Genomic DNA, 112,291 nt, shown 5'->3' with positions numbered 1-112,291 from the left:
CCTCGTTGCGATCGAGCCCGCGGCGCATCCGGGTGCCGCCACCCGCCGCCCCGCCGCGCAACGAGTTGATGACCACCCAGCCCTTCGCGGACGTCTCGGAGTCCTGCCACTCGAACACGATCTCGGGCGCCTTCTCCTCGAACTGGAAAAGTAGGTTCTTCATCTGCGTTTCCTCACCGTCCGGAATGTGCCGTCGACCAAAGGGGCAGCGCGGCAACCCAACTCGAGCATGGGCCGAGCCGGACGGCACCCGTTGCGTCAGCAACTGTGAATTCCCGATGATTTCCGCGCAACCTGCCTAGTCCCTGCCGGACAACCTGCACAGAATGCCTGCCGCAACCGCACCATTGTGCGGCAAGATGCCTAGTGCGACCGGCAACAGTCACCCCACAACCCCCCGGCGCACCGCATGCACGAAAGGCGACCGAAGCGTGAGTACCAATGGGACAGCACTGGAAGTCGTTCGCTACAACTCGTCGGAGACGCTGCGACATGCGGAGGAGATCAAGGCGGTCTACCGCGCCGCGCACCGGTCCCAGCAGGGCGACCCCTGGTATCACCCGGCGAAGTTCTGGGAACGACTCGAGGAGCGGTACGCGCCGATCCCCGGTTTCGAACTGGTCGCCGGATGGCGGGATGGCCGGCTGGCCGGCTACGCCTTCGGCACACCGTATCGACACCCGGCCGAAGTCAGAGCCAAAGCAGCGCAAGTCTTTCCGGAACTCGCTGCCGAAACCTCGGCCGCGCCGGTCTACATCTTCCGCGAATTCTCCGTGCACCCGGCCCATCAGCGTCAGGGTTACGGGCGGATCATTCACGACGCGGTCCTCGCCGAGCGTCCCGAACGGCTCGCCTACCTACTCGTGCGGGTCGAGAACCCGGCCAAGGCGCTCTATGAGTCGTGGGGTTGGCGAGTCATCGGACATGCCCGGCCCTTTGCCGATTGGCCGGTAATGGACGAGATGGCGAAACGGCTGGGCTGACGCGCGGAATATCTGCGGTCGTTCGGCGGTGCGGAACAGTCGGTATCCGACCGGACGGAGATACGCCATTCTGCGTTGACGGCCTACGCAAGGAGATTCATCATGTCGGATGTCGCCATCCCGACTCAGATCACCCACCCCTGGCAGGCGACCGCCCGCACGGTCTTCGCCGTGCTCGTCGCGCTCGCCTCGCTCATTCCCGTCGTCGCGGTCGCGGGCGGCATCGATACCGTGCCCGCGGTCGCGCAGCTGATCGCGGTGTGCGGCGCGGTCACTCGCATTCTGGCGCTGCCCAGTGTCGAGGAATTCCTGTCGCAGTTCCTGCCGTTCCTGTCGGCGGGCACTGACCTGTCGGGTTCGGCGGCGCGTCGCGCACAGGCGGCGCATCGAGGACCTGGTCGTCAGTAGTAAGCCCGTGCTCTTGGGCGGGTTGTGCGCCCCAGCGGGTGCGGATCGGGACGCGATCGCGCAACGCTGATCGAACGCTGCGCCGGAATATGGGGTCGTCGGCTGGAGCTGGCCGCGGACAGGCCGGGCGACCCAGTGCATGACTCGGGTGATCGCGGGTAGGCAGTGGTAGTGACCTGCGCCTATTGCCGACTCGCCGGAGCACCGTGGTGACCGGGCGAGACCGTCCGACCGGAACTCCGGACACGGGCCGGGGGAGCAGTGCCTATCGACATGCGGCGTTCTTCGTCGGCGGTGTGGTCGTGCTCGCCCTCGTCGCCATGGCGATCATCGGGGCGTGGGTCGGTCGAGCCGACTGCGCCGATTGTGCGGGTCACCCCCGAATTCTGGTCTCCATCGTGCCCGCCGGCATCTTGCTGGTCGGCACCCTCGCGGCATTCGGCACGACGTATCGGGTGTGGCGCCGCGGCGGTTCCTGGGTGACCTGGCAAGGCGCGGGCTGGTTCCTCATGACGATCACGCTGATCTATGTCGCCACCTCGGCCGGCGCCGTGGGCGATTGAGCCCACTGAGCGTGACGCGCTCCTGACCTCGGGTGCGACGGTTTCTTCACCGGCCGAACGGGGTACAGCCCCGGCATGACCTCATCGCAGGACGGCCGGGGTACTCGGTTGGGCCTACCCGATTCGATATCGGTCGCGCTGTTCGATCTCGATGGCGTGCTGACCGATACCGCGACGGTGCATCGGCGAGCGTGGCGCGAAGTGTTCGACGACTACCTGCGGGAGCATTGCGGTTCGGGTTTCCAGCCGTTCAGCGAGGACGACTACCTGCGGTATGTCGACGGGCGCCCGCGCGCGGACGGGGTACGAGAGTTCCTGCGTTCCCGGGGGATCACCCTCCCGGAGGGTGATCCGGACGCCGAGCCGGGAGATTCGACGGTGCAGGCGATCGGCAATCGCAAGAACGCCCGGTTGCTCTCGTTCATCGAACGTGAAGGCGTGCAGGTGTATCCCGGTTCGGTCGACTATCTCGCCGCGGTCCGGGCCGCCGGCTTGCGGGTCGGCGTGGTCACCGCGTCCGCGAATGCGGTTGCGGTGCTGAAGACTACGGGGCTTGCCGACAGCGTCGATGTTCGAGTGGACGGCACCGTTGTGGCCGAGCTGGGGCTGCGCGGCAAACCGGCGCCGGACGGGTTCCTCGAGGCCGCGTCCCGATTCGAGGTGCCGCCGAGGCAGGCAGCGGTTTTCGAGGACGCGGTCGCCGGGGTCGCGGCGGGGCACGCGGGTGGATTCGGGTTCGTCGTCGGGGTCGATCGAGTCGGCGGCAGCCACCGGCACGAGCTGATCGACGCGGGCGCCGACGTCGTCGTCGGCGATCTGTCGGAACTGAAGGAGTAGCCGAATGGCAGCGGACTGTCGCGGTTTCGAGGTGGATCCCTGGCAACTGCGTTGGTGTGGACTGGATCTCGGGGAGCTACGGCGTACGGAGTCGATCTTCGCGCTGTCGAACGGGCATATCGGCATGCGTGGCAGTTTCGAGGAGGGAGAGCCGGTCGGAGAGCCGGGAACCTATCTCAACGGCTTTTACGAGAAGCGCGAATTGCCCTATGCCGAAGCGGGTTACGGGTATCCCGAGAACGGCCAGACCGTGGTGAACGTCACCGACGGGAAGATCATCCGGTTGCTTGTCGGCGACGAACCGATGGACCTGCGCTACGGCGAGGCCAGTGAGCACGAGCGGGTACTGGACTTTCGTTCCGGGACGTTGCGGCGCAGCACGGTGTGGACCTCGCCGACCGGCCAATCGGTGCGCATTCGCTCCGAACGCCTGGTCTCGTTCACCGAACGCGCGCTGGCCGCCATCCGCTACGAGGTCGAGCCGATCGATGACGACCTGGACCTGGTGATCCAATCGGATCTGCTCGCCAATGAGCCGGTCGCGAAGCGTGGCGACGATCCGCGACTCGCCGCGACGCTCGATCGGCCGCTGGTGGCGGATTTCGCGGCAGCGCGGGATTTTCACGCGGTCCTCGCCCATCACACCAGGAGTTCCGGGCTGCGGATGGCGGCGGCGATGGATCATGAGCTCGAGGCAACCGCGGAGCCGAGATGTTCGGTGGACGCCGAGGAGGATTTGGCGCGGTTGACCATCGCGGTCGACGTCGCCAAGGGCGACACCCTGCGGCTGACCAAATACCTCGCCTACGGCTGGTCGAGTCAGCGCTCGACGCCGGCGTTGCGTGCTCAGGTCGACGCGGCGCTGGCGGCGGGAATGGAGACCGGCTGGGACGAGCTGCTCGCCCGCCAGCGTGCCTATCTCGACGACTTCTGGTCCACTGCCGACGTCGAGATCGACGGCGATCCGGAAATGCAGCAGGCTGTGCGCTTCGCGCTGTTCCACGTGCTGCAGGCGGGCGCGCGCGGCGAGACCAGGGCGATACCGGCCAAGGGGCTGACCGGTCCGGGCTACGACGGTCATTCGTTCTGGGACACCGAAACTTTCGTGCTTCCCGTGCTGATCCACACCATGCCGATCGCCGCGGCGGACGCGCTGCGGTGGCGACATTCCACGCTGGATCTGGCGCGGCAGCGGGCACGCGAACTGCGCCAGTCCGGGGCGATGTTTCCGTGGCGTTCGATCAACGGCGAGGAGGGCTCCGGTTACTGGCCCACCGGTACCGCCGCCGTGCATGTCACCGCCGATATCGCCGACGCCGTCATCCGGTACGTCGCGGCGACCGGTGACGAGCAGTTCGAGAAGCATTGCGGGGTAGAGCTTCTGGTGGAGACCGCGCGATTCTGGGCCGATCTCGGCCATCTGGATTCGACGGGAACCTTCCGGATCGACGGGGTCACCGGGCCGGACGAGTATTCGGCGCTGGCGGACAACAACATCTATACCAACCTGATGGCGCAGCGGAATCTGCTCGGCGCGGTCGCCGCGTGTGAGCGGCACCGCGGGGTGGCGCAGCGGCTCGGGGTGTCCGACGACGAGATCGGCCGGTGGCGCGACTGCGCGAAGAATCCGGCCATGCCGTACAACGCCGATCTCGCCGTGCACGAACAGTCCGAGGGTTTCACCCGCTACGCGCGCTGGGACTTCGCCGGTACCCCGGCCGGTCAGTATCCGTTGCTGCTGCACTATCCGTACTTCGATCTATACCGCAAGCAGGTGGTCAAACAGGCCGATCTGACGCTGGCGATGTACCTGATACCCACCGCGTTCACGCCGGAGCAGAAGGCCAGGAACTTCGACTATTACGAAGGGCTGACCGTCCGCGACTCCTCGCTGTCGGCCTGTGCCCAATCCATCATGGCGGCCGAGGTCGGTCACCTCGATCTGGCCTACGCCTACTTCGTCGAATCCGCGCTGACCGACCTGCACGATCTGCACCACAACGTGCCGAGCGGCCTGCACATAGCCTCCCTCGCGGGCGCCTGGAGTTGCTGCGTCGCCGGTTTCGGCGGCATGCGCGAATGCGACGGCGAATTACATTTCGCCCCAAGGCTTCCCGCAGAGCTGAACCGGCTCGCGTTCCGAATCATGTGGCGCGGCAGCCGTTTATCGGTCGAGATCACCCGCGAGGAGGTCGTCTACCGCCTGCTCTCCGGTGACCCGTTGACCTTCCGTCACCACGGCCACCGCCACACCCTCGCCCACGAGCCCCAGTCCCTGGCCATCCCCGACCTACCGCCCCGGCCAACCCCCGCACCACCGGACGGGCGAGCACCGTATCAACGACCCCGAGACCGGTAGGGCTGGTGCGGATCCCATGCGACGGTCTTCGTCACTGTAGTGTCCGATTCGAGGTTGTGGGCTGCTGGTCGAGTTGGAGCTGAGTGCGCAGTTCTCTCGGTGTCACGGATACCTCGGTCAGGCGATCTACGGCTGCTCGATTTATGGCCGTCAACCAGGTGCGGATATCGAACTGTCCCAGAGCTGTGCGGAGCTTCAGATCCAATTGTTCCCGGTACTCGGCGCGGCGGGGGCGCTCGCGGGCGGCCAGGCGCTGGATTTCCAGCGAAACCAGTTGTGCCCATTCGTTTTCCAGGGCCGGGGTTGGTGCGCCGTCGGTAGGTGGTTCGCTGCTGTCATATCGTGATTCGAGGTTGCGCAGTACATGTGCGGCGACCGAAACGGAATGGTTCTTGATGGTCGCCAGATTGAAACCGAAGGCGCCGAGACGTCCGTGCCGAACTATTTCGTCGCCTTCCCGCGGAGCTCCCACGGCGGAGATCGCTCCGGATCTGCGACCGTCGGCCGTGAGCAAAGTGCCGAATTCGTCGACCTCTACTCCTCTTCGGGTCTTACCGTGCGGCACGGCCAAGCCGCTGACCAGAAGCTGTTGCCACAGCGGCGAAGCCACCTCGGTGTAGTCGAACTCGCGTCCGAAATTGGAGATGACCAGGTCTGCTTCCACGGTCCGGGGGGACCCGCCGCCGGACAGGGCCAGTGCCAATCGGTCGTGCGCCAGCGGACGCACGTCCGTCACCCGCCCGGTGATCACCTGGACCTGGCCGCTCTCGCGGTAAGCGGAATCCACGAGGGCGGTGGTATACGACATCGCGCTGACCCGCAGCGTGGCGATACGGCTTCCGAACTTTGCCAACAGGGCCTGCAAGTCTTCGGCGGAAACGTTCTGGATCAACTCAGGTAGATACGCTTCCCAGGCCTTCGCGATGCGTTCGGAAATCACCGCGGGATGCACCTCGGGATGCTGGCCGGCAACGAAAAGGCAGGCGCGGAGCCACTCCGCTTCGAGTTGCCCGGCGAGCGTGGCGCTGCCACGCTCGACATCGATACTGGGCGCCGGGATATCCAGAACGCCGTGGCGGTGGTCGGCCGGATAAGTGCTCGGAGTCAGGCTCGACGGCGAAATCATGTAGATCGGGCCTGCGTGCCGTTGCCGGAGCAGGAGTGCGGCGAAATCGTAGGCGCTGAGCATTGTGCCGATGATCGCGACGACAGCGCTCGGCGATAATGTCCGGATCCGCTCCACCGCTTCGCCGGTATACGGCAGTCGAATGTAGGACGGGTGGTCGAGCACGGCCGCCGCGAAGCGCGGGTGCCGCAATTCGGGTCCGGTCGCGAGAATTACGTGGTCGGCGTCGAGGGTTGCCGCTCCGTGTCCGGGTTCTTCTCCCGGCCAGGACAGGTTTTCGATGACGGTGGTGACGCCCGCGGCGCACGGCACCAGGTCGACCATCTCACCGTCCGCCGCGCGCAGGACTACGCCGGCGCAAGCCTCGTCGGCGGCTTCGGTCAGCCGTCGCGTGAGGTAGTCGGCGTATAGCCGGCGTGGAGCCGGATCCGATTCACCGAACGTGATATCTCGCCATTCCGCAGACCACGTGGATCGATCGGCCTGTTCGTTGGCCCAATTCAGGAAGTCGTCGACGTCCTCGCGGAAAGCCGACATCCGGCCCGCTTGGATATTGAAGACATGGCTCCACGGATTTCCCGCCGGGTAATAGGCGACCCCGGCGTGTCTGTGTTCCGGCCGGCGTTCGAGCAAGACGATCTCCACCGGCTCGGTGGCGAACCGCAGCAGCCGTATGGCCGTGGCGGTACCGGCCAAGCCCGCGCCGACCACGATGATTCGCCGGGATCTGTGTGGAGACTCCACCTGCTGTACCCCTCATCAGCTTGAAATCGCGACAACCCGCCTACGGTAATCCCCTGCGCCAGTTCGAGTCCGCGTAATGGCGCACTGGCTCGCGCCGACACGCGGCCGTCACCGTCGCGCGGCAGCATCCGGCCGACCGGTCACACTGGAAGCCTCGAATCCTGTTTCCGCCCACACCGTCCAGAGGATCGGCATGCAGTTTCCCCTCACCGTCAACGACTTTCTCGATCGCGCGGTCACCGTTTATCCGGAGCGCGTGGCGATCGTCGACGAGCCGGATCAACCCGCCACCTCCTGGGGCGAGCTCACCTATGCCCAGCTGAACGACCGCGCGCGAGCCCAGGCCGCCGGTCTCGACCAGCTCGGCGTGCCCGTGGGCGCCCGGGTCGCGGTGGTCTCGCAGAACTCCGCGCGCCTGCTGAGTTGCTTCTTCGGCGTCAGCGGCTGGGGACGGGTGCTGGTGCCGATCAACTTTCGCTTGGGCACCGATGAAATCGCTTACATCGTCGAACATTCCGGTGCCGAGGTGCTGCTGGTCGATCCCGCGCTGAAGGATGTGGTCGACCGGATCGACTGCCGGACCAAGTTCGTCTTCGGCGAAGACGACGACCGGATCTGGTCCGGCGCAGGGCAACCCCGGGAATGGGCCGAGTCCGACGAGTCGGTGACGGCGACGATCAACTACACCTCGGGCACCACCGCTCGGCCCAAAGGGGTGCAGCTGACCCATCGCAACCTCTGGCTCAACGCCACCGTGTTCGGCTGGCAATCCGGCGTCAACGACCGGGACGTGTATCTGCACACCCTGCCGATGTTCCACGCCAACGGCTGGGGACAACCCTTCGCCGCCACCGCGATGGGCGTCGAACAGGTCGTCATCCGCCAGATCGACGGCACCGAGATCCTGCGCCGCATCGACCGGCACGGCGTCACCTATCTGTGCGCGGCGCCGGCGGTGATCACCGCGGTGCTGGACGCGGCCCGCGAGTGGGATGGGCCGATTCCGGGGCGAGATCGCGTGCGCGCCATCGTCGCCGGCGCGCCGCCGCCTACGCGCGTCATCGAACAGGTGCGCGGCGACCTCGGCTGGGAGTTCATCCAGATCTACGGCCTCACCGAAACCGCTCCGCTGCTGACGATGTCGCGGATGCGCGCCGAATGGGACGAGTTGCCGCCGAGCCGGCAGGCGCGCCTGCTCGGGCGTGCCGGCGCGCCCGCGCTCGGTGTGCGGGTGCGGATCGATCCGGCGGGGGAGATCCTGGCCCAGTCCAACCACAACCTGCTCGGCTACTGGGACAACCCACAGGCCACCGCGGAAACCCAGGCAGGCAACTGGTTCCACACCGGGGACGGCGGGACCTTCACCGACGGCTACCTCACGATCACCGACCGCAAGAAGGACGTGATCATCACCGGCGGTGAGAACGTGTCCTCCATCGAGGTCGAAGACGCGCTGCTGCTGCACGAGGCGGTCCGCGAGGCCGCGGTCATCGGCATCCCCGACGAGAAGTGGGGCGAACTGGTCACCGCCCTGATCGTCACCGCGCGACCGGTCACCGCGGACGAGCTGATCACCCACTGCCGCGCGCACCTGGCCGGCTACAAGTGCCCCAAGCGCATCGAATTCCGCACCGAACTCGCGCGCACGGCCACCGGCAAACTGCAGAAGTTCAAGCTGCGCCAGCAGTTCCCGACCGAAGCAGACCACTGACCAGGAGGTGCGGTGCCGAGGGGAGCGACCGTGTGCTTCGCGGACGAGCTCGGCCGTAGCGGGGGAGCGCGGTCAGCAAATCCCGGCCCCGGCAGCAAACACCGAGGTCTGCGGCCGGCTGGGTTCAGCGCTGATCATGTGCGTCTGCGACCAGGTTCTGTAGTTCGACGGCGGCACGACCGGCCGCGGAGGGGTCGGGGTGGTGCACGGCCTGCTCGACGAGCTGGTCGCGGTGCGCCTTCCGGCGATGCTCCAGCAGCTCCCGGAACAGCCCCGCCAGGGTCTCCTGGTATCTGTCGTCGTAGTAGACGGGGAAGGTGTTCGACGGCAACGGGCGGTCCGAAACCTCGGCATCCCAGTCGTATTCGGCGTCGTACAGCCATTGCCGTAGTTGCTCGTCGGTCGGACGCTCCGATGTCACGAGATCACCCTTCCCGGTATCCGGTGCGGTCGAGGCTTCCCGAATTCCGCACCCCCGCACGAACTATTCTGGCTGGGCCAGCGTAGTGGTAGCTGATCTCGCTGCGGCTATTGCTCGCGCGCAGACGGAACGCGGTGCTCAAGGTTCGGGGCGCCGGAGCTCCAGCAGGCCCGAGGCCGCGAACTTTCGGATGAGGTCCGAGCCGGTGACGACCTCGAGGAACTTCTCGACCTGGACGGACTTGTCGCGCGCGTGCACGGTCAATTCGCGGCGAATCGGGCGGGCGAGTCGAATGATGGACAGCAGCCTGGCCGATCCGTGCAACGCCATCTTCGGGACCAGCGCGACGCCGACGCCGTGCTCGACGAGATTCAACGCGGTGGGCACGTCGGGTGCGCGGACGGCGAACCGGGCGTGCCCGCCCGCCCGGCCTGCCTCGCGCGCGACGATGTCGGTGAGATCGGAGTTCGCGCCGCACCGGATCCAGGGCGCCTCGACCAGTTGTTTCCACGAGCCGTCGAAGCCGCCGCGCTGGCCGGGATGGCAGACGACGACCAACTCCTCCGTGCCCAAGTGGTGCGTGACCCGCGAGCTGGACTGCTCGAGCGGGCCGACGGCGAGATCGAGTGCGCCCTCGGCCAGCGCCGCGCTGAGCTCGCGGAGGTCGTTGAACGCCCGGACCTCGACGTTGTCCATATGGTGCTGGTGGCGCAGGCGGTAGATGAGCGGCGGCAGCAGCTTGTGGGCGATGGTCGGGGTGGTGCCGACGGTCATCATGCCCTCGCCGAAGGTTTGGCCCATGGCGATCGCTTGCTGGGCGGACTCGACCACAATGGCGGCCTGAACATAGAACTCCCGCCCGAACTTGGTCAGCCTCGACCGGCGGGAGCGGGGGTCGAACACCTTCTGGCCGAGGGTGGACTCCAGCGCGTCGATCTGTTGCGACATCGCCGACGGGGTTATGCCGAACCGCCTGGCCGCGGCTGACAGCGAGCCCAGTTGTACCGCGCTGACGAAGTAATCGAACTGGCGCAGCGTGATCGTATTGGAAGTCAGTAGGGGGCAGTCAGCCATCGGCAACCTTTGTCCAGAGCCGTCGGCTCAGCCGAACCGCGTCGCGGGTCGAACGCAACGGAAACACTGTCGTACCTAAACAGTGGAGGACTGTATCTCTCATTACCTCGGCACGCAATAACGGATACCGCACGCCATGGTCGCCCGCTCGATCTCGGATACGCTGCCTTCGATGAGTGCGCGCAACGCTGGTTCGGCCACCCGGCTACCTCCTGGGCGGCACAAACTCGCGCGCGACACCGTGGTCACCTCGCAGATCCAACGACTGCACCGTGCCGCGTTCGAGCAGATCGCGGCCCACGGCTACCACGGCACCACGGTCGCCGCGATCGTCGCCGCCGCGGGCGTCTCCCGGCGCACCTTCTACGAGTTCTTCACCAACAAACAGGACTGCTTCCGCGCCGCCTGCGACTACTTCGTCGCCACCCTCGACAGCGAACTCCGCACGCGCGCGGCGGCGCTGGACACCCGGCACTGGCGCACGCTGGTGCACGACTCGCTCGAGCTGTATCTGACCGCGCTCGCCGACAACCCCGACATCGCGCAGGCACTACACGTCGAAACCCTCGTCGCCGGCCGCGAGCTCGCCGAACAACGAGCCCAGGTCCAAGCGATCCTCGCCGACCGCATGCGCCGAGCCCACCACCTCGCTCGTCAGCAACAACCCGCGCTCCCCGCCCGCCCCGACGAGACCTTCGACTTCATCATCGGCGGCATCGACGACCGCGTCCGCCACTGCCTGCAAACCCGCGGCTCCGCGCATTTGCCGACCCTGCTGCCGTTGCTCGAAACCGCCACGATCGACCTGTTCGGGGCCACCGAGCGCCGGTGAGCCCTGTCGTGGCCTGGCCGGAACCGTCGAAGCCACGAGATCATTTCGAGCAACCTCGGCGCGGTGGTTCGACGGCGGATCAATAAGGCGGTCTCGGCGGCCGAGTCGCGTCCGGGTCGGCACGGGGATAGTGCCGACTCACGCGTCATGTGTGCCGTCGGTTGCTCGGCTCATCGGCCGGCCGCGGACGAGGTCGCCGATCGCGAGCAGCACCGCGAGCACCGCCACGCCCAGCAGCACAGCGAGCGATTTGATCCAACCCCAAGGCTCGTGCAGGGCGGCGAAGGGCGGAGGCGTCTGATTCGTCATGGTTCGGACGGTAGGGACCGCCGTTCATCGCCGAATTGCTCGCGATGAACGGGCGATCAACGCACCTGGTAGGGGAGGGTAACGCTAGGCGAGCGCCGGTTGGGGTTCCGGGACAACCTGTTTCAGGTTCGCGGCCACGATGTTCCGCAGCCCGGCGACCCGCTCGGGCCGATGGTGCTGTTCGGAGTAGGCGAATTCGATGTTCAGCCTGCCGTGGAAGGTGTAGACGAAGTAGCTCAGCTCCGGCACCGGATCGGAGGTGGCGAATCCGCGGAAATCGGTGATGCGCATGCCTTTCGGGGATGCCAAGGCGGGCACCACGCCCCAGTTGGTGATGGTGTTCACGGCGATTTCCCGCGCATCGCCCTGCATGACCTGGGCGGCCGCGTACATGGTCGCGAGTGCGGTACCGCTGGCGATGCCGTGCACGATCTGCGCCTTGATCTCCTTGCCCAGGATGTGCAGATCGGAGTCGGTCGTGCAGACGGTCACGGTCGGCGCGAAGCCGAGGGCGTTGGTCGCGTCAGCGGGCCGTGCGGGCGGTCGCAGATGCGGCCGCAGGTCCACGGCGTGACCGATGAGCATCGGCAGCTCGGTTTCGGCAGGTGTTTCGGTGATCGTCGCCCGCTCGGCCCGGACGATCGCGGCGCTGAGCAGCGCGTGCACGGTCGTGCCGAGTGCGCGCGCGTGCTGAATCAGTCGACGGGTTTCGTTCTCGGACAACGTGATCCGTTCGGCGGGAGCGAGGCGGCGCCCGGAGCCGTCGAGTGTCTGCGGGCCGGCGAAGCTGTATACCGGCCCCGGATCGGGCAGGGACGGTTCGGGCAGTGTGAGCCCGCGGTCGGCGAGGAGATCCTCGAGGCTGCGCGGGTAGATCGGCGTCGGATCGAGCAGTGCCGCGCCAGTGCTGAGTGCCGAGGCGGTCCGCCAGAAGTCCGCGAGCAGCGCGAATCCCAGGTGGGCGTCGTTGATGGCGTGGCACACCCGGAGGCCGACCGCCGCGGTCCGCCCGGCCCGCACGATCTCCAGCTTCGCCAGCTCCCGTGCGGGATCCAGCGGTGTCGCTCCATTGCGTAGCCAGTCGGACAGGGTGCCGTGGCTGGTCTCGGTCACCGCGGTGCCCGCGCCGTCGTCCGGAATGTGCAGCAGGCATTCCCCGTTCGCGAGTTCGATGGTTCCGGTGAGCATCGGGTATCGCCGGGCGGTCAGTTCGAAGGCGAGCTGTAGCAACGTGCTGTCGATCTCGCCCTCGCACACGGTCACATAACAGACCGTGAACTGTTTCGGCAGGAATCCTTCGTCGATCTTTCCGAGTCGGTACTGCAAGTTCGCTCCTGGCGTAGGGCACACGAATGCGCATGCGCTGTAAAAGATTCGGCTCCCGAAAGGGGCGCCGGGCGGATCGCCGTGGAAATCTTCGGCAGCGCGCTCGAGCGCCCGATGAGCCGAGCATGAACGCCCTGGTGGACCGGCTAGTTCCGCTGGTCTCCGGCGGTCGCCAACGCGATGGAGTCCGCGACCGAGTCCGACGGCGGGGGCGTCAGGCCGATTCGCGTGTAGAACTCGCTGAGCCGGTCGCGTACGTCGCGCGCCTCGTCCGCTAGCCCCTGGCCCGCGAGTGCGGCCGCCTGGAACTGCATGGCCTGGCCGCGCCGGATCGGATCGGCGGCCTCGGCCAGCACCTCGGCGGCCTCGGCCGCGGCTGCCGCGGCCACCTCGAACCGACGGTCATGCAGGCTGATCTGTGCCAGCCGGAACAGCGCCCAGCCAAGGTGCAGCCGCCGTCCGTGGACCCGTGCCGCACGCACTCCCTCCATGCACAGCGACATCGCCCGTTCCTGATCGCGGTCCCGGATCAGCGCGACCCGCCCGAGTTGGCACAGCGCCAGCGAATCGAAGGCCGCGCCGCCGAGTTCCGCGGCCAATCGCAGTGCGCGCTCGGCGGTTTCGACGACGCGGTCCCATTGCGCGGCATCGCCGTACCGATCGGCGAGGGTGGCGCACGCCCAGCCCTCCCACGACGGGTCGCCCAGCTCGCGGAAGAGCTCGACCGCCGCGGCCATGTGCACGATCGCGTCCTCGTCCCGGCCGGTACTCCACGCGGCGGCGCCGAGCAGATGTTCGGCGAAGCCCAGCAGCAAGCGGTTCCCGGTCGGCCGGAGCAGATCGCCGGCCGGCTCGAGCACGGTGGCGGCTTCGGCGCCTCGGCCCAGATCCAGGGCGAGCACCAGGCCCAGCGCCAGGCGTGCCCGGATCTCGGTGTCCGGGTCGTGGCGTTGTTCGGCGACGGTGAGGAGTTGCCGCAGTGCGTGCGCCAATTCGCCGGACTGGGCCGAGGTGTCGATGGTCTCGCTGATCAGCATCGCCACGTCTACGCTCGACGGCACCAAGTCCGGGTGGTCGGCGGCGATCTGGCGGTGCAGGGCGATCAGGCCCGCACGCTCGGTATCGAGCCAGGCTTGCGCCTGCTCCGCCGAGCGGATCGGCTCGCCGTCGTGTTCGGTGGCCGGGACATAGTCGAGGCGGTGCCTCGGATAGCGTTGCCGGACAATTGTTTTCGCAGTCGCAAGGTAGTAGTCGAGCAGCCGGGAGAGTACTTGTTCCCGATCGGTTCGCGTCTCCACCGTGCGTGCGAACAGCCGCAGCAGATCGTGGTAGCCGTAGCGGTCGGCGGTGATTGATTGCAGCAGACCGAGATCGACCAGGGACTCGCACACATCCATCGCGGCGGCGGGGGCGACCCCGAGGATCGCGGCCGCCGCCGCGAGCGACAGGTCCGGCAGCGCGGGGACGGCCAATCGCACGAACGCCCGCGCGGTCGCCGGATCCAGCTGCCGGTAGCCGAAGGCGAAGCTGGCATCCACGGCCAGATCGCCGCACCGCAACTCCGGTAGCCGCCGCTGCTCGTCGGCCAGGCGCTCCGCGACCGTGGCGATACTCCAGTGCGGGCGCGCGGCCAGCCGAGCGCCGATCACCCGGATCGCCAGCGGCAGCCTGCCGCACGCGGTGACGACCGCCTGGGCCGCCTCGGGTTCGGCCGCCATCCGCCGCGCACCGATGATGCGCCCCAACAGGTTTCGCGCTTCGGCAGCGGGCAGCACATCCAGCCGCCGGATCGTCGCGTCGGCCACCGGCAGGACCGCGCGGCTGGTGATGAGCACGGCGCAGCCACCGCCGCCCGGCAGCAGGGGCGTGACCTGGTCCAGCCCGCCGGCGTTGTCGAGCACCATCAATATCCGCCGATCGGCGAGCAGGCTGCGCAGCAGCCCGGCCCGCTCGGGACCCGTGGGCGGCAGGTCACCGTCGAGCACCCCCAGGGTGCGCAGGAACGTGCCGAGCACTGCCGCCGGGTCCGCCGGCCGTTCGTCCATGCCACGCAGGTCCGCGTAGAGCTGTCCGTGCGGGAAGCGGTGCTGGACCGCGTGCGCGACATGTGTTGCGAGGGTGGTCTTTCCGACCCCGCCCATGCCGATGACGATCGCGATGGGAGCGGCGACCTCGGTGCGGACGAGCGTCTCGCACAGCTCGCGAACTACCGCTTCGCGGCCGGTGAAGTCGGCGACGTCTCTGGGCAACTGGGCCGGCCGCACGCTCGCGGCGGCGTCGGAGGGTATCTCGTGTGCTGGTGGAGAAGATTCGATTCTGCTCATCCCAGGGTCGTCGTCGAGGATGCGCTGATGCAGCTCGGCCAGTTCGGGACCGGGTTCGATGCCGAGCTCGTCGATGAGCAATCGGCGGGTGTCGGCGTAGACCGCCAGCGCCTCGCTGCGCCGCCCGCAGTGATACAGCGCGGCCATCCACAGCCCTCGAAGGCGCTCGCGCAGCGGGAATTCGGCACTGACCGCGGCCAATTCGCCGATCACCTGATCGTGACGTCCCAGCCGCAGGTCCACGTCCAGCCGGGCCTCCAGCAGGGCCGTGCGCAGCTCCGACAACCGCCGCCGCTGACCGGCGGCCGCCGGGCCGGGCACACCGGCGAGAGCCTCGCCGCGCCACAACCCCAGCGCCCGGCCGAGAAGATCCCGCGCGTGCCTGAAATCGCCTGCTGCTCGGGCATTCTCGGCCGAGCCGGCCAGCTCCTCGGCCTGCCGGACATCGATCGCCGCGCGAGAAACACGCAGTTCGTAGCCATCGCCCACCGACACGAGAACCGAAGACCGCGTGCGTGGAGCACGGTCGGGCTCGATGAGTTGACGCAGCAGGCGCACGTGCGAACGCAGCGAGGCAACGGCATCGCCAGGAAGCTCTTCTCCCCACACCGCGTCAACCAGTTGCGCCGCCGACAGCGGTCCACCGGCAGCGAACAGCAACGCCGTCAGCACCGCTTGGGTGCGTGGGCGTGCCAAGGGCATCGTGAGTTCGCCGTGGCGGACCGTGACCCGGCCCAGCATGGTGAAACTCAGCGCCGCGGGGTCCATCGGCCTCTCTTTCTCGCACAGCTCGGGCAATCCTACAAACCGCGTGGTATGTCCGGTGTTCGGTCGTGATCGAAGGCGGGACCATGACGGGTCCGGCCGCCGTCGATCGGTTACGTGCGGTACAGCTCGGTCAAAAGCGCGAGCACGGCGCGGGTGGCGGGGTGGGGGTCGTCGCGCCACCAGGCCAGTTGTACGGCGACCGGTGCGGCGTCGCGTACCGGCACGTAGACGATGCCGGGCCGGGGGTATTGGTCGACGACGGACTGCGCGGTGACGCCCACGCAGCGGCCGGTGGCGATAACCGTGAGCCAGTCGTCGATGTCGCGGCTCTCCTGGGTCGCGGGGCGCGCGTCGGCGGGCCACAAGTCCGCGCCGGTCGTTCCGGTGCGGTGGTCGACGAGCAGGACGCGGCCGCTGAGTTCGGCCAGCTGCACCGAGCGGCGCCGCCCCAGGGGATCGTCCGCGGCCAGCGCGCACCAGCGTGGTTCCAGTCCCACGATGGCGCCTTCGAAGCGGCGGTCCGCCAGCGGCCTGCGGATGATCGCGAGGTCCGCGGTGCCCTCGGCCAGGCCGGCGCTCGGGGAGTTGATGCGAAGCAGATGCATCTGCGTTGTCGGGTGCGATTCGCGCCAGCGGTGCTGGAAGTCGAGCGTGCGTCGGCCGAGTGCCGACCATGCGTGGCCGATGCGCAGTTCGATGTGGCCCGATGTCGCCTCCTGGACCAGGTTGTCGACCTCGGTCAGCACGCGCCGGGCGTGCGCCACGACGCGTAGTCCGATCGCGGTCGGCGTGGTTTCGCGGGAGGTCCGTCGCAGCAGCCGGACGCCGAGGCGCTGCTCGAGCGCCGCCAGTGTGCGGGAGACCGCGGCCTGGGAAACGCCGAGGGCGATCGCGGCATCGGTGAACGTGCCCTCGTCCACGATCGCGACCAGGCAGCGCAACTGACGCAGCTCTACATCCATAACCAAATCGTATAGTCGTTGTACGTCATGCATTTTGCGCAAGGTTCGGTGCGGCACAGGATCAATGCGTGCAAACCGACCCCACTCGTCCGGTAGACCGCGCCGTCCTGCTCGCGAAGCGCGACGCCGTGCCTGGAGCTGGGGTGTGCATGATGCTCGCCAGCAGCCTGTCGACCCAGCTCGGCGCCGCGATCGGGTCGCTGGCCTTCCCGGCGCTCGGCCCGGTCGGCGTCGTCGCGGTCCGTCAGTGCGTCGCGGCGGCGGTGCTGCTCGCGGTCGGCCGGCCCCGTCTGCGGTCGTTCACGCGGCACCAGTGGGGGCCGGTGTTGTTGCTCGCCCTCGTCTTCGGCGTGGTGAACGTGTCGCTCTATACCGCGATCGACCGGATCGGCCTCGGCCTCGCGGTCACTCTGGAGTTCCTCGGTCCGCTCACGATCGCGCTGGCCGGCTCGCGCAGACGCGTGGACCTGGGCTGTGCGGTGCTGGCCGTGGCGGGAGTCGTCGCGCTGATGCGGCCCCGCCCCACCGCCGATTACCTCGGCATGGGGCTCGCTCTGCTCGCCGCCGCCTGCTGGGCCGCGTACATCCTGCTCAATCGTTCCATCGGGCAACGCATTCCAGGAGCACAGGGCACGGCCGCCGCGGCGGGGCTGTCCGCCTTGGTTTACCTGCCCATCGGAGCCGGCGTCGCGGTGCACCACATGCCCTCCGCCGGTGCGGTCGGTGCGGCGGTCGCGGCCGGGATTCTGTCGTCCGCGGTGCCTTTTCTCGCGGACCTGCGCACGCTGCGCCGCGTTTCCGCCGAGGCGTTCGGGTTGTTCATGAGCGTCAACCCGGTGCTCGCCGCGGCCGTCGGCTCGGTCGTGCTGGGGCAGCGGCTCGACCTGATCGCCTGGCTGAGTATCGCGGCGATCATCGCCGCCAACGCCATCAGCATCCGCACCCGGTAAAGGTGTGCTTGACCTACGCCGCGCCCATTCGAATCCATTGCCGCAAAGGAGCTTTCCATGCCAGGTATCACGCTGACCGACCATCTCTTCGCCGTGCCTCTCGACCATGATCGGCCGGAGGGCGAGCACATCGAGGTCTACGCCCGTGCGGTGGTGGCCGCCGGACGCGAGCGCGAGCGGCTGCCCTGGCTGCTGTTCCTGCAAGGCGGCCCCGGCATGCTGCCGCCGCGTCCGGTAGGCCGGGACTCCTGGCTGGACCGCGCGCTCGACGACTACCGTGTCCTGCTGCTCGACCAGCGCGGCACGGGCCGCTCCACACCGATCACCAGGCAAACGCTCCCGGCCCGTGGCGAGCCCGCCGCCCAGGCCGACTACCTGACCCATTTCCGCGCCGACGCCATCGTCCGCGACGCCGAACTGATCAGGCGCGAACTGATCGACGAACCGTGGACGGTGCTCGGCCAGAGCTTCGGCGGCATGTGCACCGTCACCTATCTCTCGTTCGCGCCCGAGGGCCTGCGCGAGGCCATCATCACCGGCGGTCTTCCCGGTTTGCGCGTCACCGCCGACCAGGTCTACCGCGCCACCTACCCGCGCGTGCACCGCAAGAACACCGCCTATTACCGCCGGTACCCGCAGGACGCCGACGCGGTCCGCCGCGTCGCCGCGCATCTGATCGAGCATCCGGCACCGCTGCCGGACGGATCCTTGCTCACCGTCGAGGCCTTCCAATCGCTCGGGCTCATGCTCGGCACGCGCGACGGCGCGGACGTGCTGCACTACCTGCTCGAAGACGCCTGGGCCGGAGCGGAGCTGTCCGACAGCTTCCGCGCCCGCGCCGCGGCGCACCTCAGCTACGCCCAGCTGCCGCTGAACCCGCTCCTGCACGAACTCACCTACGCCCAGCGCAACACCGGCGCGACGAACTGGGCGGCTGAGCGGGTACGCGCCGAGTTTCCGCAGTTCGACGCGCGCATCGCGGTGGCTGGGGACGATCCGGTGCTGTTCACCGGCGAGATGACCTACCGATGCCACTTCGACCAGCCCTACCTCGCGCCCCTGCGCGAGCCCGCCGAAATCTTGTTCGCCCGCCAGGATTGGCCCGACCTCTACGACCCTCAGCGCTTGGCCGAGAACGAGGTCCCCGTCGCCGCCGCCGTCTACCTCGACGACATGTACGTCGATGCCACCTACTCACTACAAACCGCCGAGGCGATCCAGGGCCTGCGGCTGTGGGCGACCAACGAGCATGAGCACGACGGTCTCCGCGTCAGCAACGGACGCGTCCTCGACCGTCTGCTGCGAATGCTGCGGGGGGAGATTTGACGGGGACAACTCTCCCGGATCCCGCTCCCGGTGCGCGAATTTCGCGCGACTTCGATGACAACCCCGGAATTCCCGGCGTGTACCGACAGGAGCGGACTGCGCTGCGAAGCAAGCGGCAGCGGGTGCCAGGCGCGATCTCGTAGCGAAGCGTCGCGGGCTGTCGATTCGCGCACCGCGGCGAAATCGACCCGGGGACGCGCACTTCCGCGTCCCCGGGGCAGGCGTGGGATTCCACGCGTCAGGCGCCGCGACCGGTGCGCTGCTGGAGTTCATCGATCAGTTGCGATGCCTGCGCCTTGGTCAGGCCGTCCGGCACCTCCTCGCCGGCTTCTTGGGCCAGCGTGTGCAAGTAGGACTGCTGCGGGCCGGTTATCGGCTCATCGCCGGTGGTCCACTGGTCGGTATCTTTCTCCGGGTTCGGTTGCGCCATCACCATTCCTCTCACTCGGCAGAACAAACGTTCGACTGCCGCGTTACCCCGATCATGGTTCTTCAATCACCCGGCCATCGGTGCCTGCCCGGGTGGTGATCAATTGCACGGCATCGAGCCATTCGCGCGCTCGATCGATTGCACGGATCGCCGAATTTGCTCAGGCCCTGCGGATGGTGATGTCACCGAACTGGGTTCGTGCGTATACCTTGGCGGTGTCTTCACCGCTCGGTTCGTCGGCAGCGTCGAGCTGATTGTGCACGCGCCCCGCCGCGGAATAGGCATCGAGCCAGGTCGCGGTGCCCTCGCCGATGCCGACCTCGATGCCGCCGCGAGCGGTTTTGAGCGATACCGAGCCACCCGATCTGCATGCTGCCGCTGGATCGCTACCCTTGCGAATATCGTAGTTAAGCCAAACGATTGGATCCTAGGACGGGGTGGCAGGGTTTTGCCAGTGCGCGTTGCCCGCGATGTCGCGTCGGCGCACAGCGCGAAGGAATTCGTTGTCTACGTCAGCGAGCCACGCCGCGTCGCCCTGGAAGGACAGTGTGGCGAAAATGAGGAGCGGCAGGTTCAGGAGCCAGTTTTTGGTCAGCCTGCCGAACGATGGGAATCGGCCCTCGTCCGGAGTGATCGCACGTAGGTCGAACAGCGCTTTCCCGATGGTGGTGTGAAACACCGCCTGGATGACCACTCGGTTGAGGAAAGACGCTGTGAGCCAAGCTGATACGGCAAAGACGCCGACCAATGGAATACGTCCGTTGCCCGCGACGAGCACGGCGACCGCGGCTCCGACGTGCATAGACCAGTCGACCGCAAACCCGAGCGCTCGCCGGAGTCTACGCGGTGATGGGTAGCGCGGATCATTATTGGCGCCGTGTGGAATTGGCGTGGGGGCGGGCCCGGCAGCGAACCATCTCTGGCGAAAGGCGTCTTCGGGATCCTGCTGAGACTCAGCGTGGGGACGCGGGTTCCCTGGTGCAGGCATCGGCCTGTTGGAGTTATGCGGCAGGTGCGAGGAGTGTGGCATCGAGTACATCCTTGACTAATCGGCGTATCGAGCGTCGCCGTCGTTTACCGGTGATCTCCATTCAGGCCACCCGTCACAGGTCGAGCGACGACATGGTGCGTAACTCGGCGCGCACGAACCCGAGAGTGGTAACCATCGCCAGGAGCATGTCCTGAAAGCGTGGGCCATCGTCAGTGGAGCCAGTGGAGAACTCGATGACGGCAATGGTCGAGCCGTCGTCGGAGGGTACGAGGATTTCCGCCTGATAGATCGGCACCGAAGCTCTGGAGTCTGGCAGGTGCGTGAGTTCCGGCGCTGGGTAGCTGTGCACCTTCTCGGAGAAAAGTATCGGGCGGCCGGCGAAGTCCAAGGGTGCCACAGTCCACGGAACCTCCTCGGACATCTTGACTTTCGCCAGTTCGTGCATCACCAGTCGTGGATTTCTCGGCTCCCCGCCCAGGGCGGAGATGGTCAGCCACGAGGTCAACGTTGTGCCTTCGGGTGATGCGTGTATTCCCATTCCGCAATATACGGTGTTCTTTGCCGCGGTCACCGAGAGCAGAAAGCTCAATGTGGCGATAACCCGGGGTATGTCTTCTCGGAGCTCCGGCAGTGCTTCTTCGATCAGCGGCTGAGTCGACTCCAGCAAACCGTTGCCGGATAGCGGCATTTCGTAATATCCGGGGGGAATTGTCACCTGGATCGAGTGGTTGAAGTCCATGTCGGCTCAGTCTCCCGTCACGCTGTGGAGACCCCAGGTGCCCGCCTTGCCCAGTGAGCTGCCGGCCCGGCTCAGTACACCCAATGCTGTTTCGGTACTGGGCAGAGTTTGTATCCCGGCCGCTCCGGTGTTCTGCAGAATTCTGTGTACTCCGTTCGTGAGCCCGTAATCGTCCAGCCTGCTGGCGATACTTCCCACGTTATTCTTGACGACAGAATTGGCGATGAGGCCTGGATTGGCTGCCCCATTCACCCAGGCATTGGCTATACCCTCCAGCCGGCCTACATCGGCGGCTTTGTCACCGAGCGCCGCGACGGTGCCGACCTTCCCCAGCGCGCTGGCGCCGGGCAGCAAGGAAACTGCGTCGCCGGTGTAGGTCCCGATGGCGCTCAGTTTTTCCTGCCAGTTGCCGTGGAGCAGGTTATTCCTGAGCTCGGGATCGGCTATGTCGGAGCCCAATACCGCAGCGCCCGCGACCAGCGAAACCCCCAGTGCTATGGCACTGATCGGTGGTGGGGTAACAAGTGCGAGCAACCCTGCTACGGCGGAGATGGTCGCCAGCATGTCGCGATGTTCTTCGATCCAGTCGCCGACGCTGCTCGCGAAATCCTTGATCCGGTCCCAGATGCTCTTATCCGGCGGGCTGGGCGCGAAGTCCTTTCCGGCGGCGTCGAGCTCGGTGGCAATACGGCGGGACACGGTGTTGTACTCGGTTTGCAATTCGATGGCGCGTTGACGAATGGCAGCGAGGGAACCGTCGGCGTTGTCGACTGCGGTCCGAGCGGAGTTGACCTGTGCCACCGCGTTGTTGAGGCGAGTCTGGGCGTTGGCCAGCGCGGTCGGGTCGTCGAAGGTCCTGTTCGCCAGCTGCAGGTCGGGGTTGGTCTGCGCCTGCCGCAGGGTGGTGGTGGCCTGGTTTTGGGCGGTAATGGCTGCGGCGGCTTCGGTTTCCATGCCTTTGGCCGTCTCCTGGAAAGAGACGATGTCTGTGTACCACTCGTCCATCAAGCCGACTGCTTTTTCCAGCGAGCTCTGCGCGTATCTGAGATCCTGGCCGAGGGTGGCGTCGAAGCCGGCGCGAAAGGCGTTGCCCGCGTCCCCTTTCCAGGCGTCGCCGTTGCCGTCGCGCAGGCGGTTGAGTGTGGTATTCGTCTCTTGGACCGCGACGTAGGCGGTATTGATCTGCCCGCGCAGGGTGGCGACGTTGCCGGGCAACCCCGGGACGGGATTGAAGCCGAGACTGGGGTAAGGGTTTTCGCCACTCATTTGGTGACCTCAGGTGAGGCCGGCTGTTGCGTTGTTTGCCCGTCGAGAGTTCCGGCAGCCCGTTTGAGGAGATCAGCGAAGGCGGTGTCGAGTTTTTGATAGGCGTCGAGGCAGGAGGCGACACCTTCGGCGGTGACGGAGGCGGACTCACCGATGCGCTCGATGCCGAAGTGCCAGCGGCGTTGGAAGCTGTCGGCCGCGTTGTTGAGTTCGGTGGTGCCGATATCGGGGTTGCCGCCGTCGTTGGCCATGGCGTTCATGGCGTCGGTGAGCACGGTTTCGGCATTGCGCAGGCCCTGAACAGCTTTGGTCAGCACGTCGATATCCGCCGACAGTAGCGTCGCCACCTCAACGCACCCCCGGTCGAGCCGAGCGGTGGGTGTCCGGCGCAGCCGGTCCGGATGCCGTGCGAATACGGGTCATATCAGTTCTAGACGCGCCGAGCACGTCCACGGTTCCATTCGTGGCAGACGCGATGGTCACGGGACGCCCGAGGTTCGGCTCCGCGGGTTCGGCATGCCTAGGGAAGGCACGGGGCGCGGCTTCGGGTCTGGTGCACCGAGGTGGGTCCGGGGGCGCGGCTTTGGACTTGCGTGCCGGGGATGGGGGTCCGGGGGCGAAGCCCGCCGGGCGGGGTGTTGGGGGCTGCGCCCCCACAAGACTCAAGTGAAACGAGCAAGGCGAATGCGCTCCATGAGCACATCTCGCCTACGAGTGGAACGGTGGGCGCAGAGGGGTTCGAACCCCCGACCGCTGGTGTGTAAAACCAGTACTGGGCACCATTGCCACTCGGATCTTCGACCAGGGTCTGAAGGCAAATAAATATCTGCAGGCCAGCAGGTTTGATCACAAGTTCGAGCCGACGAAAACCGCCACGGAATGACATGCCCAGACACCTGTCTGCCCCACGTTTTGCCCCACTATCGCTGTCTTGCTGCCCCACGTAGAGTGGTCAGGGCCAGAGCCATCCACCCGAAGGGGAGGGACGCATGGGATGGGCAGAAAAACTGCCGAGCGGACGGTACCGCGGCATGTACCGAGATGCGTTCGGCAGGAAGCGAAGCGCGGGGATCTTCACAAGCAAGGATGTCGCGAGACGTAAGGCCGCAGCCGAGGAGGACAAACAACGCGAGAACCCAGTTCGCCCCGTTCCCGCGATGACATGGGGCGAGTGGCTGCCGAAATGGAAGGCGCTGCGGACCGTCGAAGAGGGCACTCAGAAGATCGACGACCAACGTATTGGCAAGCACCTGAGTCCGCGGTGGGGCAGCATCCAACTCAAGGCAATCGAGCAGCACGACGTTCAGGAGTGGATCGCCGAGCTGCGCGGCGTCATGGCGCCGACCAGCGTCGATAAGTGCTATCGCCTCCTGAGCGGATCACTGAAAGCCGCGCGGAAAGCAAAGCTGATTACCGACAACCCGTGCCACGAGATCGATTTGCCGAAGGCCGGCCCGTCCCCTGAACGGTTCCTCGAGGACGACGAGTACTCGGGGCTGCGCGAGCCGCTCGAAGAGTTCGACCGCTTGATAATCGATGTATTGGTTGGAACCGGGATGAGGATGGGGGAGGCGCAAGGCCTGCACAAGGAACACATCGACCTCAAGCGGAAGACCATCTCGATCGAATGGGCCTGGGACAAAGCCGCCCGCCGGATGAAGCCTCCGAAAGACCACGAAAAGCGGGTGATCCCGATCGGGGACACCCTTACGAAGATCCTGGCCAGGCTGATCAAGCGCGACGGCCTCGGCGAACCAGCACCAGTCCGCTACGTGGCCGGGCGCTCCGTCCGGAGCGGGTTGCTCCTCGGTCACGTAGATGGCCGCCCCTTCGATGCCGACAACTTCGGCAAGCGGTTCCAGGCGGCTTCTCGCGTGGCCTGGGTAACAGATGGCGAAGAGAAGCGCCGTTTGGGAAAGGTTCGGCCGCACGACCTGCGCCATACGTACGCAGGCAGACTCGTTCGTGCTGGCGTGCCGATCCAGCAGGTCCAGAAGTTACTTGGGCACGCGTCGCTGCGCACGACTCAGCGCTACGCCAGCCTTGCCGACAGTCAATGGGAGAGCGTGCGCGGCGTGCTGGGCTGATCGTGTGGATCGGCGACCGCTCTGGCCTGCTGGTGTCCTCTACCAGGCGCTTCGCCTACGTAAAGTAGGGCTCCACGCGTCCGTTTAGGCCCTCCACGATGCGCAACATGATCGACGGGTGAATATCGAGGGATGAAAGCTCTTCGGGCGCAGCCCATCTGACCACATCTGATTCCGAGCTTGGTCGAGGCTCGCCACCGATTGGGTTGGCGTAGAAGCAGATCGAGAACTCCTGTCGTACTTCACCGTTGTCATAAGCGATGACATGGCGAGGGTCGGAGAACACCCCGAGGATCGCGGTTACTACCACGTCGATCCCGGTCTCCTCCTTGACCTCACGAACGATCGCCGCTGCGACTGTTTCGCCGAGCTCTTGCCCGCCACCGGGGATCGAGTACATGCCGTTGTCTGTCCGGCGAATCAAGAGCACCCGGCCGCGCTGGTCACGAACCAGCGCGCTCACGGCAACCTTCAAACTGTTGGCCAGCGGCGCATCCGGGTCGTTCAAATGATCTCTCCGAGCCATCTGAGTTCTCGCTCTCCTTCGGCGTGACGGGAAAGGCAGCCAAGTAGTCCCGGGTACATTCCATCAGGAGTGGGCGACGTCAAAGAAGGTACGGTTGGATCGTGATCAATGCTGTCGTCTTCGATGTTGGGGAAACACTGGTAGATGAGACTCGCGAGTACGGCACGTGGGCCGACTGGCTCGGGGTGCCGCGGCACACCTTCGCGGCAGTCTTCGGCGCGGTGATCGCGTCTGGCCTCGATTACCGTGAGACCTTCCAGGTGTTCCAGCCCGGGTTTGATCTGGACCGCGAGCGCCAAGCGCGTGCGGATGCTGGCAAGCCAGAATGGTTCGGCGAGGACGACCTCTACCCCGACGTGAGGCCAGCGCTCACCAAACTGCGCGGAATGGGCGTGTGGGTGGGGATCGTTGGCAACCAGACCGTGCGTGCCGGCGGGCTCCTACGCGGACTGGATCTTCCTGCGGACTTCATCGCGACGTCCGACGATTGGGGTGTCCAGAAGCCTGCGCTTGAGTTCTTCGAGAAGGTCATTGAGGCGGCGGGATCTCCAGCTGCGGAGATCGTCTATGTGGGCGATCGCATCGATAACGATGTTGCCCCGGCCAAGAAGGTGGGCATGCGGACGGCATACCTTCAACGTGGCCCATGGGGTTGGATACACCGCGACAAGCCGGAGGTCGCGGACCTTTCCGATTGGAGGATCCACGACCTCAACGAGCTACCGGGCATCGTGGCTACAGATGCTGGCTCAAGCTAGCCAATGAGTGAATTGACCGTCGTGTGCCAGTCGTAGAGGCGTTCGTCCAAGGCACGGACCTGCGGCAGCGAGTCCCACTGTCGCAGAGTCTGCCGGACGACCTTGATTCGCTCCATTGCGGTCGCATACCAGTTGCGCCCGAGCAGATCAAGTGCCTGCTCCAAATAGCTGCACGCCTGCTCGGGATTCTTTTCTAGTATGGCTGCGGCGGCAATATCGGCCAGGTAGATCGAGCGCTGCTTGATAGCGTCCTCAGGCAGTTCCGCTAAGACCTGCTCAAGCGTTTCCCGTGCTTCTCTCGCGCGCCCGGCGACCATCAAGGTATTTCCCTTGAAACCGGCCAGCCGTACTGGCGAAAACCAGTCCAGCCATACCGGCGACGGCTGTGCTTCGCGGTCGTGCCCGGCAAGGATGTCTTCGGCGTGGTGGATCAGGTTGAGTGCCCGACGTGTGTCGCCGAAGCGAGTCTCGACTTCAGCCTCGACGGCGTCGATCCATGCGGCCATCTCTGCATTGGCGCCGCCCCTCCGGGCAAACGCTCGTGCCGCGCGAATGCGCTCACGAGCTTCTTCGGCTCGCGACGCATCACCGGAAAAGGCTGGCGCAAACGCCATATGGGCGAGGGCTGCGGCACCGAGAAGTGAATCGTCTGCTTCGTGGGCGGCCTGAAGCGCGAGTACAAAGCTCGGCTGCGAAAGCTCGGGCTGTTGCAAGTCGAAGAACTCCAAGCGGCCAGCAAGAAGGCTTGATTCTGAAACTGCCTTAGCTAGAACCGCTTTCGTTGGTCCGGACACCTGAGGAAGAAGCTCAACTCCGAGTTCTGCGTGTTCTGCGACTGACTTGTGCAAGCGGATAGCTGGAACCGACCAGTACAAATGGCGATGCGCCACCGTTATACCCATGTAGTCCGTCGCCACAGATGCCGGTAGCTGCGGTGTCGATGTGTTGAATAGGCGCTGCCCCACAGACAATCGCGAGCCGGACGAGCGCCCAGCCGCACCTGAAAGTGTGTTGGTGTCCTCTGACCATGGCGGCGTGAACCCGAGTTCCGTGATCGGACGTTTGAACAGCGTCTCAAGCGCTGCGGCGTGATCGGGATGCGGCCATGGCGGCTCTGCCGACTCCCATCTGCGGACCGTCCGACTTGCGACCTCGATCCGTAGGCCGATCTGACGTGCCGTCTCTGTCACGGCATCGGCGAGCGCCGCTTGTGAGCGATAGCCGAGCGCTTGCCGTGCTGCGCGAAGTGCTGCGTTGCCCGATGCTGACATGCGGACAGCATAGTCCTCGATGCGGACGGTCGCGCACGGGGGGTGCATCAAATGTCCTATCTATGTCCTCTTATGTGGCCTTCTTTCGGACATCCCGCAGCGAGAACCTCTGTGAGAAGCACTTTCCGTCTTTGACGGCTCACGGAAGGACACCAGATGACAAAGCACCCTACGGCGGCAGTCCCGGAAACGCTGATCACTCTGCGCGAGGCCGCTGGTCAGCTCAAGCTCAGCGTCCGAACCTTGGAGCGACTCATCTCTACAGGCGACCTGAAGGCCTACAAGGTGGGGGCGCGATCGGTTCGCGTTGACCCCAGAGACCTGGGAATGTTGGTCCGCCCGATCCTGGTTCCGGGCGGTGAAATGTGATGCGCACCCGCACATTCGGTATGGCGTTTGCAGCAGTATCGATCGGCTACCTCGTGTTCGCCCATCCGGCGGTCGTCGGATTCACCATGATGCTGCTGGGTGCGCTGGCATTGTGGCTGTCGAGTCGCCGACGGGGGTTTCGGCGATGAATACGCCACTGCCTTCTGATCCTTTCGAGGGTATTGACCCGTACGTGCGCGATGCGATGTCTGCGTGGCAGTCGCTGACAGCCGAACAGCGTGATTACGCAATGGGTTTCGCTTGCGCTTGGGCGCCTGATGTGGTGCTGAGCGCGTCGAAGAAGGCTGTGGAGATCTCGCGGATCGATCAGGAGCTTGTCCGAATCGAGTCGCAGGTCGTTTCACCCCAACAGCCGACTTTATCTGGCCAGGATCCGGAGCTCGACCGTTGGCCGGTCGAAGCACCTCGGGTTGATCGGGGCCGGTTGCGGTGAGCGCGGATTGGCGGGGCGCGCCGCCTCAGCATATGCACACGGTGTACGTCGACCGCGGGCGCGGTCAAGCCCCACTGCAGTCGATGGCCGGCCCCGAGTTCACCGGCGTCGGTACGGTTTACGCACCCCTCGGCTTGTTGCCGCCGATGTTGCGGCTTGCCGCGGTCGGGTTGTTGTTGCTGATCGCGATCGGCGGATGCACTGCGGCGTGGGTGGATTACAAGCAGTACACGCCCTCACCGAACATCTGTCGGTCTGCGAATGCTGGCGTGCCGGTTGAGCGTCCGGGTTCGTGTGTGCCGGCGTCGCAGGTGCCGGGGGTGGCGCGATGACCGCGCCGGACAGCGATCGGGACGGCTTGTTGGCGGAGTTCCGCCGGTTGTCGATGGTCGAGGGTGTTCTGTCGGATATCGACGCGGCGGCGTGGGAGTCGATGGAGCGCAAGGACTTCGCCGACTCCACGGCGGAGGTCGCCAAGCTCGACCAGATCCGCTCCGCACGCAGAGCAGTGCACGAGGAGACCGATCGGGCACGCAACCGCTACCTCGACTGCTTCTACGGCAAGGACGGTGCCGACGAGCTCCGTGCCGAGGTGCAAGCGCAATTGCGGACCCGCGGAATCCGGCGGTCGCGATGAGCAGGTTTCTCGATCCGGACGGTGAGCGGCACGGGCTGCCGACGTGGCCGTGGGGTCTGGCGCCGCAGCATCTGCGGACCCGCCGCCAGCTCGAGGCCGAGGGCCGCCGGCCCGGTGGTGAGTACGAGGCACAGGTGCTGCGCGCGCGGGGTGGATCACGCGGCCCGTTGAAGGCGTACCTGTATGACGCGGATTCGGCTGTGCCGAAACGTGTTCCGACGGATGCGCAATTGGAGGCGTTGCAGCTGGCGCGGTGGGAGCGGTCGGTGGCCGCGTGTGAACGCCGGGGGATCGACGCGACCGATATGCGCGAGGTCATCGAACAGGCGCGTGCCTACATCACCGCCCGCCGCTCAGTCCAGCGCAATCCGGGAAGGGAGCGAAACCGATGAACCACAACAGCAGTCACACCCGGGCCGACGCACGCTCGCACCGCTATGCCGGTCTCGAGCTGGAGTACGCCGATCAAATCATTGCCGGCCTGCGCGCTCATGGCGTCACCTACCAGGAGATCGCTCGGATGTTGAACATTCGGGCGCGGCGGGTGGAGGCGACACTCGGGGAGATCGGCGTCTTGGCCGGGCGTGGGGTGAGTCTGACCGAGATCGGCGTCCGGGTCGGGTTGCCGCGCAGCACGGTCCACGACATCGTCGGTGCTCAGCAACGGCAGTCGACGGCACGGAAAACCGCTGTGCTGGCCGCTGTTTCGGACATGCACGGGATGCAGCGCGATGTGCTGGGCTGGTTTCTGGGCATGGAACGCAACCACGTGCTGAGCCTGGTCAAGCAGCTGCACCAGCAGGGCTTGATCCATGAGCCGGCCGAGGTGCAGGCCGGGGAGAAGTGGGTGGTCCCGACCCGGATCACCGCGGCCCGCTACCTGGGGTGGCGGCCCGCGGAGTGGCATCCGCCGTTGGGGTTGGCCGAGCACTACCGGGCCGTGGCCCAAGCGCGGGTGATGCTCGTCGGCGCGGATCGGGCGTTGTGGGTGCCGGAACGGGTGCTGCGGCACCGTATCGGCAAGACCGCCGGCGCCAACGGTAAGACCAAACCTGTTGAGCCGCTGGTGTCTTCGGGCCGTACCCCGCTGCTGGGTTACCCGCATGTGCACGACGGCCGGTTCCTGGGCGTGGTGGAAGGAACCTACGGCTGGTGGGCCCTGGAGGTCGAGCTGTCGAAGAAGGACCCCGAGCACATGGATATCGCGTTGAAGGGCGCGATCCGTGCCGCCCGCGACGCGACCGAGGAGTCGATGGTCGGGGTCCTGTACCTGTGCCGCACCCCGGCGGTGATCGACAACGTCAACGCCGCCTATGAGCGGCTGCCGGACAACGAATTCGGTGAGGTTCTGGCGCTGGATCTGCTGGTCCGCGACTTCGACAAGAAGTGGGCCAAATTCCTCACCAACTACGCCGCGATGCGCGAGGCCGCGAAGGCCCGCAGCTCGAATCGCCGCCGCCGCACCCTCACTCATTTCTCCAGGGAAGCGTCATGACCAATCAGAACTGCAAACCCGTCCTCACGCCGGCCGACTGCGACCCGCTGGGCACCGCGGCCGCCACCCCGCCGCCGGCACCTGTGACCGTCGATCAGGCGCCGCCACCTCCGATCGAGGTGCATCCGGTCAAACCCCCGATCACACAGCTCGATGGCATCGACCTGCCGGATTTGAGCGTCGCGGTCCACCATGCCGGAACCGCGGTGACGGCCGGGCTGGTGTTGATGGCCATGCTGGTGCTGATCGTGGCGGTCGCGACCTATTGGCCGCTCTCGGCGCACCGGCTGCGGAACTTCGCCATCGCCTCGCTGCTGCTGCCCGCCGCCTCGGCCGCGGCCGGCGGATCGTGGACGACGCCGTTGTCGCTGTTGTGGTCCGGCGCCGAACGAGTGACCACCGGTGACTGGTCCGGGGTGCGGATGATGCTCGCGCTCGGTGCGCCGTTCGCGGCGGTGACCGCGACCTATGTGCGGGCGAGATTCGTGCACAAGGTCCGCACGGTCGGGTTGAAGAACCTCGGCCGCACCGAACGCGTCAGCGAGGCGATGCTGGCCCGCGAGTTCGCCCGCGCCGCCAAAACCGCGCAGCACGGTGCCCCGTACACGACCGCGGACGGTGTTGTGCTGGGACCGTTGGTGAAACGGTCCACCTCGGCGACGCCGGGGTTGTGGCGGGCGCTGACCGCACGCCACGAGCAGTGGATGGTGATCCCGCATAAGCAGGCCCGCCGCAATATCGGGTGGGTCGGCACAACAGGGTCGGGCAAGACCGAGGGAATCAAACGCTACTTCGTCGGGATGCTCGACTACGAGTGGACGGCCTGGCAGCGCTGGAAAGACGTGCCCGCCATGCGCACCCGGCACCCGCGTCCACTGACGGTGATCATCTCCTGCAAGGGCGGCCAGGACGATGTCGAGCTCGGTCGCGAGATCCGAGACATCGCCTTGCGCAAGGGAATCGAACCCCACCGCATCGCGGTCGTAGTGCCCGGCGGGGACCGGCTCGAGATGTGGGCCAACACCCCCGCCCGTGACCAGCGCGCCGCTGTCGGTGACCTCCTCAACGCCGGAGAAGCCACCACCAGCGAGGGCCAGCACTTCGACGAAATGCGCCGCCGCATCGTGTCGTTGGTGTGCATGGCCCCGGCCGGGACACCGCAATCCTCGGCAGAGTTCCTGGCCCGGTTGGACAAGGGGGTGCTGCTGGATGCGTGGGGTCAGGACGCGAACGTCAAACGGATGCTGGACGCGATGCAGGAGGAGAAAGTCCCCCAGCTCGACGACGCGCTGATCAAGGCCAGCAACCTGTTCGAGCTGTTGCAGGACCAGTCCGGGCAGACCGTGTTCGACGGCGGCAAAGACCTCGACGACCTCGATGTGCTCTATGTGACCGTGCCGGGCCTGGATAAGGACGCCGCCCGCGCCCAGGTCGCGGCCATCTTGCGGATGGTGATGCAGCGCGCCGGACGCACCGCCAGGGAACAACGGCGCTCGGTGACCCTGATCATCGACGAACTCTCGGCTCTCACCACGGCCAAAGGCACGATCGGGCTGGCCGATGTATGCGAGCGGAGCCGCTCCCAAGGTGTCGCGTTGCTGTTCGCCGCCCAATCCCAAGAAGGCTTGGCGCCGGATGAGTGGTCGCTGAACCGGCTGCTCAAGGCGTGCGCGGGCGGATTGATCCTGGGCTACAACGAGAACGCGGGCGACCTGTGCAAGCACCTCGGTTCCCTGCGCTCGATGCTCCCGTCCCGCCACCTGATCAAAGGCCAGCGTCACGGCGACGAGGGCCAGGTCTCGGTCGGGGAGAAGTGGCTCGTCGATCCGGATGTGCTGCGCCAGCTCGACACCGGCGAATTCGTTTACGCCCGCGGCCGGCGCGCGGACTGGGTCCGCGTCGTGCGCGTCGCTGACCACCCGCTGACCCCGATGCCGGGAACCCCCGCGGCCCAAGCCGCCGCCGGCCGCGCGGGCAAATCGCTGATCTCCGGCGGCACCGCCGCCGCCTGACCCATCCATCTCGAAACTGTTGAAAGGCAACCCTATGCGCTACCGGCCCGACCACAACGACGACGACCCCGACAACCACACCCCGAACGACCCCACACCGGCACCGGCGGAGTCGCAGGAACCTAAGACCATCGGCGACATCCTCGCCTCGGAGTTCGCCAGCTTCCTCGCCGACGCCGTCGCCAAAGTCCCACCACCCCAGACAGACCCCGCCTACGAGCCCGAGCCGCCGACCCGGCCGAACCTTCACCTGGTCACCACCGAACCCGAACCGGCGGCCGCCGCGCCCGCTGGCCGGGACGAACCGTTCACCGCCGATGACGCCGTTACCGCGGCGCGCACCGCGCGGCGGAAGGTCGCACGCGCGGCGGCCGGCGGCTCCGCTGTTGTGGTCGCTGCCGTCGCGTTCGCGGGCTGGGGTGAACCGCCGATCGTGACCGGCCCACTAGCCGTCTACGGCACCGGCTGGCTGGCCTACCTGTGGTGGAACGCCGCCCTGCGCCCCTCAATCGGCCAAATCCTCGCCGCCGGCATCGGCGGCGTCCGCACCGCGTTCGCGGTCGTGCTCACCACCCTCGCCGGGATCGCCCACGGACTGGTCGAGCGCGTCGGTACCGCCCGCACCCGGCACGAGACCACCCGCACCTCACCGGCCAAGCCGCCGGCATGAACCCAGGAAGGAACCAAACCCTGATGAACCGCACCATTATCGGTCCCGCAGCGATGGGGATCGCCACCGCAGTGAGCGCATTCGCCGCCATCTACGTGTGGCTCGAATACGAACCGTGGAACCCCCTTGTCGAGCACCTGGCCCGGCGGCAGCTCACCCCTGGCGAGCGCGCTGAGCTGGAACGACTGCACATCCAACGGCGAGAGCGCGACACGCAATACCGCGCTCTGCGCGAGCAGGACCAGCGCGCACGCACCGAACGTGACGCCGTAGTCGCCGCAGGGTTCAACCCGGACCTGCTCAGTACTCCTGAGCGCGTTTCCAGCCCGCGCGAACTGGATCTGGTGGGGCTGGTCGCCGAGATCGAGCACGCGGAACGCTCCTACCGCCACGCCGATCATCGGCTGCTGTATCCGCACCGCGAAGCCCTGTTTCAGGAGTTCACCCGCCGCAACGGATGGGACGCCCGCACGAGGCTGTCGCGAGCGGATCGGCTCCGACTCGATATCGCGTTCGACCGGGTCAACACCGCCCGCAACCGGCCTTTCAATGCCGATACGCCGATGACCACAGCGACGGCCTACGGCTCGTTCCCACACCCGGACTTCACCGGCCCCGATCCCGCCGGCCACGGCACCGAGATCGAGGGATGAGCGGCGATGTCCGACCACAACGACGAACCCATCCTGCCGATCCCGTCGGACCTGTACTGGGAGGTGGGGGAGGCCCAGGACCAGCTGGCCGAGCTTCAGAGCAAGCTGCTCGACCTCCAGCACCGCTACCACGAACTGAGCCGCTCGCCCCGATCACTGGACGCCGACAACCTCGGCGAACCGATCAGCCCGCTCCATGCCGCCCAGCTCACGGAGAACTGGTTGTCCAGCGCCGACAGCAACCTATGGCGCGCCAACGAACAGCTCACCCGAGCCCGCGCCTACGCCAGCCGGTTAAAGCTCACCGACCACGCCTGCCAACAGCGCGAACAGCAACTGACGCAGCAGCGGCCGCCCATCGATCGCAGTCGATAGCCCTGAAATCTCCTACCCCAGAAAGGAATACCGACATGTCTGACCGTAGCCCCGAAGAGGAATTGATCGCCGAAGCGGTGAAGTTCGGCCGTTCGTTTCAGCAGATGCTGCGCGCGCACGCCCAGGCCGCGCACTGGCTGGAACGGCGCCGCATCCGCAAACAGATCAGCCTGGCGTTGCGCGAGCAGCGCCGCGCCGAGCAGGCCGCGCGGGATCACCATCTGGGCTGGACACAGCAGATGATCGATCACTACCGCGTGCACGCCGCCACCGTCGCCGAGCGTGCGGAGAACCCGAACATCGATCATGCACGCCGGCACCGTGATTCACAGATTCTGGCCGAGCATTCGGACTACCTCCGCTCGAAGATCCTCGACAATTCCCGGTTGACGCTCACCGAGCGGGGCATCGCTCTGGACGGGCTCGACGCGGCCACGGTGTTCCCGCACCTGAAGACCGGCCGGTTGTTCGCCCGCGCGCACAAGGTGAAAGGCATTGATGCCCTGCACTATCGGGCACTGGTCGCCCGGGAAAAGACCGGCTACGCTCAACGCGTCCAGGAAGCTCCGCAGGGCCAGGACGCGGTAAGGGAGAACCGGCAGCACACGTCACCGGCATCGGCAGGCCGGGACCGGTTCGCCGCGCATGTAGGGCCAGCCGAGGCGATCGAGCTGGTCAAAGACCCACGTTCGCCGCGCATTGCGCGTGAGGATCTGCCACGCACAGGCACCTTCGAGACACGTGAGCACGCTTACGACTGGACCGTGCAGCAGCTCGGTGACTACCACGAGCACAGCAACTTCCGCGACGGGCAGTTCAGCGCCCGCATCTACGAATGGAACCACCCCGACCGCGCCGAACACGTCGACGGCCCGATCGGGATGGTTACCGATGAGATTGGTGCCCTGCGCGAACAACACGAACGCCAACCCCGTGCCGAGCAGGTGCGGCCGGCCCAACCGTCGGACCCCACCGTCGACAACTCCAGGATCGCGCAGATCGAACGCCAGCTCACCGACATGGCCGCCGATCGGGACCGGCTCGCCTCCCGGGTGGAGATCCTGCAACGCGGCCTGGATGCGGTTACCGCCGACCGTGACGAGGTCAAGCGGCGCTTGGGAAGCGCGGATGCCCGGATCGAGGAGTTGAAGAACCGGAACCTGCGCCTGGCCAACGAGATCAGCGAACACAGCCTCACGGTGGGGCAGGTTGCCGCGGAACGCGACCGGTACAAGGGCGAACGTGACGAAGCGGTCGCCAAGCTCGTGCGGTCGACTCCCGAGAGCGCCCGCTACGGCAGCCGTTCGCGTAGCGCCAACGGCAGCACGCGGCCCAGTGGTGATCGCCCGACACCCCCGAACCGCGATCACGGCAACGGCAACGGGGACCGGTTGCACGACGACCAGGCCTCCCACGAGGAGGTGCGACGCGATTTCGAAGACCTGGTGCGCCAGAACATGTCCGACGCTCTGACCGACCAGGACTCGGAGGTGATTCGCCGTCAGGTTCAGAGGATCGAGGACCGAGGTGGCCCGATCGGGGCACCCCAGGCCACCGAATTCGTGAACTGGTGGGCCAACGGTGGCGCCGAGGAGTACTGGGCGGAAAAACGCTCCCGCGAGCAGGCCCATCCTGAACCGGCCGACCAGCGCGAGAACACCCAGCCCTGGCGAGCCGAGGACCTCGACACCTCTTATGAGCGCACCGTCCGGCCCGAACGCAATGGTAAGCGCCGCAACGGGATCGAACGGAGCCGGTGACATGGAACGCGAACAGGAGGAAGCCATGCGTGTCGACGTCGCCGATGCCCACCGCCGCGCCGACCGGGCGAGAGCCGAGCGCGCGCATCGCGACCTGCGCAACACCGACGACTACCGCGAACGACTCGCGATCGCTCGCGATCTCGAACGCGCCGCGTCCTCGGCCAGCGTGGTCGGCATGGACCTCGGAGCTTGGGCTGCACGCGGGGACTGGGCAACTCTGAGCGAGAACTCACGCACTCACGCCGGGCAACGCGCCCTGATTGGCCTCGACGCCGCCTTGAACCAGCTGCGCGTGGTGCGCGAGCACCTGGTCGCCACCCTCGCCGCCCAGCACACCAGGGACACCGCCGACCGCGCTGTGCCGGGCCACCAGGGCGACCAGCAGCTCACCGAGGTCGAGCAACGCAGCATCGAGCAGGCTCGCGAACTGTCGGGCAACACCTCCGCCGTCGACTACGAACCCAACGCACCGGATGCGGCCCGGTTCACCCCCGAGATGCCGGATCTGGGCTTTGGTCCGACGCGGCGGCGCGTCGAGCGGGGGCGATGAGCGATGTATCTCGAGCACGAGGAAGCGATGCGCGAGGCGTTCACCGAACTCGATCGCCTCACCCGCATGGCCTACCACCCGGAGGCGAGCGAAGCCGATATCAACCGTCTCTACACCGAGGGCGCCGCGATCGATCAGGGCTGGTACTACGGCCCGCACCAGCAGGAATGGGAGTTCCTGAAATCGGTTCGCAGCCAATGGGAATGCGAACCCGACAGCGTGCGCCACACGCTGCGACATTCCCTCGGCGCATCGGGTGGTGGGCTGGACGCGGTGCAGAGGCGCAGCATCGAACAGGCCCGCATCCTGTCCTGCCAGGCAGTGCGTCCCGAGATCGAGCGGGGCCGGTGACACGATGGGAACCCAATCCGGGCAAGGGAATTCCGCCGCTCCGGCGTGCGGCCGGTGCGATCGGGTCAAACCGCCGTTGCGGCGCGGTTTGTGCGGGGCGTGTTACGAGCGGGCCCGGGAGCGCAACAAGGCCTACGGCCGGTGGGACCCGGACCGGGCCCCCGCTGAACCCGTACGCGAGCACGTCGCCCGGCTCCGCGAGGCCGGCCTGAGTCACCGGCGGCTCGTCGAGCTCGCCGGTCTGCATCGATCGGTGCTGGGTCACTTGCTGCGCGGCGGCGCGGAATCGCCGCTGCCGCAGTGGGTTTCCCACGCCACCGCCGAGCGGATCTTGGCGGTACCGGTGCCGGAATCAGCGCTCGAGGTAGCTGCGGACGGTGCCCCGGTGCCGCTGGTCGGCGCGCAGCGCCGGTTGCGGGCGTTGGTTGCCGATGGCTGGCCGCAAGCCCGGTTGGCCCGCGAACTCGGGATGCGCCCCAGCAACATGGGGCCGCTCATGCACGGCGACCGGCCGATCACCGCGGGCCGGTATCGCGACGTGGTCGAGCTCTTCGCTCGGATGCAACTCACCCCAGGTCCCTCCCAGCGTGCCCGTGACTACGGACGCGCGCACCGCTGGGCGCGGTCGTGGCAATGGGACGAAGACGCCATCGACGACCCGGCCGCCCGGCCGCAGCCCAACTACCACCAGCGCAAGAACAAGCCGCGCCCCGATTTGGGCTGGGCAGTACACGCCAGCACACCCGCGGCCCCGCCCGCCTGTGACGGCTACGCCGTCGACGAACTCGCGGTGCCGGTGCGCCGCCGAATCGAAAGGACCCGCTGACATGAACCACAACAACGAGCAGTACTCCCCGAGCGACGCCGAAATCGCCGCGGCAGCCTACGAACTCAGGGCCGCGATCGCGCTCAAGACTTCGGCGCTGGCCGATGGCCTCCTCGGCCGTCCGCAGTGGGGAACCACTGAATGGGAGCGCGAGTGGAGCCAGCGCGACACCGCCGAAGGGCAGGCGCGGTCGGCGCAATGGCACCTGACCAAGATCCGGATCGAGCGCGCCGCCGACGTCGACCCGCTCGGCAACGTGATCAACGCCCGTATCTTCGGCGCCGACTGGGACCAGATCGGTGCCGCGTACGGGATCAGCGCTACCGAAGCGGAGTCGCGCTGGGATCAACAGGCCACCGACTACACCGAGTACCTCGACACGATCCCCACAGAAACAAAACCGCAACCGGCACACCAGAAGCCGTCTCCGATCCAGGATCGGCGGCGCACTCGGATCGAGCGGGGGCGCTGAGATGGAACGCGAACATGAAGAAGCGATGCGCGCCGACTTCGCACGCTGGCAGGCAATGCTCGATAACACGTTCCCGATCGAGACCGAGACCGAACTCGAAGAACGCACCCGCGCCGACGAGACCGAACTGCGGTGGTCGGACGGTCCGTACAGCGCGTACTGGAACTACCTCAACGACGCTTATGAGGACTGGCAGCGCCGCCCAGAAACCATGGGTCGGTTCCTCGACAGCGTCGACGAGGACCGGGCGGCCGGGCACTTCGTCGGCGTGACCGGGGTCGAGTACCGCAGCCAGCTCCAGGCCCGCGACCTCACCGCGGCGGAACGCGATCGCAGGCAGGAACGACCGCTGCGGCTGCGAGCGCGGTAGCCATGGCACAGCACCAGCCCGCCGGGCCGTCCTATCACCTGATCACGACTGCGCTGAAACATGCGATGGGGCCGGGCCACGGCACCACCGATCCGACTCGCTGGACGAACTATTTGTGTCCGGTCCATGAAGGTGACGGCCGCCCGCACACCCCGAGTCTGGGGGTGCGGTATGACCCGGGCCAGCACCGGACCATCGTGCGCTGCTGGGCGACCTGCGACGACGAGAAAGTCCTTGCGCGGCTGCCGCATCCGACCGAGAACCGGCACCTGGGTGTGCGGGACATGTTCGACCGGCTGCCCGAGCGCCGCCGCGACACCGCCGCACCCGGTGCCCGTGGTGGTCCGGGGCGTCGGTCGGCGGGGGTGGTGTCGCCGGTGGAGCAGTCGATCCTGGCCGCGCGGTTCCCGATCCTGTCCAAACCTGATCTGGGGGTGCAGACCGGGGCGCCGGAGAAGGTCGACGCCTACCTCTACCGGTGGCCCGACGGGCACGTCGAGGGTGCGGTGATCCGGGTGCACACTCCGCACGAGCACGGCATCCGCAAGTCGTTCTATCAACGGCATTGGACCGGAAACGGTTGGGAGGATGCTGGTTTCGCGCCGATCCCGTTCCAGCTCCCCGACATCCGGGAGGCCCTCGACACCGGGCGTGAGGTCTATGTGTGCGAGGGCGAAAAGGACGTGCAGCGCGCGAACCGGGCCGGGCTGATCGCGACCTGCAACGTCGGCGGCGCCGGGTCCTGGACCCCCGAGCACGCGCGCTGGCTGGCCGGTGCCGGCCGGGTGATCGTGGTCGCCGACCGTGATCGTCCCGGCTACCGGCACGCCGCCAAAGTCGCCGACTCCCTGGTCGGGCGGGTGGGGGAGGTGCGGGTGATGCAGGCCCGCGGCGGCAAAGACCTCTCCGATCACCTCGACGCCGGATACGAGCTCTCCGAACTCGACCCCGTCCCCTACCTCGACCGGCCCCCGCCGCAGCACGAGCGATCTCGGCCGGTGAACCGAACCCGCACCCGCTGAACACCTTTCACCTCCATCCGACTTCATCACCCCCAGGAAGGAACCTTTTTCATGACTACCTTCGGACAGCGTTTCCGCCGCGCCGCGCGACCGAGCTCGGCGTTCACCAAGACCACGAGTCCGGGCACCGCGGTGCACGGGCGGATCGCCGCGATCGTCGAGGAGCCCAAGCTCAAGTACGGCGGTGGCCCCGACGAAGTCGAGCTCGACGAGAACGGCCGGCCTGTCATGCAGCTGGTGATCACCCTCGATACCAGCAGCGGGCCACGCAACCTGTATGTGTCCTGGCGCATGGAACAAGCCATCGGCCTCGCCCTCGAGAACGCCGGCACCGAGGACTTCGAAACCGGTGCGGCGCTGTCGGTCACCTACACCGGACCCGACCCCGACTACCCCAAAGCCCGCTTGTTCACCGCCGTCTACAACCCCGCCACCGCGCACAGCAGCACATAACCCGGCGAACGGACACCGCCGCTCCCGCGCCCGGCCCCGCGCCGGGCGCGGCACACCGGCACCGACCACCACCGAAGGGATCGAGATGACCTACCCCACCACCGCCGCGATCTACCAACGAGCCAGCGAGTTGTGCCGCGCGATGGTCGCCGCGACCACGATCGCGAACAACCCGGACCTGGCCTACCCGGACACCACGCCACCGCCCGACCTGGGGCGCCGGGAAGTTCGCGCGGAGATCACCTACTACGAATTTCTCGCCGCGCACCGCAGCGAGCTGGGTGCTCGCCCCGAGTTCGGTGTCGAGTACGGCGTGCTCGACAGCCTCGCTGCCGAAAACCTCACCCTCACCGACCTGTTCACCAGCACCGGCGATCCCGAGGAGCGTGACCGTGACCGGCGACGTAACCGCTTACCACAGCACCAGGACGCGAAATGAGAGGAGTCCCGCCTTCATGACGACGAACGCGATCGAGGCGCAGACGACCGGCCGCCCGACCCGGGCGTGGCCGGTCCTGCTGCTGGCATTGCCGGCGTTTGTGGCGATCTGGTCCGGCTGGGTCGGGCTGGGGGAGTTGACCGGCTTCGGGCCGGTGCATCCGCTGCCGGGGATCGCCGATGAGTTCACGATCAATACCGCGATCACGTTGCCGATCGGGATGGAGGCCTACGCCTCCTACGCGCTGTCGGTGTGGCTGTCGGGGCGCGTGCGCTCGGACCGGACCCGGAGTTATGCGAAGTGGTCGGCGTTCGGCAGCCTCGTTCTGGGCGCGGTCGGGCAGGTCGTCTACCACCTCATGCAGGCCGCGGGCGTGGCCGTGGCGCCGTGGCCGGTGACCGTGCTCGTGGCCTGTCTGCCGGTCGCCGTGCTCGGCATGGGCGCAGCACTGGCGCACATGATCTTGCGCGAACACCACCATCACACCGCCGAGGACGCACCAGCACCCGTGCACGGTGTTGCACCACAGCCCCATCACGACCGGCACCACGCACAGACCGAGACCACGCGCACCACCCTCACTGCACCACCGAACGCACCAGCCGCGATCGACCGCGCACCGGGTGGTGCGCCGAGCACCGTCGCTGCACCACCTCGACGGCAGAGCGCCGCACGCCCGCACCGCCGTGTTGCACACCTCCCACGCCAGCCACGACACCGCGGACCGATCCGGTCAATCAGCCCACGCGTCAAGGAGAACCAAGCGAGCATCGCGGCTGATCACGACCCGTCGGCCTCGACGCCACAGCGCCCGGCGTCGAAATCCGAGCAGCCGTTACCGACCGACCGCGACGCGCTGATCCACGAACTCACCGCCCGCGGCATGTCGTCGCGCCAGATCGCTCCGCTCGTCGGCGTCGCCCACACCACCGTCACGCGGGTGCTGGACCGGGCCAGGTCTGCACCGGCGGACGCACCACCGGCGAACCGTGCGTCAGCCACCGCACCACCCGCACCAGCAGTGGTGCACACTCCCGACCGGCATCCAGGACTTCAGGTCGTCCACACACCGCAGAACGGCCAGCTCGAGGTGATCGAGGCCGAACTGGTCGACGACACCGCCCCTTCGAGCATCCAGCAGCACCCCAGCTCCGATGCCGGCACCAGCCGCAGGCATGCGCGATGACCGGCATCGAGTGGACCGAGACGACGTGGAACCCGGTCACTGGCTGCGACCGGATCAGCGCGGGATGCGATCACTGCTACGCGCTGTCGATGGCGAAACGGTTGAAAGCCATGGGTGCCGCCAAATACCAGGCCGACGGCGACCCCCGCACCTCCGGACCCGGGTTCGGGGTCACGATTCACCCGACGGCACTCGACATCCCGGTGCGCTGGCGTAGCCCGCGGCTGGTGTTCGTGAACTCGATGTCGGACCTGTTCCACGCCCGTGTCCCGGAGTCGTTCGTCCGGGAAGTGTTCGCGGTGATCGCCTCGACACCGCAGCACACCTACCAGGTACTGACCAAGCGGCCACTGCGGATGCGGCGAATGACGGAGCGAGGCTTGGTGTTTCCACCGAACCTGTGGGTCGGTGTCTCCGTCGAGGACCAGACCAGCACCGAGCGGATCACCCACCTGCGCGCCGTTCCGGCCGCGGTGCGGTTCCTGTCGTGCGAGCCACTGCTGGGACCCATCGACCTCGACCCACACCTGTTCCCGAACAAATGCCCTGAGGGGTGCGGATGCCGGCGCCCCGACGACGCCGACCGCAACGAATGCGGTTGCGGCGGTCGGTGTTCGAGCTGGCGACCTCGGCCTGCGCTGGGCTGGGTGATCGCCGGCGGTGAGTCCGGCCCGGGCGCCCGCGCAATGCGTCCGGACTGGGTGCGTGACCTGCGCGACCAATGCCTCGACGCCGGCGTGCCGTTCTTCTTCAAGCAATGGGGCGGACGAACACCCAAACAGCACGGCCGCACCCTCGACGGCCAGATCTGGAACCAGATGCCCACCACCTGAAACACCCCGCCACCCCGAATCCAGGCCCGCCAGGCAACCGCCAGGCGGGCCTGTTCGTGTGCCTGCACGCCCGTCGCTCGTCCGGGAATCATCCGGGACCTGTCCGGGAGTCATCCGGGACTCGTCCGGGAAAAACTAGTCCCGGACAGGTCCCGGACGGTAAACGCTCAAACTACGTTTGAGCTGGGTGTTTTGCGCCGTCCTCTGTCCCTGCCCGGCTGACACTCTCTATGGCTTCGCTGTTCATAGAGAGTGTCAGCCGGGCAGGGACAGAGGACAACACAAAACACAAAGAACAAAAGATCAAAAGCAAAGGGAGACAAGAGAAGGACCAAAAGAGAAAAGAGACCACAAAGGGAGGGTTGGGAGCGGGGTTGCGTCAGGCGGGAAGGTTACGTCTAGAGCTGCGCCACCGGAGGTGGCGCGTTCGCGGCCAAGGCGCGCTCAGTGCGGGGGTCGATTCAGGTGTGGGTGCGGCGGTGCAGGGCGCGCGGATTCGCTGTACGGGGCGTGGCGGCGCGCGGATCGGATCGTCGCGGGTGGGCAGGGACCACAAGGCGAGGGCTACGCCCCGAGTTCCCGCGTAAGAGGGAACGGTTGCGGGAAGGAATCAAACTCTGGCGTAGCTCGCGCGTCAGAGGAAGCGCGGCCCGCCTACTCGCGGAGCCGTGTTGCGGTGCACCACTTAAGAGGGAAGTACTGAGGTACCGCCTAAGCGGTAAGGATTCCGTTCACCTCTTAAGCGTGAATTGTGTTGGCGCGCTGAATGTGTCAGTGGCTGCTGCTATGAATCGTGGTGTGAGCCATGTGCATGTAGCGCGGTTGTCGGGAACCAGTAAACGGCATGCGGTATTGCGTGGCCGGCCGAATGAGACGCTGTGGGTGTTCGACGACGCGGACTGGGCGGTGATGCTGGAGCACTCGAAGTCGTTGGTGTGCCCGGAGCCGGGGTGCGGGATTCAGTTGTTCCCACGTCCGCAGTCCGCGGACAGTGACATCGTCCGGCACCTGTGGCTGGGGACTCGGCAGAAGACCGGGTGTGAGCATTGGACTGGCGGGTCGGACGGCGGCCCGATGACGGCACGGCACGTGTGGGTACAAGCCCGGATCTTGCGGACGTGCCGGGATCTGGGTTACACAGCGGTGCCCGAGGACCACCACACCCGCGCCGACGTCTACGTCAGCGAGCCCTCGACCGCGCTCGAGGTGCAGCTGCGGGCCACGGCGTTCAACGACCGCACCGAAGCTCGCCGCGCCAAGGGCGCGGACACGATCTGGTTCCTGGCTCACGACGTATCCCGCAGTAACGCCAGCATCAAGAACGCGATCGCGACGCTGCCCACGGTTCGCTTCCAGGTCGGCGACCGCCGCAACCGTACGCGAGGCGCCGCGGAGTTCGAGCCGTGGCTCGACCGCACCGGAGGACTGGACGAGTTCGCCGAGATCCGCGTCTACGGCACGACTTTCGACCTCGACACCCGCACCGGAACCCCGCGGCTCGAACACGCCGGGATGGCGCTACCGACCTTCCTGCGCGAAGTCCTATCCGGGCGACGCCGCTGGATCGAACCCGGACAACCCGGAATGCCGACCAACCCGAGCGGCGGTCACCGGCCAGGCTGGGTCCGGGCCGGCGACCTCGACACCGTCCGTGAGCACGAACGCAACCGGAAACCGGCCCCCGCCGAGGTGCGACCCGCGCCGACCGCGGCACCACCCGCGGCGCTACGTCGCGAGGTCACACCACCCCTTCCGCCGCGGTCCGCCACATCCGACGCGCATGTCGACGAGTTTTTCCTCGGCCTCGCCGTGATCGCGGTCGTGATCCTGATCGTGATCGCGCTGTCGGTATGGCTGCTGTAAAGCCACACGAGCGCCGAGAGGCATCGACGGTCAAGGGCGGGAAGCGGCGGCGAATGGCTCCCGGCACAGTCCGCACAGGATCGGCCCGGCGTCAATGATCTTCTTGTGCGCCCGGATTCGCCGCGGCGGCGCACACCGGCACACGAACGGCAGAGCGTTGCGATCCTTCTTGGACCCCGCCGCACCCTCACCGCCCGAACCGTCAGCGTCGTCGGTATCGGGCCTGCCGGCCGCGTCGGTATCCGCTGTTCCGTGTTCGGGACGGCGATGGGCGACGATCGCCCGCGACAGCACCTGCAACTCGCGCCGGTACCGGTCGGCGGTCGGATCGGGCAGCGCGGTGACCGACCAGCCCGCACGCTGATGGCGCACCGTCGATAACCCCAGCTCGTTAGCAAGGTCCTTGAACTTCTTGTTGTGATACCGCCCCCCGTCGCTGGTTTCGGCGATACCGCGGGTCAACGCCAGCCCGTGCGCGGCTTCATGGAGCAGCGTGCCGAGAACATCACGAGCGCCGGCGGCCAATCCCTCACCGCCGACGAACAACTCCGGCATCCACACCCCCGCTCGCTCCCAACGGTCCGGGCCGAAATGACCCAGCCGCGGCGCCCGACCGCGCCCCAGCGATCCGGACGCGACCGCGACGACAACATCGGGCACGTCCGGATGACGCACACGGATGGACTCCCAGACGATATCGATCGCCGTCGCCAACGGTCCGCCAACAGCCATACCGGAACCTCCGAATTCCCTCGTAAGAGGTGACCGAGAATCGGTCGGAGAAGATGGCTCAATTCTACCGGAATCCCCTCTTAAGCGGTAGTGAGATCTGTTGGTACACAACCGATCTAGGTCCATCTCTAGTCGATCGGAGGCGTGATTCGTTTAGTTGTCGGTGTCCTGTCGCATCATCGTTTCCATGAACAAACACGAAGCCCTCAACGCAGCGAATGCCGAAGCGGCGCGCGCGGCCGGATGGCCCGAACTCACCGGCACGGTCAAGCAGATCGGCTGGGCGACGACCGTCCGTGCGGACAAGATGCGCGAGTTCGAATACGCAGCCGCAGCTATACCGGAACGCGAGCAAAATCTCTTCCGCACTGCGATGTTGCGGGAGATCCGCGCGGGGGAGTGGATCGATTTTCAGTCACAACCTTGGCAGGCCGTCGCCTTCACCCACCTCACTGCCGATGAGCTCGCCTCGCTCGGAGTGACGAAACCCTGACTGCTCGGCCTCCGGGGCCCAGTCTCGTAGCCGTCGTCGAGCGCGGCGGCGCGCACTCGGGTGCCCGTAGGTGACGGCCAGCGTGATCCGCATCCGAGCCGTTGCCCATCGCGCAGTCGAACCACTCGGGTAGTCGCCGGCCATCGTCGGCTGCTCATCATCCATGCATCGTTGGACGGCGATTCAGTAGGCCGCGGTTCCAACGGCGGCTCGGTTGTCCGGCCGGTGTCCTCACCGTCCCAGGTTCGGGCTCACTGGTGATAGCGCTCGCGCCACGGTCCACTGCCGGGTTTCAATGCGACCCTGCCCATTCGCGGTCGGGATGGCGAAGCCCACCAGGCCGATCCAGGATCCATCGGTCCTGTTAACTGCACTTCAGTCGTTGATCCATGGGTCCAACGTTGGGGGTGCATCGAGTGAAGGAACAAAGGCGCGCGCTTCGTGACGGGCGTATTGAGCTGCCAGCGGTCGGGAGTGTGCAGCAGATCGAGCCACCGGGGGTGGTTCCGTACATCGTGGTCGTCCACGGGTCCGAAGTTGACCCCATCTCGTCGTTTCTGTCGAGTTTGGTGTTGTCCGATGTCAGTCCATAGACGGTGCGGTCCTATGCCCACGATCTGCTGCGGTGGTGGAGGGTCCTGGCTGCGCTCGGTGTGCGATGGGATCGTGCGACGCGCGAGGACGTCGAGGCGATGGTGGGGTGGATGCGTTTGGCGGTCAACCCACAGCGCTTGCGCTCCAACAACTCTGAGATCCAGCCGGGGTCGGTGAATCTCAAGACCGTGGTCGGCGTTTGGTCCCGATCATGGTGACTCGCTCTTCGTTTATGGCGAGCACCACCCATCCGCGCATACGTCAGGAACGAATAGCCAGCATGATGCCTCGGATCAATCGACGTTCCGCCCGCGCAGTCACCGTATCGGTTGCGATGGGCGCGAGCCTGGTTTTGACTGCCGCCCCCGCTCTGGCTGATACCGAAGTCGGCATCAAGTCAGCCGGCATCAAAGGGAAAAACGCACTGGTAGAGGTTGACTACAGTTGTGATGCCTCCTCCGGGGTAACGAAGCTTGCCGTCCAAGTGAAGGATGTCGACTCTCAAACGCTGCCCTGGATTGGGGGGTTCGGGGAGACTGGGAATCTGACGTGCGATGGATCGCGTCGCCTCGTCAAAGTCAAGGTCCGTCCTGCGGACAGGAGCAAGAAATTCGGCGAGGGCCATGTCCTGCAGGTGTATCCGTCTCTCCTCGACAGCAAAGGCGCCGTAATTGTCGAACAGGCCGGGGGCCCCTGCTGGAAGGATGGGTCCGAGTTTTCTAGGTGCCGCAGTGACTAGATTCATCATCCACTCCCGTCGAGGTACACCCGATTACTCGACACTGATGCAGACGGACCCGCCGAAGCCGCGCGCTCCGTAGAGCGGATCACCGGCCGCCCAGGCCGCAAGTTCCGCCAATGGGCCACCGAGCACCTCGCCATGTTCCGGTGAGCTGCCACAACAGTGTGGATGCAGAGTCGGCGTGGATGCCGCATCGAGCGGCGGATAGCCGACTCAACGCCAGCTGTGCTCCTGCGGTTAGGGCCGCGCGGTAATCGGTTACTTTCCTGCGTGGGGGCTGCCGAGATGTTCTCTGTCGGTGGATCTTCCGGCGCACCGCATCGCCGCGGTTCGGGAGGCGCGCTAACCGGCTGGTAACAGGACGATGCCCGGCAGGCGATTGGCCTGCCGTCCTGAAAATATTTCCATCCGGCATGTCGCCTGCGTCGAATGACTGTCGGATGCTTGGCTGCCGTATGGCTGGCCAACCTCGATGACAGTCCACCGTCGGGGTGAGGGTTGGGAGCGGGGTTGCGTCAGGCGGGAAAGTTACGTCTGGAGCTGCGCCACCGGAGGTGGCGTGTTCGCGGCCAAGGCGCGCTCAGTGCGGTAGTCGAGTCGAGTGCGGACGTGGCGGTACAGAGCACGCGAATTCGCTACACGGGAAGTGGCGAGCGCGTAGATCGGATCGTCGCGGGGTAAACGGGGACCACACAAGGCGAGGGCTACGCCCCGCGCTCCCACGTAAGCGAGAGCCGTTACGGGGAAGAATCAAACTCTGGTGTGGATCGCGCGTCAGAGGAAAGCCGATCTGCCATGGTGCCTGGCATAACGAACATCGAGTCAACCATCCCGAGCTGGAGGCGATGCGCGCGGCCTGTCTCGCGCTCGCGCCACTGGACGACGCAAGCCGGGCTCGTGTGCTGCGGTGGCAGTTCGAGGTGCTGGACCCCGGGATGCCCGTGCAGGTGCCACTGCGACACGGTGGCAGGTGATCCTTCCGGTGGCGGCCGGCGCTCGCCACTGCGACTCGATCATGCCCATGTCACACGGTCGGCGGCTTCTTCCGAAACCCGCGGGCTTGCACCACGCTGAGCACGAGGATCATCGCGAAGGCGACCACAGCCGCGATCAAGAGTCCTGTTGCGATGAAATCGGATAGATCAGTGGCTGCACATGAGCTCGGTAAAGATCTGGGGACCTCCCCACCCGCTTCCCGTAGTCGTTGCACCGATATCTGCAATTGTTCGCATGCGGCGTCCTGTTGAGCCGCGCCGAACGCTGGGATAGCCACTGCAAATGCCAGGCAGATCGTGAATCCCGCAGTTGCGGTGGCCATCTTCACCGCGTCGCGCCGCGGCTCGTTCTCCAGGGCGATCAGCTGCCGTATTCGCCAAGAGACGTGCGCCTGAAGCTGCTGGAACGCGGCGCCGCCGCTGTCATCAAGGTCTTTGAGCTGCTTGAGCACGTCCACGTCGGACTTGATCTTCGCTCGAACGTCTTTGCGCTGTCGGCGGTGGGTGTACACCGAAACGAACACCGTCGCGAACGCAGCGACAACCGCAACAACGAGAGGTATCCATTCCTGCACGGGCACAGCGTAATCCGAGAACTGGCATACACCCAGCGGTTGCGTGAAGCACGAAGGCCAGCACCTGGCGCCTAGCACAACGCCCGGGTGATGTCCTGATACCCCACGCCCGTCGCACGCAGGCCGGCCACGATCTGATCGCAGTACTCGATCTCCAGAGTCGGGTGTCGATCAGATCGGGCCCGCCGGAGCACGGCCGTCCTGCACATCGAGCACGGCGTCACCGTGGCGCCCGCGACCGTGCACCGGGTGCTGGTCTGCCGCGGACTAAACCGGCTCGCCGATCTGGATCCGCCGACCGGGACGCAGCAGCGGAAGGTCGTGCGCTACGAGCACACCGAACCGGGGATACATGGTCCACCTCGACGTCAAGAAACTCGGTCGCATCCCGACCTGCGGGGGCTGGCGTGCCCACGAGTGCGGCGCCGCGAAGCACCTGCGCGGTGATGCACTGGAGGGGCGGAGGGAGGCGTCCGCGCCAACGGCCTGATTCGATCATGGTGGCGCACTGGATGCCGGTTATGAGTTCCCGATGAGGGGCGACGACCTCGTCCTTCTCGACGGCGGTGCCGCAGGTGCCTAAGTTCCTATTCGTCGTTTCGGCATGGCGGCAATTACTTGAGCTGCTCAGGAGGCTTCCAGTCGTTCATTGATTCCATGTATCGGACTGCAGCGATGTCCTGCACTTTGGTCGACGGTGGCTGCGTTGCTCTGTAACTGGTCGCGGTCTTGGCGGCGGACGGAGCGGGCATTGTTTTCGCCTTTGGTTTCTTCTTTTTCTGACTGGCAGGCGTTGGCTTGCGAACGTAGCGGCGCCGTGGTCGAGGTGAACCCTCAGCGTGCCCGCCTGGGTCGTACTCGTCGAGGGGGTCTAGAGGGCCGATGGCGAGCTGCGGCTCTGGTTGGGACTCGCGTTCTTTGACCATCTTTCCCCATCGGTCGTAGGCGCCTTGTCGGGTGATTCCGCACGCGTCTCCGATCTGTTCCCAGGTCGCGCCGGCCGCCCGAGCGGCGGCTACGACGTGCTCATGCTCGACCTTCGCCTCCCGCCGGATTCGCAGCTTGGTCAGCTCCCACAAGGTGAGCAGATCCCCTGTTACTGGAGTGTCACCGATCGGCGCATCCATCTCGGCGAGCTTTGCAGCGTCGTTGATGAGCTTGGTTGCCCAGTCGTCGCACATGTTGCGGATCTCGGCGTTCAACGAACTCGCAGCGTCCGCGATTCTATGCGCCGGCACCTGGACTTCGGCGGCGGATCCGGGCTCGCCGACTCGGGATGTCATGCCTACCACCGAATCAGCGCCAAAGGGCACTGTCAAGTAATCCAGTACATAGAGTATTGGTATCTTCGCAGGAAGTTCGGTTGTGACCGTGCAAATGCAAGAACAGTTGTGACCACCCTCACTAAATTTGTGGTATTCATCACATAACCGACGGGTAACTTGAACGGTGTGTCTATGGGCAACGTTGATGGTCGATGACGTGACCAGCAAGGTTGCCTACCTGGTCGACGGACCAGTCGGGTTTGGGTGAAAAAAAGCCTGCACGCGAGCGTGTTATCGGCTCGTGATCATTGGGGGATGTGGGGCTACAGTGCATTTCGTGCAGCGGGTCGCTGATCGGTCGCGGCAGCCCCGGAACGAGTCGTGCTCCGCCCTCGGCTAAGGACGGAGCACGATATTCGGCGGCCTGTTGCAGTGCATTCGGTAACGCTCTCTCACAACAAGGAGCCACCATTGGCGACCATAACTGCTGGCATGCGCACGGGCAATCGGGCGGACGCGGTAATGCCCGCAAGCGTCCGTGACGAAATGTGCGGCCCACATCGTCCGAACACCACGGCCTGTGCGGCATCAGCCGCGACTGTCGACGTCGACATCCAAGCCCGTTTAGTCGATGACCACGCTACTTTCGTGCTGACCATCTGCCTCGGCGTCGCGTTCGCGATCATCGTCGCGCTTCTGGCGGGCATCATCGTCCGATTCGACGGCGCCACCATGGCCAAGGCGATCATGAAGGGGGCTTACGCCGCTGCCATCGCATCGACCCTGGCTACCGCGGTCATCACCTTGCTCACACTCATGTCGTAGACGCCTTGTGGCGGTAGCCGAAAGGAAGACCGGCTACCGCTCCGATTCTTGGACTGAACCGCGACTTATCCTGCGTAAACCGCACCAGGCCTCCGGTTCGGAGGTGAAACTGAGACAAGAGGTCTCAAGGTTGTGAGGAGCGATGACGAGCACAGCACCAGGGCAGGACGAGACCGGCGCCGACTTGGGTCGGCGGTACCGGGCGGTGCCCAGGTCGGCTGAAGCGCACCGCGAATCGATGATTGCCAGCACGATGAAGATCATGGAAGAGCGCGGCTTGCCGCTGGACTTGAAGTACATGGACATGACCGAGCTGAGGAAGGTCGCAGGAGTTCCGAAGTCGACGTACTACCGGATCTGGCGCACGCATGAAGAGTTCTACATCGAGCTGGTCGAGGCGATGGTGCAGCCGGATCGGGCTACAGAGATCCTGCTCGACGAGGGGACGGTCGCGGCCGCCGAGGAAGTGCTAGCTAAATACGCCTACCTGCTTCGTGATGATCGCGGCTGCCTGCAGCCTGACGTCGAAGGTCGGCGCAGGGTGCTGCACGAGATCATCCGGCGGGGTGTGGAGTACAACTTTGAGAACACCTATCAGTCACGTGTTTGGCGCACCTATTCGGCCTTGGCCGCAGCGTTGCCTTCGCTGCGTGACGACGGTCTGCACGCGCGCGCACGCGATGTTCTCGCCGCTGCGGACTCCCGGGATATCAAGCGCATGGCCGCCTTCTACACAGGAATGCTCGCCGAATTGGGTTGGCGCTTCAGGGCTGACTTCAAGCCGGCCACCTTCGCAGCGGCAGCTGCGGCGGTCATCAACGGACTCGCTGTCCGGACGATGATGAATCCCGCTGCTGCCGATCCGGTCTCGCTTGCCGATATCGAGGGCAAGCCGGTTGAATGGCATCCTGCCGCTATCGGTTTCCTTGCCCTCCTCAACGGTATGACCGAGCCGATCGAGGTGGCGGTCGAGTGATCATCGTTGGCCGCGACCGAGGTAGCGCTCGACGGGGTTGATCTGGTCCTGCAGCGCTTCGACCTGCTCACTCCTGAGGCGGGTACGCCAGGTGAAGGCTTTGAGTACCAAGTCGTTGACGGCCTGTTGAAACTGCTTGAATTCCTCTGCTGGAACCGGTTGGGGATGGGCGAAGGTGTCTTCACGGGCCTCGCGGTGAGCGGCGATGAGTTGCTCTCGCTCGCGTTTGGCGACTTTGCGGAGCGCGCCGCCCGCGCCGCGTCGGCGGGTCACCGCGTCGGCGTAGTCGTAGAAGTAGATCGCCGCTTCGATCAACTCGGTGCTAGAGGCGTCGGTCGCCGAGCCGTCGGCAGCGGAAACCGTCTGCTGGGCACGCTGGCCGATCTTCATCTTGGCCTTGGCGGTGAGGTACCGGGCAACAAGCAAGTGGCGGATGATGCCGAAGCGTGCGCTACGCAGCAGGTCTACTGGTGTTTCCTCGTACTTGTGAATCACCTTGCCAAGATCCGCGCTCGTGGCGTCGGCGTGTTCTAGCTCGACGCCGAGCCTCTGGAGCCGGATCAGCCCCGCGATGTCGCGCTGTTCTTGGCGGGCGTCCTCGCCGCCGGCGGTCGAGTAGCACTTGAGCAAGGCGGTTTTGAGGTTGTCGGCACCGTCGGGGAAGGCCTTATAGAAGATCGAGGCGTAACGATAGTCGCGGGAGTACGCCATCTCGATTGCGCACAACCGGGCAATGACGCCGGACAGCTCGTCGGCGGGAATCGCATCCAGGCGAGGACGATCCCGTATCGCCTCGGGTTTACACATCCGCAGCAGTGTGGAGGTGATCCGCCTGATCGAGGCAATCTCAGCTTCGACGCGATCGTCACACAGCGCGGCCGAGCGGTCTCGGTGGAATTGGGCCAATTCCGCTCGCAGCGTCCATCCGAGCTGACGGGCGAAACCACTTTCCCGGTCCTTGAGCGATCGGATACGGCTCAACCCGGTTGTCTCGTACTTCAGTTGCTTGGTCGAGACTAGCAACTCGGCGCGGGCCGCGGTCTGGGTCAATCGGAAACCGAGAAGGCAATGATCCTCGTTGGACGCATCGACCAAGTTCAGCGCGCGCTCGGCGTGAGTCAGGGCCTGCCGGGCCAAACGCAGAACGTCCCGGCGCTCGGTGTAGTCCAAAGGCTTGCTGGCCAGGCGCAGATTCTCCCGCTGACTGGCAGCGAAGTAAGCTTCAGTGAGCTCGGTGCACCAATAGATGGTCTCTGTCGGATCGTCTTTCGCGCCGGCGCGGGCCACCGCGGTCACGTAACCGCGGTGCAATTCCTCGATGGTCGGGTTCGTACTCGAAATCCGCGCGAGCAGTCGGTTCTGTTCGGGGGCCACCTCATGCCTCCAGGATTCGTCGCGGGCGTGGCGCTCGGCGAGATCCGCGATCTGAGCGGGCACGACCCGCCGCTCGGCCCGCATCCGTTCGGCTACCGCCGCGCCGACCGCTGCGACGGTCTTGAACCGGCGCAGCATGGTGGTGCGGTTGATCCCTGCTTCCACGCAGAGTTCTTTCATTGTCAACTGGGACAGCGGTTTTGAGGGCTGGGTGGTCAGGCGGGTCACCAGCGCGAGCTCGGCGGCGTCGAGCACGAATTTGGTCATGCGTTTGGACCTGGTCTCGGCCGCACGTTGACGGTAATCACGATTGAGATTCAGGCTCGGCGGATCAGTGGGCATACAGCCTTAGCTCCTTGTGGTTCAATTCCGACATCCGCACAGTCAATCTATACAGCATGTAGCGCATGAGCACACCTCAATGTGTACCAGATGTATCGTATGACTCTCTCGGAGCGCAGGTCAGATGGCTCATACATCGCGTTGATCGTGACGGAATTTTCATCACCCCCGTAAGGCGCGGTATATTGGCTCACAACGGATCTCGTCAGGGATATGGTCCGTTACGGCGAGTCGGAAGAGTAAGTCAGCAGCATGACATCTCCACAGATCGGGGAGGGCGGTATGAGTGACGGCGAATCGCCTGTCGCGCCCGAACCGGTGCTGTACCCCGAATTTGACCTGTCCGCCAATGACGACTGGTCCGAGGGCGACGACTGGTTCGAAGGCGATGGTGCGGCCAGAGCGCTCAACGGCATACATGGGATGATCTGCGGCGGTGCCGAGGCGTACCCGATGTTCGCGGCTAATCTCGCGCGCGCTGACGAGTATCCCTTGAGGCTGGATCAATTCCGGCCGATCTGGGACGAGTTGCAGTACAGGATCGCTGGGCCGTCGCCGGATAACTCGCCCGCTGCGTGCCTGCTATTCCTCGTTCTCGCACTGCTCGGCGTCGACCATCCGGACTGGACGCAGGACACCCGCTTCGCGGTTGCGTACGTGGTGTTCAAACTGTCGGCCGCCCTTGAAGGGTACGGTCCTATGTTCCAGTTCCGGGAGCTGGTCTGCGAGGTCGAGCGCGAGAAAGCCGAGTTTGTCGTGCGTGTTCGTTGAGTCGAGAGGGAGGCCTGGTCTTGAACGGTGATTTCAGTAATCCCTTGTGCGCCATCGCTTTCGCTGAGGAACCCAAAACCGGGAACGTGAGTCTGGAACTGCTTGCTACGGTCTTGGCCCGAGCGGTGCGCCTGAGTCCGGAGTCGGTGACACGCGCCGAGCTTGCGGCCGGCCAGGCCGCCGCGCCCAGGCCGGTCGACCGGCGCACGCTGCCGCAGGCGACGCTGAGTAAGGTCGTTAAGCGCCTGACGCGGTTCGGGCTCCTCGGCGAAGGCACCCCTCGCCGCCATGGCAAACGGCATTACGTGCAGCTGCTGCACCTCGGTGAGGGTTATGTCACCGCGGCCGCGCACGTTGTGGTCGCCGAGGGCCTCCCGGTCGCGGTGACCACCGCGCTGTGCGACATCGCCGGAATGACCTGTCACGCTGACGAGTTCGACTATCTAATCGATCGCGGTGATGCCCGCTGGAGTGAACTCGCCGTCACCGTGCACCGCCACGTCGGACTGCTGCTCGAGCGGGTGAGCGAGCGCCAGGGCGGGGTAGCGCCACAACTGTTCGGGCTCGGCGTCGAACTCGGCGCTCCGGTCCTCAACGGCACCGTAACCCCGATCGTCGACATGACCACGTTCGAGCCGTTCCCCGTGGACCTGCAATCCGAACTCCGGCAAGTCTTCAACGGCGACTTCGGCGAAATCCCCATCGTCATCGAGAACGACGCCGCGGCCTTGGCGGCCCTCGCCGTGCGGGAGCGAGGGTACATTGATGCGGACCTGGCCGTGGTGACTGTGTTCCAAGATGGCGTGGGCGGAGGCCTTGTCATGGACGGCCGAGTGCGCCGCGGGCAGGCTGGGCGCGCTATGGAAGTCGGCCATCTCGTAGTCGACTGCCCTCCCGGCTGGCCGGCGGACGCACGATCCACGGCTTCACTGCGGTGGAACAGCGCGCTCGAACCGGCCAAGTGTCCGTGCGGTCGCCGTGGTCACGTCGATGGCATCTCCACCCCTGCTCGCATCCGGAAAGCGCTCGAGATTCCTGGGGCTGATCCGTGGGAGGTCTACACTCACGCTGGAGCCGCGCTTGGACGCGCCCTATCGAATGTGTGCAACGTAGTCGCGCCCAGCCTGCTAATTGTGTACGTACCCAGCGAGATCAAGGACGCACCTGAAGGCACGGCCGCAGCCGAGTATGTCAAGGCCGCTGATCGCGAAGTGCATATGACCTTCTCCGCCGATGTGCCCGGCGCAACCGTAGTGCGTTTTCTGGCTCTTCCGGATGATCCGCGTGATATTGCCCTGCGTGGTGCCCGCGGCGCAGCGGTCTGCGTCCTGGACATGGTCGTCGAGCGCGCACTCACCGACGAAACTCCTGCCGCACTTCCGTCGAACGCGTCTTCGATTCCCGATGATGTATCAGCCGAGATGTCGGTGATATTGACAGCGGCACGTGTCGCCGATGCTCGCGGGTGAACTCCGCTTAGGCCCGGTCCGCCTCGAACTTGGTGAGCGCCTCGAGCATCGCCTGCTTCTCGGCGGCGAGGTCTTGCTCTTCATCGGCAAACTGGCGCCGGATGGTCTCGGAATCTTTGGCGAGATCCTCTGCGATGAGGCGGGCAAGATAGACATTTAGGGTCAGACCCCGCTGCTTGGCCAGGCGTTTGGCGCCGACAGCGAGAACCCAATCGATCTTGGCGTTGATCTGTACCGGCGCCCTGTCGGCCCCCAGCTTGGCGCTTCCGGTCTGCATTTCATCATCACTATTCGTCATAATCCACAACTGCCTTCGCGAGTTGGCGCCTGGTCATTGCGCCGATCGAGTAGCGAACCATGCCTTGATCCACCGCTCGACCATGAAAGTGACCACTATCACCTGCGGCCAAGTTCGGCGTCGAGCCCACGCGCCCTTGCTCCTTGAGACCGTCGGTCTCAACACTTCATTTGTACTCTACCTGGCAATTCTTGTCGCGTGCCAGTGATGGGAAGCGCTAGGACTTTATCAAATCGCAACTTACTCCTTGGTCTGATTTGCCCGTTCCGTCTAGTAAGGAGCAAGGAGCAAGGTATGTCATAGATGTCATCAAGATTGTAGGTGGCTCATGCTCAACATCTGGATGTAGGGTGACTCAAGGGTTGCCAGTTTCAGTGGCCGCCAGGCGACACCGGAGCCCATAGTGAGGAGCAAGGCACAGTGACCAAGCTGTTCGACAACGGCACCGACGGCGAAAACAGCGATAAGCCCGGCCTCGGCCGCAAGCTCTGGAACCTCGCGACAAGCGCCAGGGTCTGGACCGTCATCGGCGGTATCGCAGCGGTGGTGGCGGTGGTGACTTCCACTGCGGTCTCATGCATGCAGGGCACATCGGCCGGGACCGGCACCATCGAGACGCCGGCCTCGGACCCTGAGATGAAGTACTGGGGTTCGGTGATCGCCAGCGGAACCGACTGGTGGGGAATGAAGTTCGCCGATTGGTCCGAGGCGACCCAGGACCGTGCCGACCTCGCGCTGCATATGCAGCTGGGTGTCTCCGCGTTGCACGGCGTCGCTTTCGCCCGGGCCGCCGATCCGAGCTTCTCGAGCTGCTGGAACGCTGTCTACGGCACCACTCGGTTGATGCTCGACGAGATACCCTCTGGGAGCACCGTGTGCGTTCGGACCCAAGCGCAGCGAGTCGGCGTGGTCCGCTTCACTTGGACGAAGGAACCTGCCGGTTACCCGCGAAGCATCGAGGTCAGCGGCATCATCTGGGAGCCACACAAGTAGCTGATCGCATCGAGCCGACGAAGGTCTCCACCGACTGGGCGGAGACCTTCGTCGGCTTATGCGAAACGGGCGACGATCTCGCTTTTCGCTACCGAACCTTGGATGTACTCGCCGATTGTCTCAAACCCTGGAGCGTTCGATCTCGCCGCGCTCGAGCTTGGACACTCCCTGGTCTTCTCCTATAGCTGTGGAGACTTTCGGCCGAGCTCGGGTTGGGGTCTTCCCTTGGTCGACAAGTACTGCTACCTCGAGCTGGGTGGATCGCTGCGTGGTGACAACGCTCGCCACTGTCCACTGCCGGGTTTCGACGCGGCCCTGCCTGTTTGGTCGGGATGGCGCCGGCGCCGACACCACTCTTTGGTGAGACCCAGACTTTCTGATTCGGCATCGCAGATTCGGCAAGATACGCGATCTGGCAGATCTACTCAGCAGTAAGCTCAAATGTGATGTAAGTCACATAGATTGGATCAGCGCATCTGTTTCTTCGGCGAGTGAGGTCATCGAGGCGCGTCGTGTGCCCTTCTTGTTCGTGGAGCTGACCTGGCTAAATGACATTAGTGTGGTTCGTTACCGGTCCGTGATCGGCTGTGGCCTGTCTAGTACTCGCATAGCACGTCTTGTGCACAGAGTTATTGATGATGCGCATTTCACATATGTGGCGTCTGTCTCTGTCGGAGGTCGTGAGTACCCTGGCTCACAGTTTCGGACGAACTCCGAGGACCTTGCCACCGTGGGCGACCCGGAAGGCGGGTGCCACTCTCACGGTGAAGAAGTCCGAAACACCAAACTGGTCCGGCTCCGCTGCAACGGACAACCGGACCAGTGCCCGCTCAAAGGCGCGGGTGCGACTTGGTGAGTCTCATCCAGCGTAACGGAGTTCGTCGCGGGGGACACCCCCGCACTCCTTTCTTTGGGCAGGCGCCCCTAGGAGAGGAGGGCTCATGCCCCGTGTCACGGAGTACTACGGCATTGCCGGCCCCGTCCCGTTCGAGGACGTCAAGATCGAGACCGACAACCGCATCTACATCGATCCGCACGCGGTGCGCCTATCGCGCGACCCACAACCCTTCGCTGACCAGGCGACACATTGCTTGGACAGCTTCTTCGGAGAAGTCGCCAAGTGCGTCATGTCCGACACCACATCGGAGCAACGTCGAGGACTTGATCTCCTACAACACTTCGGTGAACCACGGGAAACGCGTCTCGGTATGTCCGCGGCCGGCACCAACGGCCATGGCGGTGCGGGACTTGTCGGCCAGTGGATCTGGGACGCCCTCTGTGCTCCGAGTATGGAGTTGTTGCTGCGTGTCGGCATCTTGCACCAGATCGAGGCGATCCCGATGTTCGTCACGGGGATAGATCGCGACATCACCAGCGACTTCACCACCAGGATCATCTTCTCCCCACTCGTGCGGTTCACCGAGGAGATGATGGCTAAGTATCCCGAGTTCAGGGCACACGCCTCCGGGGTGACGACCGTAACGCGCCAGATCTGGGATCCGGAGGATTGCCGATGGATGGAGGAGTCGGTCGAGTTGCCAGTCGCCGACGGTAAGCCCTTGCTGCTCGTCCCGAAGGGCTGGGTGCGGCGGAACCTGCTGATGTCAGGGGGGCGTTACTACCAGATCGCCGTGTTGGGCTGGGCGCAAGAAGACCAAACCGTCGTCGTGGACGGCAAGACGATGAGGCCCACGAAAGAAGAGCTCAAGCGGCAGGCTGGGCTCGCGCGGGGACGCGCGACCAACGTGGCGATCACCCGCCGAGCACAAGAGCGGACGCAGGATCTGATCGCTCGGTTCATCGCGTTCGTGGACCGGAAATGGACGCCGCCACGTCAGGAGGACGCGGCCTAGCGATCCCCGTGGGCGGCACTGACGCGCCTTGCATTCGCGAGCAGTGCCCTACCCGCGCTGCGCCAGCGCGCCGCATCAGTGCGCTGGCGCAGAAGGTCACCCCGTCAACAGCTCAGGAGGCGTCATCGAGATCGGAGTACTTCAGTGCTCGACCGCGTGCCGTCGCGACCGGATAGCGTTCCGCGTTAGACTTCAACTTCGCCTCCACTGCCGCAACGAGATCGACGTCGAGGACGTCAGCCAGACGAAGCAGGTAGATGAGAACATCGGCGAGTTCCTCCTCCACACGTGTCCGTCGGGCCGGATCGTGCGCGATAGTCGCGCTCTGCTCGGGCGTGAGCCACTGGAACAGTTCGGAGAGTTCGCCTACCTCCCCGGTCAGGGCCATGACGAGATTCTTCGGCGTGTGGAAGGGTTCCCACTCCCGTTCGGCGGCAAATCGTGCGATCTGTGCTTGGAGGCTGCGGATGGCCATCGCCTGGTTGTAGCAGATTCGCGGCTCGCCGTCGCCAGGCGCCGGCGAGAACCGCGGGTCAGCTACGTGTGTCGGCCGCGCGTGACCAAAGGTTAGGCCTTCGTCGACACTATGGATCCTCTAGGTGAACCGGACGTGGCACGCTAGCATCCGGTCGGCGCTCTCGCTCGTGCCACAACACGTAAATACCACTACTGCAACAAGTTCCGGACCTGGGGGTTCTGTGACAGTCCATCCGTATCACGCGTCCGCGCGGGAGTTGGCCGAGTTCCCGGCACAGAAGGATCTGAAGAACGTCAAAGCCGACGACAGGCTGTCAGCGAAGATCGTGAAGGCCCGCGGCAAGAAGGCGGGCCCCAGCGAAATGAAGTCCTGGGACATCAGCGTGCCGGTTCTCGCGAAACTGTTGGTCGAAACAGGTCTGGCCGAGGTCGAAATGCTGATCGAGTACGAGCTGATGGAGTCAGACGCCCGAGCCGATGTCGTGCTCGCTGGGCTGCACCCTGAAACCGGGCAGGACAGCTTCGTCGTGGTCGAGCTCAAACAATGGAGCGACGTAGAACCTGTCCTGCCCAACGACCACTTGGTGCAAGGACCGGGAACATACGGGGTGCGGGTGCATCCGGTCGTCCAGGTGCGTGGCTACTGCGACTACATGTTGGAGTTCGTCGAGGTCGTCCGCGATCGACCCGAGGCGCTGCATGGGGTCGCGTTCCTTCACAACGCGACGGAGGCATCGGCCGGCAAGCTGCGGACGCATCGTCACAGCAGTCTCGGCCACATGTTTACCGGCGACGAACGTGATGCCTTCAAGGAGTACCTGCGTCGCCAGTTCGCGCCGAAATCTGGGGCGCATGCCGCAAAACGACTGCTGGACAGCGAGATTCACCGGCGAGACGTCTTGATCGACGTCATTACCGACGGGCTCCGCGGAGGCGGTCATTACGCTCTGATCGACAACCAGCGCCTCGCCTACGAACACGTGATCAATCAAGTCAAGGACGTGGCGGGGGAGGACGACAAGAAAGTCATCATGGTGACCGGCGGTCCCGGCACCGGCAAGAGCATGATCGCCGCGGCGTTGGTCATCGATCTGAAAGACGAGTACCGCATACGTTACGCAAGCGGATCGACCACGATCACCGAGACCATGCGGCGATATCCAGGCAAAGGGTCGAAGAAGTTGCAGGACCTGTTCACGTACTACCGGCAGTTCGCGAAGGCCCGACGTAACGGTCTGGACGTATTGATCTGCGATGAAGCACACCGCGTCCGGAAGACCTCGACTTTCCAGTGGCAGAAGAAGGACGACAGGACCGGCAAACCGCAGCTGGAGGAATTGATGGCCGCCGCGCGGGTGCCGGTGTTCTTTCTCGACGAGAACCAGGTCATCCGACCAGACGAGGTCGGTACACCGCAGGCGATTCGAGATCAGGCCACGCTGATGGGATACCCCGTGGTAGAGATCGACCTGGACAAACAGTTCCGGGGCCGAGGTAGCGCGGCGTACCGTGAATGGGTATTACAACTGGTCGGGTTGCGACCGACGAAACCCTGCCCATGGCAGGGTGACGACTTCGAAGTGCGCGTCGCGAGTTCTCCGCAGGACATGGAAGACTTCCTTCGGCAGAAGAACAACTCTGGAGAGACGGCCCGCATCACAGCGGGGTACTGCTGGCCGTGGAGCAAGACTCGCCCCGACGGCACACTCGTAGCTGACGTGGTCCTCGGTGACTGGTCGAAACCCTGGAACAAGCGTGGGGACAAGCAGGATGGCGATGCCCCGCCATCAGCGTTCTGGGCGACTGATCCACGAGGTTTCGAGCAGGTGGGGTGCATCTACACCGCGCAAGGCCTCGAATATGACTGGGCCGGAGTCATTCTGGGCGCCGACATCGTCTACGACGGCAACTACCTCGCGGTCCGCCGAGGATGCAACCAGGACCCCGCATTCCAGGGCCGGAAGGCTACCGACGCGGAATTCGAACGATCGGTGCGCAACATCTATCAAGTGCTCCTGACCCGCGGTATGCAAGGCGTGGTCATCCACGCCGCCGACCACGCTACGAACGAATTCATCGCCGATCTCGTTGGCCCGCAAGGTTTCATCGGCGCGACAGTGGAACCCGATCCTCCCCAGTCTGCCTCCGATGGTCGCTGATCTTGGGCGGGTTGACTTCGACTGGCAACCCATCGGGTTGCCAGGTTGGAGCCAAGGAGCCTACATCGTTCGTGATCGGGCGCGCCGCGCGCGGGAGACAGTCAGGGATGACACGTTGCCCCGCTGTGCCCTGCGGCACTGTCGCAGTCAGTTGAAGCGGGGTGGTGCCAGGGAGTACATCCAACGTCCAGCAGCAGGATGTAGCAGCACCTGCCCCATGTTTGCCCCACAATGTGGAGTCACAGAGCCGGTCCTGCCCCACGCAAAGCGGAATCTAGCTGTGTGTTCAGTTGTGGGCGCAGAGGGGTTCGAACCCCCGACCGCTGGTGTGTAAAACCAGAGCTCTACCGCTGAGCTATACGCCCTCGATCGTTGCCGACCGGGTTATGAATCTAGCGCGGTGAGCGCTTTCTCCCAAGCCGCCTGGTCACGGGGCTCTCCGGGGCCGTTCATCTCCGAGAATCGGATGTATCCCTCACGGTCTACGACGAAGGTTCCGCGGTTGGGGTAGCCGGATTTCTCGTTGAAGACTTGGTAGGCCTGGGCGACGGCGCCGTGTGGCCAGAAGTCGGAGAGCAACGGGAAGACGTAGCCCTGTTCGGCCGCCCAGATCTTGTGGGTCGGGGGAGGGCCGACGGAGATGGCGAGGATCTCCGCGTTGTCGTTCTGGAACTTGGGCAGTTCGTCTCGCACCTTGCACAGCTCGCCTTGACAGATGCCGGTGAAGGCGAGGGGGTAGAAGACGATCAGGACGTTCTTCTTGCCGTGGTAGTCCGACAGGCTGACGTCCTGGTTGTTCTGATCCTTGAGCGTGAAATCCGGCGCGACAGTGCCAACTTCGAGCGGCATCGCAAATCCTCCATCGTGTCGGGTTTCCGCCGGGCGGCGCGATCACCGCCCGGCGACACCATAGCGAAAGGTGGGTCAGCGCTGCTTCGAGGGCGCCTTCGGTTGCACCAGGCGGCTACCCGCCCAGCTACCCAGAGCGATCGCCGAGGTCTGAGTCAGACCGGCGGTCGGTGCGGATTCTGCGATTTCGCTCGGTTCTACGTGTCCTGGATGTCCGGTTTTGGGCGTGAGTACCCAGACGAAGCCTTCGTCGGCGAGTGGACCGATCGCATCCATCAGTGCGTCGACCAGATCACCGTCCCCGTCACGCCACCAGAGCAGCACGACGTCGACTACTTCATCGGAATCCTCATCGACAAGATCGCTGCCGATGGCCTCCTCGACGTCGGCTCTCAAGTCGTCGTCGACGTCCTCGTCCCAGCCCAATTCCTGGACAACCAAGCCGTGTGTAATGCCAAGCTTCTGAGCGTAGTTCTGCGCGTCCGCCGCGGCGACCACGGTGGTGTCCTCCTCAACTCCCGACAATAGGTAGTTGCAAGCGAACATGGTTATTGCCGCCAGCGCAAGCCGATCCGCAGAAAATGGCCCGGAATGTCGCGTGACAATGTTGTGTCATGGATCGTTTCAGCGCTTCGGGCAGGCGTCGCGAACAGCGTTGCGCGCGTCGTTGACCCGCCTACTTGCGTCGTTGAGCGGCCCGACGGGCGCGGTGTAGGTCATCTTGCGGGTCTCGGCGGACAGCGCCCGGGCCGCTGTGACGTAATCGGTGAATTTTGCCGCGAGCTCCGGCGGCAGCGCGTCCTTGCCGGTGTTGACTCCGGTCTCCACCTTGTTCGCGGCGTCATCGAGGGTTGACGCGGCGAGTTCGCGCTTGGCGGCGTAGTCGGGCGCGTTGGCGTCGTGCGCGTCGATGAACTCGTTGTACTTGGAGACCCCGACGCCGGTGGTGGTCGGGAACTGCGCGCAGTTGTCGGTGATCGCCCGGTCCTGCGCCGCAGCGCGTTTGGACGAGGTGGCGGCGGCCGACGAGGCTGCCGCCTCGGTCTTGTAGGCCGCCAGATCAGCGGTGTTGGGGTTGGCCGTGCCCTCGACCCGGTTCGCGCAGCCGGCCACGACCAAGCCGACAACGACCGCTCCGGTCGCGCACACCAATCCGAACCCGCGCGGGTCCAGCGTCTTCATCGTCCTCCCGTATGACGTGCGCCTCGCTGGCGCTGGAAAACTATCGCGGCCTCGGCTCATGTTGCCCAGCGCACGGTACTGGATTTCCTGCTGACATGATGACCTGGGGCACACCATCGGCAAGGATGGAGGGTGCGCCCCGACCTTACGTAAACGAGTGGTACGCAAACCCACGCGCCATCACTCGGGGATACCGACGCTATCCGCATGTCCACCCCTGTACGAGGAGCAGATTTGACCGACCTGATCCACTCTTCCGCTCCAGCGCAACCCGCTGGATCCGATCCCGCCGCCCCGGCCGGCCGTGATCCGAACGGATCGCAAGTCCAGCCGACCGAGCGTGTTCGGGTTATCCGCGAAGGGGTGGCGTCCTACCTACCGGACATCGACCCGGAGGAAACCAGCGAATGGCTCGAGTCGTTCGATGAAATGCTCGACCGTGAGGGCCCCGGCCGAGCGCGTTACCTCATGCTCCGACTGTTGGAGCGGGCCGGTGAACGCCGTGTCGCCATCCCCGCGTTGACGTCGACCGACTACGTCAACACCATTCCCACCGAGAACGAGCCGTGGTTCCCCGGCGACGAAGAGGTGGAGCGGCGCTTCCGTGCCTGGATCCGCTGGAACGCCGCGATCATGGTGCATCGCGCCCAGCGCCCCGGCATCGGTGTCGGCGGCCACATCTCGACCTACGCCTCCTCGGCGGCGCTCTACGAGGTGGGCTTCAACCACTTCTTCCGCGGCAAGGATCACTCCGGCGGCGGCGATTCGATCTTCATCCAGGGGCACGCCTCGCCGGGCATCTACGCCCGCGCGTTCCTCGAGGGCAGGCTCGGCACCGACCGGCTCGACGGCTTCCGGCAGGAATACAGTCACGGCGGTCCGGGGCACGGCGTGCCGTCGTACCCGCACCCGCGGTTGATGTCGGACTTCTGGGAATTCCCCACGGTGTCCATGGGTCTCGGCCCGATGAACGCCATCTACCAGGCGCGGTTCAACCACTACCTGCACGACCGCGGCATCAAGGACACCTCCGATCAGCACGTCTGGGCGTTCCTGGGCGACGGCGAGATGGACGAGCCGGAATCGCGCGGCCTCGCGCACGTCGCGGCGCTGGAGGGCCTGGACAACCTGACCTTCGTGGTCAACTGCAACCTGCAGCGGCTCGACGGCCCGGTGCGCGGCAACGGCAAGATCATCCAGGAGCTGGAGTCGTTCTTCCGCGGCGCGGGCTGGAACGTCATCAAGGTGATCTGGGGCCGCGAGTGGGACGCGCTGCTCGGCGCGGATCGCGATGGCGCACTGGTGAATCTGATGAACACCACGGCCGACGGCGACTACCAGACCTACAAGGCCAACGACGGCGCCTACGTGCGCGACCACTTCTTCGGTCGTGACCCGCGGACCAAGGCGCTCGTGCAGGACCTGTCCGATCAGGACATCTGGAACCTCAAGCGCGGCGGCCACGACTACCGCAAGGTGTATGCCGCCTACGCGGCCGCGATGGCGCACAAGGGTCAGCCCACGGTGATCCTGGCCAAGACGATCAAGGGCTACACCCTCGGCAAGCACTTCGAGGGCCGCAACGCCACGCACCAGATGAAGAAGCTGACCCTGCAGGACCTCAAGGACTTCCGGGACCTGCAGCGGATTCCGATCACCGACGCCGAGTTGGAGAAGGATCCGTACCTGCCCCCGTACTACCACCCGGGCATGGAGTCGCGCGAGATCCAGTACATGCTCGACCGGCGCAAGTCACTCGGCGGGTTCCTGCCCGAACGACGCACCACAGCTAAGCCGCTGCAACTTCCGGGCGACGAGGCGTACAAGTCGGTGCGCAAGGGCTCGGGCAAGCAGGCCGTCGCCACCACCATGGCGCTGGTGCGGCTGATGAAGGAGCTGCTGCGGGACAAGGAGATCGGCAAGCGGATCGTCCCGATCATCCCGGACGAGGCCCGTACCTTCGGTATGGACTCGTGGTTCCCTTCGTTGAAGATCTACAACCGAAACGGCCAGTTGTACACATCGGTCGACGCCGAGTTGATGCTTGCCTACAAAGAGAGCTCGGTCGGGCAGATCCTGCACGAGGGCATCAACGAGGCCGGTTCGACGGCGTCGTTCACCGCGGTGGGTACCTCGTACTCCACCCACGGCGAGCCGATGATCCCGCTGTACATCTTCTACTCGATGTTCGGTTTCCAGCGCACCGGCGACGGTCTGTGGGCCGCGGCGGACCAGCTCGCGCGCGGATTCGTGCTCGGAGCAACCGCCGGGCGAACCACGCTCACCGGCGAGGGCCTGCAGCATAACGACGGGCACTCGCTGTTGCTCGCGTCCACCAATCCGGCTGTGGTCACCTATGATCCGGCGTTCTCCTTCGAGATCGCCCACATCATCCGCGACGGCCTGCGCCGGATGTACGGCGGCGGCACCCCGGAACCGGGTCCGTACGCGGTGCCCGGCACCGACACCCGCAAGGCGGACGGCGGCTTCGGCGGCGAGGACATCTTCTACTACATCACCCTCTACAACGAGCCGTACCAGCAGCCGGCCGAGCCGGAAGGCGTCGACATCGACGGCCTGCTCAAGGGCATCTACCTGTACAAGCCCGGCGGCGAAGGCGAGGTGCGGGCGCAGATCCTGGTCTCCGGCGTCACCGTGCCGGACGGCCTGCGCGCGCAGGCGCTGCTTGCCGAGGAGTGGGGCGTGCAGGCCGACGTCTGGTCGGTGACCTCCTGGGGTGAACTCCGCAAGGAGGCCTTGCAGCGCGAGATCGCCGCACTGCGTTACCCGGACGAGGATCACGGCACGCCGTACGTCACCGAGGCGCTCTCCGGCGCCGAGGGTCCGTTCGTCGCCGCGACGGACTGGATGCGTGCGGTTCCGGATCAGGTGCGCAAGTGGGTTCCTGGCGACTTCATCACACTCGGCACGGATGGCTTCGGCTTCTCCGACACCAGGGCCGCGGCCCGCCGGGTGTTCAATGTGGACGCGCAATCGATCGTGGTAGCGGCGCTGTCGGGTCTCGCGAAGGCGGGAAAGATCGACAATGCCAAGGTGATCGAGGCCGCGAGCAAGTACCGCATCGATGACGTCGACGCCGCGCCGAAGAACGCCTCGAGTTCCGACGGGGACGGCGAGTAGCGGACGATTGGATGGTGGACCGTAAACCGCCGCGGCCGCGACGGATCTCCGAGGGCTCTTCCGAGCACGAGGTGTATCTGCCGACGGGCGCGCTCTCCCCGAACCGGCAAACCCGCGACCCACTACCGGACACGCTGCTCAAACGCGTGAAGCAGTTCTCGGGCCGCCTCTCTACCGAGGCGGTCGGGTCGATGCAGGATCGGTTGCCGTTCTTCGCCGATCTGGACGCCGCGCAGCGCGCCGGCGTCCAGATGCTGGTGCAGACCGCGGTGGTGAACTTCCTGGAATGGCTACAGGACCCGGACAGCGATATCCGGTTCAGCCTCGACGCGTTCCAGGTGATCCCGCAGGATCTGGCGCGGCGGTTGACGCTGCGCCAGACCGTGGACATGGTCCGGGTGGCCATGGAGTTCTTCGAACAGTGGCTGCCCGCGCTGGCGCGCAACGACCGGCAGCTGGTCGCGCTCACCGAGGCGGTGTTGCGCTACGGGCGTGAGCTCGGCTTCGCCGCCGCCTCGGTGTACGCCAGCGCGGCCGAATCCCGCGGCGCGTGGGACACCCGGCTGGAGGCGCTGGTCGTCGACGCCGTGGTGCGCGGTGACACCGGGCCGGACATGTTGTCCCGGGCCGCCACCCTGAACTGGGACGCCACCGCGCCGGCCACCGTGCTGGTCGGCACCCCACCCGGCGAGCAAGGTGTGTCGTCGGTGGGCGCGGTGCACGCGATCGCGGCGCGGCACGGCCGCGCCGCACTCGCGGTAGTGCAGGGAACTCGCCTGGTGATGGTCGTGAGCGGCCACCTCGGCGACTCCTCTTATATATCGCCGTTCCTGGCCGACCTGCTCGCCGACGTCTTCTCCGACGGTCCCGTCGTGATCGGCCCGACCACCCGCACGCTGGGCGCCGCGCACGCCAGCGCGGTCGAGGCGCTGGCCGGGATGGAGGCCGTGGTGGGCTGGCGGGGCGCGCCACGCCCGGTGCATGCGACCGAATTGCTGCCGGAACGCGCTTTGCTCGGCGATCGAGCTGCGATCGACGCGTTGAACGAGTATCTTGTCCTTCCGTTGGCCTCGGCGGGATCGTCACTGGCGGACACGCTCGAGGCCTATCTGGATTGCGGTGGAGCCGTCGAGACGTGCGCGCGTCAGTTGTACGTCCATCCAAATACCGTTCGCTACCGCCTCAAACGGATTGCCGAAATCACGGGACGTGATCCGATGAATCCGCGGGACGCCTACGTGCTCAGAATCGCCGCCACCGTGGGTCGTTTGACACGAACCCGTAACGAAACGTCAACACCAACCCCAGAGGCCACTCATTTCACGGTGGGCGAAGAGGGCCTGTAACGGAAATCGTGGGACGTTCGATCTGATCGACCCACGTGGCGTTTTGTGGGAGTCCCACAAAACGTGAGGGCAAGCTTCATTCGCGTCGACATCTCCGGCGAGGCGCCTCACAGTGTTCTCTTAGGGAGTGATCGCGTTGTTCGCCCCTGGACAGGGGTCCCAGACTCCCGGCATGCTCGCGCCTTGGCTCGATCTCCCTGGCGCGCGTGACCGGCTTATCCTCTGGTCGATGGCCTCCGGGCTCGACCTGGTTCGCCTCGGCACCACCGCGACGGCGGAGGAGATAACCGATACCGCAGTGACCCAGCCACTCGTCGTGGCCGCCGCGTTGCTCGCCTATGCGGAAATCCCCACGGATTCACTTCCGGCCGCTACCATCGTCGCCGGGCACTCGGTCGGTGAACTCGCCGCCGCCGCTGTCGCCGGGGTCATCTCCCCGGATGACGCGGTGCGATTGGCCGCCATCCGTGGTTCGGAGATGGCCAAGGCGTGCGCGTTGGAGCCGACCGGCATGTCCGCGGTGCTCGGTGGCGATGAGGCCACCGTGCTCGCACGGCTCGCAGAGCTCGACCTCATTCCGGCCAACCGCAACGCGGCGGGCCAGATTGTGGCCGCGGGCCGGTTGGACGCGCTGGCGGAACTCGCCGCGAACCCGCCGGAGAAGGCACGGATTCGCGCGCTGCCCGTCGCGGGTGCTTTCCACACGGCGTTCATGGCGCCGGCACAGGAGGCTGTGACCGATGCCATATCGCAGATCGTGCCGAACAACCCGACCAGGACGTTGCTGTCGAACTTCGACGGCAAGCCGGTCACCTCGGGTCGTGACGCGATCAACAAGCTTGCTGCCCAGGTCACCCGGCCCGTCCGATGGGATCTGTGCACCGAAACCGTAAGGCGGGCAGAGGTTTCCATGGTGGCAGAGTTGCCACCGGCGGGCACCCTCGTCGGCATTGCGAAACGGGAGCTGAAGGGCACACGCACAGTGGCCCTGAAGACCCCGGAAGACCTCCCCGCGTTGGCCGGGGTGAGCATCTCCGGCTAGTTTTCCTGCGCAGCCATGCATCGATATGCACGGTTGTGACCGAGCGGACGTAACCTTCGGCCGTCTCGATCCGAAAAACCAGTACACGCCCTACAAAAAGAACAAGAAGGGAGCCACGAAGTGGCCGCTCTGACCCAGGAACAAATCGTCGAGGAACTCGGCAAGATCATCGAAGAGGTGACGGGTATCGAACCCTCCGAGGTGACGATCGAGAAGTCCTTCGTCGATGACCTGGACATCGACTCGCTGTCCATGGTCGAGATCGCGGTTCAGACCGAGGACAAGTACGGCGTGAAGATCCCGGACGAGGATCTGGCCAGCCTGAAGACGGTCGGCGACGCTGTCGGCTACATCCAGAAGCTCGAGGCGGAGAACAGCGAAGCCGCCGCGGAGCTCAAGGCCAAGTTCGACGCCGAGTAGGGCTGACACTGTGACCACTCCTTCCACCTTGAACGGGAACTTCCCCAACGTCGTCGTCACTAGCCTGGCGGCGACCACGTCGATCGCTGGTGATGTCGATGCGACGTGGAAGGGACTCCTCAACGGCGAGAGCGGTATCGACGTTCTCGAGGATTCCTTCGTCGAGGAATACGACCTTCCGGTCCGCATCGGCGGCCACCTGAAGGTTCGGCCCGAGACCCTGCTGACCCGAGTCGAGTGCCGGCGCATGGCGTACGTCGAGCAGCTCGCGACCGTGCTCGGTCGCGAAGTCTGGCGTAACGCGGGCAGCCCGGAGGTCGACCCGGAACGGCTGGGTGTGGCCATCGGCACCGGGTTGGGTGGCGGCGACGCCCTCATCGACTCGGTGGACAAGCTGAAGAGCGGTGGCTATCGCAAGATTTCGCCGTTGGCTGTGCAGATGGTCATGCCGAACGGCCCCTCGGCCGTTGTCGGTCTCGAATTGAAGGCCAGGGCAGGAGTGGTCACTCCGGTCTCGGCATGCTCGTCCGGTTCGGAGGCCATCGCCAACGCATGGCGGATGATCGTCATGGGCGATGCCGACATGGTCGTCACCGGTGGTGTCGAGGGTTACATCGACGCGGTGCCGATCGCGGCGTTCAGCATGATGCGCGCCATGAGCACCCGCAACGACGATCCGAAGGGTGCCTCGCGTCCGTTCGACAAGGACCGCGACGGTTTCGTCTTCGGTGAGGCGGGCGCGCTGATGGTCGTCGAGACCGAGGAGCACGCCAAGGCGCGCGGTGCCACCATCCATGCTCGTCTGCTGGGTGCCGGTATCACGTCCGACGGTTTCCATCTGGTCGCTCCCGCCCCCGATGGTGTCGGTGCGGCCCGCGCGATGACCCGAGCGCTGCAGACCGCTGGTCTCACCGCGAAGGACATCACGCACGTCAACGCGCACGCGACCGCGACGCCGATCGGTGATACCGCCGAGGCGAACGCGATCAACCTGGCGATCGGCAAGCACGCTTCGGTGTACGCCCCGAAATCCGCACTGGGACACTCGATCGGCGCTGTCGGCGCCCTCGAGTCGGTACTCACGGTGCTCAGCATCCGGGACGGCATCGTCCCGCCGACGCTGAACCTGGACAACCAGGATCCGGCGATCGATCTGGATGTGGTGCACGGCGAGGCTCGTCGTCAAGAGATCGAGTACGCGATCAACAACTCTTTCGGTTTCGGTGGGCACAACGTGGCGCTCGCCTTCGGTCGGGCGTAACGACAGCGCCGGATCGACTGCACGACGACCCCGGCGGGATCGGGCCAGCAGGTCCGAACCCGCCGGGGTTTCCACATTTGTGCGGCCGCAGTGGCGGCGCGCTCATCGAGGTGAGGAGAGAACGCGATGACGATTATCGCTCCCGCGTTGCAACAGGGGACGGACCTGGATCCGCGCGATCCACTCGGCCGACTACAGCGGTTCTTCGATCCCGGCACGATCCTTCCGCTGCACCCCAGGGACAAGTCCGGTGTGCTCGCCGCCATCGGTGAGGTCGATGGTGTGCGCACCGTGGCCTACTGCTCGGATGCCACCGTGATGGGTGGTGCGATGGGTGTGGAGGGCTGCAAGCACATCGTCCACGCGATCGACACCGCCATCGAATCCGGTGTGCCGATCGTGGGTATCTGGCATTCCGGCGGGGCACGGCTCGCCGAGGGGGTCGAGGCTCTGCACGCCGTCGGACTGGTCTTCGAGGCCATGGTTCGCGCGTCCGGGCTGGTCCCGCAGATTTCCGTGGTTGTCGGTTTCGCCGCAGGTGGCGCCGCGTACGGCCCCGCGCTGACCGACATCGTGATCATGGCCCCGGAGGGCCGCATCTTCGTCACCGGCCCGGATGTGGTGCGCAGTGTGACCGGCGAGCAGGTCGACATGGCGACCCTCGGCGGACCCGTCACCCACGGCAAGAAGTCCGGTGTCTCGCACATCGTCGCCGACGACGAGGCCGATGCGGTGCATCGTGCGCGTCGGCTGGTGTCGATGTTCGCTGAGCAGGGCGAGTTCGATCTGGTCGCGGCCGAGCACGGCGACGTCGATCTGAAGGCGATGCTGCCCGAGTCGGCCAAGCGCGCCTATGACGTGAAGCCGATCATCCACGAACTGCTCGACAACGTGGATGGGGAGAGTTCGTTCGAGGAACTGCAAGGCGGGTACGCGCGCAGCATCGTCACCGGTCTCGGCCGGTTGGCCGGGCGCACGGTGGGTGTGCTGGCGAACAACCCGATTCGGCTCGGCGGCTGCTTGAACTCCGAAAGTGCCGAGAAGGCAGCGCGTTTCGTGCGGCTGTGCAATTCGTTCGGTATCCCGTTGATCGTGCTCACCGACGTTCCCGGGTATCTGCCGGGCGTGAGCATGGAGTGGGAGGGCGTGGTGCGTCGCGGTGCGAAGTTGCTGCACGCCTTCGCCGAAGCCCGGGTTCCCCGGGTCACCCTGGTCACCCGCAAGATCTACGGCGGCGCCTACATCGCGATGAACGCCCGCGCGCTCGGCGCGACCGCGGTGTACGCGTGGCCCGGGTCCGAGGTCGCGGTGATGGGCGCCAAGGCTGCCGTCGGCATCCTGCACAAGAAGGCGCTCGCCGCCGCCCCGGAAGAGGAGCGCGAGGCACTGCACGAACGCCTGACCGCCGAGCACGAACGCATCGCCGGTGGCGTCGAGCGTGCGGTCGCGATCGGCGTGGTCGACCAGGTGATCGACCCGGCCAAGACGCGCAGCATCATCGCCGCCGCCCTGGCCGCCGCACCGGCGCGGGCCAGCCACCTGAAGAACATCCCGCTCTGATCCGAGCGTCGAACGGTGGGCTCCGGATACACCCGGAGCCCACTGTCGTTTTCCGGCAACCATTTCTGCGCACGCTTGCTTGATTCCTCGCACACCTCGCCGCAGGTTGAGCGGTGTGTGGTGGAACAACCAGGTGTGCAAAGCTCGGTGCCCGCAGCTGGGGGGATATATCTGCGGGGTTTTCGGGCGGCAACATCGGGGACATCGGTCGGATACATGAGGTTCGTACGGTTCGCGGATGAGCTTCACCATCGACTCCGCAGCAGCAGCGCCGACCGTGCGGAAGCCACCCTGGTACCGGTCGTTGTTCGTGCAGCTGCTGGTGGCGATCGTGGCGGGCATCGTGGTTGGGGCGTGCTGGCCGGGGGTCGGTGCGGATCTGAAGCCGTTGGCGGACGGGTTCATCAAACTGATCAAGATGGTGATCGCGCCGATCATCTTCTGCACCGTGGTGCTCGGGATCGCGCATGTGGGGGACATGAAGGCGGTCGGGCGGATCGGCGTGAAGGCGTTGATCTACTTCGAGGTGGTCACCACGTTCGCGCTGCTGTTCGGGTTGGTGGTCGGCAATCTGGTGAAGCCGGGGGCCGGGTTCGACATCGATCCGCAGACGCTGGCGACCGGCGCGGAACGGATCGCGAAGAAGACCGGTAACGGTGAACTGCCGCATACGGTCGACTTCCTGTTGAATATCATTCCGGCGTCGGTGGTTTCGGCGTTCGCGGAGAACGCGCTGCTTCAGGTGTTGTTCTTCGCGGTGCTGTTCGGGTTGGCGCTGGCCAAGTTCGGCGAACACGGCCCGCCGGTGATCCTGGAGGGGATCGACCACATCGGGCGGATCTTCTTCACCGTCATCGGCTGGATCATGCGGCTGGCCCCGCTCGGCGCGTTCGGTGCGATGGCCTACATCGTCGGCCAGTACGGGCTGTCCTCGCTCGGCAGCTACGGCAAGCTCATCGCCTGCTGTTACCTTGCGGCACTGCTGTTTCTGGTGATCCTGGCGGTGGTTGCGCGGGTGTTCGCGGGGGTGAATCTGTGGAAGTTCGTCCGGTACATCAAGGATGAACTGTTCCTCGCGCTCGGCACCGCGTCGACCGAAGTCGTGTTGCCGCGCATCATGATCAAGCTCACCGAGGCGGGCTGTTCCAAGGCGACCACGGGACTCGTTGTGCCGACCGGCTATTCGTTCAACCTCGACGGTGCGACGCTGTATCTGTCCATCTGCGTGCTGTTTCTGGCGCAGGCGCTCGGCGTGGACCTGAGTCTCTGGGAGCAGCTCACCGCGGTCGGCGTGCTGATGCTGACCTCGAAAGGCATGGCGGGCGTGCCTGGTTCGTCGTTTCTGGCGCTCTCGGCCACCATCACCGCCATCGGCCACGGCTCCATCCCGGTCGCCGCCGTCGCCCTCCTGCTCGGCGCCGATCGCATCATGGACTCGATGCGGGTCACGGTGAACCTGCTCGGCAACTGTGTCGCCACTTTTGTCGTGGCGAAGTGGGAAGGCCAGCTGGACACCGAACGAATGCGCAAGGTGCTCGACGGGGTGGACGTCGCGCCCCTGGCGGACTCCGATCCGATGTCGGAGTACGCGCTGGATAAGGCGGCACCGTGAACACCCACCGGCGAACCCGCTCGGCGATCGCGTCGTTGCGGAAATGCCGAACGCTGCGGGCGGCGACGTCATGAACGGCTGTCGGCGCAGCCCCGCTCGGTAGCATCGAGAAGTGCGCTACGAAGAACTTGCCGACGTGCCGTGCTCGATCACGCGCCCGCTCGTGATCTTCGGCGACCGCTGGACCCTGCTGATCCTGAAGTTCGCGTTCTCCGGCATCCGCCGTTTCAACGGCTTCCAGAGCGCGCTCGGCATCTCCCGCAGCCGCCTGCAGGACCGGCTCGATCGGCTGATCGAGCACGAGATCCTGGTCAAGCGCAAGGCCGAGGTCGGCGCGCACGAGGAGTACCGGCTCACGCAGAAGGGCCACGACATCTACCCGATCCTGATGGCCATCCGGGACTGGGGCGACACCTACCTGGCCCCCGACGGCCCGCCCGTGCGCTACACCCACCAGGGCTGCACCGGCGAGGCCCACGCGACCCTCGGCTGCGACGAGTGCGGCACGGAACTCACCGCACGCGATGTGCGGCCCGAGGCGGGCCCCGGACTGCTAGCGCCGGCGGATCAGTCGGTGAACCAGGTCGCGACCTGATCGAGGTCCGCGCGTGCGGTGCGGAATCCGTTGACCGGATGCTCGGTGTCCGGATATCCGAACGAGATCCCGGCGACCACCCGGCGAGTGTCCGGAATGCCGAAGTAGTCGCGCAGGAACGGCGAATACGACGCCAGCGCGGCCTGCGGTGCCGCGCCGAGCCCGAGGGCCTGCGCGCCGAGCAGGAAGTTGCCCAGGTAGAGGCCGCAGTCGACGGCGCCGTACACGCCGAGATCCGCCTCGGTGGTCACGATCGCCACGTGCGGCGCGTCGAACAGTTCGAAGTTGCGCACCGCCTGCCGCATCGTCTTCTCGTGGTCGCCCTTGCTGATGCCGACGCTGTCGTAGAGCTGCATCCCGCATTCGCGCCTGCGGTCCCGGAACACCCCGGTGTACTGCGCGGGAAACGGGAAATCCGGTTCCGGCGTTGCGGTTCGGACGTGCGCGAGCAATGCGGCGCGGAACCGTTCGGTGCCCGCGCCCTCGGTCAGCGCGACCTGCCACGGCTGGGTATTGCACCAGGAGGCGGTCCGCTGGGCCAGCCGCAGCAGCGTCTCGATGACCGGCCGCGGCACCGGATCGGGCCGGAACTGCCGGCAGGTCCAGCGTTCGTCGAGCACTCGGGCCAGCGCCGTGTACTGATCCGCGGCCGCATCGGCTGTGGTCATGCCCGCTCCTTCAGGTAGTCCCATTATGAGACCGAACGTTAGCAGCGGAGGCCGGTCGCTGTCGCGTGCGCGGCGGACCAGTGCGCGCATTGCCCTGAATGCCGGGCGCCGACAGGGCAGAATCCAGCGCATGGCGTCCGGAGCCCCCGCCGCACGGGATCGTAAGCGGCACGGCAGGCACTACACGCCGCCCGAGCTCGCGCGGTTCCTGGCCGGACGGCTGCTCACGCACGTGCCGCGGCCGGACACCGGGGTGCTGCGCGTGCTCGATCCGGCCTGCGGCGACGGCGAGCTGCTGTTCGCGTTGCGGGACGAGGCCGCGATCCGGTTGCCCGGCGTCCGGATCGAGTTGACCGGATATGACCTGGACGCCGCGGCGCTCGCGGTAGCGCGGGCGCGCACCGCGGGTGGCGGTGTCGATTGGCAGGTCGGCGACTTCCTGACCGCGTCCGAGGAGCTCACCGCGGGTTCGTTCGACGTCGTGATCACCAATCCGCCGTACGTGCGGACCCAGCAGCTGGGCGGGGCCACCGCGCAATTGCTGAGTAAGCAGTACGGATTGCGCGGACGGATCGACCTGACGCATCCGTTCGTCGCCACGTTGCCCCGATTGCTCTGTGCCGGTGGGGTGCTCGGATTGTTGTGCGCCAACCGATTCCTGACCACCAAGGCCGGCGCGAACATCCGACGGTTGTTGCTGGCCGAGCTGACGCCGGTGGAGCTGTACGACCTGGGCGACACCAAGTTGTTCGAGGCGGCCGTGCTGCCGGCGATCACCATCGCGACCAGGGCGAGGCGTGCCGGCGAATGCCGGTACGTCTCCGCGTACGAGGTCGATGGGAACGAAACCACCTCCGCGACAGATCTTTTCCGCGCACTGATCGGTACCGGCGGCTGCCGGGTCACACACCGCGGACGAACGTTCGCGGTAGAAGTCGGCAGTTTGGTAACCGGAGAGTCGACGCGGTCGGCAGGAGTGCGGCAGGTCTCTGCGGGGGACCGCGCGGACGAGCCCGCCGAGCTGAGTGTCGATCCCCGGCCCCCGGATCCCAACCGACCTGCCGGGTCGGACGTGGACGTGGAGCCCGACGGCTTGTCGGAAGCCGGCGGGCCGGGTGTGGGGGCAGATGATTCGTTTGATCCTGGCGGGTTGAGGGCGAGCCTGAGGGCCGCTGGTTTCTCGGATCCTGGTGGGTCGAGGGCAGGCCAGGGGGGCGCCGGTTTCTCGGGACTTGGGGAGACGGGCGCGGGGATGGCGGCCGCTGGTTTGTCGGGGCCGGGTTCGGGGGGCGTGGGGGCTTGGCAATCCGGGTCGTATCTGGCGCGGCCAGAGCCGTCCGAACATCTATCCAACGGTCGCAGACGCCGAAAAACTTTGCGGCCCAACGCGGAAACCGAGACCGCGTGGCGCATGTCGAACGCCGAGGTCGATTCCTGGCTATCCGGCATCGCCGCGACCACCTGGCGGAGCTTCGGCGAGGTCGCCCGAATCCGGGTGGGCATCAAGACAACTGCCGACAAGGTGTTCATCTCCGACCGCTGGTCCGAGGTCGAGCCACCCCCGGAACCGGAACTGTTGCGCGAGTTGATCACCCACCACGATCTGCAACCGTGGCGAATCGCCAGGGCCCACGACACTCGCGTCCTCTACCCCTACGATCTGACCCGCCCGAGCCGAACACCGATCGATCTCAACGAATTCCCCTGCGCCGCCGAGTATTTGCGCACCCACAAGGACACGCTCGCCGCCCGCCACTATCTGGCTCCGAGCGGCCGCGAATGGTTCGAGATCTGGGTGCCCCAGCGCCCGCACCTGTGGCGCGAACCGAAGCTCGTCTTCCCGGACATCAGCGACCGCCCCAGATTCGCCCTCGATCGATCGGGCGCGGTGGTGAACGGCGACTGCTATTGGATCTCGCTACCCGACCTGGCCACGAAGCCGGCCGACGCCGACCGGCTCGCGTATCTGCTGATGGGCGTGGCGAATTCGGCGCTCGGACTGCGGTTCTACGACGCGGTCTGCGGCAACCGCCTGTACTCGGGCCGGCGGCGATGGATCACCCAGTACGTCTCGCGGCTACCCCTGCCAGATCCCCGCTCCGCGGGCTCGGCGGCCATCGTCGAGCTGGCCGGTGAGTTCGTCGACGGCCGGCTGCCGGACCCGGCGGCGCGGTCGGAGCTGGACGAGCGGGTGGCGGCGGCGTTCGAGGTGTCGCTGCCCGTCCGCTGACTACGCGGTGACGTGCACGCCCACCATGGGCAGCAACGTCCGCCGGGCGAATTCGCGAGCGGCGTCCCGGTCGGCGACCGGGATGAGCCCGTCCGGGGTGAGCGCCAGCGACAGCGCGAGCCGGGCCATGATCTCGGCGACCAGATCGGCGTCGAAATCGTACGTGTTCTCGGTGTCCCGCAGTTCGCGCAGCTTCTCCGCCAGGTAGCTGCGGCCGACGGTGAGGATCGGGCCCGCATCGGTGGTGAGCCGGGGCAGGATCAGGTCCGGTTCGGTGCGCAGCAGGCGGCGCAGCAGCTCGTTGTTCGCGATGGCGGTGATGAACGCGACGAAGATCTCGACCAGCTGGTCCTCGGAGCCGCTGACGGCCCGCACCTGCTTGTCGATCATCGCCACGAACCGCTGCGCCTCGCGCACGCTCACCGCCTCGACCAGCTCGTTCTTCGATTCGAAGCGGCGGTAGAGGGTGGCCGGGCTGATGCCCGCCCGCCGGGCGATCTCACCCATGCTGGTCCGCTTGATGCCGAAGTCCAGGAAGGCCGAGAGCGCGCTTTCCAGGAGCTTCTCGCCGTCGGCGACGGGCTTGTCCAGGATGCGCTGCAGCATGGGCGGGACAGTTGGCATCTGGTCTCCAGTCGATTCGTGCGAGTGCCGGGCATGCGGATAGGCGTCGCGACGGTGCGGGTAATGGACCTTCATTATTTCACCGGCGTGCGGCGGGCCGGTCGCGGATCGCCGGAATGCGGCATAGGTCGCGCGTCCAGCATTGTCTGGTTAGCCTTCATGGATATCCGATTTGGATGTTGCACGCTGGAAAGGGTTGAGCGGTGGCATATTTCGCGGACCGAGTGGTGGCGATCACCGGAGCCGGGTCCGGCATCGGCCGCGAACTGGCGCTGGCGCTGGCCGGAAACGGCGCACTGCTGGCGCTGTCGGACAAATCGGCCGACGCGGTCGCCGAAACCGGGCGGCTGTGCGCCGAGGTGGGGGAGAAGCCGGCGGTGACCACGCTCGACGTCACCGACCGGTCCGCGGTGCTCGCCCACGCGGCGGCGACCGTCGCGCACTTCGGCCGGGTCGAGGCGCTGTTCAACAATGCCGGAATCCTGCACGTCGGCGGCGTGGCGGAGTCGCCGTTCAGCGACTTCGAGCAGGTGATGGACGTGGACTTCTGGGGAGTGGTCAACGGCACCAAGGCGTTCCTGCCGTATCTGCTGGCCGCCGAGCAGGCGCACGTGGTGAACACCTCCTCGGCGTTCGGGCTGGTCGGGATGGCGCAGCACGCGCCGTACAACGCGGCCAAGTTCGCGGTGCGCGGGTTCACCGACTCGCTGCGCCAGGACATGCGCGCCGCGGGCGGCCGGGTTCGGGTGACCGCGGTGTATCCCGGCGGGGTGCTCACCTCCATCGCGCGGTCGGCACTGGTGGCACCCGGCATCGACGCCGAGGCGGTGGCGCGGCGATTCGAGGGGCATGTCGCGCGCACCAGTCCCGCGGCGGCGGCCAGGACGATCCTGCGCGGAGCCGCGCGCGGCGAGGCCAAGGTGCTGGTCGGACTGGACGCCCTTCTTGTGGACCTGATCACAAGGTTCGCTGGCTCGTACCACGAACGAGTGCTGGACATGGTATTCCGTTCCTGACCGCGTAACCGTGCGCGATCAGGAACGGGTGTTGTTGAAATGTCAACTGGTCGAACGCTTCTCGCGACGGTTACCGATCTTGCGCGATCGATCGGGCGCGACTGATGGCGAAATGGATCCTGGTCGAATGCTTTTCGGGCATACCGGGCAAGGTGATCGCATTCGGCGCCGCGCCCAAATCGTTCGTGCCGCTGAGCAATATCCTGCGCAACCCGCTCTCGCTCGCGGACGCGCAAGCCGCTCTCGCGCAAGCGTGTCTGACGCGGACCCTGGTGAACCGGGTCTCGGACGACGGACGCCGCACCGTGCGCGCCGAGCCGCTGCTGATCGCGCCGGAGCGGGCGCACGCGGTCCGACTATGGGTCGGCCCGGTCAAGGAGTCGCTGCCTGCGCGAGAACCGGTGGGGGCCTGGTACTTCAACCTCACCACCAACCGGTCGGTGCGCAGCGTGGATCTGCTCGACCTGTACGGCGTCGCGCCGGAGAACCGGGAGGCCGAACTGGCCATCGCGGGCGCGTTCACCCGGTTGGTCACCAATCGGGACGAGAGCGAGGCGCTGGCGAAGATCGTGAACTCCGCGCCGGGCACCGAGCATCAGGCGGTGTGGACCATCCGCCGCGACGACAATGCCTTGCGCGCAGGGCATTTCGCCTGCCGGATCATCATCGAGGTCGATGCCGACGGCCGCCGGGAGGTGCTGTTCCGCGGGGTGACCCAGGACATCGGGGAGGCGATCGCGGTGCCTGCCGCGCCGCCGCCGATGATTCTGGAATATCAACTGCTGGAGGCGTCCACCGCGCCGGGGGAGTATCGCGCGATCGTGAATCTGCGCTCGCTGCAACTGATTCGCTGGATCGGCGCGCCGATGCCCGGCATCGCCTGGGCGGACCTGCCCGGCCAGCCGCCGCCGCAGATCCATCCTGACGATCTGGCGGCCGCGCTGGAGATGTCGCGCGAGTTGGCCCGGCATCGCGCCGAGGGCACGCTGCGGCTGCGCCGGATCGACGGTGGCTGGCAGCGGGTGCGCGTGCGGGCCGCGCTGATGGTGCTGGATCAGCACACCACGGCCGGGCTGGCCACGGTCACCGCCGCCGAATAGCCGGCGATGACCGTGGGATGGTGGTCACTGACGCGGTAAGTCCAGCGCCGCCATTTCCTGCTCGATCGCGTTCGCGGCGAAATCCACGCCGCTGGAACGTAATTCATGGACTCGACGCTGTAATGCCTCGACACCGCCCGGCTGGGCCGCGATGTCGGCCAGGCTGATCCGCCCCGTGGACCGGTGCATACTCGACTGCACGTAGACCATCACCGATACCTCCTGCCTTGCACGCTTCCGGACCCACCGACCCGCGTGGGTTATCCACTGCGCTACAAGCCGCCACGACTACCGCATCGGCAGGAGACCCCGAGTCACCGGGCACGCTGGCAAAATGTTATCAGCGATTCCTACTGGTCGCTTGATCAGTGTGCGCTGTCTCACACCTCTTTTGCGGCACGGTGATTCGCCGTGTTGTGTAGGTACACAGCCCCATTCAGTCGAATGCCGTCCTGTTCGGCCTCGCTGAGCTCGCGCCGCACCTTACCGGGCACTCCGGCGACCAGCGACCCGGGCGGAATCTGCGCGCCCTCCGGAATCAGCGCGTTGGCCGCGATCAGGCTGCCCGCGCCGATCACCGCGCCGTTGAGCACGGTGGCGCCCATGCCGACCAGCACGTCGTCGCCCACCGTGCAGCCGTGCAGGATCGCGTTGTGGCCCACCGACACCCCGCTGCCCACGGTGAGCGGGAAGCCCGGATCGGCGTGCAGCACGCAGCCGTCCTGGATATTGGTCCGCTCGCCGACGCTGATCTGCTCGAGGTCGCCGCGCAGCACGGCGTTGTACCAAACACTCACCTCGGCCGCGAGCCGCACCCGGCCGATCACCGTGGCGTTGGGCGCGACCCACGCCGCGTCATCGATCTCCGGGGCGAACTCGCCGATCTGAATCCTCATGCCGACGAACCTAGCCGTGCGTCCTGGAACAACGCGCGGTGGGCGGCCGGGCTGGTGCCGAGGATGCGGTGGAAGTGGTGCCGCAGGCTGACCGCGGTGCCGAAGCCGGTGTCGGTGGCGATGCGTTCCATGGTGTCGTCGGTGGTTTCCAGCAGCAGCCTGGCCCGGTCGGCGCGCTGGTGCAGCAACCACTGCTGCGGGCTGTTGCCGGTGCGGTCGCGGAACCGGCGGGTGAAGGTGCGCCGCGACATGAGCGCGACTCTGGCCCAGCCGTCGAGATCGATCGGTTCGCCGAGATGTGTTCTGGCCCAGACCATCGCGCGTTCGATCGGGTCGTCGTCGGTGGCGTCGGGGACCGCGATCGGGATGTACTGGGCCTGCGAGCCGCTGCGGTGAGGCGCGGTGACCAGTTCGCGGGCCAGTTCGGTGGCCGCGCGGCTGCCGAGGTCGTTGCGGACCAGGTGCAGGCAGCAGTCGAGCGCCGCGGCGACGCCCGCCGAGGTGATCACGTCGCCCAGGTCGGACCAGAGCGTGTCGGCCCGCACCCGGACCGCGGGGCAGGCGCGGGCCAGCGCGGCGGCGCCGGCCCAGTGGGTGGTCACCTCGCGGCCGTCGGCCAGTCCGCTGACCGCGATCGCCCACGAGCCGAGGCACAGGCCGACGATCCGCGCACCGGCCGTGTGCGCGTGGTGCAGGGCCGCGCGCAGCTCCGCGGACAGCGGCATGTCGCGCTCCCAGCTGGGGATGATCACCGTGTCCGCGCGCACCAGCCGGTCCAGCCCGTGTCGCACCTCGATGTCGAAACCCGCTGGGGTGCGCAGAGTTCCGGGTCTCTCGGCACACACATCGACGTGATACGGCGCCTTCCCGCCGATGCCGACCCGGCCGAAGACCAGGCTCGGCACGGAGAGGTGGAACGGGCTCATGCCGTCATAGGCGAGAACTGCCACGGTATGCATGGCCCGATTTTAGCGATAGGCGGCTCTCGGGCCACTGTCGGGGGCGTCCATCGATTGACAAGCTCGATGCCATGACCGACACGATCGAAACCACCAACCAGCTCGACGTTCTGCACATCGGCGGACCCACCGTCCGCCTCCGGTACGCCGGCCTCACCTTCCTCACCGACCCCACCTTCGACGAGCCCGGCGACTACCCGGGACCGGTCACCCTGCACAAGCTCGTCGGTCCGGCGGTGTCCGCGGATCAGGTCGGCGCGGTGGACGTGGTGCTGCTCTCGCATGACGAGCACGCGGACAACCTGGACAACGCCGGGCGCGAGTTCCTGCAGACGGCCGGGACCGTGCTGTCCACGCCCGGTGCCGCGGAGCGGATCAATGGCGTTCGCGGACTGGAGAATTGGGAGTCGGTGACGATCGGCGACGTCCGGATCACCGGGGTGCCCGCGCTGCACGGTCCGGAGGGATGCGAATCGCTGACCGGGATCGTCACCGGGTTCGTGTTGCAGGCCGACGGTCAGCCGACCGTGTACGTCTCGGGCGACAACGCCTCGGTCGACCGGGTCGCGCAGATCGTGGAGCGGATCGGGCAGATCGACGCCGCGGTGCTGTTCGTCGGCGCGGCGAACGTCGGGCACTTCGGCGACATCGACCTCACGCTGAACGCGCGGACCGCGGTGCAGGCGGCGGAGCTGCTCGGCGACGCGGTGATCGTGCCGGTGCACGGCGAAGGGTGGGTACATTTCAGCGAGACGCTCGACCGGCTGAGTCTGCTGTTCGCGTACGCCGGGCGGGAGAAGCAGTTGCGGATTCCGCCGCTGGGCGAGGAGATCACTGTCTGAGGGGCACGGTCTGGGCGGACATTCTCACCCGGATTCGGTGTCGAAAGTGCGTGATGGCGTGAAGATTGTCCGCCAGGACCGGTCCGGTCGGTGCGGCCGGACCGGTCCCGCGCGTGCGGTCGGCAGCCGTCCTCACGAATCGGACTGGTGACGACGGCAGTTGGCCAGGATCGCGTCGTGGATGTACTGGGACAGACCCGGCGCCATGTCGTCGTAGTTGCGGCCGAGCCGGCGATTGGCACGGTAGTCCTCGGCCAGGCGCAGGTGCGTGGCGTAATCGCAGTCGTGGAACCACTTTTCGAGATGGCGGCGCTGCTGCTCGGCCAAGTCCATGACCGCCTCGTCGTCGGCCGGCGTGCCCGCGTGCATGGCGTCGGCGAGGCGCTGGTGGATGTCGCGCTGTTCGGCGCGCAGGTCGAGCCAGTCCTGCTTGGTGTAATTCGCGCTGCGTTCCCGCCGCTGGGTGAAATCCGGGGTGTGCCCCCAGCGGCGTTCGGCCTCATCGGTGGCGTCGATGAGGCGGTCGCCGCCGAAGACTTCCAGGCGTTCGCCGGGAGTGAGGGCGATTCCGGCCTTGCGGGCGGTCAGTTCCTTGTCGATCAGCGCGAGCATCGACCGGTACCGGGTGATCCGGTCGTTCAGCAGATCGTGCTGGCGGCGCAGGTGGTCTTCGTCGGACAGGCTCGCGTTGTTCAGCAGGTCGGCGATGTCATCGAGGCCGAAGTCGAGTTCGCGATAGAACAGGATGCGTTGCAGCCGTTCGAGATCGGTGGCGTTGTAGAGGCGGTATCCGGTCGCGCTGCGGCCGTTGGGTTGCAGCAGGCCGATCTCGTCGTAATGGTGCAGGGTGCGGACCGATACCCCGGTCAACTGGGCGACTACGCCGACGGTGTGCTCGATGGGTGCCATGTCTGTCACTGTGCGGCCTCACGTCGCGGGAGGGTCAAGTCGTCGAATCATGGCTCATGCCCGAACCTGATCGTGGCCGGCGATGAAGTCCAGGAAGCGCGGAATCACCTGGTCCGGATTGGCCCACAGTAGATCGTGTCCGATGCCCGGATAGATCTCGATGTCGACCGACGGGATGTGCGTGCGGGCGCGAACCGCGCAGCGTTCGGGATCGTTGACCACCGTCTCGGCGCCGAAGAGCAGCAGGCTCGGCACGGTGATGCCGGCCAGTTGTTCGTCGGTGAACGGGCGATCCCACGGCACTCCCGATCGGAACTTCACGATTGCCATGGCGATGGCGAATTCGTCGGCGGTCATCTCGAAACCGGGCATCAGCCACTTGTTCAGCTTTCGCATTCGTTCAGGGGTCGGGTGCAGGCCCAGGCTGAGAAATGTGAACAGCAGCCCCCAGCTCGGTTTGGTGAAGGTCGCTCCGCTCGGTTCGAACATGGTCAGGCTCGCGAGCCGGTCGGGGTGGAACACCCCGACGGTTCCGGCAAGCCAAGCGCCGTAAGAGTTTCCGGCGAGGTGCACCCGATCCTCGCCGAGGCCGTCGAGCGTCTCGGCCAGCCATTTCGCGACGTCTTCCGCATCGCGCAGCGGCGCGGTCTGCGCGCAGCGCCCCGCCCAGCCCATGACGTCGGGTGTGTACACGACTCGGTCGCGGGTCAGTTCGCGGATGAACCGAGACCAGATCATGCCATTGCCCCCGATGCCGGGCAGCAGCACGATCGGTGCGCCCGAGCCGGCTCCGGATTTGCGCACTCGTGTTGTCCCGAAGGATGTTTCGACATCGATGTCGGCCGAAGGCACCGGCCATTGCGTGGCCACGGTGTCGTAGACGCGCGTGAACGTGGCCCGCGCTTCGTCGTTGGCGAATTTCCCGATCTTCGGCATGGAGCGCCTCCCCTTTACTTTGTCTTTACGATATGACCGTATCACATAAAGTGATATGCCCGTATCACGGAAGCGATACGTGCGTACCATCTAGACCTGAAGGTTCTCCGGCAGGAAGGGAAGGCGGCAGGTCTCGTGCCCCGATTGGTCGACCATGAGGTCCGGCGACGCCAGATCGCCGACGCCGTAAGGCAAGTCATCGTCGGCGGTGGGCTCGAGGCCGTGACCTTTCAAACCGTCGCCGCCGAGGCCGGGATCTCGGTCCGCCTCGTGCAGTACTACTTCGGCACCAAGAAAGACTTCCTGCTCGCGACCCACCGGTCGGTCATGGAAGACGCCGGCGCGCGTTTCGCCCGCCGCTGGGCCGCCCTCGGCGCCGACCCCGCGCCCCGCGATGCCATCCGCGCGGTGCTGACCGAACTCCTACCCCTCGACGATCAACGCCGAGCCGAGACAATCGTTCTCGGCGCCTTCGGGTGGGCCGCGATCACCGGCCAGGGCATCGCCGCCGAGGAAACCTTCGCCGCCCCAAGGGCTTTGGTCACCATCGTGGCCGACCAGCTCCGCCGGACCACGGCCCCCGGCAGTCCGGAACTGGACGCCGAACTCATCACCATGGCCATCGGCGGCCTCGCCCAGGGCATGCTCCAGGGCTACGGCACCACGGACTCCGCACTCGTCCTCCTGGAGCACCTGCTCGACCGCGTACTCGGGCCGGATGGCCGAGCGGCCGACTGAGCGGTGGATGCGGCCGGTCGGATCCGGACTGCGAAGTCTGGTGTATTCACCGCAAAGTCTTTGCTGATGGTTAGCTATGAGGCAACATGGGCATCCGGTACGAGATTCCTGCCGATTGTGTTCCGCGATCTACTTCCACTACTCAGGAGGATGAAGATCCATGATCACCACCCGGAATTCTCGCCGTCCAGCGCTCGTCGCGGCCGCTTTCGGCGCGATGACGCTGGCCGTCATATCGACCGCAGCCCCTGCTCTAGCCGGCAACTCCATCGATGTCGGCGACCTCGGTCCGGTGAACGTGCAGGTCACCTACAGTTGCGATGACCCAACGGCGGTGGCTGCCGTCAGGGTAATGGTCGGCGACCCGCAGGCCGACGCCCCGTCAGCCGTCGGTGAGCAGACCGAGGTCAACTGCATCGGCGAAAAGCAAAGCACCGTAGTCACCCTGGACGGAGCTCCCCTCGGTCCAGGCCAGACGGTCCAGGTCCGCGCCGCCCTCGTCGACCACGCCAACACCGTGATCTCCGGTACGGCCAAGGTCGTCACGCTGGGCTGAGGCCGGCGGGCGCGGCCGCTGTTCGGCTCTTCGACGGCGAGGCAGCGCTTCGCTCCCGGGGTGAGCGGGTGGGAATTTCGTCGGCGACCGCACGACCCGCCCCAGCGGCGCCGATTGTCCAGGCCGCTGCCTGCGTGCTGATCAACTTGCGCAGAAATGGTCGGCGACCGGGCCGTCTCGTGATCATCGTGTGATACCCGCGCGTCGTTCGTGGCGTGCGCTCGGTGCGGGGTTCACGATGGCGTTATGCAGATCGGAGTGCCACGCGAGGTCAAGGAGCAGGAGTTCCGGGTCGCCCTCACGCCGGCGGGGGCCGGGGAGTTGGCCGCGCTGGGGCACGAGGTGGTGGTCGAGGCAGGGGCGGGCGCCGGTTCGGGGTTCGGGGACGCCGACTATGCCGCCGTGGGTGCGCGGCTGGTGTCGGTCGATCAGGTCTGGTGGGAGGCGGATCTGGTGTTGAAGGTGAAGGAGCCGATCGCCGAGGAGTATCCGCGGCTGCGGCGCGGGCAGGTGCTGTTCACGTATCTGCATCTGGCGGCGTCGCGTGCCTGCACTGATGCCATCCTGCGCTCCGGGATCACCGCTATCGCCTACGAAACGGTGCGCGCCGCGGACGGCTCGCTGCCGTTGCTCGCGCCGATGAGCGAGGTGGCGGGCAAGCTCGGCAGCCAGGTCGGCGCCTATCACCTGATGGCGCCGTTGGGTGGTGGCGGCATGCTGCTCGGCGGTGTGCCGGGTGTGCGGGCAGCCGATGTGGTGGTGCTCGGCGGGGGTGTCGCCGGGTCGAACTCGGCCTCGGTCGCCGCCGGTATGGGGGCGCGAGTCACGGTGCTGGACACGAATTTGCCTCGCCTGCGCGAGCTGGATGCGCGGTTCGACGGGCGGATCGCCACGGTCGCCTCGAATACCGCCGAGATCGAGCGGGCGGTGTCGTCCGCCGACCTGGTCATCGGCTCGGTCCTGGTGCCCGGCGCACGCGCACCGAAACTCGTCTCCGACGATCTCGTCGCCCAGATGCGACCCGGCTCGGTACTCGTCGACATCGCCATCGATCAAGGCGGCTGCTTCGCCGGCTCCCATCCCACCACCCACGCGAATCCAACCTTCCGCGTACACAATTCGCTGTTCTACTGCGTCGCGAACATGCCCGGCGCCGTGCCCCACACCTCGACCCTCGCACTCACCAACGCCACCCTCCCATACGTCCGCGCCATCGCAGACCTCGGCTGGCAACAAGCCTGCGCCGCCCACCCCGACCTCGCCCACGGATTGACCGCGGACTCCGGAAGGTTGTTGTCAGCGGAAGTCGCTGCGGCACATGGATATCCGACCGCCCAGCCGGTCGGTCTGGCAGGCTGACGGTCCTGTCGGTCCGCGCCGCACGCCTGCTGATTTCCCGCACCTGAAATTGCATGCAATTCCGGGTGCGGGAAATCAAGAGCCGTGCGTCTTGCTCGGCATGCACCGTGCGGAGTGAGTGTGTGGTGGCGGTGGGTCGTTCCTGGGTTGGCCGCACACCCGGTACTGCGGGTGTGCGGCCGCACAGGTGTTGTGGGCGTGGGCTATTCGTCTTCGGGGGTGGCGGCGCCGAGGAACCAGTCGGGTTCGCCGCTGGTGGGGAGGTCGCGCAGTTTGTCGGGGTTGCGGACGACGTTGATGGCGGTGATGCGGCCGTTGTCGATGACGAAGGAGAATACGCCGGTGTGGTTGCCGTCGAAGACGACCAGGCCGGGTGCGCCGTTGACCAGCACCGCGCGTCCCCAGCCGTTCGCCGCGGACGGCGAGTGGTACCAACCGAGCAGCAGTTTCGCGATGAGCTCGGCGCCGTGCACCGGCTGCCGGATCGCGGGAACCTTGCCGCCGCCGTCGGCGGTCAGGCTGACGTTGGTGTCGAGCACGCCGAGCAGCGCGCTGAGATCACCCGAACGCCAGGCGACCGCGAACGCCGAGACCACCTTTTCCTGCTCGGCGGCCGAGGCGGGGAAGCGCGGCGTGCCGTCCTCGACCCGCTTGCGGGCGCGCGAGGCGAGCTGTCGCACGGCGGCCGGGGTGCGGCCGACCACCTCGGCGACCTCCGGGCCGGTCATGCCGAACACGTCCTGGAGAACGAACGCCGTGCGCTCGGCGGGCGACAGCGATTCGAGGACGACCAGCAGCGCCGTGGTCACCCGCTCGTCCTGGGTGATCCGATCCGCCGGGTCGTCCCAGCTGGTGACCTCGGGTTCCGGCAGCCACTCGCCGACGTACTGCTCGCGGCGCGCGCGGGCGGACCCGAGCTGATCCAGCGCGAGCCGCCCGGTGACGGTGCTGAGCCAGGCGCGCAGGTTCTCGATCTGGCCCGCGGTGCCCGCCTCGTACTGGCGTTGCAACCGCAGCCACGCCTCCTGCACCACATCGTCGGCGTCGGCGAGACTGCCGAGCGTGCTGTAGGCGAGCCTGCGCAGATACGACCGGTGCTCCTCGAACCGCCGAGCCAGTTCGGCCTGGTCGAGGGGTTCCGCAGGGGAAGGCTGTTCCGAAGTCACTGTTCGCCGTTCGATCGTTCCGCCCCGGCGGGGCGTGAGTCCTATAAGTGCGTCACCAGGTCGACGACGCAGAGAACCAGAGTGTGACACGCCGACCACTCAAGAAACGCCACGCCCACCACCAGCGAGGTCCGCGTCACTAGTGCCCCGTTGTGGTGTACGCCGAGAGGCGCTCGAGCATGCCGCCGTGTCGTGGCCGCGAGCGGGACATGGTGGAGGCGGTGTGCGAGGGGAGGGACGGTCTTGCTCGGTTGAGGTCGGAGGTGGGGGGAGGGGATAGGCTCGGCGGGTGCAGAAGGGGACCTCGACGGCGGTGGGGCTGGTGCTCGGGTTTGTGCTGGACCGGGTGTGGGGGGATCCGCGGCGGTGGCATCCGGTGGCGGGATTCGGGTCGGCGGCGAGTGCGCTCGAATCGGTGACGTATGCGGATCGGCGGCGGGCGGGGGTGCTGCACGAGGTGCTGTTGGTGGGCGGTGTGGTCGGGTTGGGGGTCGGGGTTCGTGGGCTCGGGTTGCCGGCGACCGCGCTGGCGACCTGGACGGTGCTCGGTGGCCGCAGCTTGGCGCGGGCGGGCAGTGCGATGGCCGATCGGCTCGAGGCCGGCGACCTGGACGGCGCGCGGGCGCTGCTGCCCTCGCTGTGCGGGCGCGATCCCGAAGTCCTCGACGCGGACGGATTGGCCCGCGCCGCACTGGAATCCATCGCCGAGAACACCTCCGACGCCACGGTCGCCCCGCTGGTCTGGGGCGCCGTCGCCGGCGTCCCCGGCCTGCTCGGCTACCGCGCGATCAACACCCTCGACGCCATGATCGGCTACCGCAACGACCGCTACAACCACTTCGGCTGGGCCGCCGCCCGCACCGACGACCTGGCCAACCTCCTGCCCGCCCGCCTCACCGGCTTGCTCACCGTCGCCCTCGCCCCGGTCGTCGGCGGCCGCCGCGCCGCCGCCCTGCACGCCTGGCGCCGCGACGCCGCCAAACATCCCAGCCCCAACGCCGGAGTAGTCGAAGCCTCCATGGCCGGCGCCCTCGGCGTCCGCCTCGGCGGCCGCACCCAATACCGGCACGGCACCGAACTCCGCCCCACCCTCGGCGACGGCCCCGCCCCCACTGTCGCGGATCTCCATCGCGCCGTACACATGTCGGAGTCCGTACAACTGGCCGCCCTCGCCGTCGCCGCCCTCTGGTCAGCACTCCGCCGCTAGGTCTCCGCAGCAGCGACGATCACCGCACACCGCGATCCCCGACAGCGTTGACCAACAGCCATAACGGCCCGGCCAAACGCTGCCGCACACGACGTGCTCGGTACTACTTCGGTGAAAACCGGGGTAGGTCTTCAGCCTTCGAGGGCAGGTGGCGTTGGGACGTCTTCGGCTGTAGCTCGCAGTCAGGTGTGCCTGCTCCACGAGAGGATCGATAGTGCTGAGCCCGTCGGGTGGGGTCCCCGACCTACCTCCGCAGTTGGTATTGGCCGCGTGCGGGTTACGGCGTGGTCATCGGGTTGTGGTCCGGTTCGAAGACGCTTGGAAAGCGAGGGGAGTCGACTCAGTCTCGTCCGCGCCCGTAACGGTCTGCCAGGCGCGCTTCAGTTGTCGGCGGGGCGGCCGGAGTGGGGGATTCGGCGCCCGCGGGAGTGGGTGGTGCGGTGGCGACCGTTTCGGCTGGTTTCGTTGTGGGGCTTACCTTTTCCCGGCGACGCTCGCGGACTTCGGCGTACAGGAAGTAGCCGAGGCCGAGCGGGGCCATGATGCCGAAGGCGAGCCATTGGAGGCCGTAGGAGAGGTAAGGGCCCGCGTCGAGCTGAGGGAGGGGGGTGGGGGTGAAGACGCCGGGCTGGTTTTCGTCGAGTTGGAGGTAGCCGCCGCGTTCGCCGGTGGGGATGGGAGTGAGGGGTTGTTGCAGGAAGGCGGCTTCCTGGGTGATGTCGATCGAGTAGACCTGCCGGTAGCCGTCTTGAACCGAAGGGTCTTTACCGGGGGTGATGCCTTCGGACATCCGGACCCTGGCTTCGAGGCGCTGCGGTCCGGCGGGCGGGTCGGGGATCGGCGGCGGGCGGGAGCCGTCCACCGCCGCGACCAGTCCGCGATCGATGAGCAGGACGCGTCCGTCGTCCAACCGGAATGTGGTCAGCACGGAATACCCAGGAGCGCCGTCGAGGTGACGCAACCGGACGAGCACCGTGGAGTCGGGAACGTAACTGCCGGCGGCGGTGACCTTGCGCCATTCGGTGTGCGAGTCGTCGTCGGCGGAACCACCTAGCACGGTGGTGATATCGATCGGCGCGGCACCGACCGAGTCGGCGATCAGCTGATTGCGATGCGAGGTGGTCGTGTTCTTGCCGAGCTGCCACGGCGCCAGCACCGTGAAGCACAAGTAGGCGAACACGGCGACCACCGCGGCGAGGATCACCCAGCTCGGCCGCAGCAGGAAGGTCAGCTTGCGCATCAGCGGCGCCCGTCGGGCACGGGCTCGCCGAGCGCCTCGCGCACCCAGTCGAGCAGGCCGGGCATCGCCGCCTCGATCTGCTCCCGGACCAGTTCGAAGCCGGCCATGTCGCCGTAATAGGGATCCGGCACGTCGGGCCCGTCGGCGGCGGGGTCGAAACTGCGCAGCAACCTGCGCTGATCCGACGGCACACCGCGCCGGGCCAGTTCACGCTCGTGCCCCGAGTCGAGCGCCACCAGCAGATCCGCGTCGCGATGATCGGCGCCGAAGGCGGCCGCGACATGCCCGGTCGGATAGCCGTACTTGCGCAACGTCGCGTTCGTGCGGGAATCCGCCTCGTCGCCGACGTGCCACGAATCGGTACCCGCGCTGCTCACCCGCACCCGATCGGCCAGTCCCGCACGGTCGAGATGCGTAGCGAAGATCTTCTCCGCCATCGGCGAACGGCAGATGTTGCCGGTACAGACGAACGACACATGCAGCTCACCCACGACAGCCATTCTGGCCGGTCGACCTGCGGGCCCGCCACGTAGGGTGTGATCTCGTGCCCGAGGACAGCGTCGATCCCGCGAAACTGCGCCACCACGGCGACGTGGACGCGCGGCCCGGCATGCTCGATTTCGCGGTGAACGTGCAGGGCAGCGCCCCGCCGGACTGGTTGCGGCAACGGCTCGCGGCCCGGCTCGATACCCTCGGTCGTTACCCGAGCGTCGAGGAGGATCACGCCGCCCGACGTGCCGTCGCGGCACGCCACGGCCGCCACCCGGACGAGGTCCTGCTGCTGGCCGGCGCCGCCGAGGGCTTCGCCATGCTGCCTCGGCTCGCGCCCCGCCTGGCCGCGGTGCTCCACCCGTCCTTCACCGAACCGGAACTCGCGCTGCGCGAGGCCGGCGTCGCGGTGACCAGGGTGCTGCTCGAACCGCCGTACACCCTCGACCCGGCCGCGATCCCCGCCGAGGCCGACCTGGTCGTGCTCGGCAACCCGACCAACCCCACCTCGGTGCTGCACCCGGCCGAAACCATCCACGCGCTGCGCGCACCGGGCCGGATCATCGTCGTGGACGAGGCATTCGCCGACGCGATCCCCGGCGAACCGGAATCACTCGCCGGCCGCACGGCCCCCGACCTCTTGGTCCTGCGCAGCCTCACCAAAACCTGGGCCCTGGCTGGGCTTCGCTGCGGCTACTTCCTCGGCGCTCCGGAACTCCTGGCCCGCCTGAATCACGGTCGTGCGCACTGGCCCCTCGGCACCCTGCAACTCGAGGCGATCACCGCCACCGCCGAACCGGCCGCCATCGTCGAAGAACAACAGCGCGCCCAGATCATCGCCGCCGATCGAGACGCGATGATCGGCCGGCTTACCGAAGTCGGGGTGCACGTGCACACCCCGGCCGAGGCCCCATTCCTGCTACTGCACGTCCCCGACGGTGAATTACTCCGAAAACACTTGGCAGACAAGGGCATCGCTGTTCGCCGCGCCGATACGTTTCCCGGCCTCGGGCCCGACCACCTGCGCGTGGCGGTGCGCGGTGCGACCGAAGTGGATCAACTGGTAGCCGCGATTCGATCGGCGAACCTGTGGTGACGGTCGCAGCCGAAGACGGCGTCGACAAGATAAGTGCCCTTGTGGCCACGATTCGGACGACGGGCGCGCCCGCGGTAATTGACGATGCCCGTAACCCCGACGCGCACACGGTGCGCCGGGGCGTGACGATTGCACGCGGCTCGCTGGGCAGGGCACCGGATGCGGCGCGAGCTTTGTTGCACTCGGGAAAATCATTGCGGCAGTGTGTGACCGGAGCAGAGAAAGGTGGACGATGACCACGCTGGCAGATCTCATCGAGGTGCTCGACGCGGCTTACCCGCCGAACCTGGCCGAGTCGTGGGACTCGGTCGGCCTGGTAGCCGGCGATCCGGGTGACGACATCACCCGTGTGCTGTTCGCGGTCGACGCGACGGCCGGCGTCGTCGCCGAGGCCATCGATTGGCGGGCACAGGCTTTGGTAGTGCATCACCCGCTGCTGTTGCGCGGGGTCGACACCGTGGCCGCGGATACGCCGAAAGGCGCACTGCTGCATCGGCTTATCCGTTCCGGCTGTGCGTTGTTCACCGCGCACACCAACGCGGATTCCGCCGACCCCGGTGTATCCGATGCGCTCGCCGCCGCGCTCGGCCTCACTGTCATCGACCCGCTGGATGCGAAACCCGAAGCCGCCGTCGACAACTGGGTGGTGCAGGTGCCGCCCGCGCATACCGAAGCGGTTTTGAACGCGTTGTTCATGGCGGGCGCGGGCGGCAGCGGCGACTATCGCGATTGCGCGCTGCGGGTACCCGCGCGGAGCCAGTTCCGGCCGATGGCGGAGGCGAAGCCGGCGATCGGGGTGGTCGGTGAACTTCAGCAGGTAGACGAGGACCGACTCGAGCTGGTCGCCCCGCCCGCCGCCCGCGCCGCCATCCTCTCCGCCCTGCGCGCCGCCCACCCGTATGAGGATCCCGCCTACCACATCACCGAACGCGCCCTGCTGTCCTCGTCGGTCGGCATCGGCCGGGTCGGCATTTTGGCGGAGCCGGAGTCGTTGCGCGCCTTCACCGATCGAGTTGCCCTCGCCCTGCCGCCGACCGCGTGGGGTGTCCGCGCCGCAGGCGATCCGGACCGCTCCGTCTACACGGTCGCGGTCTGCGGCGGTGCGGGCGATTCCTACTTGGCCGCCGCGGCCCGCCGCGGCGTGGACGCCTACGTCACCTCGGACCTGCGCCACCACCCGGTCGACGAGCACCTCCGCAAGGGCGGCCCAGCCCTTGTCGACGCCGCGCACTGGGCCACCGAATTCCCGTGGTGCGCACAGGCCGAAGGCGTCGTCCAAGCCGCCCTGCCCGATCTGGAGACCCGCGTCTCGACCCAGCGCACCGACCCGTGGACGGTCAGCGCGCGGAACTGATCGGGCCGAGGTCGCGTAGCGGCTTCTGTCGATCAGACCAACAGTCGTGCGGAATCCTGCTGCCCGACATTCCCAACGGGTCTACCCGCGCGACCGAACTCAGAAATTGCGCGGCGGCTGCCCCTGCCAAGACGGATCCACGGGCTGCTGCGCTCCCTGCAGGTTCTGCGCCTGCGCCTGGCCGAGCAGCTCGGTGACCTGCTGCTGCACCAGATTCGACTCGACCCCGCACCAGGTGCACTGCAACGAATGCTTGGTGCTCAACGGAATCAGCGGGATGAAGAACAGCGTGAACTTGGTGACCAGCTTGTGCAGCGTGTGCGCGGCCGGATTCCCGCAATTCCCGCACACCAAGGTGAGTACGGCCAGCCGCGTGACGTAGCGACGCCAACCCCAGATCAACATGCAAAACCCCCGAAGATTCGAACTGTGACGCAGCTGACCATACCGCGCTACGGCGTGTCGTGGCGTGTCTGCCGGATTGGTCTGCGCGCAGGGCGGTTTCCGCGAGTCGACCGCTGTTCCGGGGGTACAACTACCGCATGAATTTCCCGGTGAACTTCGGCATTGTTCAGGTCGGATTGATCCTGATCCTGCTGGTCGGCGTCGCGCTGCTCGTGTCCGGCCTGCTGCGGGCGCGCCGGGTCGGCATGCGGGCGCTGGTCGCGCGCGGCGGCAGCGGACTGGTGCTGCTGCTGGTCGCGGTGCTGCTGCTGTGGCTGGCCACGCTGTTGCAGACCTATCTCGGACTGACCGGTGAAATCAAGGCGGCGCACGTGGTGGCCAAACAGGTGCCGGGGCAGGAGCACCTGCTCGACGTCGACCTCACCCTCTACGGCGACGACAAGCACGACGACCAGCACCTGAAGTATCAGGTCGAGGGCGACATGTGGGTGTTGCAGTCGGGCATCGTCGAGCTGGAACCCTGGGTGAACGCGCTCGGCTTCCACTCCGGTTACAAGATCAGCAGGCTGTACGGCCAGCGTCTCGACGGCGTCTCGCCTACGCAGCACCAGATCTTCCTCAACGACGGCGACCAGGACTTCTTCAACGACATGCGGGAGGGTCGCTGGTGGACCGAGCCGTTCGTGCGCTCCGCCTACGGCAACGCGGTGATCGCCGTCCCCGGTGAATACGACGTCTTCGTCTCCAGGGACGCGATCAAGACCCGCGCGCCCGCGTAACCGGGCCGCACGCGTAGCCGCGATATTGCCCGGGACCGCGGCCACGCCCGGGCAACCGCCCCGCCCGCACCGAACGGTGCGGCGTCGGTCAGCGGCGCGGGGTCGGCGGGGTACGGTTGAACACCGACCCATCCACAGCGTCCAGGAGTTTGTCCGCGTTGAATGTTGACCCACCGATCCAGGCCAAGCTGCTTCAGCTCGCCGCTGTCGACGCCGAGCTGACGCGGATCGCGCACCGCCGCACCGTGCTGCCCGAACAGCAGGAGGTGGCCCGGCTGGAGGCCGAGCGCAACGCGCACAAGGATGCCGCCGTCGCCGTGCAGATCATGCTGGACGACCTCGATCGCGACATCCGCAAGCTGGAAGGCGAGGTCGACGCCGTCCGTAAGCGCGAGGAGCGCGACAAGGGCATGCTGACCGCCGGATCGGTGAACGCCAAACAGCTTTCGGAGATCCAGCACGAACTCGGCAGCCTGGAGCGCAGGCGCTCGGTGCTCGAGGACGAGCTGCTCGAGGTGATGGAGAAGCGGGAGGCCTCGGCCGACGACTACCAGCACGCGGGCGCCCGGCTGGACAAGACCGAGCAGGAGCTCGCCGACGCGCTGACCCAGCGGAACGAGGCCCTCGCCGATCTCGAGGTGGCGCAGGGCCGCTGCGACGCCGACCGGTCCAAGCTGATCTCGCTGTTCCCGGACGACCTGCTGGCGATCTACGACCGGCAGCGCGCCCAGCACGGGGTCGGCGCGGCGCTGTTGCAGGCCCGCCGGTGTGGCGCGTGCCGGATCGAGCTGGACCGCGGCGAGATCGCCAGGATCGCGAAGGCCGCTCCCGAGCTGATCGTGCGCTGCCCGGAGTGCGGGGCGATCCTCGTGCGCACCAAGGAATCGGGGCTGTGATCGCCCACGCGGGGCGGGCCCTGCGGTGACCGAACGCGAGGTGATCGTCGAGGCCGACGGCGGTTCGCGCGGCAATCCGGGACCGGCGGGCTACGGTTCCGTCGTCTTCGCCGCCGACCACGTGCGGGTGCTCGCGGAACGGCGCGAGTACATCGGCATCGCGACCAACAATGTCGCCGAATACCGTGGCCTCATCGCCGGTTTGGAGGCGGCGGCCGAACTCGGCGCCGAGATCGTCGCGGTGCGGATGGATTCCAAGCTGGTCGTCGAGCAGATGTCCGGCCGCTGGAAGGTCAAGCACGCGGCCATGGTTCCGCTCGCCGATCGGGCCCGCCGGCTCGTCGCCGGGTTCGAACGCGTGAGTTTCACCTGGATTCCGCGCGCCGAGAACTCGCATGCCGATCGTCTCGCGAACGAGGCGATGGACGACGGCACCCTGGTCGACGAGGTGCGCACCGCCCGCGAGGCCGAAAAGCCCGCGCCCGCAGCGGATCCGGTCGTCTCGGCCGTTGCCGCGCAACCCGCGCCCGGCTGGACCGGCGCCACCGGTCGTCCGACCCGGCTGCTGCTCCTGCGCCACGGTCAGACCGAACTGTCTGTGCAGCGCCGCTATTCGGGCCGCGGCAATCCGCCGCTGACCGAACTAGGCCGCGAGCAGGCCGCGCGTGCCGCGAAAATGCTCGCCGCCAAGGGCGATATCACCGCCGTGCTGACCTCGCCCCTGAGCCGGGCGCGCGACACCGCCGAGGCCGCGGCGACCGCGCTCGGCGCGCCGCTCACCGTGCTGGACGGCCTGATCGAGACCGACTTCGGCGACTGGGAGGGCCTCAGCTTCCTCGAGGCCGCCGAGCGTGATCCGGAACTGCACGGTCGCTGGCTGGGTGATCCGTCGCTGCCCGCGCCGGGCGGGGAGAGCTTCGACCAGGTCCGCGAGCGGGTGGACGCGGTCCGGCGCGACCTGGTCGGGTTGTATCCGGGCGCGAACCTGGTGGTGGTCAGCCACGTGACGCCGATCAAGACGCTGTTGCAACTGGCGCTCGGGGTCGGGCCCTCGCTGCTGTACCGGCTGCATCTGGATCTGGCCTCGCTGTCGATCGCGGAGTTCTATCCGGACGGCGGCTCGTCGGTGCGCCTGGCGAACGACACCTCCTACCTGTAGTCACTGGGCGAATTGCCCATTGTCCCAATATATTCGGCGCATGGCGTGCGCTCGACCATTGGTGTTCACCTGCCCGTCGCCGCATGCTCGGCAATGGTCATTCGGTTGTGCGAGCCTCAGCCGAGGATGACCCGGTCGTGCCGCGCGAGCTCCGGCCGGCCTGGTGATTTCCGTTTTGATTCGCGGTGCGGCGGTTGCGCAGCGTATAACAGTTGAGTCTCGTCGGTCGGGCAATTCGGCCGCAGCTGGGGTTGGGTGAGAGTGAAAGTCAGTTCGGGCGAACATTTTTCAGAGCCGATCTGCCATCGTGTGGCTCGGGTCTCACTCGGGGATCGATTGTGGCGCAGCGCACAGGTCTGTTGCGGACCCGCCCGCCGCAGGTCAATGCTGAGTTAGCCAGTGGATAACCAGCGTCGATGAAATTCCTCTGCGCAGGCGAATTCGCTTGCTGATCCGGCGACCGCAGAGTGTGTCGGGGGCGGTTCCCTCCCCGGTCCTGGCGAGCAAAGGCGGCTAGCGCCGTGCTCGCTTTTTCGAAAAGGAGAGAAGTGACAACAAGATTCAGGTCGATGGCGCTCGCTACGGCGGCCATCGCGTCCGTGGTCGTAGGCGCGGCGGGCACCGCGTCGGCGGCGCCGACCGCCGTGCTCGGCGGCAGCTCCGGCATCGCGTTCGAGAACGACTCCGTGTGCTCGCTGACCACGATCGGTCACGACAGCGCGGGCAGGCTCGTCGGCATTACCGCAGGTCACTGCGCGCCGACCGGCTCCAGGCTGGTGTCCGAGCGCACGCCGGAGGCCGGGGTGCTTGGCAAGGTCGCCTTCTCCGATGACGGCAACACCCTGGACTACGCGGTGCTGGAACTCGATCCGGCGAAGATCACCCCGGTGCGTACCGTAGGCCCGACCACCATCGCGGGCGTCGCCGACGCTCCCGGCGCCGGCGCCACCGTGTGCTCCAGCGGCCGCACCACCGGCACCGACTGCGGCGTGGTGTGGGGTGAGCTCGAGGGCACCAGTATCAACCAATACTGCTCGAAGCCAGGCGATTCCGGTGGTCCGGTGGTCGTCGGCGATCGGCTGGTCGGAATGAACCAGGGGCGGCTCACCGGCATCGGGCCGATCGGCTTCGACGTGCCGTGCACCACGGCCGCCAACCCGCTGCACTCGCCCGCGTTCTTCCAGCCGATCGTGGTGATCCTCGCCGCGATCAACGCGCAGGGTGGAGTCGGGGCCGGCTTCCAGCCCATCTAATCGGATCGGGGATTCGCCGCGGCCGCCAGCTCACGCAGGGCGGCCGCGGTGAATTCGTCCAGGGGGTAGAACAATTCGATCGCCAGCTCGGAGAGGGTGACGTCGGCGGGTGCGCCGAACGTGGCCATCGTGCTGAACATCGACATCTCGCCGACGGGGGTGCGGATGCGGATCGGGACCTCGAACGGGCTGGTTTGCGCGGCTTCGGTTTTCGGCTGCTCCGGGGGATCGGGTGGTAGCGGATAGCGGCTCACCTCGTCGTAGAGCGCCGTCAGCTCCGGGTCACCGCTCGCGCTGACCTGCCGGACCAGCCGCTCCAGAAACAACTCTCGGACCTGGTTCGGATTCGCCAGTCGCGAGGCCAGTCCGTCCGGATGCAGCACCAGCCGATACACATTCGGTTGCGGCAGCAGCAGATGCTCCGGGACGCCGTGCATCAGCACGCCCATCGCCGCATTGCCCGTGACCACATTCCACAGTCGGTCGATGATCACCGCCGGGTATGGCTCGTGCGCGGTCAGCATCGTCGTCAACGCGCCGCGCACCGAGGCCAGGTTCGCGTCGTCGAGGCTGCTCTCCCGGTAGGCCGGAGCGAAGTTCGCGGCCAGCAGGACCGTATTGCGTTCGCGCAGTGGGACTTCCAGCGCTTCGCACAGGCGGAGCACCATCGCGCGGCTCGGTGTGGCGCGGCCGGTCTCCACGTAGGACAGATGCCGGGCCGAGGTATCCGCCAGCAAGGCCAGGTCGAGCTGGCTGAGCCTGCGCCGCTGCCGCCACTCGCGCAGCAGCCGGCCGGCCCGTGAACGGGTTTCCAGTCGAGGTTGTGCCACCTGAGCAGGCTAGTCGTCGGATGCGTCGCGCGGCCATGACCTCCGAGGTTATTGAGACGCTCACCGCACGTCGGCAAGGTGGGGGGGCGGGAGCCCATCGGCCCCGCCGACTCGAGACCAGGAGCTGGACATGAGCACGACTTCCCCGCCCGCGCCGAGCACCGATTTCCTCCGCACCGCGCTGCGCGTCGACGGCTGGAGCACCGGTGCCTTCGGCGTCATCATGCTGGCCGGTGCGGCGGTCCTGCGTGCACCGCTCGGCCTCCCTACGGCCTGGTCGATCCCGTTCGGCGTCGCCATGCTGGGTGGGGCGCTCGCCTTACTGCTTATCGCGGGTTCGCCGGAGATCCCGTTTGGACAGGCCTGCGCGGTCGTCGCGGTGAACGCGCTGTCAGCGGTCGGAATGGTCGTGCTGACGCTGTCCGGACTGATCGACCTGACCGGTCTCGGCGTCGTGTTCCTGCTCAGCGGCGCGGCAGTGGTCGACACCTTCGCCACGGTCGAGTTCATCGGAGTGCGCCGGGCCGGGTACTGACCAGCTCTCGCGGCTTCGAGCCGCCGGTGGTCTCCGCCCGCTCGATCGCTGACTCCGCTCGCGCATCGGTCCGTGCGGCTTCGACTATCGCGATACGGGTTGCCGGCGTGGGGAGACGATTCGACGTTCATCCGCTCGGTCCTTTCGACGTCGGGGTCGGGCATTCAGGACGTTTCGCGTGGGGTGGTCGACCGCCGCCCGAATGATGATGGGCCGATTTTGCCCTCGTCAAAACCGTTTGCGCTGGCTGTCGACCGGCAAGTAGAACAATTGGGTGACCATCTCGACGATCGACCTTCGGCTGTTGACCGCCGACGAGTGGGAAGTGTTCCGGCGGGTCCGGTTACGGGCGCTGGCCGACACCCCGCAGTTCTTCGGGTCCACGCTGGCCGAGGCGCAGGCCCGCACCGAGGCGGATTGGCGGGCGGCGCTGAACGATCGGGCGCAGTTCTTGGCCACTGCCGGGGGAGCCGAGCTCGGCACCGTCGCGGGCATGCCGGATTTCGAACGTGATGGCGTGCACCTGATTTCGATGTGGGTCGCGCCGGAGGCGCGTGGCACCGGGGTGTCGGACCTGCTGGTGCGCGCGGTCCTCGACTGGGCCGCGGCAGGCGGGCACACGGTGGTCCGGCTGGAGGTCGCCGACGGGAACACCGTGGCCGAACGGCTTTATCTGCGGCACGGATTCGTGCGCACCGGGGTGAGCGGGTTCGTCCGGCCGGGCGAGCCCGGACTGGAATACGAGATGGTGCACCACCTGTAGCGCGGCGAGTTTGCCTGTCCGGCACCCGGGTATCCGCTTCCCGACCGGGAGGTGACGGGCATGTCGAAGCAGGCCGCGGCGTGGCGCGTACACCGCTTCGTCGATTGGTCGAAGGGGCCGTCGGTGCTGCGCTGGCGGTCCTGGTGGGGTGTCCTGCGGCGGACCGTCACCGAGTTCCTCGACGACAACCTCATGGATTGGGCTGCGGCACTTACCTATTACAGCGTGCTGTCGATTTTCCCCGGGCTCATCGTGCTCACCGCGATACTGGGGGCGCTCGGCTCGTCCGCCACCCAGTCGCTGGTCGACACCATCCGGGAGATCGGACCCGGCAGCGGCACAGCGTTTCTCGTCGACGCGATCGACCAGCTGCGCGGATCGCCGCAACTGGCCGGGCCGTTCGCGATCATCGGTCTCTGCACCGCGCTGTGGACCGCCTCGGGATACATCGGCGCATTCATGCGGGCCGCCAACGCCATCTACGACATCGAAGAGGGGCGGCCGATCTGGAAGACCGTCCCGGTGCGCGTCGGCCTGACCGCGACCATGGTGGTGCTGCTCGCGTTGTGCGCCATCGGTGTGGTGGCGACGGGCTCGATCGCCGAGCGGCTCGGCCGGTGGATCGGTGTCGGGTCGGCCGGAGTGCTGGTGTGGGACATCGCGAAATGGCCGGTGCTCGCGGTGCTGGTCAGTTTGGCGTTCGCGCTGCTGTACTGGGCCGCGCCGAACGCACAGCAGCCCGGTTTCCGCTGGCTGAGCCCCGGCAGTGTGCTCGCCGTGCTGCTGTGGATCGTCGCGTCCGCCGGATTCGCCGTCTACGTCGCCAATTTCGGCTCCTACAACAAGGTTTACGGATCGCTCGGCGGCGTCGCCGTCTTCCTGGTGTGGCTGTGGATCTCCAACGTCGCGGTCCTGCTCGGCGCGGAATTCGACGCCGAACTCGCTCGCGGGCGGCGCATCGAACAGGGCTGGCCGGCCGACGAGGAGCCGTTCCTGCCGCCGCGCGACACCCGTTGGATGTCCGACGAGGAAGCCGAAAAGCACAGTGGTGCAGATGAAGACAGGCCTGCGACAGCGGCTGGCGACGCCAGAGCGGACAGGAGGAAAGGATGAGTCGGACAGAACATCCCGAGCGCGACAGATTCCACGAGGTAGTCGACGCTGCCAGGGAGAAAGCGACCGACGCCGAACATCGAGCGGAGGAAAAGGCCGCGGAAATGCGCCGGATCGCCGAGGAGAAGGCGGCCGAAGTAGCCCGGCGAGCGGAGGCCGAAGCCGCTGAAGCATCCCGGAACGGGGCCGCGGCGAGCGCTGAGGAACAGCGAACGATCGACGAAAAAACCGCAGCGGCAAGGGAAAAGGCCGCTGAGTCGATCCGGCAGGCCGTCGAACGAACCGATGAGGTGGCAGCGAATACCCGCGCCGCCACCGAACCGTCGGAATCCGTTGCAGGACAACTGGGTTCACTGGTCGCCGCAGCACGAAGTCGGCCAGTACCCGCCGCCGCGCTCGCCGCTCTGGGAGCGTGCGTGGCGTGGCGACTACTGCGCCGCCGCTGACTACACGTCGGCGGCTACCCGCTCGGCTCGGCAAGCTGACGGCGGAACCACGCGCTGAGTTCGGCGTCTGCCGCGCGGGCATGTGGTGACTGGGGTGCGGGCTCCAGGCCTGGTTCGTCCGCGAGCGGGTGTGCCAGGCCGGGAATGGTCAGCAGTTCGGCGCCGTCGCCTACCGCGGCGACGAGATCGGCGGCGTCGGTGCGCAGGGCCGGGTGATCCAGTTCGCCGCTGATGACCAGCAGGGGCGCGCGGCCGGCGATCGCACCTGCTTTCGCGACGAAGTCCAGGTTGTCTACGGCCTGCTCGGACTCGGCGTCGTACGGGTACGCGCCCGGGAACAGGTCGACGACCGATCGCATCCGGACGGCCGCGTTCAGCACCGCCGCGGCGAAGATGGGGATGTCGGTTTCGGCGAGGACGCGCAGGGCCACCGCGCCGCCGAGGGAGGCGCCGAGTACGCCGATCGGGCCGTCGGCTACCGGAAGCTGTTCCCGAATCGATGCCAGCGCGGCCGGGAATTCCTCGGTCGCCTGCCGGACGAACGGGGCCAGGTACAGCATCAGCGGATCCTTGGCGGCCAGCTCCACCACGGCGTCCGTGCTGCCGTCGACCATGCGCGCCCCGCACATCGGCATGCCCAGATGCACGCGCCACGCGGGCACGTCGTGCATCGGCAGCGCGGCGGCGAACGCGGCGTCCGTGCGCGGCGCGTCCAGCATGTGCCAGGTGATGATCAACGGCGCGGGGCCGCCGCCTGCCGGTGCCAATGCGGTGAACGGAACGCCGGCCGCGGTGCCTGTGATCGGTGACTGCATGGGGCTAACCGTAGGTGGGTGCCCGCGTTCCGGGAATCGGTTGCGCTACCAGCGAAATCGCCGCTGTTTCGCTTGCGTATTCGGCGCGCGTCACCCCGCGGCGGCGCACCGCAGGTCCGGCGTGGGCGGGGTCAGATCGGTCAGATATCGGAGCACCGGCTCGTCTACGCACGCCACACCCTGGCCGACCACGCCGTGCTGCACGCCCTCGTAGGTGATCAGCGAGGCGTGCAGATCGCGGGCGAGGTTCATCCCGCCCTGATGCGGGGTCGCGGGATCGCCGGTCGTGGAGACGACCACCACCGGCGGCAACCCGGTCACGTCGGGCGTATGCGGTTGGGAGATGACGGGCAGCGGCCAAAAGGCGCACACGTCGAGCGGAGCCTGTCCGGTCGCCCGGCCGTCGTCGAATACCGGTGCGGCGGCGCGGGTTCGGCGGTCGAGATCGGCCGCGGCGGATCGATCGGTGACCCGGATCTCCTCGCCGCAGAGCACGGCGGTCTGCACATCCCGTTCGACCACCTCGGGTGAGGCGATGATGTCGGCGATGCTCAGGAACGTGTCGCCGTGGCCCTGGGTGAGTTCGGTGAGTCCCTGGGTGATACCCGGCCAGGCGAGCGGGCTGTACAGCGAATTGATCACCGCGCTCAGCGCGTCGTTGTAGCCGAGTCCGCGGTGGTCGGCGGTGGCGGCCGGGTGATCGATCAGCGGATCGATCAGCGCGCGGAATGCGGTGCGTGCCCGTGCGGGGTCGGTGCCGAGCGGGCAGCCCGGCGCCGCAGCACAACTCGCGGCGTATGCCTCGAACGCGTGCTGGAATCCGGTCGACATGCCTATCGGATCGATCATGTTCGCCGCCGGGTCGACCCCGCCGTCGAGGACCATCGCGCGGATGCGACCCGGGAACAGTTCGGCGATGGTCGAGCCGAGCCGCGTGCCGTAGGACCCGCCGTAATAGTTCAGCTTCTGATCCCCGAGCACCGCGCGGATGACGTCGAAATCGCGTGCGACATCCGCGGTTCCGACATGGCCGAGTACTTCGAGGCCGGTGCGTTCGACGCACTTGGCGATGTAGTCTCGGCTCTCCTGCTCGGTCTGTGCGATACCGGCGGGGGACATATCGATGTCGAGGTCGTTGCGTTCGGCCTGGAACTCCTGCTTCGTCAAACAGGTCACCTTCGGCGTGGACGCTCCGAGTCCGCGCACATCGATGCCGATCAGGTCGAAGCGTTGTGCGATGGGCGTTTTCGCCAAGTAGGCCGCGAACGCCAGCCCTGAGGATCCCGGGCCACCGGGATTCGTGAGCAGCGAGCCGACCCGTTCACCATCGGCCGGACGCCGCGAGATCGCGATCTGCGCGGTATCCCCATCGGGCTTGGTGTAGTCCAACGGCACCCGCACCCGAGTGCACTGAAACCCCGCCTCGGACACCTCGCCGCCACCCGAAAACCCCGCGCAGGAACCCCACTTCAACGCCTGCCGATAGAACTTGTCCATCCCCGCTGCCGGGTCATCATCAGCTCCCGCACAAGCGGCCCCCGCCAGCATCACCGACACAACGGCAACCAGCCGCACAACCCCGAAAACCCGCGCAAACTGCCCGCGCATATCAGCCCCCATCACGAACGATATCGACCTACATCCTGCCGCAACCCACAACGCCGGTCTACTGCGTTGAGTACGCCGACCGATTTTGGAGGCACGGGGCAGATACCGCTGGGGTGGGGTCAGGGGAGGGCGGAGTCCAGTTTGGACAGAAATCGGGGGAAGTGAGGGTCGGCGTCGGGGAGGGTGAAATCGTCTATGTCCCACCAGCGTTCGGTGGTGAATTCGCGGGGGTCAAGGGGGTAGAGGTGGGTTCGGGTGCCTTGGATGAGGTACCAGAGGCTGACGTCTTCGTGGCTGTCGGCGCCGTTGGTGGTGGTGATGGTGAGGAAGAAGGGGTCGGTGCCGGTGACGGTGAAATCGGGGTGGATGCCGATCTCCTCGGTTGCCTCGCGGCGGGCCGCTTCGAGCGGGTGTTCGCCGGGGTCGATGTGGCCGCCGGTCGGCAGCCACAGTCCGGCGAGGCGGTGGTGGCCGAGGAGTACCGCGCGGGCATCCGGGTCCACCAGCACGACGTAGGCGACCAGATGCCGTGGCGGCGTCGCCGGTTTGACCCGGCGGTACACGTCATCGGTGGATGCCAGCCAGCCCAGGGCCTCGTCGATGTGGTCTTGTTCGAGGGCATCGAAGGGGACGATGCCACGGACGATCTCGGCGACGACGGCAGTCGCGGGGTTCATAGCCGGGGACTGTAGCGGCGGGCGCCGACAAGTAATCCTCGCGCCGACACCCAGAAAACACTGGTCATCGGCCATCGTGCGAGACACCTGTTCCGGCTGCCCGGCACAGCACGGCCCGGGGGTGACCCGCACACCCCTTGCGTAAGCCGCACATCCATGAAACAGGGTGTGCGGCTTACGCAAAGGGTGTCCGGGATCAGGCGGCGATCAGTTGGCGATCGGGTGGCAGCCGAAGGAGGTCGATGCCGTAGGTGACGATCCACACCACCCACAGCAGCCAGCTGACCAGGCTGATCAGGGCGAGCGGACTCGCGTGGTCGATGATCAGCGGAGTGATGGTGGCGGCGACGAATTGGCCTGCGGCCGCGACGAATCCGAGGGTGGCGTGCCAGCGGCGGATGAGTCCGGTGCGGAGGCCACCGAGGGAAAGGCCGACCAGGGCGACGGTGAGGAAGGTGCCGTTGAGCGAGAACAGGGCGTTGTGGACGGCCCACAGTCCGGCGGTGCCCGCAGGGGTGTGGTCGGACGTGACGCTGAGGGCCAGGCGGGCGGCGCCGACCACGGCGAAGGCGCCGGTTTGCAAGAGCAGGCCGGCGAAGCCGACCAGCGACCAGGCCGACCCTTCGGCGCGCTCGCGCGGCCAGATCACGGCCACCGCGCCGGCGCCGAACACGATCGCGCAGATCCAGGCGACCGGCATGAAAGCGGAGGCGAATCCGGTGAGACCGGAATTCTCGGTGAAGAAGGTGTCCGCCTCCTCGACGGCGGCGCCGACCGCGGGCATGCCCGCCGGTGCCAGGATCAGATTCGCGCCGACGATGGCGACCGCGAATCCGATGGCGGCGAGACCGCCGATACGGGCAAACGACCAGGCGGTTATCCGCTCTGTCTTATCTATCATATATTGAATATAAGCAGCAAAAAACGAAAGAGGAACCCCTGTGACCGAAGAACCGGCCCGGCGCCGCTACGACTCGCTGCGCCGCACGGCCCAGGCGCAGCAGACCAGTGCCGATATCGCCCGCGCCGCGCGCACGCTGTTCGTCGCCAAGGGCTGGGCCGCGACCACCGTGCGTGATGTGGCCCGCGAAGCCGGCGTGTCGGTCCCGACCGTCTATGCCGCCTACGGCAACAAGAACGGACTCACCTGGGCACTGGCCGATTCCGCCGACCTGTCGGCCGACATCGCACGCCTGCTCACCGAACTCGACGCCGCCCCCGAACCGCCGCGCCAACTCGCCGCGATGATCGCCTACGACCGCCGCCTGTTCGAACGCGCCGGCGAGGTGATCGTCCTGCTCCGCGAGGCCGGTCGCACGGAACCCGAATTGGCACAGGCCTACCGCGACGCGCGCCGCCGCGCCGACGACGCCCACCGCCAGGTGCTCGCGGCCTGGCCGCCGCACACGCTCCGCCCCGACCTGGACCTCGAAACCGCCCTCGACATCTACGCCGCCCTCTGCAACATCGACGTCTACACCGAACTCACCCGCGAACGCGGCTGGCCCCCCGAGCGCGTCGAAAAGTGGTGGGCGAGTGCGGTAATTCGCGAACTGCTCGCCGAAACACGGTGAACGGAAAACGCTTTCGCCACCTGAGAGGCGAGACACGCGCTCGTGCAGCGCAGCCCGCGTCACCGACCGCATAGGTGATCGCCGCGCTCACGCTCCGTCCGCCTGGGCGCGGAACGTCTACGGGCGCAGGATGGAGACCAGGAATTCGGTTTGGTCCCAGACGGCCTTTTCGAAGACGTCGTCGAAGTAGATGTCGAAATGGCCTGCCTGGTAGCGCTTCACGACGGCGTGCTTGGTGCGTTCGGCGGCGCGCAGGGCGGACTTGATCGGGGTGATGGAGTCGTTGTCGCATAACGCGTAGAGGACGGGCATCTTGAGGGACTTGGCGCGTTTGCCGGGGGAGTCGAACAGGGCCGAGAAGGCCACGCGGGCCGCTACCTTCGGCTTGTAGTGCTCGCTTTCCTCGGCCAGCCTGCCGTTGCCCTCGGGCACGTCGGCCGCGCTCATCAGGGCGGCGGAGCGTTTGCGCCCGGCCAGCCGGATGCCGACGTGCTTGCGCCGCAGCGGGCCGATCAGCAGGTCGGTGGCGGCGATGGCGGTCACCTTGGTCATGCTGATCGGACCCTTGGCCATCGCACAGGACCAGCCGCTGGTGAACGGCACCTGCGCGACGACCGCGGCCAGGTAGTCGTCGTGCGGGGCGACGGCGAGCACGTGCCCGCCGCTGAACGAGGTGCCCCACAACGCGATCCGGGTCGCGTCGATGCCGCGGATGGTGCGCGCGTAGGCGATGGCGGACTGCCAGTCCTCGCGCTGGCGGCCGATCTTGATCACCTGCCGCGGCTCACCCTGGCTCGCGCCGAAGTGCCGGTAGTCGAACACCAGGACCGCCATGCCCGCGGCGGCGAAGCGCCGCGCGTACCGGTCGAGCCCCATCTCCCGATTCGCCCCTAGGCCGTGCCCCATGATGACGAGCGGACGGGGCTTGGGCGCACCATCCGGACGGTAGAGCCAGGCGGCGCACTGCTCGCTTCCGGAGGGGAAGCCGACCTCGACACGTTCCATGGCACCCAACCGTACTGTGTTGGCGGGGGTCGCACCCTGGTGGCGTGGGTGGCGACCAGTACTCTGGTACGGCGGACGAGTTGGCCGGGCGACCGCGGCATCGGGAACGGGCACGTTTGTGCCGCTGCCCGGCGCCGAGGAAAGTCCGGACTCCACAGAGCAGGGCGGTTGCTAACGGCAACCCGGGGCAACCCGCGGGACAGTGCCACAGAGAACAGACCGCCCACGACCCTCGGGTCGTGTGGTGAGGGTGAAACGGTGCGGTAAGAGCGCACCAGCGCCCCGGGTGACCGGGGCGGCTAGGTAAACCCCGCCCGGAGCAAGGTCAAAGGTCGCACCGTTCGCGGTGCGGCTGCGCAGGTGTTCGAGGGCTGCTCGCCCGAGCCTGCGGGTGGACCGCTCGAGGCACCCGGCAACGGTGTGTCCAGATGGATGGTCGCCCCCCGGTGCGAACCGGGGACAGGATCCGGCTTACAGGCCAACTCGTCCGCCCGCCGGGGGCGCTTCCGGCGAACTTCGGGTTAACAGCTGAGATCCACTCTGTGGCCGGATGATTGGGACAACCGGGACGCATCGGATACCAGTACATTGTCGGTCGAGGTTTTGTGCGGTGTGCCCGATTCGGGGCCGCCGCGGGATCGACTGCTAGGAGATCGTCATCAACGTTCACACCATGCTGCGTCGCGCGGGGGTTCTCGCGTCGGCGGCTGCCCTGGCCACCGTCGCCTGCGCCGGTATGGCCGGCGCCGAGCCGACCACCACCACCCCGGCGAAGCCCCCCACGACCAACGTCGACATCACCGGCGCCGAATTGAGCGGCGGCGGTGTGCAGGTCTCGGTGACCTACAAGTGCGAGGCGCCCGGCAAGACGGTGACGCTGCAGGTGTTCGTCCGCAGCACCGGGGAGGGCGCGCAGCAGACGATCGGCGCGACGACCAAGGCGATATGCGACACCGAACGCCAGACCGTGTCCGTCACGGCCACCAAGATCCCGGATGCCGAGCCGTTCACTCCCGCGTCGGGCGAAACCGTCCGGGTGTTCGGCACTTTGGTGTCCGGCGACAATCAGCAGAGCTTGGAGAGCGGCACCGCCGTCAAGCGGCTGACACTGAAATAGTGGCAGTCTGATCTTCTGCCGCAACCGGTGCCGCGGTGCCATCATGGAGGTAGCCGCGGGGCCGGAGCGCCCAGGCGCCCGCCTCTGCTGCATTCGGGCGCGCTTGGGGGCCAGGCATGGACCTACTCGCCGTTCTCGGCAGCATCGTGGGGGTGGGCGCGATCGCCGGTGGCGTGCTGACCGCCGCCAGCGCGCGGGTGGTCGCGCAATACGAGAAGGGGTTGATCTTCCGGTTCGGCCGGGTGGTCTCCACCCGGGAACCGGGGCTGCGCCTGCTGATTCCGTTCGTCGACCGGATGCGCAAGGTGTCGACGCAGATCGTCACCATGCCGGTGCCCGCGCAGGAGGGCATCACCAGGGACAACGTGACGGTGCGGGTGGACGCCGTCGTGTACTTCCGCGTGTTCGACCCGGTGCTCGCGGTGGTGGAGGTGCAGAACTACCTGTTCGCCGTTGGGCAGGTGGCGCAGACGTCGCTGCGTTCGATCATCGGCAAGAGCGACCTGGACAGTCTGCTGTCCAATCGCGAGGAGCTGAACAAGGGCCTGGAGATCATGATCGACAGTCCGGCGCTCGGCTGGGGCGTGCACATCGATCGGGTGGAGATCAAGGATGTGGCACTGCCGGATTCGCTGAAACGCTCGATGTCGCGTCAGGCCGAGGCCGAACGCGAACGCCGGGCCAGGGTGATCTCCGCCGAGGGCGAGTTGCAGGCCTCGCAGATGCTGGCACAGGCGGGCGCGCAGATGTCGGAATCGCCGGCCGCGTTGCAGCTGCGGTTGCTGGAAACCGTGGTTCAGGTTGCGGCGGAGAAGAATTCGACGCTGGTGCTGCCGTTCCCGGTGGAGTTGCTGCGTTTCCTCGAGCGTGCGACACCGTCGGCGGCGACCAATCCGCCACCGCCGCAACAGGAGTCGGCACCCGCCGCGGAACGCGCAGCGGTCACGGCGCCGGATGAGCCCGCAGCGGTCGCCGCGTCCGTCGAGCGTGTGGCGGTTCCCCGAACGGGCGAGCCCTCGGCTATCGCCGCGCCTGCCGAGCGTGCGGAGGTTCCCCGAACCAGCGGGCCCGCATCCGCATCGAACCCTGCGAACCCCGCGCCGCACCAACTCGATCCACCGGACGAATCGCCGCCGACAACGGAAAATGGAACACGCGCGTAACTCGGCCGGCGTATACCGATACGGGTACCGCCGACACCGTTTTCGGCGCCGCACCACCCGCACCGGTAGCTCAACGTTAGGACCGGACCGATGTCCGTGCTCATTCCCGTCATCGCCATCATCAGCATGATCACCATCGGCTACGTGCTGAAGTATCTGCCCGACTACCTGCCGTGGCTGAAGGAACGCTGACTCAGCACATCATCTTGGCCATCTGGTAGATGGCCCGCGCCTCCTCGGGAGTGGCGTCGACCTTGCCGGAGGACCGCTTGACGATGCTCTTGACGACGTCGTCCTCGGACTTGTTCGCCTTGATCTCCTTGCAGGTGTCGCTGAGGATGGTGGCGATCTTCGCGTCGTCCTTGCCGTCGGCCAGTTTCGGGAACGCGCCGCGGAAGCTGACGACGAACGCGCCCGCCTTCACGTTGTCGACAACTTGCGCGTCGCCGTTGGACGCCGCCGTGGGAGCCGAGGAGGAGGGGGTGGCACTGCTTGCCTTGTCGTCCCCGCAGCCGGTGAGCAGCAGGGCGACGAGGGTGGCGCTGGCCGCGATAGCGGCGGTAGTTCTGATCACGGAGCGGGATGCTAGCGGTCCCGGACGAAAGTCGCCTCCCGTCCGGTGAACGGGAGGCGACGTCTTGTGGCGCAAGACTTGTGGGTCAGACCGGCGCGATGACGAAGACCTGGGCCCAATACGCTGCCTGGTCTGCTCCGATGAGCGGCAACAGGTAGTCGTACAGAATCGATGACATAGTCGTGGAACTCCCAACTGTCGACGTACAGGACGTTTCGAAAAGTGCGGTCGAAGTGTGAGACCCGCTACGGCGGCCCACGTTAGCAGCCACGTCGCGGCCATGTCCGGGTGGTGAACTCGCCGGGCGTATCTGCCGGTAACTAGCCGGACCGTGATCGACGTCATAAAGTAATGCGCGTTGGCACGGCTCGTTGCGTGGCCGCAACGAGCCCTTCACACTTCGAATGCGGGAAAGCAGGTCTCAACTCTATGCGGATTGTTCGCTCACTGGTCGCCGGCGCGTTGATCGCCGGGGCTGCTTCGGTTTTCGCCATGATGGGCGCTGGCTCCGCCAGCGCCGTAGCGGTGACGCCGCTGCCGGGTGGGGTGCAGGTCGACCTCAGCCCGGCTGACACGGTCTGGGTTGCCCAGAACCGTTTCGGACAGACTCTCGGTGGTCTGCCGCACCCTTCGGCGGCTTCGTTCGGTGAGGCGTTGGACGCGGCGGCCGCGGTGTCGGCCGCGGTTCCGGGCGGACATGTCACCTTTACCGTGTACGGCCCGCTCGATTCGTTGAACGGCACCATGCTGGCGCTGCAGTAGGTCTGGCACCCCCAGCGTGGAATTGCATCAGCGGATCGTCTCGGCGCCGGTAGATTTCGGCGCCATTCGTTCCGAATTCGGCCTGGCCTCGGCGTATCCCGCCGAGGCCACCGCGGAAGCCCGCGACGCGTCCGACGCGTTCGCGGGCGACCGGGCCGATCGCACCGACATCCCGTTCGTGACGATCGACCCGCCCGGGGCCATGGATCTGGACCAGGCTCTGCATCTCGAACGCACCGGCAGCGGCTTTCTGCTGCACTACGCCATCGCCGATGTCGGTGCGGTGATCGATCCACACGGCGCGCTGGCCAAGGAGTCGAGCGCGCGGGGGCAAACCTTCTACCTACCCGACGGCACCGTGCCGCTGCACCCGCCGGTGCTGTCGGAGGGCACCGCGAGCCTGCTGCCCGAGCAGACCAGGCCGGCCGCGCTGTGGACCATCGAGCTGGACGAAAAGGCCGAGCCGCAACGGTTTTCGGTCGAGCGGGCGCTGGTGCGTTCGCGGGCCAGGCTCGACTACGCGGGCGTGCAGGCCGACGCCGACGCCGGACGACTGCACCCCTCGATCGCGGCCCTGCCGGAATTCGGCACGCGGCGCATCGAGGCGGGGTTGCTGCGCGGCGCGATCGGTCTCCGATTGCCTGCGCAGAGCATTGTTCGCGACGATCATTCCGACGGGCATTGGCGGCTGATCGTCGAACCGCGGACGGCCGCGGACGATTGGAACGAGCAGGTTTCACTGCTGACCGGAATGTGCGCGGCGCGGATCATGATCGACGCGGGCGCGCCGGCATTATTGCGCACCATGCCGCCGCCGGCCGAGTCGGCGATAGCGTCCATGCATCGCACGGCGGCCGCGTTGGGGGTCGAGTGGCCGGAGGAGTTGTCGGTCGGGCAGATGTTGGCCGGGCTGGATCCGAATACCCCCGCCGCGCTTGTGCTCATGTCGGAGGCGACCAGCCTGCTGCGCGGGGCGTCCTACACCGTGGTGAACGAGGCCGCCCAGGTCGCCACGCCGGAAAGCTTGCAGCACAGCGCGATCCGCGCCCCCTACGCGCACGTCACCGCACCGCTGCGGCGGCTCACCGATCGATTCAGCACCGAGATCTGTCTGGCGCGTTGTGCGGGAACCGAAGTCCCGCAATGGGTTACGGACGGTCTGGTCGAAACGGCGGACAGCATGCGCCGCAGCGATTCGATAGCGAACAAGGTCGAACGTTCCTGCATCGACCTCACCGAATCCACGCTGCTCGCCGAACGAGCAGGCACCGAATTCGACGCGGTAGTCGTCCGCGAAGCCAACGGCAACCGAGCCGCGGAAATCTTCATCGCCGACCCACCGGTACTTGGCCCCTGCATAGGCGAACCCCCAGAAGGCGCCGCAGTACGAGTCCGCCTGATCTCCGCCGACCCCGCCACCCGCAAAATCAGCTTCGCCTACCCCGCCGCCCCACCCACCCCCTGACCCACCTATCACCCCGGCACCGGCCGACTCCACCGCTCGGCAATCATCCCCACCAGCCGTCCCCCTCGGACTCGAGTCGACCAAGCACCCACCCACCCACCCCGCGCCCCCCGCCGGGCGCGGCGCGCCCGCCGCCCCCCCC

General features: G+C 66.6%; 114 protein-coding genes, 2 tRNA genes, 1 other RNA gene and 2 pseudogenes (1 of these 119 cut by a window edge). 75 read left to right on the top strand and 44 right to left on the bottom strand.

All coding sequences use genetic code 11. The annotated features are described in order from the left end of the window. A protein-coding gene (locus tag ACFQ9K_RS36040; protein WP_378716313.1) for a Glu/Leu/Phe/Val dehydrogenase dimerization domain-containing protein crosses the window boundary here: on the bottom strand, positions 1–163 show its 5' portion. Its footprint begins 1,064 nt before the window's first position; 163 of the gene's 1,227 nt are visible here — the first part of the coding sequence; its start codon is at positions 161–163; its stop codon lies beyond the left edge, outside the window. 268 nt (positions 164–431) lie between these two features. On the opposite strand from ACFQ9K_RS36040, the gene ACFQ9K_RS36035 reads away from it, so the two are divergent. The 5 genes from ACFQ9K_RS36035 (at position 432) to ACFQ9K_RS36015 (ending at position 5,150) form a co-directional block, all read left to right on the top strand. Beyond that, a complete protein-coding gene (locus tag ACFQ9K_RS36035) occupies positions 432–983 on the top strand; it encodes a GNAT family N-acetyltransferase (protein WP_378716315.1) in 552 nt (183 codons plus the stop codon). Between the two features lie 102 nt (positions 984–1,085). Then, positions 1,086–1,391: a hypothetical protein gene (locus ACFQ9K_RS36030; RefSeq protein ID WP_378716317.1), complete on the top strand. Its 306-nt coding sequence runs from the start codon at positions 1,086–1,088 to the stop codon at positions 1,389–1,391. Between the two features lie 209 nt (positions 1,392–1,600). Then, positions 1,601–1,954 carry a hypothetical protein gene (locus ACFQ9K_RS36025; protein WP_378716319.1) on the top strand — a complete coding sequence of 118 codons (354 nt, stop codon included), beginning with the start codon at positions 1,601–1,603 and terminating at the stop codon, positions 1,952–1,954. Positions 1,955–2,029: 75 nt separating this feature from the next. Further along, positions 2,030–2,791: an HAD family hydrolase gene (locus tag ACFQ9K_RS36020; RefSeq protein WP_378716321.1), complete on the top strand. Its 762-nt coding sequence runs from the start codon at positions 2,030–2,032 to the stop codon at positions 2,789–2,791. A 4-nt stretch (positions 2,792–2,795) separates the two neighbouring features. Beyond that, positions 2,796–5,150, top strand: coding sequence for a glycoside hydrolase family 65 protein (locus tag ACFQ9K_RS36015; RefSeq protein WP_378716324.1), 2,355 nt, complete (start codon positions 2,796–2,798; stop codon positions 5,148–5,150). A 31-nt stretch (positions 5,151–5,181) separates the two neighbouring features. Here the strand turns inward: ACFQ9K_RS36015 and ACFQ9K_RS36010 are convergent, their stop codons facing one another. Next, positions 5,182–6,987: an FAD/NAD(P)-binding protein gene (locus ACFQ9K_RS36010; RefSeq protein ID WP_378984187.1), complete on the bottom strand. Its 1,806-nt coding sequence runs from the start codon at positions 6,985–6,987 to the stop codon at positions 5,182–5,184. 226 nt (positions 6,988–7,213) lie between these two features. Between ACFQ9K_RS36010 and ACFQ9K_RS36005 the strand changes: the two genes are divergently transcribed. Then, entirely contained in the window at positions 7,214–8,731 is a 1,518-nt protein-coding gene (locus ACFQ9K_RS36005; RefSeq protein ID WP_378716329.1) for an AMP-binding protein, read from the top strand. A 124-nt stretch (positions 8,732–8,855) separates the two neighbouring features. Here the strand turns inward: ACFQ9K_RS36005 and ACFQ9K_RS36000 are convergent, their stop codons facing one another. After that, on the bottom strand, positions 8,856–9,152 hold the full coding sequence (locus ACFQ9K_RS36000; protein WP_378716331.1) for a hypothetical protein: 297 nt from the start codon (positions 9,150–9,152) through the stop codon (positions 8,856–8,858). A 138-nt stretch (positions 9,153–9,290) separates the two neighbouring features. Next, positions 9,291–10,226 (bottom strand): LysR family transcriptional regulator, encoded by a 936-nt coding sequence (locus tag ACFQ9K_RS35995; RefSeq protein ID WP_378716334.1) that lies wholly within the window; start codon positions 10,224–10,226, stop codon positions 9,291–9,293. Between the two features lie 172 nt (positions 10,227–10,398). Between ACFQ9K_RS35995 and ACFQ9K_RS35990 the strand changes: the two genes are divergently transcribed. Then, positions 10,399–11,058 carry a TetR/AcrR family transcriptional regulator gene (locus ACFQ9K_RS35990; protein WP_378716336.1) on the top strand — a complete coding sequence of 220 codons (660 nt, stop codon included), beginning with the start codon at positions 10,399–10,401 and terminating at the stop codon, positions 11,056–11,058. 138 nt (positions 11,059–11,196) lie between these two features. On the opposite strand, the gene ACFQ9K_RS35985 is transcribed toward ACFQ9K_RS35990, so the two are convergent. From ACFQ9K_RS35985 to ACFQ9K_RS35970, 4 genes are all read right to left on the bottom strand, one after another. Beyond that, positions 11,197–11,367 carry a hypothetical protein gene (locus ACFQ9K_RS35985; RefSeq protein WP_378716339.1) on the bottom strand — a complete coding sequence of 57 codons (171 nt, stop codon included), beginning with the start codon at positions 11,365–11,367 and terminating at the stop codon, positions 11,197–11,199. Between the two features lie 84 nt (positions 11,368–11,451). Beyond that, entirely contained in the window at positions 11,452–12,693 is a 1,242-nt protein-coding gene (locus tag ACFQ9K_RS35980; RefSeq protein WP_378716341.1) for a hypothetical protein, read from the bottom strand. A 146-nt stretch (positions 12,694–12,839) separates the two neighbouring features. Beyond that, positions 12,840–15,785: a BTAD domain-containing putative transcriptional regulator gene (locus ACFQ9K_RS35975; RefSeq protein ID WP_378716344.1), complete on the bottom strand. Its 2,946-nt coding sequence runs from the start codon at positions 15,783–15,785 to the stop codon at positions 12,840–12,842. A gap of 110 nt (positions 15,786–15,895) precedes the next feature. Further along, entirely contained in the window at positions 15,896–16,747 is an 852-nt protein-coding gene (locus ACFQ9K_RS35970) for a LysR family transcriptional regulator (protein WP_378716347.1), read from the bottom strand. Positions 16,748–16,815: 68 nt separating this feature from the next. On the opposite strand from ACFQ9K_RS35970, the gene ACFQ9K_RS35965 reads away from it, so the two are divergent. Both ACFQ9K_RS35965 and ACFQ9K_RS35960 read left to right on the top strand, forming a co-directional pair. Further along, positions 16,816–17,697: a DMT family transporter gene (locus ACFQ9K_RS35965; RefSeq protein WP_378716349.1), complete on the top strand. Its 882-nt coding sequence runs from the start codon at positions 16,816–16,818 to the stop codon at positions 17,695–17,697. Between the two features lie 57 nt (positions 17,698–17,754). Continuing rightward, positions 17,755–19,023: an alpha/beta fold hydrolase gene (locus tag ACFQ9K_RS35960; RefSeq protein ID WP_378716352.1), complete on the top strand. Its 1,269-nt coding sequence runs from the start codon at positions 17,755–17,757 to the stop codon at positions 19,021–19,023. A gap of 238 nt (positions 19,024–19,261) precedes the next feature. Here the strand turns inward: ACFQ9K_RS35960 and ACFQ9K_RS35955 are convergent, their stop codons facing one another. The 6 genes from ACFQ9K_RS35955 to ACFQ9K_RS35930 all read right to left on the bottom strand — a co-directional run bounded on the left by ACFQ9K_RS35955 (position 19,262) and on the right by ACFQ9K_RS35930 (position 23,238). Next, the gene (locus tag ACFQ9K_RS35955) at positions 19,262–19,453 is read right to left on the bottom strand and encodes a DUF3072 domain-containing protein (RefSeq protein ID WP_378716354.1); all 192 of its coding nucleotides are present in this window, start codon (positions 19,451–19,453) and stop codon (positions 19,262–19,264) included. Positions 19,454–19,880: 427 nt separating this feature from the next. Further along, complete coding sequence (locus tag ACFQ9K_RS35950; protein ID WP_378716357.1) at positions 19,881–20,255, bottom strand: RDD family protein; 375 nt, start codon at positions 20,253–20,255, stop codon at positions 19,881–19,883. A 301-nt stretch (positions 20,256–20,556) separates the two neighbouring features. Beyond that, positions 20,557–21,183 carry a hypothetical protein gene (locus tag ACFQ9K_RS35945; protein ID WP_378716359.1) on the bottom strand — a complete coding sequence of 209 codons (627 nt, stop codon included), beginning with the start codon at positions 21,181–21,183 and terminating at the stop codon, positions 20,557–20,559. A gap of 6 nt (positions 21,184–21,189) precedes the next feature. Beyond that, positions 21,190–22,449 (bottom strand): hypothetical protein, encoded by a 1,260-nt coding sequence (locus ACFQ9K_RS35940; RefSeq protein WP_378716362.1) that lies wholly within the window; start codon positions 22,447–22,449, stop codon positions 21,190–21,192. After that, positions 22,446–22,796: a hypothetical protein gene (locus tag ACFQ9K_RS35935; RefSeq protein WP_378716364.1), complete on the bottom strand. Its 351-nt coding sequence runs from the start codon at positions 22,794–22,796 to the stop codon at positions 22,446–22,448. The genes ACFQ9K_RS35940 and ACFQ9K_RS35935 overlap by 4 nt, the downstream gene beginning before the upstream one ends. Positions 22,797–23,172: 376 nt before the next feature. Then, positions 23,173–23,238 (bottom strand) — tRNA-Val (locus ACFQ9K_RS35930). Between the two features lie 200 nt (positions 23,239–23,438). Between ACFQ9K_RS35930 and ACFQ9K_RS35925 the strand changes: the two genes are divergently transcribed. Continuing rightward, positions 23,439–24,536, top strand: coding sequence for a tyrosine-type recombinase/integrase (locus ACFQ9K_RS35925; protein WP_378716367.1), 1,098 nt, complete (start codon positions 23,439–23,441; stop codon positions 24,534–24,536). Between the two features lie 55 nt (positions 24,537–24,591). On the opposite strand, the gene ACFQ9K_RS35920 is transcribed toward ACFQ9K_RS35925, so the two are convergent. Then, the gene (locus ACFQ9K_RS35920; RefSeq protein ID WP_378716368.1) at positions 24,592–25,062 is read right to left on the bottom strand and encodes an NUDIX hydrolase; all 471 of its coding nucleotides are present in this window, start codon (positions 25,060–25,062) and stop codon (positions 24,592–24,594) included. A 101-nt stretch (positions 25,063–25,163) separates the two neighbouring features. Between ACFQ9K_RS35920 and ACFQ9K_RS35915 the strand changes: the two genes are divergently transcribed. Continuing rightward, the gene (locus ACFQ9K_RS35915; protein WP_378716371.1) at positions 25,164–25,820 is read left to right on the top strand and encodes an HAD family hydrolase; all 657 of its coding nucleotides are present in this window, start codon (positions 25,164–25,166) and stop codon (positions 25,818–25,820) included. On the opposite strand, the gene ACFQ9K_RS35910 is transcribed toward ACFQ9K_RS35915, so the two are convergent. After that, positions 25,817–27,091, bottom strand: coding sequence for an XRE family transcriptional regulator (locus tag ACFQ9K_RS35910; protein WP_378716374.1), 1,275 nt, complete (start codon positions 27,089–27,091; stop codon positions 25,817–25,819). The two genes, ACFQ9K_RS35915 and ACFQ9K_RS35910, sit on opposite strands and share 4 nt — an antisense overlap. A gap of 156 nt (positions 27,092–27,247) precedes the next feature. Here ACFQ9K_RS35910 and ACFQ9K_RS35905 point away from each other — a divergent pair, with 156 nt between their 5' ends. The 21 genes from ACFQ9K_RS35905 (at position 27,248) to ACFQ9K_RS35805 (ending at position 43,884) form a co-directional block, all read left to right on the top strand. Beyond that, a complete protein-coding gene (locus tag ACFQ9K_RS35905) occupies positions 27,248–27,460 on the top strand; it encodes a helix-turn-helix transcriptional regulator (protein WP_378716376.1) in 213 nt (70 codons plus the stop codon). Positions 27,461–27,605: 145 nt separating this feature from the next. After that, on the top strand, positions 27,606–27,914 hold the full coding sequence (locus tag ACFQ9K_RS35900) for a hypothetical protein (protein ID WP_378716379.1): 309 nt from the start codon (positions 27,606–27,608) through the stop codon (positions 27,912–27,914). An 83-nt stretch (positions 27,915–27,997) separates the two neighbouring features. After that, positions 27,998–28,246 (top strand): hypothetical protein, encoded by a 249-nt coding sequence (locus ACFQ9K_RS35895; RefSeq protein ID WP_378716381.1) that lies wholly within the window; start codon positions 27,998–28,000, stop codon positions 28,244–28,246. Further along, the gene (locus ACFQ9K_RS35890) at positions 28,243–28,551 is read left to right on the top strand and encodes a hypothetical protein (protein WP_378716383.1); all 309 of its coding nucleotides are present in this window, start codon (positions 28,243–28,245) and stop codon (positions 28,549–28,551) included. Before ACFQ9K_RS35895 ends, ACFQ9K_RS35890 begins: the two co-directional genes overlap by 4 nt. Then, positions 28,548–28,943 carry an RRQRL motif-containing zinc-binding protein gene (locus tag ACFQ9K_RS35885; protein WP_378716385.1) on the top strand — a complete coding sequence of 132 codons (396 nt, stop codon included), beginning with the start codon at positions 28,548–28,550 and terminating at the stop codon, positions 28,941–28,943. The genes ACFQ9K_RS35890 and ACFQ9K_RS35885 overlap by 4 nt, the downstream gene beginning before the upstream one ends. Continuing rightward, positions 28,940–30,046, top strand: coding sequence for a hypothetical protein (locus tag ACFQ9K_RS35880; RefSeq protein ID WP_378716387.1), 1,107 nt, complete (start codon positions 28,940–28,942; stop codon positions 30,044–30,046). The genes ACFQ9K_RS35885 and ACFQ9K_RS35880 overlap by 4 nt, the downstream gene beginning before the upstream one ends. Then, positions 30,043–32,058, top strand: a complete 2,016-nt coding sequence (locus ACFQ9K_RS35875; RefSeq protein WP_378716389.1) for a hypothetical protein — start codon at positions 30,043–30,045, stop codon at positions 32,056–32,058. The genes ACFQ9K_RS35880 and ACFQ9K_RS35875 overlap by 4 nt, the downstream gene beginning before the upstream one ends. 34 nt (positions 32,059–32,092) lie before the next feature. After that, positions 32,093–32,728, top strand: coding sequence for a hypothetical protein (locus ACFQ9K_RS35870; protein WP_378716391.1), 636 nt, complete (start codon positions 32,093–32,095; stop codon positions 32,726–32,728). 23 nt (positions 32,729–32,751) lie between these two features. Further along, on the top strand, positions 32,752–33,381 hold the full coding sequence (locus tag ACFQ9K_RS35865) for a hypothetical protein (protein ID WP_378716392.1): 630 nt from the start codon (positions 32,752–32,754) through the stop codon (positions 33,379–33,381). Positions 33,382–33,626: 245 nt separating this feature from the next. Beyond that, a complete protein-coding gene (locus ACFQ9K_RS35860) occupies positions 33,627–35,516 on the top strand; it encodes a hypothetical protein (protein ID WP_378716395.1) in 1,890 nt (629 codons plus the stop codon). Position 35,517: 1 nt separating this feature from the next. After that, positions 35,518–36,069 carry a hypothetical protein gene (locus ACFQ9K_RS35855; RefSeq protein ID WP_378716396.1) on the top strand — a complete coding sequence of 184 codons (552 nt, stop codon included), beginning with the start codon at positions 35,518–35,520 and terminating at the stop codon, positions 36,067–36,069. Between the two features lie 27 nt (positions 36,070–36,096). Then, positions 36,097–36,420, top strand: coding sequence for a hypothetical protein (locus ACFQ9K_RS35850; RefSeq protein WP_378716399.1), 324 nt, complete (start codon positions 36,097–36,099; stop codon positions 36,418–36,420). Between the two features lie 4 nt (positions 36,421–36,424). After that, positions 36,425–37,246, top strand: coding sequence for a helix-turn-helix domain-containing protein (locus ACFQ9K_RS35845; protein WP_378716401.1), 822 nt, complete (start codon positions 36,425–36,427; stop codon positions 37,244–37,246). 1 nt (position 37,247) lies between these two features. Further along, the gene (locus tag ACFQ9K_RS35840; protein WP_378716402.1) at positions 37,248–37,718 is read left to right on the top strand and encodes a hypothetical protein; all 471 of its coding nucleotides are present in this window, start codon (positions 37,248–37,250) and stop codon (positions 37,716–37,718) included. A 1-nt stretch (position 37,719) separates the two neighbouring features. Then, complete coding sequence (locus tag ACFQ9K_RS35835; protein WP_378716404.1) at positions 37,720–38,088, top strand: hypothetical protein; 369 nt, start codon at positions 37,720–37,722, stop codon at positions 38,086–38,088. 2 nt (positions 38,089–38,090) lie between these two features. Beyond that, complete coding sequence (locus ACFQ9K_RS35830; RefSeq protein WP_378716407.1) at positions 38,091–39,110, top strand: hypothetical protein; 1,020 nt, start codon at positions 38,091–38,093, stop codon at positions 39,108–39,110. A 51-nt stretch (positions 39,111–39,161) separates the two neighbouring features. After that, a complete protein-coding gene (locus ACFQ9K_RS35825; protein WP_378716409.1) occupies positions 39,162–39,563 on the top strand; it encodes a hypothetical protein in 402 nt (133 codons plus the stop codon). 85 nt (positions 39,564–39,648) lie between these two features. Beyond that, positions 39,649–40,002, top strand: a complete 354-nt coding sequence (locus tag ACFQ9K_RS35820; protein WP_378716410.1) for a hypothetical protein — start codon at positions 39,649–39,651, stop codon at positions 40,000–40,002. 16 nt (positions 40,003–40,018) lie between these two features. Next, positions 40,019–41,188 carry a helix-turn-helix domain-containing protein gene (locus ACFQ9K_RS35815; RefSeq protein WP_378716412.1) on the top strand — a complete coding sequence of 390 codons (1,170 nt, stop codon included), beginning with the start codon at positions 40,019–40,021 and terminating at the stop codon, positions 41,186–41,188. After that, positions 41,185–42,021, top strand: a complete 837-nt coding sequence (locus ACFQ9K_RS35810) for a DUF5131 family protein (protein ID WP_378716414.1) — start codon at positions 41,185–41,187, stop codon at positions 42,019–42,021. The genes ACFQ9K_RS35815 and ACFQ9K_RS35810 overlap by 4 nt, the downstream gene beginning before the upstream one ends. 798 nt (positions 42,022–42,819) lie before the next feature. Next, the gene (locus ACFQ9K_RS35805) at positions 42,820–43,884 is read left to right on the top strand and encodes a hypothetical protein (RefSeq protein WP_378721887.1); all 1,065 of its coding nucleotides are present in this window, start codon (positions 42,820–42,822) and stop codon (positions 43,882–43,884) included. Positions 43,885–43,914: 30 nt separating this feature from the next. On the opposite strand, the gene ACFQ9K_RS35800 is transcribed toward ACFQ9K_RS35805, so the two are convergent. Continuing rightward, on the bottom strand, positions 43,915–44,616 hold the full coding sequence (locus ACFQ9K_RS35800; RefSeq protein WP_378721888.1) for a hypothetical protein: 702 nt from the start codon (positions 44,614–44,616) through the stop codon (positions 43,915–43,917). Positions 44,617–44,803: 187 nt separating this feature from the next. On the opposite strand from ACFQ9K_RS35800, the gene ACFQ9K_RS35795 reads away from it, so the two are divergent. The 3 genes from ACFQ9K_RS35795 to ACFQ9K_RS35785 all read left to right on the top strand — a co-directional run bounded on the left by ACFQ9K_RS35795 (position 44,804) and on the right by ACFQ9K_RS35785 (position 46,442). Next, complete coding sequence (locus tag ACFQ9K_RS35795; RefSeq protein WP_378721889.1) at positions 44,804–45,109, top strand: hypothetical protein; 306 nt, start codon at positions 44,804–44,806, stop codon at positions 45,107–45,109. Positions 45,110–45,705: 596 nt separating this feature from the next. After that, positions 45,706–45,921, top strand: a complete 216-nt coding sequence (locus ACFQ9K_RS35790) for a hypothetical protein (RefSeq protein WP_378721890.1) — start codon at positions 45,706–45,708, stop codon at positions 45,919–45,921. After that, positions 45,915–46,442 carry a hypothetical protein gene (locus ACFQ9K_RS35785; protein ID WP_378721891.1) on the top strand — a complete coding sequence of 176 codons (528 nt, stop codon included), beginning with the start codon at positions 45,915–45,917 and terminating at the stop codon, positions 46,440–46,442. Before ACFQ9K_RS35790 ends, ACFQ9K_RS35785 begins: the two co-directional genes overlap by 7 nt. Positions 46,443–47,469: 1,027 nt before the next feature. Here the strand turns inward: ACFQ9K_RS35785 and ACFQ9K_RS35780 are convergent. Then, positions 47,470–48,015 (bottom strand): hypothetical protein, encoded by a 546-nt coding sequence (locus tag ACFQ9K_RS35780; RefSeq protein WP_378721892.1) that lies wholly within the window; start codon positions 48,013–48,015, stop codon positions 47,470–47,472. 234 nt (positions 48,016–48,249) lie between these two features. Between ACFQ9K_RS35780 and ACFQ9K_RS35775 the strand changes: the two are divergent. Then, positions 48,250–48,418, top strand: a pseudogene (locus tag ACFQ9K_RS35775) (IS481 family transposase); the annotation flags it as partial. Positions 48,419–48,629: 211 nt separating this feature from the next. Here the strand turns inward: ACFQ9K_RS35775 and ACFQ9K_RS35770 are convergent. Further along, positions 48,630–49,298 carry a hypothetical protein gene (locus ACFQ9K_RS35770; RefSeq protein ID WP_378721893.1) on the bottom strand — a complete coding sequence of 223 codons (669 nt, stop codon included), beginning with the start codon at positions 49,296–49,298 and terminating at the stop codon, positions 48,630–48,632. 453 nt (positions 49,299–49,751) lie between these two features. Here ACFQ9K_RS35770 and ACFQ9K_RS35765 point away from each other — a divergent pair, with 453 nt between their 5' ends. Next, on the top strand, positions 49,752–50,105 hold the full coding sequence (locus tag ACFQ9K_RS35765; protein ID WP_378721894.1) for a hypothetical protein: 354 nt from the start codon (positions 49,752–49,754) through the stop codon (positions 50,103–50,105). A gap of 142 nt (positions 50,106–50,247) precedes the next feature. Beyond that, positions 50,248–51,081: a hypothetical protein gene (locus ACFQ9K_RS35760; RefSeq protein ID WP_378721895.1), complete on the top strand. Its 834-nt coding sequence runs from the start codon at positions 50,248–50,250 to the stop codon at positions 51,079–51,081. Here the strand turns inward: ACFQ9K_RS35760 and ACFQ9K_RS35755 are convergent, their stop codons facing one another. Next, the gene (locus tag ACFQ9K_RS35755; RefSeq protein ID WP_378721896.1) at positions 51,082–52,797 is read right to left on the bottom strand and encodes a hypothetical protein; all 1,716 of its coding nucleotides are present in this window, start codon (positions 52,795–52,797) and stop codon (positions 51,082–51,084) included. Positions 52,798–53,079: 282 nt separating this feature from the next. On the opposite strand from ACFQ9K_RS35755, the gene ACFQ9K_RS35750 reads away from it, so the two are divergent. Both ACFQ9K_RS35750 and ACFQ9K_RS35745 read left to right on the top strand, forming a co-directional pair. Then, on the top strand, positions 53,080–53,568 hold the full coding sequence (locus ACFQ9K_RS35750) for a hypothetical protein (RefSeq protein WP_378721897.1): 489 nt from the start codon (positions 53,080–53,082) through the stop codon (positions 53,566–53,568). A gap of 20 nt (positions 53,569–53,588) precedes the next feature. Continuing rightward, the gene (locus ACFQ9K_RS35745) at positions 53,589–55,037 is read left to right on the top strand and encodes an ROK family protein (RefSeq protein WP_378721898.1); all 1,449 of its coding nucleotides are present in this window, start codon (positions 53,589–53,591) and stop codon (positions 55,035–55,037) included. Between the two features lie 7 nt (positions 55,038–55,044). On the opposite strand, the gene ACFQ9K_RS35740 is transcribed toward ACFQ9K_RS35745, so the two are convergent. Beyond that, complete coding sequence (locus ACFQ9K_RS35740) at positions 55,045–55,335, bottom strand: hypothetical protein (RefSeq protein WP_378721899.1); 291 nt, start codon at positions 55,333–55,335, stop codon at positions 55,045–55,047. A 420-nt stretch (positions 55,336–55,755) separates the two neighbouring features. On the opposite strand from ACFQ9K_RS35740, the gene ACFQ9K_RS35735 reads away from it, so the two are divergent. Both ACFQ9K_RS35735 and ACFQ9K_RS35730 read left to right on the top strand, forming a co-directional pair. Further along, positions 55,756–56,328, top strand: a complete 573-nt coding sequence (locus ACFQ9K_RS35735) for a hypothetical protein (RefSeq protein WP_378721900.1) — start codon at positions 55,756–55,758, stop codon at positions 56,326–56,328. A gap of 941 nt (positions 56,329–57,269) precedes the next feature. Next, entirely contained in the window at positions 57,270–58,181 is a 912-nt protein-coding gene (locus ACFQ9K_RS35730; RefSeq protein WP_378721901.1) for a hypothetical protein, read from the top strand. Positions 58,182–58,293: 112 nt separating this feature from the next. On the opposite strand, the gene ACFQ9K_RS35725 is transcribed toward ACFQ9K_RS35730, so the two are convergent. Then, complete coding sequence (locus tag ACFQ9K_RS35725; RefSeq protein WP_378721902.1) at positions 58,294–58,656, bottom strand: nucleotide pyrophosphohydrolase; 363 nt, start codon at positions 58,654–58,656, stop codon at positions 58,294–58,296. Positions 58,657–58,879: 223 nt separating this feature from the next. Here ACFQ9K_RS35725 and ACFQ9K_RS35720 point away from each other — a divergent pair, with 223 nt between their 5' ends. Then, entirely contained in the window at positions 58,880–60,817 is a 1,938-nt protein-coding gene (locus tag ACFQ9K_RS35720) for a DNA/RNA helicase domain-containing protein (protein WP_378721903.1), read from the top strand. Positions 60,818–61,110: 293 nt separating this feature from the next. Here the strand turns inward: ACFQ9K_RS35720 and ACFQ9K_RS35715 are convergent. The 4 genes from ACFQ9K_RS35715 to ACFQ9K_RS35700 form a co-directional block, all read right to left on the bottom strand. Then, positions 61,111–61,182: transfer RNA gene (locus ACFQ9K_RS35715), tRNA-Val, on the bottom strand. Between the two features lie 19 nt (positions 61,183–61,201). Beyond that, entirely contained in the window at positions 61,202–61,666 is a 465-nt protein-coding gene (locus ACFQ9K_RS35710; RefSeq protein ID WP_378721904.1) for a peroxiredoxin, read from the bottom strand. 75 nt (positions 61,667–61,741) lie between these two features. Then, the gene (locus ACFQ9K_RS35705; protein ID WP_378721905.1) at positions 61,742–62,164 is read right to left on the bottom strand and encodes a DUF3052 domain-containing protein; all 423 of its coding nucleotides are present in this window, start codon (positions 62,162–62,164) and stop codon (positions 61,742–61,744) included. A 126-nt stretch (positions 62,165–62,290) separates the two neighbouring features. Continuing rightward, entirely contained in the window at positions 62,291–62,848 is a 558-nt protein-coding gene (locus ACFQ9K_RS35700) for a hypothetical protein (RefSeq protein ID WP_378721906.1), read from the bottom strand. A 234-nt stretch (positions 62,849–63,082) separates the two neighbouring features. Here ACFQ9K_RS35700 and aceE point away from each other — a divergent pair, with 234 nt between their 5' ends. The 8 genes from aceE to ACFQ9K_RS35660 all read left to right on the top strand — a co-directional run bounded on the left by aceE (position 63,083) and on the right by ACFQ9K_RS35660 (position 73,825). Then, positions 63,083–65,989 (top strand): pyruvate dehydrogenase (acetyl-transferring), homodimeric type, encoded by a 2,907-nt coding sequence (gene aceE, locus ACFQ9K_RS35695; RefSeq protein ID WP_378721907.1) that lies wholly within the window; start codon positions 63,083–63,085, stop codon positions 65,987–65,989. Between the two features lie 11 nt (positions 65,990–66,000). Further along, entirely contained in the window at positions 66,001–67,335 is a 1,335-nt protein-coding gene (locus tag ACFQ9K_RS35690) for a CdaR family transcriptional regulator (RefSeq protein ID WP_223885810.1), read from the top strand. Positions 67,336–67,462: 127 nt separating this feature from the next. After that, positions 67,463–68,377 (top strand): ACP S-malonyltransferase, encoded by a 915-nt coding sequence (locus ACFQ9K_RS35685; RefSeq protein WP_150408149.1) that lies wholly within the window; start codon positions 67,463–67,465, stop codon positions 68,375–68,377. Positions 68,378–68,497: 120 nt separating this feature from the next. Further along, a complete protein-coding gene (acpM, locus tag ACFQ9K_RS35680; RefSeq protein ID WP_150408150.1) occupies positions 68,498–68,797 on the top strand; it encodes a meromycolate extension acyl carrier protein AcpM in 300 nt (99 codons plus the stop codon). Positions 68,798–68,807: 10 nt separating this feature from the next. Continuing rightward, on the top strand, positions 68,808–70,058 hold the full coding sequence (locus tag ACFQ9K_RS35675; protein WP_378721908.1) for a KasA/KasB family beta-ketoacyl-ACP synthase: 1,251 nt from the start codon (positions 68,808–68,810) through the stop codon (positions 70,056–70,058). 126 nt (positions 70,059–70,184) lie between these two features. Further along, positions 70,185–71,618, top strand: a complete 1,434-nt coding sequence (locus ACFQ9K_RS35670) for an acyl-CoA carboxylase subunit beta (RefSeq protein WP_378723790.1) — start codon at positions 70,185–70,187, stop codon at positions 71,616–71,618. A 238-nt stretch (positions 71,619–71,856) separates the two neighbouring features. After that, entirely contained in the window at positions 71,857–73,230 is a 1,374-nt protein-coding gene (gene dctA, locus ACFQ9K_RS35665; protein WP_378723792.1) for a C4-dicarboxylate transporter DctA, read from the top strand. A 112-nt stretch (positions 73,231–73,342) separates the two neighbouring features. Next, positions 73,343–73,825 carry a winged helix-turn-helix transcriptional regulator gene (locus ACFQ9K_RS35660; protein ID WP_378723795.1) on the top strand — a complete coding sequence of 161 codons (483 nt, stop codon included), beginning with the start codon at positions 73,343–73,345 and terminating at the stop codon, positions 73,823–73,825. On the opposite strand, the gene ACFQ9K_RS35655 is transcribed toward ACFQ9K_RS35660, so the two are convergent. Further along, positions 73,798–74,493, bottom strand: a complete 696-nt coding sequence (locus tag ACFQ9K_RS35655) for a nitroreductase (RefSeq protein WP_378723798.1) — start codon at positions 74,491–74,493, stop codon at positions 73,798–73,800. The genes ACFQ9K_RS35660 and ACFQ9K_RS35655 overlap by 28 nt on opposite strands. Positions 74,494–74,623: 130 nt before the next feature. On the opposite strand from ACFQ9K_RS35655, the gene ACFQ9K_RS35650 reads away from it, so the two are divergent. Continuing rightward, entirely contained in the window at positions 74,624–76,723 is a 2,100-nt protein-coding gene (locus ACFQ9K_RS35650; protein ID WP_378723801.1) for an Eco57I restriction-modification methylase domain-containing protein, read from the top strand. On the opposite strand, the gene ACFQ9K_RS35645 is transcribed toward ACFQ9K_RS35650, so the two are convergent. Further along, a complete protein-coding gene (locus tag ACFQ9K_RS35645) occupies positions 76,724–77,347 on the bottom strand; it encodes a TetR/AcrR family transcriptional regulator (RefSeq protein WP_378723805.1) in 624 nt (207 codons plus the stop codon). Between the two features lie 203 nt (positions 77,348–77,550). Here ACFQ9K_RS35645 and ACFQ9K_RS35640 point away from each other — a divergent pair, with 203 nt between their 5' ends. Both ACFQ9K_RS35640 and ACFQ9K_RS35635 read left to right on the top strand, forming a co-directional pair. Beyond that, the gene (locus ACFQ9K_RS35640; protein ID WP_378723807.1) at positions 77,551–78,363 is read left to right on the top strand and encodes an SDR family NAD(P)-dependent oxidoreductase; all 813 of its coding nucleotides are present in this window, start codon (positions 77,551–77,553) and stop codon (positions 78,361–78,363) included. Between the two features lie 104 nt (positions 78,364–78,467). Then, complete coding sequence (locus ACFQ9K_RS35635; protein WP_378723810.1) at positions 78,468–79,463, top strand: GAF domain-containing protein; 996 nt, start codon at positions 78,468–78,470, stop codon at positions 79,461–79,463. Positions 79,464–79,487: 24 nt separating this feature from the next. Here ACFQ9K_RS35635 and ACFQ9K_RS35630 read toward each other — a convergent pair whose 3' ends face one another. The 3 genes from ACFQ9K_RS35630 to ACFQ9K_RS35620 form a co-directional block, all read right to left on the bottom strand. Beyond that, positions 79,488–79,673: a hypothetical protein gene (locus ACFQ9K_RS35630; protein ID WP_150408197.1), complete on the bottom strand. Its 186-nt coding sequence runs from the start codon at positions 79,671–79,673 to the stop codon at positions 79,488–79,490. Between the two features lie 170 nt (positions 79,674–79,843). Beyond that, positions 79,844–80,359 (bottom strand): gamma carbonic anhydrase family protein, encoded by a 516-nt coding sequence (locus tag ACFQ9K_RS35625; RefSeq protein WP_375909697.1) that lies wholly within the window; start codon positions 80,357–80,359, stop codon positions 79,844–79,846. Continuing rightward, the gene (locus ACFQ9K_RS35620) at positions 80,356–81,318 is read right to left on the bottom strand and encodes a GlxA family transcriptional regulator (RefSeq protein ID WP_378723814.1); all 963 of its coding nucleotides are present in this window, start codon (positions 81,316–81,318) and stop codon (positions 80,356–80,358) included. Before ACFQ9K_RS35620 ends, ACFQ9K_RS35625 begins: the two co-directional genes overlap by 4 nt. Before the next feature lie 71 nt (positions 81,319–81,389). On the opposite strand from ACFQ9K_RS35620, the gene ACFQ9K_RS35615 reads away from it, so the two are divergent. Beyond that, positions 81,390–82,160 (top strand): MBL fold metallo-hydrolase, encoded by a 771-nt coding sequence (locus ACFQ9K_RS35615; RefSeq protein ID WP_378723817.1) that lies wholly within the window; start codon positions 81,390–81,392, stop codon positions 82,158–82,160. 132 nt (positions 82,161–82,292) lie between these two features. On the opposite strand, the gene ACFQ9K_RS35610 is transcribed toward ACFQ9K_RS35615, so the two are convergent. Both ACFQ9K_RS35610 and ACFQ9K_RS35605 read right to left on the bottom strand, forming a co-directional pair. Continuing rightward, positions 82,293–83,069 carry a MerR family transcriptional regulator gene (locus tag ACFQ9K_RS35610; protein WP_378723819.1) on the bottom strand — a complete coding sequence of 259 codons (777 nt, stop codon included), beginning with the start codon at positions 83,067–83,069 and terminating at the stop codon, positions 82,293–82,295. Positions 83,070–83,123: 54 nt separating this feature from the next. Further along, positions 83,124–84,005, bottom strand: a complete 882-nt coding sequence (locus ACFQ9K_RS35605) for an alpha/beta fold hydrolase (RefSeq protein ID WP_378723822.1) — start codon at positions 84,003–84,005, stop codon at positions 83,124–83,126. Positions 84,006–84,140: 135 nt separating this feature from the next. Here ACFQ9K_RS35605 and ACFQ9K_RS35600 point away from each other — a divergent pair, with 135 nt between their 5' ends. From ACFQ9K_RS35600 to ald, 3 genes are all read left to right on the top strand, one after another. After that, the gene (locus ACFQ9K_RS35600) at positions 84,141–84,743 is read left to right on the top strand and encodes a TetR/AcrR family transcriptional regulator (RefSeq protein WP_378723824.1); all 603 of its coding nucleotides are present in this window, start codon (positions 84,141–84,143) and stop codon (positions 84,741–84,743) included. Positions 84,744–84,903: 160 nt separating this feature from the next. Next, entirely contained in the window at positions 84,904–85,299 is a 396-nt protein-coding gene (locus ACFQ9K_RS35595; RefSeq protein ID WP_378723827.1) for a hypothetical protein, read from the top strand. Between the two features lie 246 nt (positions 85,300–85,545). Further along, positions 85,546–86,658 carry an alanine dehydrogenase gene (gene ald, locus ACFQ9K_RS35590; protein ID WP_378723829.1) on the top strand — a complete coding sequence of 371 codons (1,113 nt, stop codon included), beginning with the start codon at positions 85,546–85,548 and terminating at the stop codon, positions 86,656–86,658. 203 nt (positions 86,659–86,861) lie between these two features. Here the strand turns inward: ald and sigJ are convergent, their stop codons facing one another. Then, entirely contained in the window at positions 86,862–87,824 is a 963-nt protein-coding gene (gene sigJ, locus ACFQ9K_RS35585) for an RNA polymerase sigma factor SigJ (protein WP_378722491.1), read from the bottom strand. A 289-nt stretch (positions 87,825–88,113) separates the two neighbouring features. Between sigJ and ACFQ9K_RS35580 the strand changes: the two genes are divergently transcribed. Next, positions 88,114–89,031: a cobalamin biosynthesis protein gene (locus ACFQ9K_RS35580; RefSeq protein ID WP_378722493.1), complete on the top strand. Its 918-nt coding sequence runs from the start codon at positions 88,114–88,116 to the stop codon at positions 89,029–89,031. A gap of 340 nt (positions 89,032–89,371) precedes the next feature. Here ACFQ9K_RS35580 and ACFQ9K_RS35575 read toward each other — a convergent pair whose 3' ends face one another. Together ACFQ9K_RS35575 and ACFQ9K_RS35570 are read right to left on the bottom strand one after the other, a co-directional pair. Further along, the gene (locus ACFQ9K_RS35575; RefSeq protein WP_378722494.1) at positions 89,372–90,271 is read right to left on the bottom strand and encodes an SURF1 family protein; all 900 of its coding nucleotides are present in this window, start codon (positions 90,269–90,271) and stop codon (positions 89,372–89,374) included. After that, entirely contained in the window at positions 90,271–90,771 is a 501-nt protein-coding gene (locus ACFQ9K_RS35570) for a low molecular weight protein-tyrosine-phosphatase (protein WP_378722495.1), read from the bottom strand. The genes ACFQ9K_RS35575 and ACFQ9K_RS35570 overlap by 1 nt, the downstream gene beginning before the upstream one ends. A 44-nt stretch (positions 90,772–90,815) precedes the next feature. Here ACFQ9K_RS35570 and cobC point away from each other — a divergent pair, with 44 nt between their 5' ends. Then, positions 90,816–91,856, top strand: a complete 1,041-nt coding sequence (gene cobC, locus ACFQ9K_RS35565) for an Rv2231c family pyridoxal phosphate-dependent protein CobC (RefSeq protein WP_378722496.1) — start codon at positions 90,816–90,818, stop codon at positions 91,854–91,856. 232 nt (positions 91,857–92,088) lie between these two features. Beyond that, positions 92,089–93,210, top strand: a complete 1,122-nt coding sequence (locus tag ACFQ9K_RS35560; RefSeq protein WP_378722497.1) for a Nif3-like dinuclear metal center hexameric protein — start codon at positions 92,089–92,091, stop codon at positions 93,208–93,210. A gap of 99 nt (positions 93,211–93,309) precedes the next feature. On the opposite strand, the gene ACFQ9K_RS35555 is transcribed toward ACFQ9K_RS35560, so the two are convergent. Further along, the gene (locus tag ACFQ9K_RS35555; RefSeq protein ID WP_378722499.1) at positions 93,310–93,615 is read right to left on the bottom strand and encodes a hypothetical protein; all 306 of its coding nucleotides are present in this window, start codon (positions 93,613–93,615) and stop codon (positions 93,310–93,312) included. A gap of 137 nt (positions 93,616–93,752) precedes the next feature. Here ACFQ9K_RS35555 and ACFQ9K_RS35550 point away from each other — a divergent pair, with 137 nt between their 5' ends. From ACFQ9K_RS35550 to ACFQ9K_RS35535, 4 genes are all read left to right on the top strand, one after another. Next, complete coding sequence (locus ACFQ9K_RS35550) at positions 93,753–94,394, top strand: hypothetical protein (RefSeq protein ID WP_378722500.1); 642 nt, start codon at positions 93,753–93,755, stop codon at positions 94,392–94,394. Positions 94,395–94,552: 158 nt separating this feature from the next. Further along, positions 94,553–95,290 (top strand): zinc ribbon domain-containing protein, encoded by a 738-nt coding sequence (locus ACFQ9K_RS35545; protein ID WP_378722501.1) that lies wholly within the window; start codon positions 94,553–94,555, stop codon positions 95,288–95,290. 25 nt (positions 95,291–95,315) lie between these two features. Continuing rightward, the gene (locus tag ACFQ9K_RS35540; protein WP_378722503.1) at positions 95,316–96,449 is read left to right on the top strand and encodes a bifunctional RNase H/acid phosphatase; all 1,134 of its coding nucleotides are present in this window, start codon (positions 95,316–95,318) and stop codon (positions 96,447–96,449) included. Positions 96,450–97,018: 569 nt separating this feature from the next. Beyond that, positions 97,019–97,702 (top strand): S1 family peptidase, encoded by a 684-nt coding sequence (locus ACFQ9K_RS35535; protein WP_378722504.1) that lies wholly within the window; start codon positions 97,019–97,021, stop codon positions 97,700–97,702. Here ACFQ9K_RS35535 and ACFQ9K_RS35530 read toward each other — a convergent pair. Next, positions 97,699–98,532: a helix-turn-helix domain-containing protein gene (locus tag ACFQ9K_RS35530; RefSeq protein WP_378722505.1), complete on the bottom strand. Its 834-nt coding sequence runs from the start codon at positions 98,530–98,532 to the stop codon at positions 97,699–97,701. The two genes, ACFQ9K_RS35535 and ACFQ9K_RS35530, sit on opposite strands and share 4 nt — an antisense overlap. Positions 98,533–98,662: 130 nt before the next feature. On the opposite strand from ACFQ9K_RS35530, the gene ACFQ9K_RS35525 reads away from it, so the two are divergent. The 4 genes from ACFQ9K_RS35525 to ACFQ9K_RS35510 all read left to right on the top strand — a co-directional run bounded on the left by ACFQ9K_RS35525 (position 98,663) and on the right by ACFQ9K_RS35510 (position 101,389). Then, entirely contained in the window at positions 98,663–99,067 is a 405-nt protein-coding gene (locus ACFQ9K_RS35525; RefSeq protein WP_378722506.1) for a hypothetical protein, read from the top strand. Between the two features lie 274 nt (positions 99,068–99,341). Further along, positions 99,342–99,830, top strand: a complete 489-nt coding sequence (locus tag ACFQ9K_RS35520; protein WP_378722507.1) for a GNAT family N-acetyltransferase — start codon at positions 99,342–99,344, stop codon at positions 99,828–99,830. A 60-nt stretch (positions 99,831–99,890) separates the two neighbouring features. Further along, positions 99,891–100,943, top strand: a complete 1,053-nt coding sequence (locus tag ACFQ9K_RS35515; RefSeq protein WP_378722508.1) for a YihY/virulence factor BrkB family protein — start codon at positions 99,891–99,893, stop codon at positions 100,941–100,943. Further along, the gene (locus ACFQ9K_RS35510) at positions 100,940–101,389 is read left to right on the top strand and encodes a hypothetical protein (RefSeq protein WP_378722509.1); all 450 of its coding nucleotides are present in this window, start codon (positions 100,940–100,942) and stop codon (positions 101,387–101,389) included. Before ACFQ9K_RS35515 ends, ACFQ9K_RS35510 begins: the two co-directional genes overlap by 4 nt. Positions 101,390–101,403: 14 nt before the next feature. Here ACFQ9K_RS35510 and ACFQ9K_RS35505 read toward each other — a convergent pair whose 3' ends face one another. From ACFQ9K_RS35505 to ACFQ9K_RS35490, 4 genes are all read right to left on the bottom strand, one after another. Beyond that, complete coding sequence (locus ACFQ9K_RS35505) at positions 101,404–102,204, bottom strand: alpha/beta hydrolase family protein (RefSeq protein WP_378722511.1); 801 nt, start codon at positions 102,202–102,204, stop codon at positions 101,404–101,406. A gap of 90 nt (positions 102,205–102,294) precedes the next feature. Beyond that, positions 102,295–103,701, bottom strand: a complete 1,407-nt coding sequence (locus tag ACFQ9K_RS35500; RefSeq protein WP_378722512.1) for an alpha/beta hydrolase — start codon at positions 103,699–103,701, stop codon at positions 102,295–102,297. A gap of 230 nt (positions 103,702–103,931) precedes the next feature. Further along, a complete protein-coding gene (locus ACFQ9K_RS35495; protein ID WP_378722514.1) occupies positions 103,932–104,489 on the bottom strand; it encodes an NUDIX hydrolase in 558 nt (185 codons plus the stop codon). A gap of 196 nt (positions 104,490–104,685) precedes the next feature. Beyond that, positions 104,686–105,390 carry a hypothetical protein gene (locus tag ACFQ9K_RS35490; RefSeq protein WP_378722515.1) on the bottom strand — a complete coding sequence of 235 codons (705 nt, stop codon included), beginning with the start codon at positions 105,388–105,390 and terminating at the stop codon, positions 104,686–104,688. 40 nt (positions 105,391–105,430) lie between these two features. Between ACFQ9K_RS35490 and ACFQ9K_RS35485 the strand changes: the two genes are divergently transcribed. Beyond that, positions 105,431–106,063 carry a TetR/AcrR family transcriptional regulator gene (locus tag ACFQ9K_RS35485; RefSeq protein WP_378722516.1) on the top strand — a complete coding sequence of 211 codons (633 nt, stop codon included), beginning with the start codon at positions 105,431–105,433 and terminating at the stop codon, positions 106,061–106,063. Positions 106,064–106,180: 117 nt separating this feature from the next. Here the strand turns inward: ACFQ9K_RS35485 and ACFQ9K_RS35480 are convergent, their stop codons facing one another. Beyond that, positions 106,181–107,068: an alpha/beta hydrolase gene (locus ACFQ9K_RS35480; protein WP_378722517.1), complete on the bottom strand. Its 888-nt coding sequence runs from the start codon at positions 107,066–107,068 to the stop codon at positions 106,181–106,183. Between the two features lie 76 nt (positions 107,069–107,144). On the opposite strand from ACFQ9K_RS35480, the gene rnpB reads away from it, so the two are divergent. The 3 genes and pseudogenes from rnpB to ACFQ9K_RS35465 all read left to right on the top strand — a co-directional run. Then, positions 107,145–107,558: RNase P RNA component class A (rnpB, locus tag ACFQ9K_RS35475), an RNA gene on the top strand. A gap of 183 nt (positions 107,559–107,741) precedes the next feature. Then, entirely contained in the window at positions 107,742–108,185 is a 444-nt protein-coding gene (locus ACFQ9K_RS35470; protein WP_378722518.1) for a hypothetical protein, read from the top strand. Positions 108,186–108,301: 116 nt separating this feature from the next. Continuing rightward, a pseudogene (locus tag ACFQ9K_RS35465) lies at positions 108,302–109,153 on the top strand (slipin family protein); the annotation flags it as partial. Positions 109,154–109,541: 388 nt separating this feature from the next. Here ACFQ9K_RS35465 and ACFQ9K_RS35460 read toward each other — a convergent pair. After that, positions 109,542–109,922 (bottom strand): hypothetical protein, encoded by a 381-nt coding sequence (locus tag ACFQ9K_RS35460; protein ID WP_378722519.1) that lies wholly within the window; start codon positions 109,920–109,922, stop codon positions 109,542–109,544. Positions 109,923–110,297: 375 nt separating this feature from the next. Here ACFQ9K_RS35460 and ACFQ9K_RS35455 point away from each other — a divergent pair, with 375 nt between their 5' ends. Continuing rightward, positions 110,298–110,684 (top strand): hypothetical protein, encoded by a 387-nt coding sequence (locus tag ACFQ9K_RS35455; protein WP_378722520.1) that lies wholly within the window; start codon positions 110,298–110,300, stop codon positions 110,682–110,684. Between the two features lie 16 nt (positions 110,685–110,700). Continuing rightward, positions 110,701–112,149, top strand: coding sequence for an RNB domain-containing ribonuclease (locus ACFQ9K_RS35450; RefSeq protein WP_378984170.1), 1,449 nt, complete (start codon positions 110,701–110,703; stop codon positions 112,147–112,149). Positions 112,150–112,291 lie beyond the last annotated feature (142 nt).

Origin of the sequence: Nocardia sp. NPDC056564, assembly GCF_042793755.1 — a bacterium.
Lineage (GTDB): Bacteria > Actinomycetota > Actinomycetes > Mycobacteriales > Mycobacteriaceae > Nocardia.
Note: the sequence above shows the minus strand (reverse complement) of the source record. Positions and strands in the feature narration are given on the sequence as shown.

Coding starts and splice junctions, on each gene's coding strand:
- ACFQ9K_RS36030 (WP_378716317.1), top strand. CDS start 1,086: ATGTCGGATGTCGCCATCCCGACTCAGATCACCCACCCCTGGCAGGCG.
- ACFQ9K_RS36020 (WP_378716321.1), top strand. CDS start 2,030: ATGACCTCATCGCAGGACGGCCGGGGTACTCGGTTGGGCCTACCCGAT.
- ACFQ9K_RS36015 (WP_378716324.1), top strand. CDS start 2,796: ATGGCAGCGGACTGTCGCGGTTTCGAGGTGGATCCCTGGCAACTGCGT.
- ACFQ9K_RS36005 (WP_378716329.1), top strand. CDS start 7,214: ATGCAGTTTCCCCTCACCGTCAACGACTTTCTCGATCGCGCGGTCACC.
- ACFQ9K_RS35995 (WP_378716334.1), bottom strand. CDS start 10,226: ATGGCTGACTGCCCCCTACTGACTTCCAATACGATCACGCTGCGCCAG.
- ACFQ9K_RS35990 (WP_378716336.1), top strand. CDS start 10,399: ATGAGTGCGCGCAACGCTGGTTCGGCCACCCGGCTACCTCCTGGGCGG.
- ACFQ9K_RS35985 (WP_378716339.1), bottom strand. CDS start 11,367: ATGACGAATCAGACGCCTCCGCCCTTCGCCGCCCTGCACGAGCCTTGG.
- ACFQ9K_RS35975 (WP_378716344.1), bottom strand. CDS start 15,785: ATGGACCCCGCGGCGCTGAGTTTCACCATGCTGGGCCGGGTCACGGTC.
- ACFQ9K_RS35970 (WP_378716347.1), bottom strand. CDS start 16,747: ATGGATGTAGAGCTGCGTCAGTTGCGCTGCCTGGTCGCGATCGTGGAC.
- ACFQ9K_RS35960 (WP_378716352.1), top strand. CDS start 17,755: ATGCCAGGTATCACGCTGACCGACCATCTCTTCGCCGTGCCTCTCGAC.
- ACFQ9K_RS35955 (WP_378716354.1), bottom strand. CDS start 19,453: ATGGCGCAACCGAACCCGGAGAAAGATACCGACCAGTGGACCACCGGC.
- ACFQ9K_RS35950 (WP_378716357.1), bottom strand. CDS start 20,255: ATGCACGTCGGAGCCGCGGTCGCCGTGCTCGTCGCGGGCAACGGACGT.
- ACFQ9K_RS35945 (WP_378716359.1), bottom strand. CDS start 21,183: ATGGACTTCAACCACTCGATCCAGGTGACAATTCCCCCCGGATATTAC.
- ACFQ9K_RS35940 (WP_378716362.1), bottom strand. CDS start 22,449: ATGAGTGGCGAAAACCCTTACCCCAGTCTCGGCTTCAATCCCGTCCCG.
- ACFQ9K_RS35925 (WP_378716367.1), top strand. CDS start 23,439: ATGGGATGGGCAGAAAAACTGCCGAGCGGACGGTACCGCGGCATGTAC.
- ACFQ9K_RS35920 (WP_378716368.1), bottom strand. CDS start 25,062: ATGGCTCGGAGAGATCATTTGAACGACCCGGATGCGCCGCTGGCCAAC.
- ACFQ9K_RS35910 (WP_378716374.1), bottom strand. CDS start 27,091: ATGTCAGCATCGGGCAACGCAGCACTTCGCGCAGCACGGCAAGCGCTC.
- ACFQ9K_RS35905 (WP_378716376.1), top strand. CDS start 27,248: ATGACAAAGCACCCTACGGCGGCAGTCCCGGAAACGCTGATCACTCTG.
- ACFQ9K_RS35900 (WP_378716379.1), top strand. CDS start 27,606: ATGAATACGCCACTGCCTTCTGATCCTTTCGAGGGTATTGACCCGTAC.
- ACFQ9K_RS35895 (WP_378716381.1), top strand. CDS start 27,998: ATGGCCGGCCCCGAGTTCACCGGCGTCGGTACGGTTTACGCACCCCTC.
- ACFQ9K_RS35890 (WP_378716383.1), top strand. CDS start 28,243: ATGACCGCGCCGGACAGCGATCGGGACGGCTTGTTGGCGGAGTTCCGC.
- ACFQ9K_RS35885 (WP_378716385.1), top strand. CDS start 28,548: ATGAGCAGGTTTCTCGATCCGGACGGTGAGCGGCACGGGCTGCCGACG.
- ACFQ9K_RS35880 (WP_378716387.1), top strand. CDS start 28,940: ATGAACCACAACAGCAGTCACACCCGGGCCGACGCACGCTCGCACCGC.
- ACFQ9K_RS35875 (WP_378716389.1), top strand. CDS start 30,043: ATGACCAATCAGAACTGCAAACCCGTCCTCACGCCGGCCGACTGCGAC.
- ACFQ9K_RS35870 (WP_378716391.1), top strand. CDS start 32,093: ATGCGCTACCGGCCCGACCACAACGACGACGACCCCGACAACCACACC.
- ACFQ9K_RS35865 (WP_378716392.1), top strand. CDS start 32,752: ATGAACCGCACCATTATCGGTCCCGCAGCGATGGGGATCGCCACCGCA.
- ACFQ9K_RS35860 (WP_378716395.1), top strand. CDS start 33,627: ATGGCGCGCCAACGAACAGCTCACCCGAGCCCGCGCCTACGCCAGCCG.
- ACFQ9K_RS35855 (WP_378716396.1), top strand. CDS start 35,518: ATGGAACGCGAACAGGAGGAAGCCATGCGTGTCGACGTCGCCGATGCC.
- ACFQ9K_RS35850 (WP_378716399.1), top strand. CDS start 36,097: ATGCGCGAGGCGTTCACCGAACTCGATCGCCTCACCCGCATGGCCTAC.
- ACFQ9K_RS35845 (WP_378716401.1), top strand. CDS start 36,425: ATGGGAACCCAATCCGGGCAAGGGAATTCCGCCGCTCCGGCGTGCGGC.
- ACFQ9K_RS35840 (WP_378716402.1), top strand. CDS start 37,248: ATGAACCACAACAACGAGCAGTACTCCCCGAGCGACGCCGAAATCGCC.
- ACFQ9K_RS35835 (WP_378716404.1), top strand. CDS start 37,720: ATGGAACGCGAACATGAAGAAGCGATGCGCGCCGACTTCGCACGCTGG.
- ACFQ9K_RS35830 (WP_378716407.1), top strand. CDS start 38,091: ATGGCACAGCACCAGCCCGCCGGGCCGTCCTATCACCTGATCACGACT.
- ACFQ9K_RS35825 (WP_378716409.1), top strand. CDS start 39,162: ATGACTACCTTCGGACAGCGTTTCCGCCGCGCCGCGCGACCGAGCTCG.
- ACFQ9K_RS35820 (WP_378716410.1), top strand. CDS start 39,649: ATGACCTACCCCACCACCGCCGCGATCTACCAACGAGCCAGCGAGTTG.
- ACFQ9K_RS35815 (WP_378716412.1), top strand. CDS start 40,019: ATGACGACGAACGCGATCGAGGCGCAGACGACCGGCCGCCCGACCCGG.
- ACFQ9K_RS35810 (WP_378716414.1), top strand. CDS start 41,185: ATGACCGGCATCGAGTGGACCGAGACGACGTGGAACCCGGTCACTGGC.
- ACFQ9K_RS35800 (WP_378721888.1), bottom strand. CDS start 44,616: ATGGCTGTTGGCGGACCGTTGGCGACGGCGATCGATATCGTCTGGGAG.
- ACFQ9K_RS35795 (WP_378721889.1), top strand. CDS start 44,804: ATGAACAAACACGAAGCCCTCAACGCAGCGAATGCCGAAGCGGCGCGC.
- ACFQ9K_RS35785 (WP_378721891.1), top strand. CDS start 45,915: ATGGTGACTCGCTCTTCGTTTATGGCGAGCACCACCCATCCGCGCATA.
- ACFQ9K_RS35770 (WP_378721893.1), bottom strand. CDS start 49,298: ATGACATCCCGAGTCGGCGAGCCCGGATCCGCCGCCGAAGTCCAGGTG.
- ACFQ9K_RS35760 (WP_378721895.1), top strand. CDS start 50,248: ATGACGAGCACAGCACCAGGGCAGGACGAGACCGGCGCCGACTTGGGT.
- ACFQ9K_RS35755 (WP_378721896.1), bottom strand. CDS start 52,797: ATGCCCACTGATCCGCCGAGCCTGAATCTCAATCGTGATTACCGTCAA.
- ACFQ9K_RS35750 (WP_378721897.1), top strand. CDS start 53,080: ATGAGTGACGGCGAATCGCCTGTCGCGCCCGAACCGGTGCTGTACCCC.
- ACFQ9K_RS35740 (WP_378721899.1), bottom strand. CDS start 55,335: ATGACGAATAGTGATGATGAAATGCAGACCGGAAGCGCCAAGCTGGGG.
- ACFQ9K_RS35730 (WP_378721901.1), top strand. CDS start 57,270: ATGCCCCGTGTCACGGAGTACTACGGCATTGCCGGCCCCGTCCCGTTC.
- ACFQ9K_RS35725 (WP_378721902.1), bottom strand. CDS start 58,656: ATGGCCATCCGCAGCCTCCAAGCACAGATCGCACGATTTGCCGCCGAA.
- ACFQ9K_RS35710 (WP_378721904.1), bottom strand. CDS start 61,666: ATGCCGCTCGAAGTTGGCACTGTCGCGCCGGATTTCACGCTCAAGGAT.
- ACFQ9K_RS35700 (WP_378721906.1), bottom strand. CDS start 62,848: ATGAAGACGCTGGACCCGCGCGGGTTCGGATTGGTGTGCGCGACCGGA.
- ACFQ9K_RS35690 (WP_223885810.1), top strand. CDS start 66,001: ATGGTGGACCGTAAACCGCCGCGGCCGCGACGGATCTCCGAGGGCTCT.
- ACFQ9K_RS35670 (WP_378723790.1), top strand. CDS start 70,185: ATGACGATTATCGCTCCCGCGTTGCAACAGGGGACGGACCTGGATCCG.
- dctA (WP_378723792.1), top strand. CDS start 71,857: ATGAGCTTCACCATCGACTCCGCAGCAGCAGCGCCGACCGTGCGGAAG.
- ACFQ9K_RS35655 (WP_378723798.1), bottom strand. CDS start 74,493: ATGACCACAGCCGATGCGGCCGCGGATCAGTACACGGCGCTGGCCCGA.
- ACFQ9K_RS35650 (WP_378723801.1), top strand. CDS start 74,624: ATGGCGTCCGGAGCCCCCGCCGCACGGGATCGTAAGCGGCACGGCAGG.
- ACFQ9K_RS35645 (WP_378723805.1), bottom strand. CDS start 77,347: ATGCCAACTGTCCCGCCCATGCTGCAGCGCATCCTGGACAAGCCCGTC.
- ACFQ9K_RS35635 (WP_378723810.1), top strand. CDS start 78,468: ATGGCGAAATGGATCCTGGTCGAATGCTTTTCGGGCATACCGGGCAAG.
- ACFQ9K_RS35630 (WP_150408197.1), bottom strand. CDS start 79,673: ATGGTCTACGTGCAGTCGAGTATGCACCGGTCCACGGGGCGGATCAGC.
- ACFQ9K_RS35625 (WP_375909697.1), bottom strand. CDS start 80,359: ATGAGGATTCAGATCGGCGAGTTCGCCCCGGAGATCGATGACGCGGCG.
- ACFQ9K_RS35620 (WP_378723814.1), bottom strand. CDS start 81,318: ATGCATACCGTGGCAGTTCTCGCCTATGACGGCATGAGCCCGTTCCAC.
- ACFQ9K_RS35615 (WP_378723817.1), top strand. CDS start 81,390: ATGACCGACACGATCGAAACCACCAACCAGCTCGACGTTCTGCACATC.
- ACFQ9K_RS35610 (WP_378723819.1), bottom strand. CDS start 83,069: ATGGCACCCATCGAGCACACCGTCGGCGTAGTCGCCCAGTTGACCGGG.
- ACFQ9K_RS35605 (WP_378723822.1), bottom strand. CDS start 84,005: ATGCCGAAGATCGGGAAATTCGCCAACGACGAAGCGCGGGCCACGTTC.
- ACFQ9K_RS35595 (WP_378723827.1), top strand. CDS start 84,904: ATGATCACCACCCGGAATTCTCGCCGTCCAGCGCTCGTCGCGGCCGCT.
- ald (WP_378723829.1), top strand. CDS start 85,546: ATGCAGATCGGAGTGCCACGCGAGGTCAAGGAGCAGGAGTTCCGGGTC.
- ACFQ9K_RS35575 (WP_378722494.1), bottom strand. CDS start 90,271: ATGCGCAAGCTGACCTTCCTGCTGCGGCCGAGCTGGGTGATCCTCGCC.
- ACFQ9K_RS35570 (WP_378722495.1), bottom strand. CDS start 90,771: ATGGCTGTCGTGGGTGAGCTGCATGTGTCGTTCGTCTGTACCGGCAAC.
- ACFQ9K_RS35560 (WP_378722497.1), top strand. CDS start 92,089: ATGACCACGCTGGCAGATCTCATCGAGGTGCTCGACGCGGCTTACCCG.
- ACFQ9K_RS35555 (WP_378722499.1), bottom strand. CDS start 93,615: ATGTTGATCTGGGGTTGGCGTCGCTACGTCACGCGGCTGGCCGTACTC.
- ACFQ9K_RS35550 (WP_378722500.1), top strand. CDS start 93,753: ATGAATTTCCCGGTGAACTTCGGCATTGTTCAGGTCGGATTGATCCTG.
- ACFQ9K_RS35535 (WP_378722504.1), top strand. CDS start 97,019: ATGGCGCTCGCTACGGCGGCCATCGCGTCCGTGGTCGTAGGCGCGGCG.
- ACFQ9K_RS35525 (WP_378722506.1), top strand. CDS start 98,663: ATGAGCACGACTTCCCCGCCCGCGCCGAGCACCGATTTCCTCCGCACC.
- ACFQ9K_RS35515 (WP_378722508.1), top strand. CDS start 99,891: ATGTCGAAGCAGGCCGCGGCGTGGCGCGTACACCGCTTCGTCGATTGG.
- ACFQ9K_RS35510 (WP_378722509.1), top strand. CDS start 100,940: ATGAGTCGGACAGAACATCCCGAGCGCGACAGATTCCACGAGGTAGTC.
- ACFQ9K_RS35505 (WP_378722511.1), bottom strand. CDS start 102,204: ATGCAGTCACCGATCACAGGCACCGCGGCCGGCGTTCCGTTCACCGCA.
- ACFQ9K_RS35500 (WP_378722512.1), bottom strand. CDS start 103,701: ATGGACAAGTTCTATCGGCAGGCGTTGAAGTGGGGTTCCTGCGCGGGG.
- ACFQ9K_RS35495 (WP_378722514.1), bottom strand. CDS start 104,489: ATGAACCCCGCGACTGCCGTCGTCGCCGAGATCGTCCGTGGCATCGTC.
- ACFQ9K_RS35490 (WP_378722515.1), bottom strand. CDS start 105,390: ATGATAGATAAGACAGAGCGGATAACCGCCTGGTCGTTTGCCCGTATC.
- ACFQ9K_RS35480 (WP_378722517.1), bottom strand. CDS start 107,068: ATGGAACGTGTCGAGGTCGGCTTCCCCTCCGGAAGCGAGCAGTGCGCC.
- ACFQ9K_RS35470 (WP_378722518.1), top strand. CDS start 107,742: ATGCTGCGTCGCGCGGGGGTTCTCGCGTCGGCGGCTGCCCTGGCCACC.